The sequence below is a fragment of the Acinetobacter sp. Tol 5 genome, from assembly GCF_019702905.1.
GTDB classification, from domain to species: Bacteria; Pseudomonadota; Gammaproteobacteria; order Pseudomonadales; family Moraxellaceae; genus Acinetobacter; species Acinetobacter bereziniae.
Map to the genome: position 1 here is coordinate 1,441,594 of NZ_AP024708.1, position 115,343 is coordinate 1,556,936.

102 protein-coding genes, 1 tRNA gene and 6 pseudogenes (1 of these 109 running past the window's edge) are annotated in these 115,343 nt (G+C 37.0%); 72 read left to right on the top strand and 37 right to left on the bottom strand.

Annotated elements, in window-relative coordinates:
* Nucleotides 1–1,488, top strand: the 3' portion of a protein-coding gene (dld, locus tag TOL5_RS06660) for a D-lactate dehydrogenase (RefSeq protein WP_121775493.1). 210 nt of this gene lie to the left of the window's left edge; 1,488 of the gene's 1,698 nt are visible here — the last part of the coding sequence; its start codon lies beyond the left edge, outside the window; the stop codon is at nt 1,486–1,488.
* 124 nt (nt 1,489–1,612) lie between these two features.
* Here dld and TOL5_RS06665 read toward each other — a convergent pair whose 3' ends face one another.
* On the bottom strand, nt 1,613–2,428 hold the full coding sequence (locus tag TOL5_RS06665) for a hypothetical protein (RefSeq protein ID WP_121775494.1): 816 nt from the start codon (nt 2,426–2,428) through the stop codon (nt 1,613–1,615).
* Nucleotides 2,429–2,686: 258 nt separating this feature from the next.
* Here TOL5_RS06665 and TOL5_RS06670 point away from each other — a divergent pair, with 258 nt between their 5' ends.
* The 3 genes from TOL5_RS06670 (at nt 2,687) to TOL5_RS06680 (ending at nt 6,291) form a co-directional block, all read left to right on the top strand.
* A complete protein-coding gene (locus tag TOL5_RS06670; RefSeq protein WP_121775502.1) occupies nt 2,687–4,720 on the top strand; it encodes an NADPH-dependent 2,4-dienoyl-CoA reductase in 2,034 nt (677 codons plus the stop codon).
* A gap of 98 nt (nt 4,721–4,818) precedes the next feature.
* Nucleotides 4,819–4,908: transfer RNA gene (locus TOL5_RS06675), tRNA-Ser, on the top strand.
* 168 nt (nt 4,909–5,076) lie between these two features.
* On the top strand, nt 5,077–6,291 hold the full coding sequence (locus TOL5_RS06680; RefSeq protein WP_000235462.1) for a tyrosine-type recombinase/integrase: 1,215 nt from the start codon (nt 5,077–5,079) through the stop codon (nt 6,289–6,291).
* A gap of 55 nt (nt 6,292–6,346) precedes the next feature.
* Here TOL5_RS06680 and TOL5_RS06685 read toward each other — a convergent pair whose 3' ends face one another.
* Nucleotides 6,347–6,613 (bottom strand): helix-turn-helix transcriptional regulator, encoded by a 267-nt coding sequence (locus tag TOL5_RS06685; RefSeq protein ID WP_000572501.1) that lies wholly within the window; start codon nt 6,611–6,613, stop codon nt 6,347–6,349.
* Between the two features lie 177 nt (nt 6,614–6,790).
* Here TOL5_RS06685 and TOL5_RS06690 point away from each other — a divergent pair, with 177 nt between their 5' ends.
* Entirely contained in the window at nt 6,791–7,711 is a 921-nt protein-coding gene (locus tag TOL5_RS06690; protein WP_000022452.1) for a hypothetical protein, read from the top strand.
* A gap of 31 nt (nt 7,712–7,742) precedes the next feature.
* Here TOL5_RS06690 and TOL5_RS06695 read toward each other — a convergent pair whose 3' ends face one another.
* Nucleotides 7,743–8,480: a hypothetical protein gene (locus TOL5_RS06695; RefSeq protein WP_000101621.1), complete on the bottom strand. Its 738-nt coding sequence runs from the start codon at nt 8,478–8,480 to the stop codon at nt 7,743–7,745.
* Between the two features lie 184 nt (nt 8,481–8,664).
* Here TOL5_RS06695 and TOL5_RS06700 point away from each other — a divergent pair, with 184 nt between their 5' ends.
* Both TOL5_RS06700 and TOL5_RS06705 read left to right on the top strand, forming a co-directional pair.
* Nucleotides 8,665–10,392 carry a hypothetical protein gene (locus tag TOL5_RS06700; protein ID WP_000344079.1) on the top strand — a complete coding sequence of 576 codons (1,728 nt, stop codon included), beginning with the start codon at nt 8,665–8,667 and terminating at the stop codon, nt 10,390–10,392.
* Nucleotides 10,393–10,766: 374 nt separating this feature from the next.
* Nucleotides 10,767–11,717: a YagK/YfjJ domain-containing protein gene (locus tag TOL5_RS06705; RefSeq protein WP_000284561.1), complete on the top strand. Its 951-nt coding sequence runs from the start codon at nt 10,767–10,769 to the stop codon at nt 11,715–11,717.
* Nucleotides 11,718–11,774: 57 nt separating this feature from the next.
* Here the strand turns inward: TOL5_RS06705 and TOL5_RS06710 are convergent, their stop codons facing one another.
* Genes TOL5_RS06710 through TOL5_RS06725 form a run of 4 tightly spaced genes read right to left on the bottom strand, consistent with a single transcriptional unit; the run spans nt 11,775 to nt 13,055 of the window.
* A complete protein-coding gene (locus TOL5_RS06710) occupies nt 11,775–12,428 on the bottom strand; it encodes a hypothetical protein (protein ID WP_000838342.1) in 654 nt (217 codons plus the stop codon).
* Nucleotides 12,429–12,440: 12 nt separating this feature from the next.
* On the bottom strand, nt 12,441–12,668 hold the full coding sequence (locus tag TOL5_RS06715) for a hypothetical protein (protein WP_001087629.1): 228 nt from the start codon (nt 12,666–12,668) through the stop codon (nt 12,441–12,443).
* Complete coding sequence (locus tag TOL5_RS06720; RefSeq protein WP_001259410.1) at nt 12,658–12,798, bottom strand: hypothetical protein; 141 nt, start codon at nt 12,796–12,798, stop codon at nt 12,658–12,660. Before TOL5_RS06720 ends, TOL5_RS06715 begins: the two co-directional genes overlap by 11 nt.
* Nucleotides 12,799–12,800: 2 nt before the next feature.
* Complete coding sequence (locus TOL5_RS06725) at nt 12,801–13,055, bottom strand: hypothetical protein (protein WP_000701730.1); 255 nt, start codon at nt 13,053–13,055, stop codon at nt 12,801–12,803.
* A 604-nt stretch (nt 13,056–13,659) separates the two neighbouring features.
* Between TOL5_RS06725 and TOL5_RS06730 the strand changes: the two genes are divergently transcribed.
* From TOL5_RS06730 to TOL5_RS06795, 14 genes are all read left to right on the top strand, one after another.
* Nucleotides 13,660–15,807, top strand: a complete 2,148-nt coding sequence (locus TOL5_RS06730; RefSeq protein ID WP_001009680.1) for a glycine zipper family protein — start codon at nt 13,660–13,662, stop codon at nt 15,805–15,807.
* 215 nt (nt 15,808–16,022) lie between these two features.
* On the top strand, nt 16,023–16,310 hold the full coding sequence (locus TOL5_RS06735) for a hypothetical protein (protein ID WP_000058781.1): 288 nt from the start codon (nt 16,023–16,025) through the stop codon (nt 16,308–16,310).
* Between the two features lie 58 nt (nt 16,311–16,368).
* Nucleotides 16,369–17,412: a DUF932 domain-containing protein gene (locus tag TOL5_RS06740; protein ID WP_000951122.1), complete on the top strand. Its 1,044-nt coding sequence runs from the start codon at nt 16,369–16,371 to the stop codon at nt 17,410–17,412.
* 168 nt (nt 17,413–17,580) lie between these two features.
* Complete coding sequence (locus tag TOL5_RS06745; RefSeq protein WP_001090272.1) at nt 17,581–18,624, top strand: YqaJ viral recombinase family protein; 1,044 nt, start codon at nt 17,581–17,583, stop codon at nt 18,622–18,624.
* Between the two features lie 212 nt (nt 18,625–18,836).
* Entirely contained in the window at nt 18,837–19,733 is an 897-nt protein-coding gene (locus TOL5_RS06750; protein ID WP_221260684.1) for a hydrolase or metal-binding protein, read from the top strand.
* A gap of 156 nt (nt 19,734–19,889) precedes the next feature.
* The gene (locus tag TOL5_RS06755) at nt 19,890–20,345 is read left to right on the top strand and encodes a hypothetical protein (RefSeq protein WP_002086797.1); all 456 of its coding nucleotides are present in this window, start codon (nt 19,890–19,892) and stop codon (nt 20,343–20,345) included.
* 48 nt (nt 20,346–20,393) lie between these two features.
* Entirely contained in the window at nt 20,394–21,593 is a 1,200-nt protein-coding gene (locus TOL5_RS06760) for a TolC family protein (protein ID WP_000039774.1), read from the top strand.
* 10 nt (nt 21,594–21,603) lie between these two features.
* Complete coding sequence (locus TOL5_RS06765; protein WP_001041870.1) at nt 21,604–23,079, top strand: efflux RND transporter periplasmic adaptor subunit; 1,476 nt, start codon at nt 21,604–21,606, stop codon at nt 23,077–23,079.
* 14 nt (nt 23,080–23,093) lie between these two features.
* Nucleotides 23,094–26,222, top strand: coding sequence for an efflux RND transporter permease subunit (locus tag TOL5_RS06770; protein WP_000460236.1), 3,129 nt, complete (start codon nt 23,094–23,096; stop codon nt 26,220–26,222).
* Between the two features lie 11 nt (nt 26,223–26,233).
* Nucleotides 26,234–26,605, top strand: a complete 372-nt coding sequence (locus TOL5_RS06775; RefSeq protein ID WP_000181823.1) for a hypothetical protein — start codon at nt 26,234–26,236, stop codon at nt 26,603–26,605.
* A gap of 5 nt (nt 26,606–26,610) precedes the next feature.
* The gene (locus TOL5_RS06780; protein WP_001165581.1) at nt 26,611–27,324 is read left to right on the top strand and encodes a HupE/UreJ family protein; all 714 of its coding nucleotides are present in this window, start codon (nt 26,611–26,613) and stop codon (nt 27,322–27,324) included.
* An 11-nt stretch (nt 27,325–27,335) separates the two neighbouring features.
* The gene (locus TOL5_RS06785; protein WP_000282061.1) at nt 27,336–27,974 is read left to right on the top strand and encodes a hypothetical protein; all 639 of its coding nucleotides are present in this window, start codon (nt 27,336–27,338) and stop codon (nt 27,972–27,974) included.
* 80 nt (nt 27,975–28,054) lie between these two features.
* A complete protein-coding gene (locus TOL5_RS06790) occupies nt 28,055–29,362 on the top strand; it encodes an MFS transporter (RefSeq protein ID WP_000895211.1) in 1,308 nt (435 codons plus the stop codon).
* A gap of 91 nt (nt 29,363–29,453) precedes the next feature.
* A complete protein-coding gene (locus TOL5_RS06795; protein WP_000733641.1) occupies nt 29,454–29,579 on the top strand; it encodes a YHYH domain-containing protein in 126 nt (41 codons plus the stop codon).
* 31 nt (nt 29,580–29,610) lie between these two features.
* Here TOL5_RS06795 and TOL5_RS06800 read toward each other — a convergent pair whose 3' ends face one another.
* Complete coding sequence (locus TOL5_RS06800) at nt 29,611–29,880, bottom strand: metal/formaldehyde-sensitive transcriptional repressor (protein ID WP_000018740.1); 270 nt, start codon at nt 29,878–29,880, stop codon at nt 29,611–29,613.
* Between the two features lie 55 nt (nt 29,881–29,935).
* Here TOL5_RS06800 and dmeF point away from each other — a divergent pair, with 55 nt between their 5' ends.
* Nucleotides 29,936–30,871, top strand: coding sequence for a CDF family Co(II)/Ni(II) efflux transporter DmeF (dmeF, locus tag TOL5_RS06805; protein ID WP_001175951.1), 936 nt, complete (start codon nt 29,936–29,938; stop codon nt 30,869–30,871).
* Nucleotides 30,872–30,961: 90 nt separating this feature from the next.
* A protein-coding gene (locus TOL5_RS06810) for an IS3 family transposase (RefSeq protein WP_085944219.1) occupies nt 30,962–32,106 on the top strand; the annotation gives its coding sequence in 2 pieces (ribosomal slippage) (nt 30,962–31,226 and nt 31,226–32,106; 1,146 coding nt in all).
* 115 nt (nt 32,107–32,221) lie between these two features.
* Here the strand turns inward: TOL5_RS06810 and chrA are convergent.
* From chrA to TOL5_RS06835, 5 genes and pseudogenes are all read right to left on the bottom strand, one after another.
* Entirely contained in the window at nt 32,222–33,643 is a 1,422-nt protein-coding gene (chrA, locus tag TOL5_RS06815) for a chromate efflux transporter (protein ID WP_002040866.1), read from the bottom strand.
* A gap of 46 nt (nt 33,644–33,689) precedes the next feature.
* Nucleotides 33,690–34,628, bottom strand: a complete 939-nt coding sequence (locus TOL5_RS06820) for a chromate resistance protein ChrB domain-containing protein (RefSeq protein ID WP_002065076.1) — start codon at nt 34,626–34,628, stop codon at nt 33,690–33,692.
* Nucleotides 34,629–34,961: 333 nt separating this feature from the next.
* Nucleotides 34,962–35,840, bottom strand: a complete 879-nt coding sequence (locus TOL5_RS06825) for a TIR domain-containing protein (protein WP_000027438.1) — start codon at nt 35,838–35,840, stop codon at nt 34,962–34,964.
* A 72-nt stretch (nt 35,841–35,912) separates the two neighbouring features.
* Nucleotides 35,913–36,269 (bottom strand): annotated as a pseudogene (locus TOL5_RS06830) (tyrosine-type recombinase/integrase); the annotation flags it as partial.
* A gap of 254 nt (nt 36,270–36,523) precedes the next feature.
* A complete protein-coding gene (locus TOL5_RS06835) occupies nt 36,524–37,732 on the bottom strand; it encodes a site-specific integrase (protein WP_151961086.1) in 1,209 nt (402 codons plus the stop codon).
* Between the two features lie 1,087 nt (nt 37,733–38,819).
* Here TOL5_RS06835 and mobC point away from each other — a divergent pair.
* A complete protein-coding gene (gene mobC, locus TOL5_RS06840; RefSeq protein WP_151962352.1) occupies nt 38,820–39,389 on the top strand; it encodes a plasmid mobilization relaxosome protein MobC in 570 nt (189 codons plus the stop codon).
* A gap of 41 nt (nt 39,390–39,430) precedes the next feature.
* On the top strand, nt 39,431–41,851 hold the full coding sequence (locus TOL5_RS06845) for a MobA family protein (protein WP_151962351.1): 2,421 nt from the start codon (nt 39,431–39,433) through the stop codon (nt 41,849–41,851).
* 150 nt (nt 41,852–42,001) lie between these two features.
* Here TOL5_RS06845 and TOL5_RS06850 read toward each other — a convergent pair whose 3' ends face one another.
* Nucleotides 42,002–42,337: a hypothetical protein gene (locus TOL5_RS06850; protein WP_151962350.1), complete on the bottom strand. Its 336-nt coding sequence runs from the start codon at nt 42,335–42,337 to the stop codon at nt 42,002–42,004.
* A gap of 1,035 nt (nt 42,338–43,372) precedes the next feature.
* Here TOL5_RS06850 and TOL5_RS06855 point away from each other — a divergent pair.
* The 5 genes from TOL5_RS06855 to TOL5_RS22605 all read left to right on the top strand — a co-directional run bounded on the left by TOL5_RS06855 (nt 43,373) and on the right by TOL5_RS22605 (nt 47,490).
* Nucleotides 43,373–43,981: a hypothetical protein gene (locus TOL5_RS06855; RefSeq protein ID WP_151962349.1), complete on the top strand. Its 609-nt coding sequence runs from the start codon at nt 43,373–43,375 to the stop codon at nt 43,979–43,981.
* Between the two features lie 30 nt (nt 43,982–44,011).
* Nucleotides 44,012–45,598 carry a CAP domain-containing protein gene (locus tag TOL5_RS06860; RefSeq protein WP_221260685.1) on the top strand — a complete coding sequence of 529 codons (1,587 nt, stop codon included), beginning with the start codon at nt 44,012–44,014 and terminating at the stop codon, nt 45,596–45,598.
* 23 nt (nt 45,599–45,621) lie between these two features.
* Nucleotides 45,622–46,383 (top strand): hypothetical protein, encoded by a 762-nt coding sequence (locus tag TOL5_RS06865; protein WP_151962347.1) that lies wholly within the window; start codon nt 45,622–45,624, stop codon nt 46,381–46,383.
* A 24-nt stretch (nt 46,384–46,407) separates the two neighbouring features.
* A complete protein-coding gene (locus TOL5_RS06870) occupies nt 46,408–46,791 on the top strand; it encodes a hypothetical protein (protein ID WP_151962346.1) in 384 nt (127 codons plus the stop codon).
* Between the two features lie 564 nt (nt 46,792–47,355).
* The gene (locus tag TOL5_RS22605) at nt 47,356–47,490 is read left to right on the top strand and encodes a hypothetical protein (protein WP_262541263.1); all 135 of its coding nucleotides are present in this window, start codon (nt 47,356–47,358) and stop codon (nt 47,488–47,490) included.
* A gap of 776 nt (nt 47,491–48,266) precedes the next feature.
* On the opposite strand, the gene TOL5_RS06875 is transcribed toward TOL5_RS22605, so the two are convergent.
* A complete protein-coding gene (locus TOL5_RS06875) occupies nt 48,267–48,794 on the bottom strand; it encodes a GNAT family N-acetyltransferase (RefSeq protein WP_151962374.1) in 528 nt (175 codons plus the stop codon).
* 478 nt (nt 48,795–49,272) lie between these two features.
* Between TOL5_RS06875 and TOL5_RS06880 the strand changes: the two genes are divergently transcribed.
* The 5 genes from TOL5_RS06880 to TOL5_RS06900 all read left to right on the top strand — a co-directional run bounded on the left by TOL5_RS06880 (nt 49,273) and on the right by TOL5_RS06900 (nt 53,858).
* Nucleotides 49,273–50,286, top strand: coding sequence for an acyl-CoA/acyl-ACP dehydrogenase (locus TOL5_RS06880; RefSeq protein ID WP_199936691.1), 1,014 nt, complete (start codon nt 49,273–49,275; stop codon nt 50,284–50,286).
* Nucleotides 50,274–51,050, top strand: coding sequence for a PIG-L deacetylase family protein (locus tag TOL5_RS06885; RefSeq protein ID WP_151962372.1), 777 nt, complete (start codon nt 50,274–50,276; stop codon nt 51,048–51,050). Before TOL5_RS06880 ends, TOL5_RS06885 begins: the two co-directional genes overlap by 13 nt.
* Nucleotides 51,043–51,642: a class I SAM-dependent methyltransferase gene (locus TOL5_RS06890; RefSeq protein ID WP_151962371.1), complete on the top strand. Its 600-nt coding sequence runs from the start codon at nt 51,043–51,045 to the stop codon at nt 51,640–51,642. The genes TOL5_RS06885 and TOL5_RS06890 overlap by 8 nt, the downstream gene beginning before the upstream one ends.
* Nucleotides 51,639–52,283 (top strand): glycosyltransferase, encoded by a 645-nt coding sequence (locus TOL5_RS06895; RefSeq protein ID WP_151962370.1) that lies wholly within the window; start codon nt 51,639–51,641, stop codon nt 52,281–52,283. Before TOL5_RS06890 ends, TOL5_RS06895 begins: the two co-directional genes overlap by 4 nt.
* A 384-nt stretch (nt 52,284–52,667) precedes the next feature.
* Nucleotides 52,668–53,858 (top strand): MFS transporter, encoded by a 1,191-nt coding sequence (locus TOL5_RS06900; RefSeq protein WP_199936690.1) that lies wholly within the window; start codon nt 52,668–52,670, stop codon nt 53,856–53,858.
* A 61-nt stretch (nt 53,859–53,919) separates the two neighbouring features.
* On the opposite strand, the gene TOL5_RS06905 is transcribed toward TOL5_RS06900, so the two are convergent.
* The 4 genes from TOL5_RS06905 to TOL5_RS06920 form a co-directional block, all read right to left on the bottom strand.
* Complete coding sequence (locus TOL5_RS06905; RefSeq protein WP_151962368.1) at nt 53,920–55,356, bottom strand: trehalose-6-phosphate synthase; 1,437 nt, start codon at nt 55,354–55,356, stop codon at nt 53,920–53,922.
* Nucleotides 55,344–56,195, bottom strand: a complete 852-nt coding sequence (otsB, locus tag TOL5_RS06910) for a trehalose-phosphatase (protein ID WP_221260686.1) — start codon at nt 56,193–56,195, stop codon at nt 55,344–55,346. The genes TOL5_RS06905 and otsB overlap by 13 nt, the downstream gene beginning before the upstream one ends.
* Before the next feature lie 882 nt (nt 56,196–57,077).
* Complete coding sequence (locus tag TOL5_RS06915) at nt 57,078–57,521, bottom strand: hypothetical protein (RefSeq protein ID WP_151962157.1); 444 nt, start codon at nt 57,519–57,521, stop codon at nt 57,078–57,080.
* A 956-nt stretch (nt 57,522–58,477) separates the two neighbouring features.
* Complete coding sequence (locus TOL5_RS06920; RefSeq protein WP_151962158.1) at nt 58,478–58,945, bottom strand: hypothetical protein; 468 nt, start codon at nt 58,943–58,945, stop codon at nt 58,478–58,480.
* 678 nt (nt 58,946–59,623) lie between these two features.
* On the opposite strand from TOL5_RS06920, the gene TOL5_RS06925 reads away from it, so the two are divergent.
* The 3 genes from TOL5_RS06925 (at nt 59,624) to TOL5_RS06935 (ending at nt 60,866) form a co-directional block, all read left to right on the top strand.
* Nucleotides 59,624–59,785 (top strand): hypothetical protein, encoded by a 162-nt coding sequence (locus TOL5_RS06925; protein WP_171500010.1) that lies wholly within the window; start codon nt 59,624–59,626, stop codon nt 59,783–59,785.
* Between the two features lie 147 nt (nt 59,786–59,932).
* Nucleotides 59,933–60,187, top strand: coding sequence for a hypothetical protein (locus TOL5_RS06930; protein ID WP_088458864.1), 255 nt, complete (start codon nt 59,933–59,935; stop codon nt 60,185–60,187).
* Nucleotides 60,188–60,464: 277 nt separating this feature from the next.
* A complete protein-coding gene (locus tag TOL5_RS06935) occupies nt 60,465–60,866 on the top strand; it encodes a hypothetical protein (protein ID WP_088458865.1) in 402 nt (133 codons plus the stop codon).
* 262 nt (nt 60,867–61,128) lie between these two features.
* Here the strand turns inward: TOL5_RS06935 and TOL5_RS06940 are convergent, their stop codons facing one another.
* The 4 genes from TOL5_RS06940 to TOL5_RS06955 form a co-directional block, all read right to left on the bottom strand.
* On the bottom strand, nt 61,129–61,806 hold the full coding sequence (locus tag TOL5_RS06940; protein ID WP_151962159.1) for a DUF421 domain-containing protein: 678 nt from the start codon (nt 61,804–61,806) through the stop codon (nt 61,129–61,131).
* 91 nt (nt 61,807–61,897) lie between these two features.
* Entirely contained in the window at nt 61,898–62,218 is a 321-nt protein-coding gene (locus TOL5_RS06945) for a hypothetical protein (protein WP_088458867.1), read from the bottom strand.
* Nucleotides 62,219–62,312: 94 nt separating this feature from the next.
* A complete protein-coding gene (locus tag TOL5_RS06950) occupies nt 62,313–62,489 on the bottom strand; it encodes a hypothetical protein (RefSeq protein WP_088458868.1) in 177 nt (58 codons plus the stop codon).
* Between the two features lie 231 nt (nt 62,490–62,720).
* Nucleotides 62,721–63,206 carry a CinA family protein gene (locus TOL5_RS06955; RefSeq protein ID WP_151962160.1) on the bottom strand — a complete coding sequence of 162 codons (486 nt, stop codon included), beginning with the start codon at nt 63,204–63,206 and terminating at the stop codon, nt 62,721–62,723.
* A gap of 230 nt (nt 63,207–63,436) precedes the next feature.
* Here TOL5_RS06955 and TOL5_RS06960 point away from each other — a divergent pair, with 230 nt between their 5' ends.
* Both TOL5_RS06960 and katE read left to right on the top strand, forming a co-directional pair.
* Nucleotides 63,437–64,846 carry an iron-containing redox enzyme family protein gene (locus TOL5_RS06960; RefSeq protein ID WP_151962161.1) on the top strand — a complete coding sequence of 470 codons (1,410 nt, stop codon included), beginning with the start codon at nt 63,437–63,439 and terminating at the stop codon, nt 64,844–64,846.
* A 63-nt stretch (nt 64,847–64,909) separates the two neighbouring features.
* Nucleotides 64,910–67,045 carry a catalase HPII gene (gene katE, locus TOL5_RS06965; protein ID WP_151962162.1) on the top strand — a complete coding sequence of 712 codons (2,136 nt, stop codon included), beginning with the start codon at nt 64,910–64,912 and terminating at the stop codon, nt 67,043–67,045.
* Between the two features lie 47 nt (nt 67,046–67,092).
* Here katE and TOL5_RS06970 read toward each other — a convergent pair whose 3' ends face one another.
* The 3 genes from TOL5_RS06970 to TOL5_RS06980 form a co-directional block, all read right to left on the bottom strand.
* Nucleotides 67,093–68,061, bottom strand: a complete 969-nt coding sequence (locus TOL5_RS06970) for a N5-glutamine methyltransferase family protein (protein WP_151962163.1) — start codon at nt 68,059–68,061, stop codon at nt 67,093–67,095.
* A gap of 55 nt (nt 68,062–68,116) precedes the next feature.
* Entirely contained in the window at nt 68,117–68,995 is an 879-nt protein-coding gene (locus TOL5_RS06975; protein WP_151962164.1) for an SDR family oxidoreductase, read from the bottom strand.
* Between the two features lie 147 nt (nt 68,996–69,142).
* Nucleotides 69,143–69,577, bottom strand: coding sequence for a DUF6367 family protein (locus TOL5_RS06980; protein ID WP_151962165.1), 435 nt, complete (start codon nt 69,575–69,577; stop codon nt 69,143–69,145).
* A 375-nt stretch (nt 69,578–69,952) separates the two neighbouring features.
* On the opposite strand from TOL5_RS06980, the gene TOL5_RS06985 reads away from it, so the two are divergent.
* Together TOL5_RS06985 and TOL5_RS06995 are read left to right on the top strand one after the other, a co-directional pair.
* Nucleotides 69,953–71,296: a KGG domain-containing protein gene (locus TOL5_RS06985; RefSeq protein ID WP_151962166.1), complete on the top strand. Its 1,344-nt coding sequence runs from the start codon at nt 69,953–69,955 to the stop codon at nt 71,294–71,296.
* Between the two features lie 605 nt (nt 71,297–71,901).
* The gene (locus TOL5_RS06995; RefSeq protein WP_151962167.1) at nt 71,902–72,336 is read left to right on the top strand and encodes a hypothetical protein; all 435 of its coding nucleotides are present in this window, start codon (nt 71,902–71,904) and stop codon (nt 72,334–72,336) included.
* Nucleotides 72,337–72,684: 348 nt separating this feature from the next.
* On the opposite strand, the gene TOL5_RS07000 is transcribed toward TOL5_RS06995, so the two are convergent.
* Nucleotides 72,685–73,899 (bottom strand): tyrosine-type recombinase/integrase, encoded by a 1,215-nt coding sequence (locus TOL5_RS07000; RefSeq protein WP_151962168.1) that lies wholly within the window; start codon nt 73,897–73,899, stop codon nt 72,685–72,687.
* A gap of 803 nt (nt 73,900–74,702) precedes the next feature.
* Here TOL5_RS07000 and TOL5_RS07005 point away from each other — a divergent pair.
* Nucleotides 74,703–75,386 (top strand): restriction endonuclease, encoded by a 684-nt coding sequence (locus TOL5_RS07005; protein WP_121775495.1) that lies wholly within the window; start codon nt 74,703–74,705, stop codon nt 75,384–75,386.
* A 48-nt stretch (nt 75,387–75,434) separates the two neighbouring features.
* Nucleotides 75,435–75,662 carry a hypothetical protein gene (locus TOL5_RS22410; RefSeq protein ID WP_121775496.1) on the top strand — a complete coding sequence of 76 codons (228 nt, stop codon included), beginning with the start codon at nt 75,435–75,437 and terminating at the stop codon, nt 75,660–75,662.
* A gap of 12 nt (nt 75,663–75,674) precedes the next feature.
* Here TOL5_RS22410 and TOL5_RS07010 read toward each other — a convergent pair whose 3' ends face one another.
* Nucleotides 75,675–75,851 (bottom strand): hypothetical protein, encoded by a 177-nt coding sequence (locus TOL5_RS07010; RefSeq protein ID WP_162987725.1) that lies wholly within the window; start codon nt 75,849–75,851, stop codon nt 75,675–75,677.
* A 234-nt stretch (nt 75,852–76,085) separates the two neighbouring features.
* On the opposite strand from TOL5_RS07010, the gene TOL5_RS07015 reads away from it, so the two are divergent.
* The 23 genes and pseudogenes from TOL5_RS07015 to TOL5_RS22710 all read left to right on the top strand — a co-directional run bounded on the left by TOL5_RS07015 (nt 76,086) and on the right by TOL5_RS22710 (nt 102,486).
* Nucleotides 76,086–77,822, top strand: coding sequence for a ShlB/FhaC/HecB family hemolysin secretion/activation protein (locus tag TOL5_RS07015; RefSeq protein ID WP_121775498.1), 1,737 nt, complete (start codon nt 76,086–76,088; stop codon nt 77,820–77,822).
* 48 nt (nt 77,823–77,870) lie between these two features.
* Nucleotides 77,871–78,395 (top strand): toxin-activating lysine-acyltransferase, encoded by a 525-nt coding sequence (locus TOL5_RS07020; RefSeq protein WP_121775499.1) that lies wholly within the window; start codon nt 77,871–77,873, stop codon nt 78,393–78,395.
* A gap of 55 nt (nt 78,396–78,450) precedes the next feature.
* A complete protein-coding gene (locus tag TOL5_RS07025) occupies nt 78,451–90,522 on the top strand; it encodes a hemagglutinin repeat-containing protein (RefSeq protein WP_221260687.1) in 12,072 nt (4,023 codons plus the stop codon).
* Nucleotides 90,503–90,775: a hypothetical protein gene (locus tag TOL5_RS07030; protein ID WP_005032613.1), complete on the top strand. Its 273-nt coding sequence runs from the start codon at nt 90,503–90,505 to the stop codon at nt 90,773–90,775. The genes TOL5_RS07025 and TOL5_RS07030 overlap by 20 nt, the downstream gene beginning before the upstream one ends.
* Nucleotides 90,776–90,829: 54 nt before the next feature.
* The gene (locus TOL5_RS22695) at nt 90,830–90,988 is read left to right on the top strand and encodes an HNH endonuclease (RefSeq protein ID WP_010591123.1); all 159 of its coding nucleotides are present in this window, start codon (nt 90,830–90,832) and stop codon (nt 90,986–90,988) included.
* A gap of 14 nt (nt 90,989–91,002) precedes the next feature.
* Entirely contained in the window at nt 91,003–91,473 is a 471-nt protein-coding gene (locus TOL5_RS07040) for an SMI1/KNR4 family protein (protein WP_121775501.1), read from the top strand.
* 240 nt (nt 91,474–91,713) lie between these two features.
* The gene (locus tag TOL5_RS07045; RefSeq protein ID WP_100885624.1) at nt 91,714–92,049 is read left to right on the top strand and encodes a hypothetical protein; all 336 of its coding nucleotides are present in this window, start codon (nt 91,714–91,716) and stop codon (nt 92,047–92,049) included.
* Nucleotides 92,050–92,217: 168 nt separating this feature from the next.
* Nucleotides 92,218–93,504 carry a VENN motif pre-toxin domain-containing protein gene (locus TOL5_RS22415; RefSeq protein ID WP_227561645.1) on the top strand — a complete coding sequence of 429 codons (1,287 nt, stop codon included), beginning with the start codon at nt 92,218–92,220 and terminating at the stop codon, nt 93,502–93,504.
* Nucleotides 93,501–93,884 carry a hypothetical protein gene (locus tag TOL5_RS07055; protein ID WP_151807322.1) on the top strand — a complete coding sequence of 128 codons (384 nt, stop codon included), beginning with the start codon at nt 93,501–93,503 and terminating at the stop codon, nt 93,882–93,884. The genes TOL5_RS22415 and TOL5_RS07055 overlap by 4 nt, the downstream gene beginning before the upstream one ends.
* A gap of 70 nt (nt 93,885–93,954) precedes the next feature.
* Nucleotides 93,955–94,203, top strand: a pseudogene (locus TOL5_RS22700) (hemagglutinin); the annotation flags it as partial.
* A gap of 29 nt (nt 94,204–94,232) precedes the next feature.
* Nucleotides 94,233–94,901, top strand: a complete 669-nt coding sequence (locus TOL5_RS07065) for a toxin glutamine deamidase domain-containing protein (protein ID WP_121775846.1) — start codon at nt 94,233–94,235, stop codon at nt 94,899–94,901.
* Between the two features lie 11 nt (nt 94,902–94,912).
* Nucleotides 94,913–95,155 (top strand): YrhB domain-containing protein, encoded by a 243-nt coding sequence (locus TOL5_RS07070; protein WP_009587274.1) that lies wholly within the window; start codon nt 94,913–94,915, stop codon nt 95,153–95,155.
* A 137-nt stretch (nt 95,156–95,292) separates the two neighbouring features.
* A pseudogene (locus TOL5_RS07075) lies at nt 95,293–96,696 on the top strand (hemagglutinin repeat-containing protein); the annotation flags it as partial.
* Between the two features lie 269 nt (nt 96,697–96,965).
* A complete protein-coding gene (locus tag TOL5_RS07080) occupies nt 96,966–97,340 on the top strand; it encodes a hypothetical protein (RefSeq protein ID WP_009584586.1) in 375 nt (124 codons plus the stop codon).
* 92 nt (nt 97,341–97,432) lie between these two features.
* Nucleotides 97,433–97,804: a hypothetical protein gene (locus TOL5_RS07085; protein WP_009584579.1), complete on the top strand. Its 372-nt coding sequence runs from the start codon at nt 97,433–97,435 to the stop codon at nt 97,802–97,804.
* Between the two features lie 101 nt (nt 97,805–97,905).
* Nucleotides 97,906–98,342, top strand: a pseudogene (locus TOL5_RS22705) (VENN motif pre-toxin domain-containing protein); the annotation flags it as partial.
* A 929-nt stretch (nt 98,343–99,271) separates the two neighbouring features.
* Nucleotides 99,272–99,709 carry a hypothetical protein gene (locus tag TOL5_RS07095; RefSeq protein WP_227544206.1) on the top strand — a complete coding sequence of 146 codons (438 nt, stop codon included), beginning with the start codon at nt 99,272–99,274 and terminating at the stop codon, nt 99,707–99,709.
* 3 nt (nt 99,710–99,712) lie between these two features.
* Nucleotides 99,713–100,114, top strand: coding sequence for a hypothetical protein (locus tag TOL5_RS07100; RefSeq protein ID WP_227544204.1), 402 nt, complete (start codon nt 99,713–99,715; stop codon nt 100,112–100,114).
* A 279-nt stretch (nt 100,115–100,393) separates the two neighbouring features.
* A pseudogene (locus TOL5_RS07105) lies at nt 100,394–101,158 on the top strand (IS30 family transposase); the annotation flags it as partial.
* Nucleotides 101,159–101,175: 17 nt separating this feature from the next.
* Nucleotides 101,176–101,667: an SMI1/KNR4 family protein gene (locus TOL5_RS07110; RefSeq protein WP_042086569.1), complete on the top strand. Its 492-nt coding sequence runs from the start codon at nt 101,176–101,178 to the stop codon at nt 101,665–101,667.
* A gap of 281 nt (nt 101,668–101,948) precedes the next feature.
* Nucleotides 101,949–102,119: a hypothetical protein gene (locus TOL5_RS07115; RefSeq protein ID WP_162987747.1), complete on the top strand. Its 171-nt coding sequence runs from the start codon at nt 101,949–101,951 to the stop codon at nt 102,117–102,119.
* 94 nt (nt 102,120–102,213) lie between these two features.
* Complete coding sequence (locus tag TOL5_RS07120) at nt 102,214–102,402, top strand: hypothetical protein (protein WP_162987746.1); 189 nt, start codon at nt 102,214–102,216, stop codon at nt 102,400–102,402.
* Nucleotides 102,403–102,486, top strand: coding sequence for a type IV pilin protein (locus TOL5_RS22710; RefSeq protein ID WP_121775847.1), 84 nt, complete (start codon nt 102,403–102,405; stop codon nt 102,484–102,486).
* 74 nt (nt 102,487–102,560) lie between these two features.
* Here TOL5_RS22710 and TOL5_RS07130 read toward each other — a convergent pair.
* From TOL5_RS07130 to TOL5_RS07170, 9 genes and pseudogenes are all read right to left on the bottom strand, one after another.
* Nucleotides 102,561–103,636 (bottom strand): IS3-like element ISAbe6 family transposase gene (locus TOL5_RS07130; RefSeq protein WP_121775875.1). Its coding sequence is split into 2 segments (ribosomal slippage): nt 102,561–103,384 and nt 103,384–103,636, totalling 1,077 coding nucleotides; the frame shifts between segments, so codons are not numbered across the junction.
* Between the two features lie 160 nt (nt 103,637–103,796).
* A pseudogene (locus TOL5_RS07135) lies at nt 103,797–103,951 on the bottom strand (IS30 family transposase); the annotation flags it as partial.
* Nucleotides 103,952–103,970: 19 nt separating this feature from the next.
* Nucleotides 103,971–104,669, bottom strand: a complete 699-nt coding sequence (locus tag TOL5_RS07140) for a DUF1826 domain-containing protein (RefSeq protein WP_121773897.1) — start codon at nt 104,667–104,669, stop codon at nt 103,971–103,973.
* Nucleotides 104,670–104,942: 273 nt separating this feature from the next.
* The gene (gene tatC / locus TOL5_RS07145) at nt 104,943–105,653 is read right to left on the bottom strand and encodes a twin-arginine translocase subunit TatC (RefSeq protein WP_392390144.1); all 711 of its coding nucleotides are present in this window, start codon (nt 105,651–105,653) and stop codon (nt 104,943–104,945) included.
* Nucleotides 105,654–105,721: 68 nt separating this feature from the next.
* Complete coding sequence (gene tatB / locus TOL5_RS07150; protein ID WP_042086575.1) at nt 105,722–106,204, bottom strand: Sec-independent protein translocase protein TatB; 483 nt, start codon at nt 106,202–106,204, stop codon at nt 105,722–105,724.
* Nucleotides 106,205–106,220: 16 nt separating this feature from the next.
* The gene (locus tag TOL5_RS07155) at nt 106,221–106,436 is read right to left on the bottom strand and encodes a Sec-independent protein translocase subunit TatA (RefSeq protein WP_121773895.1); all 216 of its coding nucleotides are present in this window, start codon (nt 106,434–106,436) and stop codon (nt 106,221–106,223) included.
* A 331-nt stretch (nt 106,437–106,767) separates the two neighbouring features.
* A complete protein-coding gene (locus TOL5_RS07160) occupies nt 106,768–107,529 on the bottom strand; it encodes an SDR family NAD(P)-dependent oxidoreductase (RefSeq protein WP_121773894.1) in 762 nt (253 codons plus the stop codon).
* Between the two features lie 13 nt (nt 107,530–107,542).
* Nucleotides 107,543–108,493: a C-terminal binding protein gene (locus TOL5_RS07165; RefSeq protein ID WP_121773893.1), complete on the bottom strand. Its 951-nt coding sequence runs from the start codon at nt 108,491–108,493 to the stop codon at nt 107,543–107,545.
* Nucleotides 108,490–109,638 (bottom strand): fumarylacetoacetate hydrolase family protein, encoded by a 1,149-nt coding sequence (locus TOL5_RS07170; RefSeq protein WP_042086579.1) that lies wholly within the window; start codon nt 109,636–109,638, stop codon nt 108,490–108,492. Before TOL5_RS07170 ends, TOL5_RS07165 begins: the two co-directional genes overlap by 4 nt.
* A gap of 281 nt (nt 109,639–109,919) precedes the next feature.
* On the opposite strand from TOL5_RS07170, the gene TOL5_RS07175 reads away from it, so the two are divergent.
* The 5 genes from TOL5_RS07175 to rpiA are packed head-to-tail and all read left to right on the top strand — an operon-like array spanning nt 109,920 to nt 115,220.
* Nucleotides 109,920–111,401 carry an aldehyde dehydrogenase family protein gene (locus TOL5_RS07175; protein ID WP_162987653.1) on the top strand — a complete coding sequence of 494 codons (1,482 nt, stop codon included), beginning with the start codon at nt 109,920–109,922 and terminating at the stop codon, nt 111,399–111,401.
* The gene (xylB, locus tag TOL5_RS07180; protein WP_228740312.1) at nt 111,402–112,922 is read left to right on the top strand and encodes a xylulokinase; all 1,521 of its coding nucleotides are present in this window, start codon (nt 111,402–111,404) and stop codon (nt 112,920–112,922) included.
* Nucleotides 112,923–112,936: 14 nt separating this feature from the next.
* Nucleotides 112,937–113,584: an HAD family hydrolase gene (locus TOL5_RS07185; protein ID WP_121773892.1), complete on the top strand. Its 648-nt coding sequence runs from the start codon at nt 112,937–112,939 to the stop codon at nt 113,582–113,584.
* Nucleotides 113,585–113,624: 40 nt separating this feature from the next.
* Nucleotides 113,625–114,464 carry a MurR/RpiR family transcriptional regulator gene (locus TOL5_RS07190; RefSeq protein WP_034708407.1) on the top strand — a complete coding sequence of 280 codons (840 nt, stop codon included), beginning with the start codon at nt 113,625–113,627 and terminating at the stop codon, nt 114,462–114,464.
* A 42-nt stretch (nt 114,465–114,506) separates the two neighbouring features.
* The gene (rpiA, locus tag TOL5_RS07195) at nt 114,507–115,220 is read left to right on the top strand and encodes a ribose 5-phosphate isomerase A (RefSeq protein WP_121773891.1); all 714 of its coding nucleotides are present in this window, start codon (nt 114,507–114,509) and stop codon (nt 115,218–115,220) included.
* Nucleotides 115,221–115,343 lie beyond the last annotated feature (123 nt).

The following is a 115,343-nucleotide window of genomic DNA, read 5'->3' on the forward strand; positions in this document are numbered from 1 at the left end:
ATTATGCAAGCTGCCAATACTGGATTGACTGGTGGTTCAACGCCATTTGGTGATGATTATGATCGTCCCGTGGTTTTAATGAGTACGCGCCGTTTGGCTGGCATTCAGGTCATTAATCAAGGTCAACAAGTCATTTGTTTGCCAGGGGCAACATTAGATCGTTTGGAAAAAGAATTAGCTCCATTTAATCGTGAACCACACTCTGTGATTGGTTCATCATGTATCGGAGCATCAGTTTTAGGCGGGATCTGTAATAACTCTGGCGGTGCACTTGTTCGTCGTGGACCTGCCTATACCGAGTTAGCACTCTATGCACGTGTCAATGATTCAGGTGAGTTGGAGTTGGTCAATCACTTGGGAGTTCATTTGGGTGAAACTCCAGAAGAAATTTTAACCAAGCTCGAAAGTCAAAATTATCAAATCAATGACATTGTAAATAATCCGAGTTGTTGTGCCTCAGATCATCGTTATGCGCATGATGTGAAACAGGTTGATGAAGCTACGCCTGCACGATTTAATGCGGACCCATCACGTTTGTTTGAAGCTTCGGGTTCAGCAGGTAAAGTCTGTGTATTTGCAGTACGTCTAGACACCTTTGAGAAAATACCAAGTCAGGTCTTTTATGTCGGGACAAACTCACATGATGATCTCACCGAAATTCGTCGTTTTTTACTGAAAGATTTACCTAGACTGCCAATTGCCGGTGAGTATATTCATCGTGTTGCCTATGATATTGGCGCTGAATACGGCAAAGATACGTTTATGTTTATCGAAAAATTAGGTACAGCAAAAGTACCTGCAGCATTTGCGATGAAGGATAAAGTCGATGGTTATCTGGAGAAAATTGGTTTACGTAATTTGTCCGATAAAATTTTGCAAATAGTGACCAAACTCTTACCGAATCATTTGCCTAAGCGCATGAATGAGTTTCGTGATTTATATGAACATCATTTGATGATTCGTATCGAAAATCAAGACGTCGAGCAAGTTGAAGCTTTTTTACATGACTACTTTCAACAGCATTCTTCAGGTAGCTTCTTCCGTTGTACGGAGGAAGAAGGGCGCAAAGCATTTCTACACCGTTTTGCCGTTGCAGGTGCGGCAATCCGCTATCGAGATACACACCGTTCAGACGTGGAGGATATTGTTGCTTTAGACATTGCACTGCGTCGTAATGATCGGGAGTGGGTGGAAACCTTACCCAAAGCGATGGATGATTTAATCATTCATAAGTTGTATTACGGACATTTTCTCTGTCATGTATTTCATCAAGACTATATTGTAAAAAAAGGTGTTGATCCTTTGGCAATGGAACATCAAATGTGGCATTTGTTGGATGATCGTGGAGCTGAATATCCCGCAGAACATAATGTAGGGCATCTCTATGTGGCTAAACCAAGTTTAAAAAATCATTATCAAAAACTTGATCCAACCAATAGCTTTAATGTGGGTATTGGGCAAACCAGTAAATTGAAATATTGGAAATAAAATTGGGAAAATAATTTTACAATTCGCAATAGATTAAAATTTTTTCAAAAAAAGTTGTTTAAAAACCATGAGTAATACTGATCGCATTGCTCATGGTTTTTTGTGGCTCATATGTCAACCTGTTCTACTTTGTTTCTCCAATTTTTGAAGAAATGAATCCCAATACAAAAGCACTGATGATAAAAATAAGTACGCTATACAAAATCGAAGAAGTCGAAAACCAAACACCGAGAGTTAATAAGGCAACAATTGCTGTGCAGATCCAAATCGCCAATCCTGATGCTGTTGTTGATGGTGGTTTAGTGTCTAACATCGGTGATGAGGGCTGTTCTAGGGAATCTGATGCTATACTGCTACTGAGTACATCTGCACCGTAAAAGAAATAAGCCTGATCATCGAAACGTGCAAGATCACGACGTTGCACAGTGAAAAAATCAATATTTTCGGTATCACCCATTTGCGCATTTTCTATGTGTGTTAAGGGTTGAGTTAGAAAGTTTGCGTCATTTAAGTCTAAAGGTAATCCATTGGTTCGTAACAATATAAAGTGAGGATAATATTGTAAGATATAAGATTTAAACTCTTCAAAATGAGGAATGTTTTCTTCACCAAAAATAGCTATAAATAAGGGCTTCCGTTGCTCTAAATTATTTAAAGCCTGTTGTTGCTCGATCACTAAATAGGCATAGCAGTTTTCTGCAAAATCTTGTTGATATTCTTCCAAATCACCCTGATTTCTTTGGTCGTTATGATCCGATTCATCGATATATTTAGCCCAATGCAGATTGTCCTGTTTAAACAGCATTAACCATAAAATCGGAATAAATGCATTGGCTTCAAGTTCAAAAGAAGCTGTTTGAAAAAAATCTGCCCATTGATTTTCTTGACCGATCGGCATATGGCTAAACGTGGTACTGGTTAAAAATACAGGATGACTCATTGTTAAAATGCCTTTTCTTATTTGCTTTTATTCCAAAGTAATAGTGCAAAATAACCAAAATTGCTGCTTTACAGTATTATAGAACTGTATTTTATTGATTAATTAAAATAGATCAGGATGAAGTTTTTTAATAAAAAATAAATGCAGTAAATTGACACTATCTACCAAGAAATTATCAAAATAAGCCATCCAAAAAATTTTAAAACTCGATAAAGTAGTATGCAACAAGTTGCAAAGCCAAATCAAAAAGGATTCACCATGACAACTAGCTATGCACATATTTTAAAACCGCTTCATTTGGGATTTACAACGATCAAAAATCGTGTGGTAATGGGCTCAATGCACACAGGATTGGAAGATCGTTTTTATCATTATCCCAAACTTGCCGCATATTTTGGCGAGCGAGCTAAAGGTGGCGTTGGGCTGATTATTACAGGAGGGATTTCTCCTAACCGTCAAGGTTGGTTGTTGCCAGCAGGCGGAACGATGAATACTTTGGGTGATATTGCACCACATCGTTTAGTTACCCATGCTGTACATAAGCATGGCGCAAAAATTCTTATGCAAATATTGCACTCTGGTCGTTATGGATACCAGCCTTTTGTGGTTTCAGCAAGCCCGATCAAATCTCCAATTTCAATGTTTAAACCACGTCAGATGAATGACAGACTGATCCTTGAAACGATTAAAGATTATGCAGAAACTGCAAGCTTGGCAAAAAAGGCGGGTTATGATGGTGTGGAAATTATGGGTTCAGAAGGATATTTGCTGAATCAATTTTTAAGTCGCCATGTCAATCAACGTACAGATCGTTGGGGCGGTCCGATTGAAAACCGGATGCGTTTTGCTGTAGAAATTGTCAAAGCGATTCGTGCCAAAGTGGGTGAAAAGTTTATTATTTGCTTCCGTTTGTCGATGTTGGATTTAGTCCATGATGGCAATACGATGGATGAAGTCATCACTGTCGCTCAGGCATTAGAAAAAGCAGGCATTACTTTATTGAATACAGGGATTGGCTGGCATGAAGCACGTATCCCAACTATTGTGACCTCCGTTCCTCGAGCAGCCTTTGTTGATTATACAGCGGAAGTAAAAAAACATGTTTCAGTTCCAGTTATTGCATCAAACCGAATCAATATGCCAGATACTGCTGAAGAAATTTTAGCAGCAGGTAAAGCGGACATGGTGCAAATGGCACGTCCATTATTGGCGGATGCTTTTTGGGTCAGTAAAACTGCAACTAATCGTGTTGATGAAATTAATACTTGTATTGCCTGTAACCAAGCGTGTTTAGACCATAGTTTTCAAAATAAACGTGCAAGTTGTTTGGTTAACCCACGTGCTGCGCATGAGACAGAATTGGTTTATCTCAAAGCCAAGAAACCAAAGAAAGTTGCTGTTGTTGGTGGTGGTGTTGCAGGTATGTCTGCTGCGACAATTGCTGCAAGTCGTGGGCATCAAGTGACTTTATTTGAAGCCTCTACAGAAGTTGGTGGTCAATTTAATCTTGCCAAAGTCGTACCGGGTAAAGAAGAGTTTCATGAAACCATTCGATATTTTAAAGTACAAATCGAAAAGACCGGTGTGGACTTACGTTTAAATACCAAAGTCAATCGTGAGCAATTAGAACGTGAAGGTTTTGATGATGTTGTGATTGCTACGGGTGTTATTCCTCGTGGTTTAAAGATTGATGGCAGTGATTCACCACAAGTTTTGTCCTATGCAGAAGTGTTGCGAGGTGCACCAGTGGGGTATCGGGTGGCGGTGATTGGAGCGGGTGGTATTGGTTTCGACGTCTCAGAATTTTTATTGAAACCTGAACATCAGCCACAACCTCAGCCTTTGGCAGAGTGGCAACGTGAATGGGGCATCGACCCAAATCCAAACTATATGACCGAAGGAGGCTTTGTTCCTGCTGAAGTCGAACCACCGATTCGTCAAATTTATTTGATGCAACGGAAAACAACACCTTTAGGGATTGGTCTAGGTAAAACTTCGGGTTGGGTTCATCGTGCACAATTGAAAAAACATGCGGTAAAAATGTTGCGTGGCGTGCAATATAAAGCTGTGACCAATGAAGGATTGTGGATTGAAAGCAATGGTCATGATCAATTGTTGCGGGTAGATACGATCGTAGTATGTGCTGGGCAAGAGTCTGTTAAGGATTTGATGCCAAAAGAGGGTGAATCTACTTTAGCCAATTATCATATTATTGGTGGTGCTAAATTGGCGGGTGAACTTGATGCCAAGCGCGCAATTCGTGAAGGTGCTGAAATAGCAGCTAAACTTTGATCAAAATCAGTGATTTTGATGAAACAATATGCATTTGAATGCTTTAAGCCTATTTTTTTCTTGTCATCGTTGGAAAAGCTTAGTATTCTTGCGCACATGGAAGCGTGGCAGAGCGGTTTAATGCACCGGTCTTGAAAACCGACGAGGGTGTGAGTCCTCCGTGAGTTCGAATCTCACCGCTTCCGCCAAATTCAAGTTTCTGACACTGTTTAACACTATATAAGTTTATGATTTATAAGGTTAAAGTTGGAAATATACGATATGACAAGCCGTGACGCACTACGCCAATCGGTAGTTATAAAGTAGTAAAAAATGCAGTAAGATTATTTCTTACTGCATTTTTTTATGTCTGAATTATGGCGACTCGTGGAATCAATAAGCTTAGTGCTTTACAAGTTAAAAAAGCTAAACCTGATCCTGACAAGATGTATAAGCTGTCTGATGGGGGAAACCTGTACCTGCGTATTGATCAGAGTGGTAGCAAGTACTGGATATTCAATTACACACGTCCATTTTTAGCCAAACGTAATGATTTATCTTTAGGTACTTATCCTGAAGTTTCACTGGATGATGCTCGCACTATTCGTGATGAATATAAGAAGCTCATTAAGCAGGGCATCGATCCAGCAATGGAGCGGATTGAAACCAAGTCCCAGAAACAGAAAGAAGCAGAAAATACCTTTCGTATTGTTGCTGAAGCATGGCTATATAAACGTGAGCTAGAGCAAAAACAGGATGAAGAGACGATCCGTCGTTTAAAGCACGATGTCTATCCCTATATTGGTGATTTAACCTTTCCACAGCTTACCTTGGAAATTCTTGAGATTAAGGTCTTTAAGCGCATTATTGAACGTGGTGCATTGTCAGTTGCCAAACGCCTAAAATCGGACTTGAACCAGATATTTAAGTCAGCACGTAAAAAGAAGCTGATTCAATACAATCCTATTGAGGATATTGAACTGCCCAAACCACAGGGTGGGAACTTTGCAGCCGTGACAGAGGAGCAGGAACTAGCTCCAATGCTCAATAAAATTTGGAACTACTCCAAACTTTATCCACGTTGTTCACATATCACACAAGTGGCGTTAAAAATCTCCGTGTTGACCTTTCAGCGACCTGGGGAGATACGCAAGCTGAAAAAGGAGTATTTCTATTGTGAAGAAAGATGCTTTAAATTTACAGCTAGTAAAACCAAGCAGCTTCATATTGTACCATTGTCAGATCAGGCCTTTGACTTAATTGATTCAATTATTGATCTGCACCCATACAGTGAATACATTTTCGTGGGTCGGGATGGTAAAACTTTTATTTCTGATAATACGATTAACTCAGCGTTAAAACGCTTGGGCTATGCTGGGAAGCAAACGGCACATGGATTACGTGCAACCGCACGAACCATGTTGGATGAAATATTAGAACAACGTGTAGACTTTATTGAGCATCAATTGGCACATAAAGTAAAAGATAATAATGGTACAGCCTACAATCGAACCAAATTTTTAAACAATCGTCGGGAGATGATGCAGGAGTGGGCGAATTACCTAGAATCATTGCTGGATCAGCAACAGTAAAAAGATGAAAATCCAATGATAAAAAAATAGCCTGTCAAACGACAGGCTATTTAATTTATGCTGCTTTAAGCTCTTTGAGTTCAAGCCATTCAATAATCTGGCTTTCAGCCCATGTGGGCATACTTGCTGTTAAATAGGTAGGTTCAGGAAAATCACCCCGACGAATCATTTTCCAGAAGGTGGATTCTGCAATATTCAATATCCCTTTGGTTGCAGGCTTATAAGATAGCTTTCGTCTGCGACCACCACGATCTACATAGTCCTTGGCAGGGCGTTCAGGGTAGTTGACTAAGTCTTTGACACGATAATGCTGTTCTATCATTTTCCACCTCTAGGATTTTATACACATAAATATTAACAGTATGAAAGTATTGATATTGAACATTGCATACTTTCATATGGCTCATGATAGACAGTGGTATACAGTGATAAAAGAACAGTGCATAATTATAAAAAAACATTACTATTATACATTGTTAACATATTGGAATATAAAAATATGTCTATTATAAAATTTGAAGACTTAAATGAATTGGAACAGGAGTTCATTGATTGTCTGTTTACTTATTATGAATCCAGTTTTTTACAAAATGAGGCATGTGGAAATATAAAAACAGCTGATGAGCCAGAAAAAAGAATCATCGTTGCTGAGTTAAGCGATATACAGCGAAAGGTGCTGAACGAGCGACTACACCTCAATGATTTAATTCTGAAAGAAATAAATGAATTTCATCAACTGATTTTAGGTGAGAATACTGTCATTTCACCTATGCAGATAGTAGTACTATTGGAACAGCTAAATGCATTAAAAGACGAGTTTGATACGCTTTCAAATACAATTCAAAAAAAACGTTATAGTGTCATTTTACAGGCTTATCAGGCTCTGGATGAAAATATTTGCACCCAACGCAATTTAAAGATTTTGAAACGAATGAGAGGTATTCGGGCAGTCAAAGTTCGTAATGATAAGAATGTATACCCACGGCATCAAATTCTGTATCGGGTTTTAAGGGATGAAGCTCATAAAAATGGTCGGTGGGAGAATTTATCACAGGCGGTAAAATCAATTTTGCCAATACTTAGACTTGAATATCAAAAAAATAATCTGGTCTGGATTCAGAATGAAATAGATTCTAAGCTGGCATTGATTGAAGAATTGGAAAAGGGACGACTCATTAATTCCCATAATAAACAGAATGAAAATTATCATGGAAAGGTTTATCAGAATCGTAAATATCAGAACAGGATCGACAAACTTCAGTTAGAAATAAACGAATTAATCATTGCTCAGAAGTCAACTGACCCTGCTTTGCTGCTGGGGAAAAAAATACCCTATAACACCATTTATAATGATGAAAGTATTCTTCACCACTTAAGGGATTGTACTGAACTGTTACAGGATATTCTTATTCAAAAGTGATAAGAAGTACTCATAAAAAACAATCATCAGCTTATTCATTACCAAAAGTATCAGAAGCAATTTGATCAACGGATAGGTGCCTGATTTGCTCTAGCTGAATATTTTTCTGTATTTCCTTTAAAAACTGGAGTTTTAATTTCTGAATTTCACTGGCGTCCTGAAGGGGGCTATTGGTTAATTCATTAATGGTAATTTTACTGTTGATTAATTCATTAATGAGATACTTCTGGATGACTTCATCCTGTTTGCGTACCTGAAGCTGTTTAATATAAAGCATTTTATCAAGGGCTTTGATGCGTTGGTTCAATTCCTCAATAATCATGTCTTTTTCATTTAATTTTTGCTTATAGGGTGGAGGGAGCGTTTGCTTTGCCTCATACGTATTCATCAGGAATTCTAGACACTCTGCCTCAGTTTTAAGTTTGAGCTTTTCAGTCAATGCCTCCATTTTTTTGGCTGTATGTGAGGTTAGATAAAATTGCTTTCTCACATTCGCATGATTTTTCTTGGAATATTTGAAATTTCTGAATCTATTTTTTAGATCGGAAAAATATTTTTCATTGAGTAAAAGTACCCATTGATTCGTTATTTCTGCTACGAGTAATGGGTGGATCATGGTTTCGATGGGCTGAATTTGCAATCGTCCATCAGGAAGCTGAACTATCTGCAGTAGTGCCTGCTCTTTGTTACATTCGTGCTCTAAAAACAAGGATTTTAATGTCTGATCTTTATCAAGCCATTGTTGCAATGTCAGTTGTTTTCTTGCCATTTTGATGTTCTATGATGTTTGAAATTCTAATATGATTATAGATTTTAATTAAGGTGGAATAAACATTTCTAAATACGTTTAGTAAATGTTTATTTGTTTTAAATTTATTTTATAGTAAATATTTGTGCCTATCTAAAAATAATTCTAAAATTTACTAATAGCAATGTTGAATGAATAAAAATGTATGGATGAAATGACAGAAGAGCATAAGCAGCTCATTTTTAATTTTAATGAGTTATCACCACATAGATTAAGTTCCTACGCTAGACTGGTGCTGATTAAATTTATTAGTCTCTTTGGTACACAAAAAACCAACGATTCATTGTTGGAATTGTCTGAAAAGATAGGTGTGCAACATAAAAAATTAAAACTGGTATTGGAGGAGTTATCAGGCTTTGAGATATTGGAGTTTTCATATCCAGAAACAGGTCGGCGGGCAAGAGTTAGAACAATACAGCTGAATTTAGATTATTTAAATCTGCTATTGAGTAAAGTTAATCAACATGAAACATCCCATCATAGGTATGTCCGCCTTAAGAGAGCGATTAAGCAGTTTGACCTTTTAATGCTTATTTTAATCAAATTATCTCAAGTCAGAGTGACCACTAAAAAGTTTGATTTACTACCCGAACAAAAACTGGATTTTAGGGTATTGTTGACATTATCAAACTTGACTCGCTCATGTGATGCTTATGGGGTGATACGTAATATAGGTACAACACAACTGGTTGCTAAAACAGGGTTAAATAAGCAAGCAATATTTGATTCGATCTACTTTTTGAAAAAGATAGGTCTGCTTCGGGTACATGTGCATGGGACGATCAATAACAAATTTATAAAAAATATAACGCCAACCTACGTGTTGAATTTATCTCATACCTTTTGGGGTAATCATGCTCGGTATGGTCGGTTTTATATATTGGAAGCGAGTGAAAGACATCATTTTGAAATAAAAATGATTGCTGATATTTTTACGGTAATTTCTGAGCAGGTGCAGCCGTTGGATTCTGACAACTCACGCGATCTCAATCACCTTACGACATTGGTTCTTAAGGGGCTTGATTCAGATAAAATCAACATTATTTCTGGAACAATGATTGAGCGTATCCAGTCTTCATCACAAGTTCAGGAGACGATTTCTAGTTTCATTAAAGAATGTCTAATTCATTATTTGCAATTACAACAATGCCATCAGGAACAAGGAGATTTGACAGTATTTGCAAAAGTGTTCAAACAAGCATTAATCAATAAAAAGAAGCAACATATCAAGTTGAATGATTTGGATTCAAATTTGACAATGATGCAATGCTATTTTGAATCATGGTGTTGCAGACTGCTTGATCAGCGGGGTTTACGTCAGCATATCTTACAAGGTTCACTGTTATATGGTGTAGATATTTTAAATCGGACTACAATTGAAAAAGATATTTATCCTTTTGTCTTTCAAGAAAAATACCGTTTGGAATTGATTACAAATCCTGACTTAATCAGAAACAGCGATCCAGATGCGGACATCCAAATACAGATTCAGAAGCTAGAGAAACAGGAGCAACGGTTCATCCTAGAATTCTTATTATTTTGTTTGAATTTGATTGCCAAAAATCAGATTTTACCATTTTTAAAAAGTACGCGAAGACTCAGTCATGTAGCAGGCAAGTTTTTTCAAATTATACCAAAAGTCGAGTCGCAGAAAATGTATAGTTGTATCTATGTGCCCGATTCAACACTCACTAAAGATGAGTTTTTTCTGATCGATATCCCTCATCCAATTCGTGGGAAAGAGGAGGAATATTCGAACGAAGACTATTTGCTGAAATTCATTGAACCTAGTGTTGATGACATGAAAAAATATGGATTGCTGGATCAGTTTTATACAGGAGGAACTGAATTGCTGAATAAAAAAGTAGCGTAAGTTTAGCTTCTGTAATATTCCCATAATTTGGTTATTCTCGCTGTATGGCGCAGTGGTGTAATGGTCAGTCTAGACAGGTTTGCTTAACAGGTAATATATATTATTATCTATTAATAATATAAACAATAACTTATATCGTTGATTAAATACAGTGAGTTATTTAGTTAAGTATAGCCCATACTCAAATGGGTTATAGACAATGTATCAATATCAAATCACTAAAAGCATTCTAAATTAACCCTATAGTATGTTCCAAAGTCTCTAAGCATGTTCAGCTAAGCAGGATGACCACAACATCCTGCTTTAGAATCATGATCAGTAAAATTTTACATCTCTCACTTAGATATGAACCTTATGTTTCAGTGAGAACCTAAATGTACCAGAATAATCCATTAGAAAGTGAATCATCCATTCTTATCTCAATCGAAGATTTTATGGTTAGTACATGCCATGAGCAATTTGTTGATGATCATGAAGAATTCAAGCGAGAGCTGTTGGATGCTGTGTGTGCTTTTAAGGTGATTTACAGAGAAGATTTTACTTATTCCAGAATCATTAATGTTTTCAAAAGAGTGATTAATCTCGTAGATTACATTATGGATAAATTGGACTCCCATCTTTATGAAGATATTTTACGATTTGAACTAAACCACATCTTCCATATTCAAGGCATAATTCAACATGAGATGAAAAATACAATACGAGAACAATTCGATTTTCAGCGTCAAGAACAACGTAATCGCTTTAAACTGGAATGCTACCTAAATAAACTGCTTACACACTATGCTAGATTACAGTTTGTTCGAGTAGATATCTCTATTCTTAAAGAATATCAAATCCATTGGGGTATTCAAGACTTTAAGTATGCATTGGATATTCTATGTAATCGTATGTCAAATAAAGATACCTGTTTTAAGCACTTACAAGGTTATGTATGGGCATTAGAGCAGGGTGTAGAAAAAGGCTATCACTGCCATTTATTACTCATCTATGATGGGAATAGTCGTATAGAGGATTCAGGTTTAGCAAAACTGGTGGCTGAGTATTGGAAGCACATCACCAATCAACAGGGTACTCACTACAACTGTAATACCAAAGACAACAAGGAAAAATTTGATAAAAATGGATTGCTTGGGGTTGGAATGATTCATCGTGATCAACCAATACAAGTTACAAATGCGATTCGTGCAGCGATGTACTTGGTCAATCCTGAAAAAGAAGATCAGCGCTTACGGGCTAAAACCTCTCCACAGATGCGGACTTTTGGTACAGGTCAGTTTGAAGTAAAATGGCGCAGAGATATTGAACAAAATGAGTCATTATGATATTAAAAATAGAGAACACGACTATCAGATGTATTCTCTATCTTGTACAGTTTGACATCAAAAAGACAAACTTACATTTCCTTGATCGGTGATTAATTCAGCTTCAAGCACCTGATCACCACGGCATTTCAATAAGTACGATACTGTAGAGCTATAGCTCATTTGCACAGGCATCTTGCTATGAAAGTCAGCGGTGTAATAACCACAACGACCACGATTAATTTTCATGCCTTGTAGAACAAAAGGCTGATTGCTGGTCGATTGAATTTCAAGAATATATTCAATTGCCCCTTGTACATTAAAAGCAGATTGAGATTCTCTAGCACTAATGCGAGCCTTAACATTTAGATCGCTAACTTGTGCAGATTCATTCTCAAGCGGAATGTCAGCAGCTTCCTGAGTGTTGTTTGGATTAAGGTCAGTTTCCATCATGGCTTTCAGCACATCAGGATACTTATTCCATCCACTGATATAAGACTCCGCTTCCTTGACCTCAGCAGGTAAATAGACATGACCATTGTCAATAATCATCTGCATTTCATTGAGTTTAGCTTTAACTGCTTCCTCGGTATAAGGAGCATAGATTGATTGAGTATGCTGAGCAGCATTATTGGTAGGCTCACCTGAAGTATCAGTTTTTGGTGGTTGATTGTTCTGGCTACATGCCATTAACAGGGAACACAAGGCAATGGTGGAAAATAATGATTTCATGATTGCACTCCCTTATAATTTAGGACGAATAACAACAAACCAGACGAATAGTAGAATCAAAATTCCACCAACAATTTTACCGATTACAGGAAACATCACCGCAGGCCACACTAAGCCTTGCCCTAAATTGTAGGTAAATGGCTTATAGTTATACTGCCCCCAGAAATGTTGATAGATGGCAAAAAAGAATCCAATGACCAGATAAGTGCTGATCAGTCCAGCTTTAAGATTAGAATTCATTTACTTCCCCCCCAGTTGCAAATTTTGCCAATGCAATAAAAATTCCCATCACGATCATGAAGCTAATGAAGGGTAGACCCAGTACACAAATCACAGCGATGACGCAGATAATGCCTGCAAGTGTTCTCATGGCTACTCCTTCATACACTGATAGGACACATTGACCATATCCATCTGGAAGGATTCAGTTTGTTGTAAGGTGTAGATATTTTCTTTCAGTCCACCCTCACCATATTTCTTTTCAAGTTTGTCGTAGATGCATGAACAAGTGCTGTCATTAATGCCGCCTGTTTTACAACCACTGATAAACTGGCGTTCGGTTTTGCTGGCACAGCCTGATGCTAGAAGTGCAACTGAGACAACAATGAGTGAAGTTTGAATTTTCATCATTTCCCCTAATTTTTATTGTGTTATTTGATGTGTAATATATTTTGCTGAATTGACTAAAGTGTAGATCTGAAAAAGCTTTCCAAGGCTAGATAGCGTTTAGATCAGTCAAATAAGCAAAAAATTTTGAAAGTTGCTATTGCAACAGAGGAATAGAAAATCGTTTTAGGGAAAATAATATAGATAGAAAGTGCTGAGTCATGGTGACTACTCCTTTTGTATGAAAGAGAGTCTTACCAAATTACTGTCAAATAATGGTGGCAAGACTGGGCGGGTTGACAGACTGATACAAAAGGAAATCAGCGCACGCAAGCGTGCCCCTCCCAGTCTCACCGTAAAGGCGTGACTTAAGAGAACGCACAAAACCATCACAGCGTTGTTGTGCGCCTTTTGTAAACGGTCTGTCAAAACCGACTGACGATGTAGGTCAGCAGTCGAATGATAAAATTAAGGGTGAGTTTAGTCAATCGAGGTTATGAAAATATATAAATAAATCAATAATTTTATTATTTTTAATACACTAGTACTTTTTCAATTTTAAGTAATATAATTCTGGTGTCTAAAATAGTAAATTATCTGAAAATTCAAAAAATTAGGGGGATATATGAATTTTAAATTACTTAAAGTACGACTAGATAGAATTAAAACTCAAAAACATACACTTACTCCAGAAGATATGTTGATGTTAGTTACTCAAGAAAAAGCTGATCTTAATTCGGGGTTTTTCTCTCGCTTATTTAGTGTGACTATTCCACAAAAATGGGAATTTTCTATCAATTCATCTGAGGAAATTGGCGTTGCTTTAGAATTGGTTGAATTGATTGAAACAGTATTTATCCCTCACTATCAGGGGCATGCAAAAAATTATGCTTGGTTAGAGCAATGTATTTTATTCAAACTCAAGCATCAAGCGTCGATGAATATTTCTGAATTAGTCAGTCGGTATTTATCGAAGATTGAAAAAAGTGAACATTTACAGATTAGTCGAGAGATCTTAAAAATTTTATTTGAGCGTGAGCCTAGCAATGCTGTCATTAAAGCACAGGCGATAGTGTACAAACGTAGTCAAATCTATACTAGCGCTATAGAAAAGTTTGAGTACTATTTTGAGCATTGTTCTTATCAAGAAACATTATATTTTGATTATCTTGAATGTTTAATAATGCGGAAGAATGTTATCTATAATCAGGAAAAAGGAGAGTTTGGTGATTTGCAATATGCTGTATATTTACTTTGCTCTATAGACGATGCGAAAGATAGAGCATTACAAGGGAATCTACTCAATCGTGCTATAACAGCCCTTTTACCAGAAGACGTTATTGCAACTCGTCCTGAAGATACGAATTTCTTAGCTGACATGGGACGTGGGCTAAATAGTTTTAGTAAGGGAGTTGGTACATTTTTTGGAGGGCGTGATTCGCAGATTCCATATAGTGAAGGAATTATTGCGAGTGCACCAAAACTTTTGAAAAATAAAAAAATTGTTGAGTGTCTTAACCAAAATCAAAAAGCACAAAAAGAGCTAGAAAAAATATTATCTGATCAAGGGCTAAAGGTGGGTGTGGGCTTAACGGCATCCGCATATTCTTTAGGATTAATTTGGGATTATGCACATATTGATCCATCTGTATTAGATGCATTGAGCTTTGCATCAAAAGGAAATCCTGAAAACTTAAATACTTTACAAGACATTTCAGCGAATACACTAGATAGTGCAGGAGCAGTGACTCGTTTAACTGGTTATGTTGCTGAACAACAGGTTGCACTGAATTTACAACAACAAGGACATACAGTTGAATTTCCCGATAGCGCAAACCAAGCTGGTTATGATTTGATTGTTGATGGCACACCGATGCAAGTTAAGTGCTCAATGGATGCTGATTATGTATTAAGTCATTTTGATAAGTATCCAGATATTCCAGTGATTGTGAACAGTGAACTTGCAGAGCAGCTAGGTAATCATCCGATGGTGTTAGTGGATACCACTTTAAGCTATGAAGCTGTTCAGGAAACTACTGGTGTAGGACTAGAGCAAGTTTCAGATTTTGCGGATGTAGGAGATATGCTACCAATCCCACTATTAACGATTGGTTTAGCGGCATATCGTAATTATGGTGATTTTAATTCAGGTAAAGTGGATGGCGAGCAATACTTAAAAAATGTTGGCAAAGAAACTGCTGCAATTGCTGGAGGTGCAATGACAGGGTCAATGCTACTCGGCGCATTAGCAGGTCTTGCTACAGGTGGTGTTGGAGTCATTGTTGCGAGTGGTATTGGTGCATATATGGGAGGGGTTGCTGGTTCTACAGGTGCAAATAGTATGAATCGAGAAGCCTTGTGTAATCAGAGAGATATCGTAGTGAAATTACTCATTGAATTCGCAGCGTGGTTCAATGAAAATTTATTGGTTCATCGAACAAATGTGCTATTCAAACAGCTACAAAGTTTTGAAACTCATATGTTGAATAATGCTGATCGTATTATTACTTTTAGTACTTTATTGATCTATCAACATGAAGCTTATATGCGTGCCTATCATCTGAACCAATGGATATTACATAAGTTGCAAAAAGGTAATGAAATGGAAAAGGTTCAAGCTGGTTGGGTGGCTATTGATGAGTCAAGTAATTTTATATCAGTTGATCTACAGCCAAAAATTAATGAAATTAATCGTCAATTAGAGATTTATAGGGAACTTGCCAAACCTGATTCAGCACAGCCTAATCGTACTCATCAGCTTAAACCTGCTTGAGTGTTGGAATAATATTGATAGTTGTATTTGAAATAAAAAATTGGAGAGATTATTTACTAATTGAATTAGTAAATTAAAAGTTATTCCAAATAATTTCAGACACATAATATCCTAATGAGAATCATGAAACTCTTTTGAGTTCTTCATGAAAATATGAAAACAAAGTCTGCCATCGAGCAGGCTTTTTTTATGCACAAAATTTAAGGAGTCGAGCTATGAGCTTGAGCTGTCCCTTTTGCCATTCAACGAATGTGATATTGGTTGAAGCAAGTACACAACAATCAAATACGACCTTAACCAATTTGGTCACACCGACCACATTGGGTGCATTGGGAACCACGGTCGCAAAGTCTTTCAATCTGCCACCGATTGTCGGTGGAATAGCAGGAACGGTACTCGGCAGTGTGTTGAATTCATTTACCGAACAAAGCACACCACCACAGCAGAATTTATGCTTCTGCCACAACTGCTACCAAAAGTTTCCAGCGCACCTTTTGCATTAAAGATCGTTAGTAACCACACAAATTCAAATTTCATTTTCAAATTAAAAGGAATAAAACTATGGCACATCAACTTGAACAAATGGCGTATGTCGGAGAAACCCCTTGGCACGGACTAGGGAATCAACTGACACAAAACCAACCGATTGAAGTCTGGGCACAGCAGGCAGGTATGGATTGGCGGATTGAATCTTCTAATGTCAGTTATATGGCGCAGAATGACCGTGGGCAAAGCATCATCATGCCTTATGAAGAACAACGAGTTTTATATCGCTCTGATACCCATGCTCCACTGTCAGTCGTCAGTCAACGCTTTCAGGAAGTGCAACCGAGAGAGATTTTAGAATTCTATCGTGACCTCACCGAGCAATCAGGTTTTGAACTTGAAACCGCAGGTGTACTCAAAGGTGGCAAGAAATTCTGGGCACTAGCACGTACAGGGCAAACATCCATGTTGAAGGGCAAAGATGTCAGTAATGGCTATATGCTCTTGGCAACAGCATGTGACGGAACCCTTGCCACCACCGCACAATTTACCTCGATCCGAGTAGTGTGCAACAATACTTTAGCGATTGCCTTAAAAGGACAGAACAGCAGTGCAGGTGTGGTCAAAGTTCCACACAGTACTAAATTTGATGCTGATAAGGTCAAACAGCAACTCGGTATTTCAGTACGTGCATGGGATGAACACATGTATGAAATGAAGCAACTGACACAACGTAAAGTGAGTCAGATGGAAGCATCCGCTTACTTTGATGCCGTGTTCAATAACAGCACAATGAACAACGTGGTGGATCAGGAGGACAACATCATCCAGTTCTACCGTGATGTAGCCTTACAAGCCCAAGCCAATGGCAAGGACAAAGCTGAACCAAATGCCAAATCGATGAGTCGAGCTATGGAAATGTTTAATGGTCAAGGACGAGGTGCGGAGCTAAGTTCAGCCAAAGGAACAGCCTATGGATTACTGTGTTCAATCACAGAATTTATAGACCACGAACGTCGTGCCATGAGTACCGATCACCGGCTTGATTCAGCTTGGTTTGGTGCTGGCGCATCGATCAAACAACGAGGATTGGAACAGGCACTTAACATGCTTGCATAGTGCGGAATATACATTTTTCAATCATGGAAAGTTAGACCTAACTAAGCATTTTTAAATGGAATTTCGAATTTTAAAAATTATTAAAACCATAGCTTCGGCTGTGGTTTTTTTATGCCCATTTTTTGTGATCCCCATCATTTTACATAGCAAAATAATCAGGACTTCAATATGAATACCGCAATTTTAAATCCATCTATGCAACAGGCAAGTACCCCATTTATTGCCCCAAAATTATTCACAGCCAAACGCTTGGTCAATACAAAGAATATGACTCAAGCAGAATGGCTTGAAGTCAGACGCCAAGGTATTGGCAGTAGTGACTGTGCCGCAGCCTGTGGACTTAATCCCTATATGTCGATGCTAGAACTGTGGATGATCAAGACAGGTCGAGTTAAACAATCCATTGAAGATGAAAGCACAGGTCATGCCCCTTTATATTGGGGTAAACAACTTGAACCTTTGGTCGCTGAATACTACAGCATGCATACCAACAACAAAGTTCGTCGTATCAATGCCGTACTACAACATCCTGATGAGGATAAGCATTTTATGCTGGCTAACTTAGATTACTCGGTGGTAGGTAGTGAGGAAGTACAGATTTTAGAATGCAAAACCGCAGGGGAATATGGAGCAAAGTTATGGCGAGATGGTGTGCCTTTATACGTATTGTGTCAGGTGCAACATCAACTCGCTGTAACAGGCAAAAAGGCAGCGCATATTTGTGTGCTGATCTGTGGTCATGAAACTCGTATCTATAAAGTGGCACGCAGTGAATCAGTCATTCAACATATTGTGAATGCAGAGCGATACTTTTGGGAGTGTGTGGAAAATGACACGCCACCTTCAGTCGATGCCAGTGAATCGGCAGCTAAAGCCATTCAGCAACTCTATCCTCAACATATTCCACTCAGTGTCGAAGATCTCAGTCAAAATGAACAAGCCAATCAGTTGTTTGCTCAACTGATTCAAGAAAAGCATCATATTGAAAAACACCAAAACAGCTTTGATGAAACTAAGCATCAAATTCAGATGTTAATGAAAGATGCTGAACGAGCAACTTTTGCCAATGGTTCAGTGACGTGGAAACGATCTAAAGACTCCATTGCTTTAGATAATAAGGCTGTATTGAAAATGCATCCTGAACTAATCAATGAGTTTCCACAAAACAAGGTGGGGACACGACGTTTTCAAATCTATAGCAATGATGACTGACCCGATCAAAACCATGCATCTATATCGCTAACTATATATGCATGAAATATCCATTCTTCCCAAAAGCGCAAAAAAACCACCCCCGATCTACCGACTCCCGAAGGAGCGGTAGACCAACAATGGCGGTTTTTGCGAAGTCGTAGCTTTTCATATTTCTGTTTACTTACATAGCAAGGGGTAATCAGTAAAATTTTACTTATAGGACAAACAACATGATCAAAGGTTTAGCGATTACACCGCCAATACTCGGCAGAATTAGTATCGGTAAAGTGGTCGAAAAGAATGGTAAACGTCTGCCTGAAAAAGATGATCAATTTACGATTACTAGCCAAATTCAGAATAAGGATGGCTGGGTGAAACACCCACTGGATGAGCAGCTAAGAGCCAAGGCACAAAACCAGAAACTCAGAACCATTCCTGTCCGGATGATTTTTAATGATCCTGAACTCAACTTGCGAGCTGAGTACACTCTATTCGACCGACAAACTGGTCGGCCCATCTGTACTGGTAATGGTGAAACCTGTCAGCGACTTGGACAAAACGGGGTTGAACAGCATCCATGTCCATCACCTGATTTATGCCCCTTGGCCCAAGGTGGACACTGCAAGCCTTATGGGCGGCTTTACGTCAATCTAGATGAGTCGGATGAGTTGGGTACATTCATTTTTAGGACTACAGGTTTCAATAGCATTCGTACCTTAGCTGCACGGCTTCGTTATTACCATGCGGCTTCAGGTGATTTACTTTCATGTTTGCCATTGCAACTGACCTTACGAGGAAAAAGCACAACGCAAAGTTACCGTACCCCAATTTATTACGTGGACTTAACCTTACGTGATGGAATCAATCTACAACAAGCCATTACTTCAGCCAAACAGATCGATGGACAAAGCAAGACAGCAGGGTTTTATCAGGAGGCTTTAGATCATGTGGCAAGGCTAGGTTATGGTAATGCCAGATTTGAGGTAGGAGGTGAGGAGGGACTGGATATTGTTGAGGAGTTTTATATCAATGAACCAAAACCAGAGCAGGGTCAGCAGCTTAGTGATTTAACTCATGTTCAAGACATTCAGAAAGGGTTGCAGCATTCTGTGCAGGCTCTCAATTGAAATGGACCTAGTTAGAAAAGAGTACTTGTACTCTTTTTTTTGCAGATTTTGGACTGTAGATAAGAAAATACTCACTCCTAGAATTTTTGAGAGATGGATTTACTTTAATAACGCTTTTTAGTATTTTGGTAGCAAATCAGAAGTATGTTCATGACTATGCGTTCAAGTAGGTTTTCTAAGCTTATACTCGCATTTGTCCTGTTTTTGTTTACCATAACAATTACGGGAGTTCATGCGTGGGCGCCTGTTCTACTTGAAAATATTGAACATCAGCATGAGTTGAGTATCATTGTAGAGGATGATGCTTCTAGTCATTGGTCTTTACAGCACTCAGATGATTCTCTAAAAAGTTCTGCTGATCATGATGCAGAAGCACATACGTGGAAGAATTTTGATGAGCCGATCTATCATCATTCAGTAAAGCCAATTTCTTCTGATAGTGATTTCAGCATAGATCCAATCTTTATTCTTAGTTTCGCACTTCCACTAGTTTTATTCTTTTTCCAGCTTTTTGAAAAGCCCGTTTATCGAGTCTTTTTAAAGCGGCGATCCCCTCTAGTATTTAGTAATTCTTATACTTTCTCTAAAGATTTAATCGTCCTACGTAATTGATCTTTCTATACAAAAAATAGTTTTTAATTTTTTTGTATAGGTAAAGTCATGTCTAAAAAATATCAGATATTTCTTACCTGTGGATTTGTAGCAACAGCAGCAAATGTATTCGCAGAAACGAATTATGCAGAACTACAAAAGCAGGTAATCGCAAATGATGCTGTACTCAATAGCTTACAGCAGTCCGAGCAAGCTTATGAAATCAATCAAAAGTTTGCTGGCAGATTAATTAATCCGACTTTCAATATGGAGTTGGATAATCTCGGTAATTCAAAATTGAAAGATTTGGATGGCCCAACAACCTTGCTGGGGCTATCACAAGAGATCCCCCTCAGTAATAAACTTTCCTTGAGAAAACAGATTGCGAGTTTTCAAGGTGATCGTAATCAGTTCGAAATAGCAAAGCGTCAGGCTGAACTCAAAGCAGATTTAAGAATCTGTATGGCGAACTGGTATGTAGCTACTCAGCGTGCTGAAATTTATTCTTCTGAGAGTAAATTGAATGCCAGACAAGCTAACGTTCTTTCCGAACGTCTTAAGTACGGGCGAGTAATTCCTTCCGATGCTCAACTAAGCATAGCACTTTCATCTGAGTCGAAATTGCGCCATCAAAATGAAGTGAAGAAGATTCAGTTCCAGAAAAATCTATGTTCTAAGTTCACTTCCAACCTGCCCAGTAGTGCATTGGAGGTTCCGCTAAGCTTTAATTTCACAGACAAAATAAGTTTGTCTGAGCAAGAAGCAACTTTAAGTTCAAAGCTGAAAAAAGCTCAGTTTGAGTTGGCTCGTAAAGAAGCAATACCAGATATTACTTTGGGAGTAGGGGTTAGAAACTACCAAGAAACCAATGACAAAGTCTTTCAGGTTTCGACATCAATACCCCTCAATATTTTTAGTCGAAATAAAGGCAATATTGCGATCGCTCAAGCAGAGCATACGAAAGCAGAAACACAGTCGGTGCTTGTGAATCGTAATTCTAAAATTGAATTGGAAAACAAGGCTATTGAGGTTTCCAACTTGATTGATGCGATTAAGCAATATGATCAAACGGTTTTGCCCGCAACAAATGAGAGTCTCCGAATTGCTGAAATGGGATACCAAGCAGGGAAAAACTCTTTACTTGAATTCAATAATATTAAGCAAATTTGGTTAGACAAACATCTTGCTCGATTCGATATGTGGTTGGCTTTGCAAACTGAAATTGCAGATGTCGAACGTAACTACATTACTCATTTAGATCAAGAATAAGGGCAAGAATATGAATAAACAAACCAATACATTGATTGCAACTGGTGTCGTTGCCTTACTTATCGTCTTATGTGCAATTGCTTGGTATAAATCGGGCAATAAAACACAAGCGAGCGCACATGGTGAGGTCGCCGAAGAAAAAGTAGCTGTGGCTGGAGATGAGAAAGGGCCTCACGGTGGTCGTTTATATCGAGATGGAGATTTCTCTGCTGAGGTCAAGATATTTGAGGAAGGAGTGGAACCACACCTCCGTGTTTATGGGTATTTGAAAGATAAACTACTTAAACCTGAAGACTTAACAGCAAATATCTACATCAAACGTTTGGATGCCGAGCAAAATATTCAATTTCAACCTGAGAGTGATTACTTAATTGGGAATGAAATTGTTTACGAGCCACATTCCTTTTTAATGATGATAAACGTTGATTATCAAGGGAAAAAGCATACTTGGAAATGGGATACGAAGGAAGGCCGTGTCACCATGTTGGACAGTAGTATTAAGAGCAGTGGATTAGAGCTTTTAAAAGTTGAATCAAAGATGTTTGAAAATGCTTTGGAGTTAAAAGGCGAACTGAAGTTTCCTGATAATTTTGAAAGCTTTATTACGCCTAAAGCCAGTGGGACATTGATCAAAACTTACCGTAATCTAGGTGATAAGGTGAGTCAGGGAGACTTACTTGCTGTAGTTCAAAGCCAAGATGTAATTCGTTTGAATGCCGATCGTAAAGTTGCTTTGGACAGCCTACAGTTTGCTCGTCAAAAAATGGAACAGGAACGAGCGCTATGGCAAAAGCGTGTATCACCTGAAATTGATTATATTTCAGCAAAACGAGACTTTGACGCAGCACAAACTCGTGCAAATGAGTTGAATAACTTAATCAACTCTTATGGTGGTTCTAGTAATGGTACTGTTGAAGTTCGTGCTGCAATGTCTGGAACAATATTAGAAGTCCTTGGTGCTGTTGGATCAAATGTAAGTTCTTCAACACCTATTTTTAAAATCGCAAATACTTCTCAACTTTTAGCAGTTGTTAATGTTCCCGCTGACAGGCTAAATGCTATAAATCCTAACAATAAGGTTAAAGTTAAACCTCAAAGCCCTGTGGATACAGAAGAAGCTTTAGGACGAATTAAATATATCAGTGATGTCATTGATCCAAAGACACGTACAGCACAGGTCTTTATTGAAGTACCAAACCAGTTTAAGTGGCGCTCAGGACAGTTAATCACGGCCCAAATTTTTGAAAATCAAAGTTTGAAGCCGATGGTTGTGCGTGAAGATGCTCTACAGAGCTTCCGTGATTGGGATGTTGTATTCATTCGTGTTGGCAATGATTTTGAAGCTAGGCCTCTGGAGCTTGGTGAAAAGTACAATGGGTATGTGGAAGTTAAATCTGGATTACGCGTAGGACAGGTTTATGCCGCTGGAAATTCATATCTTTTAAAAGCAGAGCTAGGGAAATCTGGCGCTACTCATGACCACTAAGGGGAGTAGCGACTATGTTTGACCAGATTGTTAAGCTCTCGATTAAGAATCGTTGGCTTGTACTTATCGTATTTTTATTTGTTGGTGCATTAGGGGTTTATAACTATTTCAAGTTACCGATTGATGCAGTCCCTGATATTACGAATGTACAAGTCCAGATTAATAGTGAAGCTCAAGGACTCTCTCCAATGGAGATGGAGTCTCAAGTGACCTATCCCATTGAAACTGCTTTGGCAGGTATTCCAAATTTAGACTATACACGCTCCGTATCTCGATATGGTCTATCTCAAGTAACGGCAATTTTCAAAGAAGGGACGGATATTTATTTTGCCCGACAATTAGTCAATGAGAAGCTACAAGGAGTGACACCAAATCTTCCCGTTGGAATTGCAACTTCTATGGGGCCTGTTTCTACAGGACTTGGCGAAATCTTCATGTATACCGTTGAAAATGCCAAGAACAATCCTAATCCACTTTCACCAACGGAATTACGCACCTTACAAGACTGGGTGATTAAACCTCAGCTTCGAAATGTAGAGGGTGTTAATGAAATCAATACCATTGGTGGTTATCTCAAACAATTTGTAGTTCAACCTGATTATGCTTATTTACGTAGCATAGGGCTGGATCAGAAGACAATTTTAGAGGCTATCTCTAAGAACAGCATGAATAAAGGCTCGGGGTATATTGAGAAAAATGGTGAACAGTATTTAATTCGTTCTGATTCTCAAATTAACTCGATTGAGCAAGTCCAGAATATCCCGATTACGACGAGCAATGGTTATATCCTCAGATTGAAAGATGTTGCCAAAATATCTATTGGTCACGAATTACGTACAGGTGCTGCAACTAAAGATGGGCAAGAAATTGTACTGGGTACAGCATTCATGCTTATTGGTGAGAACTCACGAAATGTTGCTCACGCTGTTGATCAAAAGCTACAACAGGTTCAAAAATCATTACCAGAAGGTGTGGAAGCAAAAGCTGTCTATAACCGTACAACTTTGGTTGATGCAACGATACAGACGGTGAAAAAGAATCTTTTAGAAGGTGCGATTCTGGTAATCGTTGTTCTGTTTGTATTTCTTGGTCACTTCCGTGCTGCGCTGATTACCGCTTTGGTCATTCCTTTATCCATGCTGATGACAATCACAGGTATGGTGAACCAGAAAATTAGTGCAAACCTTATGAGTCTTGGGGCACTAGATTTCGGGATTATTGTAGATGGTGCTGTTGTAATTGTTGAGGCCTCCTTAGCAAAGTTGGCAATTAAACAAAAAGAGCTTGGGCGAGTTTTAACAAGGCAAGAACGCTTTACGACTGTGTTTGAGGCGACTAAAGAATCCCGCAAAGCGATTCTCTATGGTCAATTGATCATTATCTTGGTGTATCTACCTGTAATGACTCTGACTGGTGTTGAAGGAAAGATGTTTACACCAATGGCTGCAACAGTGGTTATGGCTTTAGTGGCAGCAATGATTCTTTCAATTACGTTTGTCCCTGCAATGGTGGCATTGGTCACTACTGGTGAAATTAAAGAAGAAGAGTCAAAAATCGTCCATGGCATCAAAAGATTTTATAACCCAATTCTAGATTGGTCTTTAAATCACAGATATTTGCTAATCGCTTTTGTCTCTATTTTCTTTGTTTTTAGTGCAAGTCTTTCGACTCGTTTAGGCTCAGAGTTTATACCTTCCTTGGATGAGGGAGATGTAGCACTACATGCCTTGCGTATCCCTGGTACGTCGTTGACTCAAGCAATTGAAATGCAATACACGTTAGAAAAAGAGATTAAGAAAATTCCAGAAGTTCAGACTATTTTTGCCAAAGTGGGGACTGCTGAAATTGCGACTGATCCTGTTCCACCTAACGTAGCAGATAACTTTGTCATGCTGAAACCTCGTAGTCAGTGGCCTAATCCTGATAAGGAAAAGTCTGCGGTTGTTGCTGAAATTGAACGCGTATCTAAAGGCGTATATGGAAACAATTATGAGTTTACACAGCCGATTCAAATGCGTTTTAACGAACTTATTTCAGGTGTCCGAACAGATGTTGCCGTAAAAATTTATGGTGATGATTTAGAGCAGTTGCTTGAATCAGCAAACGCTGCCGCTAAGATTTTAGAGGGAGTCAAAGGTACTGCTGATCTTAAAGTCGAACAGATGTCTGGTTTACCCATGGTTTCTGTTGAGCTGAAAAAAGACATGATTGCCAACTATGGGCTTGATGCAGAGGATGTACAAAAACAGGTTTCTAGCCTAATCACAGGTGAGACAGTAGGTAAGGTGTTTGAAGGAGATCGAAAGTTCGACATTGTGGTACGTATGGATCAAAACTCGGTAACAGATCTAGAAAAGCTGTATCAGATTCCTGTGAGCTTAGCTGATGGTTCGAGTGTTCTTTTATCAGAATTGATCGAGTTAAAAAACGTTCAAGGACCAAACCAGATTTCTCGCGAAAATGGTAAACGGCGTATCGTCATTACAGCAAATGTTCGTGGAACTGATATTGGTAGTTACATTTCAGAAGCACAATCTAAGCTGAATGCTGATTTTAAATTACCAGATGGTTATTGGCTGACTTGGGGCGGTACGTTTGAGCAAATGGAATCTGCTTCAAATCGTCTTATGGTTGTAGTACCGATTGCTTTAATTCTGATCTTTGCCATGATCTATATGGCTTTAGGTAATGTTAGAAACAGTATCTTGGTATTCACAGGTGTGCCATTTGCACTAACAGGTGGTGTGATTGCTTTAGCACTACGTGATATTCCATTCTCAATTTCTGCGGCTGTGGGTTTCATTGCCTTATCGGGTGTTGCTGTGCTGAATGGTTTGGTTCTTGTTTCAGCCATTCAGCGACTTAGAGTTCAAGGTGAAAGTGTCATTGATGCAGTGAAACATGGTGCAATGGAAAGACTCCGTCCCGTGTTGATTACAGCTTTAGTCGCTTCATTAGGTTTTATTCCGATGGCCTTAAACGTAGGCATTGGCTCTGAAGTTCAGCGCCCAATTGCAACTGTTGTTATTGGTGGGATTATTTCATCAACCTTACTGACTTTGATTATTTTGCCAACCTTATATGTGTGGTTTAACCAAGGTAGGTCAAGAAAATCAAACGAAGCTGCTAAACAGGTTGTTTAGGGGCATCTTTAATGACAAATATATTGCGAGATAAACAAAACAAATTTGTGATGATGTTGCTAGTCTGCATGATCAGTCTCGCTTTATGTTTGCACTTTAAAGAGCATGTAACTGAAAATGAATTTCAGAGACACGTTTCAATTGATGCAATTAACTCTCACCATCATGAGATAAGCCAACAACATTCACATAGTCACCAAGATAATTACTATGAACATTTTGTTGGCTATGACGTACTTAAATCGGCCGCTTTAGCTCATCTCTTAAAAGGGATTTCGATTTTAGATTGGTCAAAAGAATATGTTTATCTGATGGTGAGTCGTATTTTTAAACCGCCCAAAAAGTTAATGGATTTTCAATTCATTTTAAATTTTGGAGTTTGATATACATGCAAATTATTGCTTCACACATTGTGAAATTAAGTGCTTACATAAAGCTATTACTTGCTTTATTCATTACATTGGTAAGCCCTACACTTTTTGCTCATGGAGTAGCGGAAGGTGATAAGGGCTATATTCAAGAAATTTATGGCATTCATGTGATTCCATTCATCTATTTGGGTGCGAAGCATATGGTCACTGGATATGACCATTTACTATTTCTTGTTGGCATTATCTTCTTCTTATACCGAATGAAAGATATCGGCTTGTACGTCAGCCTATTTGCACTTGGGCATTCGATTACGATGCTGGTGGGTGTTTATTACAATATCTCGATAAACGCCTACATCATTGATGCAATCATTGGTTTTTCGATTGTTTATAAGGCTCTAGATAACTTGGGGGCTTATCAGCGTTGGTTTGGTTTTCAACCAAACACGAAAATCGCGACTTTAATTTTTGGTCTGATTCATGGTTTTGGACTCGCAGTAAAAATTCAGGAATATGAAGTTCCGAGTGATGGACTGTTGGCAAATTTAATCTCATTCAATATTGGGGTTGAATTAGGCCAGTTTATGGCTCTGTGCATCATCTTGTTATTAATGACGTTTTGGAGAAAGACACCTTATTTCTTTAAAACAGCTTATCAAAGCAATGTCTTCCTCATGTTCCTCGGTTTTTTACTTGTTGGCTATCAACTTACTGGCTTCATTACTCAATAAGGATCTAAATTATGTATAACGCTGAAATTCCAAAAGATATCGAATTACCTTCATCAAAAAAGTTAATTAAATCAACAGCAATTGCTGCCGTAAGTGCCGTTATTGTGCTAGTTACCTGTGTCATGCCTGCGGAGTATGCAATTGATCCGACAGGTATGGGTAAAGTGCTTGGTTTAACGAAAATGGGAGAAATCAAACAATCACTAACTGAAGAGTCAGAAAATGGTATCAATGCTGCACAGGCAGTGAATAGTGTTGAACAAATATCAGTAGAAACTTCGACTCAAACGGCAACTGATAATGCTCAAATGATTATGCCTGCTATTAATAAAGAGAGCATTAGTATTGAGCTTAAACCGGGCCAAGCAACCGAAGTGAAACTGACGATGCCACAAAGTGCAAGTGTCAACTTTGACTGGAAAGCTGTTGGAGGTGGTCTTAATTATGATACCCATGGTGATCCAGTGAACGCTCCTAAAGGGTTCTATCATGGCTATGGAAAAGGAAAGAATGAAACAACTCAGCAGGGTGTCTTAAAGGCAGCTTTTGATGGCAAGCATGGTTGGTTCTGGCGTAACCGTACGGAAAATCCAGTGACTGTAACTCTACTTGTAGAAGGGCAGTTTAGTGAAATGAAGAAAGTCTTTTAAGTTTTGATCAATCTCCTTGGAATAATATTCCAAGGAGATTCAATTGCTAAAGAAGTCAGGTTCTAAAAGGAATCCATAAGATGCTAGAAGTACTAAAAAACACAACATATCGGCATTTGTTTTTGGCCCAAGTAATAGCGCTAATCGGAACGGGGTTAATCACAATCGCCCTAGCTTTACAGGCGTACGATATTGCAAAGGGGGAAGCAGCCCAAGTTCTTGGTATTGCATTGGCAATTAAGATGATTGCTTATATCGGTGTAGCGCCTATAGCATCTGCATTTGCTGAGCGATTACCAAGAAAAAAAGTATTGGTTGGGCTAGATGTTATTCGAGCATTAACAGCATTGTGTCTACCGTTTGTGACACAAATTTGGCAAATTTATATTCTCATTTTTATTTTGCAATCTGCTTCTGCTGCATTTACACCAACATTTCAGGCAATGATTCCAGATGTTTTACCTGAAGAAAAAGACTATACCAATGCGCTATCATTATCACGATTGGCCTATGATTTAGAAAATATTATTAGTCCGATGCTCGCGGCATTTTTATTAACTTTGATGAGTTATCACAACTTATTTTTGGGAACGGTATTAGGTTTTATCGGTTCTGCTTTGTTTGTGGTAAGTGCGAAATTACCAGTTGCCAAAGTACCTGCGTTTAGAGGTGTTTATAGCCGTATTAAGCAGGGAGCTAAAATTTATTTTAATACGCCTAGACTTAAAGCATTGCTTGCTCTCAATTTAGCAATTGCGTCAGCAAGCGCTGTAGTGATTGTAAATACCGTGGTATTGGTTCAATCGACATTTAAGCTAACTGAAAATGCGACTACTTGGGCTTTTGGTTTATTTGGATTTGGTTCAATGCTTTCGGCTTTCATTTTGCCTAAGATATTGGATAAGTTCCCAGATCGATCAGTGATGTTGACGGGAACAACAATTCTTGTAATTGGGCTGTTAAGTGGTTATTTCATTACATCTTATAATGGTTTGCTTGTACTTTGGTTTGTGCTTGGTATTGGATATTCTGTTTCACAAACACCTACAGGCCGTTTGATTCGAAAATCTGCATCGAGTGAGAGTAGGACCTCTCTATTCGCAGCGCAATTTGCGTTTTCACATGCTTGCTGGTTAGTGACTTATCCCTTGGTTGGATGGCTCACTACTAACATAGGAACATTACAAACTTTTATACCGATGGCAGTGATTGCAACGATTTCTTTATTACTTGCAATGCGTTTGTGGCCATCACAGGATGAGGCTCTTTTACCCCACAGTCATGATGATTTACCTCCAGATCATGAGCATTTGCAGCAGCATCGAATCAATGGAGTACACGTCCATGAATATATTATTGATGACTATCATGAAAAGTGGCCTAAATAACTCTTTTTCGACTAATGACTTAGAAAGATTCCGTTTGTTTGTTGTACAATTATAAGCTTATTTTATTGTTCAATAAAAAAAGGGGAACAACATGAAAAAACTAATCTTGGTATGTTTAATGGGGCTTGCGGTAACAAATGCTTTTGCTCATTCAGGTGGTACTGATTCTTCAGGCTGCCACACGAATAGCAAGACAGGGGATCGTCACTGCCATTAATAATAAAAATGAGTAGAACATTTTGTTCTACTCATTTTGAATAACGATCTAATAATAATAAGTACTGTTTCATTTCTTCTTCATCAAAATTTTGATCCCCTTTCAATACATGTTCTCTTAAATGTTGTTCAAGAAGTTGCTGCATTAACCCATTAACAGCACCTTTAATTGCTGCAACTTGTTGTAATACTTCAAGACAAGAGCTTTCAGGTGTTAATAATGACTTTTCAACAGAAGTAACCTGTCCTTGAATCCGCTTGATGCGATTAAGTATTTTTTTATCTTGATGCAAATGAGACATGATTTTTCCTAAAAAAAATATATACTGGGGGGAGTATCTTGGAAAGATAAAATTTATGCAACTTCATAGTAACTTAGATCGTCGTCATTCTCATCAATTCGATGAAGGAAATCCTTTAGCACAAAAGAAAATACTGATTGCGACAATTCTTACAGCAATCATGATGGTACTAGAGATATTGGGGGGATGGATTTTTAATTCGATGGCCTTACTCGCAGATGGCTGGCATATGAGTTCACATATGGTTGCTCTCGGCTTAGCTTATTTCGCATATCGAATGGCCCGACATTATGCTCATGATCAGCGATTTAGTTTTGGTACTTGGAAAATTGAGATTCTAGCAGGGTACAGTAGTGCTATTTTACTTATGGTTGTAGCACTTTTAATGGGTATTCAATCTATCGATCGATTAATGAATCCCGTGAATATTCATTACAATGAGGCAATACCAATTGCAATTGTTGGTTTATTGGTAAACTTGGTTTGTGCATGGTTATTACATGACGGAGGCCACCACCATCACCACGAGCATGATCATCACCATGAACACGACCACCACCACGATCATCATGACTTAAATCAAAAGGCGGCGTTTCTGCATGTAGTAGCTGATGCGGTTACTTCTGTATTGGCAATTGTTGCATTGTTTGCGGGGAAATATTTTGGTTGGAGTTTCTTAGATGCACTATTAGGTGTAGTTGGAGCTATTCTTGTCGCTAAATGGTCATGGGGATTATTAAATGAGACAGGAAAGACACTACTCGATGCAGAAATGTCTCACCCTGTGGTTGATGAAATCAAAGAGGTTATAGAGGAATTTCCTCAAGTTAATATTACTGATTTACATGTTTGGAAAGTTGGTAGAGGCAAGTTTTCTTGCATCTTGGCTTTAGAGAGTACAGGTGTAGATTTAACACCAGATGTAGTGAAACAGGCACTCTCTATCCATGAAGAAATTGTGCATGCAAGTGTTGAAATACATTTTATTTGAATTATTGAATGGTTAGAGGTGGATCAGGAAATTTGAACAACACTTATAAGTGATATTTTGCTCCCCAAATGATGTTATAAACATCAATATATGGAGTATTTTATGGCACGTAGACCAAGAAGAAATCATTCAAATGATTTTAAAGCTAAGGTAGCACTTGCTGCGATTAAAGCAGAAAAAACACTTGCTGAATTGAGTGCTGAATTTGATGTTCATCAAAACCAAATTATCGACTGGAAAAATCAACTGATTTCAGCTTCCTCGCAAGCTTTCGATCAATCAAAAGCTCCAACAGAACCACCCATCGATCTAAAAAAACTACATGCAAAAATCGGTGAGCAGGCATTAGAAATTGATTTTTTAGAAGGTGTGTTGAAGAAACTGGGCCGCTTCAACCACAAAAGTTAATCGATGACTCACTTCAGATTTCAGTATCTAAGCAAGCTCAGCTGCTGAAAGTCTCCCGTGGTTGTTATTACTATCGCCCAAAACCTGTGAGTGCATCAGATCTGAAGCTGATGCGGTGTATGGATGAGTTACATATGCAATACCCTTTTGCAGGTAGCCGTATGATGCGTGATTTGTTGAATCGTCAAGGACATCATATAGGACGACGTCATACACGTACTTTAATGAAGAAAATGGGCATTAATGCGTTATATTGCAAACCAAATTTAAGCCAGGCTAATCAAGCTCACCGCAAATATCCATATCTGCTCAAAGGATTGGCTATTCAGCGCAGTAATCAAGTGTGGTCTACGGATATAACGTATATCCCTATGGCAAAAGGCTTTGTTTATTTATGTGCTGTGATTGATTGGCATAGCCGCAAGGTACTTGCGCATAGAGTATCGATTAGTATGGAGGTTACATTTTGCATAGAAACATTAAATGAAGCTATTGAAAAATATGGTCGACCTGAAATATTTAATACAGACCAAGGCAGTCAGTTTACCAGTGATGCATTTATTGATGTATTGAAATCAAATGACATCCAAATCAGCATGGATGGTAAAGGTCGATGGGTTGATAATGTGATGGTTGAACGATTATGGCGGAGCGTTAAATATGAAGAGGTGTATCTCAAAGCCTACAGCAATGTTTTGGATGCGAAGAAGCAATTAAACGCATATTTTGAATTTTATAATTTGAAACGACCTCATTCGAGTCTGGACAAAATGACTCCAGATGAGTTTTACTATGACCAGCTACCACAACAAAATAAGGTAGCTTAACTAGAGCAGAGTATCACTTATAAATAAGCTTTTAGTTGTTCAAACATGTGGGACCACCTCTGTTTTAGTTGGACAAATAAGTCCAACTAAAACATTTTTATATAGTTATAAGTGATTAGCCGCTTATCCCGAAAAAGTGAAGAATAATTCCTATAGCGCAGCAACCAGCTAAAGTAGTCATCATTCCAAGTTTGAAACGGAATAAAGCAAGCATAGCTATGATTGATAACATTAGTGACCATGGGTTAATGCTGGATAAAACTGGAACTTGTAAAACCATTCCATATTTATGAATTACATTAACTTCAGCAAATAATGTATGTAATGCAAACCACACTGATAGATTAAGGATCACTCCAACAACAGCTGCTGTAATTGTCGAAAGTATGGCATTTAAAGCCTTATTATTTCTTAATGCTTCAATATATGGAGCACCAATAAAAATGAATAGAAAAGAGGGTACAAATGTTACCCATTTCGCTAATATACCTCCAAGAGTACCAGCCAAGGCAGGATTCAATGATCCTGGGTCTCGATACGCTGCCATAAAGCCTACAAACTGAACTACACTAATCAGGGGGCCAGGGGTGGTTTCAGCCATACCAAGTCCGATCAGCATTTCACTAGGTTTAAGCCAATGGAAGTTTTCGACGGCTTGCTGTGCAACATAAGATAAAATTGCATAAGCACCACCAAACGTAAGTACGGACATTTTGCTGAAGAATAGAGCGATATGCGTATAAACATTATCTTTGCCCATTAAAGTAATAAAAGCTATAAGTGGGCCGAGCCATAAGACCAAACCAATGAGAGTAATTTTTAGAGCTCTTGTATGGGAAGGTTGTACATGCTCTGGGATCTGCTTAGCAAAAGCAGCATCAATAGCTGCTAATGAAGCATTAGAGCTATTAGCGTCAGAATGAGATGAGGAGGCGTTAAATGCTTTACTTCCACTTTTATTTCCGATGTAACCGATAAGCGCAGCAACTAAAATAATAAATGGAAAAGGCAAAGCAAAGATAAAGATGCCGATAAATGACAAGATAGCGACAATGACCATCACCTTGTTTTTTAAGGCTCGACGACCTACACGCATGACAGCTTCAAGAACTACTGCAAGTACGGCTGCTTTTAATCCAAAGAATAATGCTTGAACAATACTAATCTGACCATAACTTGCATAAATCCAGCTTAGTATTCCTAATGCAAGTAGACCCGGTAAAATAAAGAGAGTACCCGCAACGAGTCCGCCACGTGTTCGGTGTAATAACCAACCTATGTATACAGCCAACTTATGTGCTTCAGGACCAGGAACAAGTGTACAGTAATTTAAGGCATGTAAAAAACGCGTTTCACTAATCCATTGTTTCTCTTCAACTAAAATTTTATGCATTACTGCGATTTGCCCCGCAGGTCCACCAAAGCTAAGCGCAGCTACTTTAAGCCATACCCAAAAAGCTTCACGAAATGAAACACCATGAAGTTCATGTGGGGGAATGCTTTCAGCTAAAGCAGTGGAATCTTCATTTGTATTCATTGCTATTTCACCTAAATTTTTGAAATTTAGAAAGTATTTGATGCGTTTAATCATTCAGTACAGAGCTATTTTTATTAAAGCTAGACAATAGGCCATTAAAGATTGCATTTGATGCGACTAATAATTGGTCATCATCTGTAATGTTTTCATGTATTCCTGCAAAGACGGTTTCTATGCCTGAAGCTTCGGGTGGCTCAATCCCGCCAATATCAAGATAGTGGACAATCTCTGCAATTTTTTTCAAAGCAGGTGTTTCTAAATTAAAACTATGTAAAAGAACTTCGAAGGTAACCCAGTGATTGATATGACTGAAAGCTGCACCATCAAAATCGAATCCTAAAGCTTCTTCTGGACATTCACTTGGTGTTTCTAACCAAATAAATGTAGGAGTTGAATCAATAAAAGTCTTGATTAGCCATGCAGAGGCTAGACGATCAATCCAAGGTCTCTTACGAGTTGCCCATATTTTGTTTTGATAACTATTTTTATCTAGAAGTTGAATATGTGCTTGTATTGCTTGAGGCTCATTCACTTCACCAAGTCGAGCTATTGAAAGCTCTAAAGCAGAAAGTTCATTTAGTACCTGTGCTTGAGTCTCATCGGGGTAATAGTCAATTTCTACGAGTGCATCGATACTTTTTCTTAATTTACGGATTTGCTTGAGCAGCTCTTTCTTTTCATCTTTAGATTGACGATCTCTTAACTCAGAGAGTTGTTTATAGAGGACATCGTATTCTTCTTTTCGACTGAAGAAAGGAGCTAATTCAAGGTTTAAAGGCTGCTCCGCATGGAATACATACGCAGAGCCTTGCTCTGAAATAACGTCACTTGCAATAGGATCAAATTTCTCGCTATGAGAAATGGGAAGTAAATACACACCATCTCTAAGGATTGCGGCTCCACTTGCTTTAAGAGAACGCCATACTCTCATACGTGTAGATGTGTTCTGTGTAGGCAAAGAGGATATGAGTAAAGATATTTTCATGTTGTATACTCAACTTATTTGTTAAATATATAACATTAATTTGGCTTGGATACAAATATGAAGAATCGATTTCTTATATCAAAAGAAATATTAAAGGGCGGAAATGGCTAAAGAAGAATTTTTTAAGTTTTTGATTTTATATAAATTATTTGGTTTTATTGTTTCAATATACATCAATATTTGTGAATTCAGTATTACTCATCACAAAAAAAATTGTTTTAGTTATAATTAAATTATTGATTGTAAAGTGTCTAAATTGTAGGGTGTTCAAAAGTTGACTGAGAATTAGGTTATTTGTAAATCTCAGTCAAAATTTTAATTTTTAGAAGGCGCTTATCGATTTAAGATAACATCAGCTAATTGATGGGCAATTTCCTCAATACTATTTACAGAAGTATTTAAGGCGACTTTATCGGCTAAATTCGGACTATAATCTAAAACGTCATTTTTAGTAATTTTGTGCCAAATCGGTAAAATCATTTTATGGCCATTCATTTCTCGAGCTACTAAGCCATCAAGTTCATAGTTGGTCCAGTCTTTCTTAATAAAGTCAGTTGAAAGAACAACGGTACCGTATTTAGAGTTTCGGAGACCACTATCAATTTTTTGACGTAAACTGTCCCCAACTTTTAACGTGAATTCATCGTACCAAACGTTTACTCCAAGTTGCTGTAATGTCTCTGCAAGCGGTCTGACAAAATCTTCTTTATCTTCTGAAGCGTGTGAAATAAACAAATCATATTCTGGTTCCGTCTCAGGTATTGTATTGTTGTAAGATGATATTGAAACATCAGTAATATATTGGGTAGAAGCTTTAATAGCATCAATTTCACGTTTCAGCTTCTTTTGATGTTCAATTTCGTCTTTCTGCTGTTTTTTAGTCAGGACCTCTAATTTTTTTCTTTCCAGTATTTCTTCTTTTATAAGGTTCTGCTTTTCTTTCAGCAGCTTATTATCAATATCAATCTTTTTCTTTTGTAAGTCTGAAAGTTTTGATTGTATACGAGCGTTTTCTTGTTCTTTCCTACTAATTTCTGATAACTTTGTTTTTAATGTAGAGGGGCTAGTTGTCTTCCCGATAGAATTTTGAATTTGTAAAATTTTAGAAATTATATCAGCTCCCTTTTTCTGCTCTAAGCTCATTCGATGAGTAATATCTGCTAACTCCTTATTTAACCTTGTTATGGTACTGCTTATAGTTTGTATTGACATGTTGGCTCTATGATAAATATAAAGGGTAAGATTATTATTTGGTTAGGCGAAATACAAGGTTTATGTGTTACATCACTCTGTAAGCGTAGAGCAGTGCTCTGCCCAATCTGCCATTAATTCTTTACGTTTATCTAGATAATCTCCACGCAAGTAAGAAGCTTCAACTTTATCTGGTAGTTTGTGCGCTAATACATGTTCACAGACTTCACGCGCATAATTAGTTTTTTCCGCAGACCAGTCACGAAAAGTAGACCGAAAGCCATGTGTGGTAATTATACGATTCTGTTTTGGATCAATATAGCCTAAGCCATTTTTTAGTTCTTGTTCATGCATACGCTTGATTAGTGTAGTCAATGGCATGTCGGAAAGCATTTCACCACTACGTGGGGCGGGGAATATAAAATCTTCTAATTGAATATATTCTCGAATGAACTCTTAATTGAGGTAAAATTACATGAACTGTCTTAGAATGGGTAGTTTAAGATGATTTGTAATTTACAATCATTAGCTTACTAAGCAAGAATAGTGTCAGGTGAATGAAATATAAACAAATGATTGGTTGAAATTTTATTGTAGTAAAAATAACAGTAAAAAACTAAAATTAAATTATTTTTTATATGTTTATCAGTGGTTTGGTTGTTTAATTTGACTAACACCGCTTCCGCCAAATATCTTAAAGGGAATCAAATGCATAGTTTGATTCCCTTTTTCTTTGGCACAATTTTGGCACTATTCGAAATTTTAGCGATCTCTTCTTTGTTCTTATCTGAATTAATCCACTTCGCATAACGCTTCATGAGCATCACCAGACTATGACCCAACTGTGAAGCCACATAGACTGGATTGAGTCCATTCATTAAGCATACAGTCGCATAAGTATGACGAGTGTTATAGGCAGGGCGATAGCGTATGCCGTTTGCTCTCAATGCAGCCACAAACTTTTCACTTAATGATTTTTGCGTAGTAAATTCCTCACCAGTTTCATCACAAATAAATACATGCTCGTATTTGAGATAAGTTAGTAATCTGAGTTGTTGGAATGCTTCAAATGCAAAATCATTCAAATCTACAAATCGAGCTTTATTGGTTTTAGTGGTTCCCTGCTGAACGCCGTTCACACGACCTTTATTTATGTGAATCTGCTTATTCAAAAAATCTACATCCTGCCAAGTGAGCGCGATAATTTCTGATGGACGGCAACCTGTCCAAAATGCCACCACAAAATACCAATACACAGTTGGGTAGTCTGCAAGATATTTCTCTCTTAACCAGTTCAGTATTCTTTCCCTTTCAATTTCATTAAATGGATCAGGTTCAGCTTCTTGAGTTTTCTGATTCTTCAATCGGTCACATGGATTCTTGTCAATAATTTCATCATCGTGCGCTAATTCGAATGCGCCACGTAATGGAATCAAAGCATCATTTCGAGTCTTCGCTGATGACCATTCACGCCCATTGACGGCGCTACGCAACATTTGGCTAGTGATCGTATTAATTGGCATGTCAGCAAATAACGGCATCCATAGCCTTTCTAGAATAGACAGATACTTTTGCTTTGTGCCTTGTCTATGATCTGAAAGGTTATAAAGGTATTCTTGGGCATACTGAGCAAATGTCGGGCCATGTGACGCTGGCAATGTTTCTTGCGCAGCATCAGCTTTTTTAATGGGCTTGACCGAGACCGCTTCGATATCCTCGATTTTTAATATCCCGTATTTAGCCTTGTTTACAAAATCTTCTCTAATCTTAGCCGCCTTACTGAAGTTAGCTGGTGTGTCGGTGAGGTCGAGAGTGAACCACTCGCGCTTGTCGTTCCATTTAAAGTTAATCTGTATTTTTCCCGATCTAGCTCGTGTGCCTGTTGGTAGACCAGAGCTGCTTGTTCGACCCATCTGTTATAACCTTTTAAGCTATATAAAATTTTTCGATCAGACACTTTTACCCAAACTTTTCCTTCCTCCCAATGAGGTCTAAGGTTTTTTAGGTTAGAGATCTGTTCGCCCGTCAATTCACAAAACTTTTCAGCGGTGACCCAATCCACTAGTTCAAAATGTTTATTCATTGTTGAACCTCCGCAGTCTTATCCGAAAGTCTTGCTACATTTTTTGTATATCTAATAATGAATTTTATTAGATAAAGATCTTCAATCATTTTGACCTCTTCAATTTTTAATTCAGTTGAAGAAAGCCTTGTTGTCTTAAAACCCTTATTTTGGTAATTAGGATCTGAAGAGTAAAACAAGTTTCTATAATTTGAAAGCTAGCATATTTTTTTATATAAAAATGATTTTGGTGTAAAAGATCAAAAAAAAGGTTTATTTCCTAAACTGGTTATATGTTTATTATAATAGTAATTAATCTTTTGTATGATCGAGGTTGCTTTTAAAATTTGAAGTTTTGTTTTTAAACTTTAGGGTGATTGGTTTTTAATATTTAAAGATCGTTTTTTATTTTTTAGATAAATATTTCATTGGATTAAGATTAATTTATATTGAATTTTAATGCATAGTTTGTCTCTGTGGGATTATTTTTTACTAATTTTATAGATTTTTTATTGTTGAGGTAATTTATTCAGTATTTTTTAACTAAGTTTATGTTTTTGAATTATATTTTATAATTATTTTCTTTGGATATTTATCCTTTGGTAAGGTTTTTTTAGTTATTTTTTGATGATTATAATACTCTTGATCTTTATAAAATTTAATATAACACTTAATAGTCTAAAGTACATTAAATATGATTTTAACCGGTCGAGCCAGATTACCCATGTCCGTACAAAATCACAACAAAAGTTGTGATTTTGTACGAATGGGATCTGGTTGGCTTGCAGCCAAACCGCTACTTTTAATGGGGTGTTTTAAATTTTTAGAGTAACTATTTATTCTAAATAAAAAATATTCTTATTTTTATCAAAAAACACTTTTTTTATTTTAAAAAGTATTATAGCTTAAAAATAGATTGATGGTTTTTTGGATATTTTATGGTGAGTGCAAATTTTGTTAATAAATCAAAAAGATTAAGTCGGCTTGAATTACGTTTAAATGATTTGGAGCTAGATTTAATTAAAAAATCAGCAAAGATATTAAATAAAACCACAAGCGATTTTATTCGGTTTTCCGTGAATCACTATATTCAAAACAATTTGAATGTTGATCAATCTGCAATTCGTGAGTCGCATGTCGTTGCCAAGCAATCATTTCGTCAGAGAGGGGAAGAAGATAGGGAGAGCATTGCATTTCAACTTGCAAAAATTGGCAATAATCTTAACCAAGTTACTCGCGCAATTCACATTGCAAACAAACTTGGCAAGCCGGTCGACTTACTTCGAACTTACTTACTTGTCGAAGACTATTTGAAAAAAATTTATCAACTTTATCCACTTCCTTCTCCGCCATCCTTGCATCGTTCTGATGAAGTTGTTCAGCGTAGGCATAAATATATTGAACAAAAATATCTCGGTGATTTATTGCGACAAATGCAAGTCGTGGGAGGAACTGAACTTGAATCAGTTTCAGACGCTGACTTTTCTAATGACCATCTAAAAAATTGACTTTTTAATTCCATTTATATTTTTAAACGGGAGGGTAGTTCATGTTGATTAAGATGTTGAGGCATGGGACGGGCAGTGCAGCTCGTGCAGCGAGCTATGTTCTCGATGAAAAAGATCACATGAATATTGTCCGTCCGCATGTCGAAGTGCTCTGTGGTGATCCATATCTCTTTGCAAAAATTGCAGATAGCTCTCCTTTTAAACATAAATATACGTCTGCCGTCATTGCCTTTGCAGAAGAAGATCGACCGACCGATGTTGAAATAAAAGATGTCTTAAAACAGTTCGAAGCATTGGCTTTTAGTGGTCTTGAACCTGACCAATATCATATGACGGCTGTTCTGCATCAGGAACTAAACGGTTCAAAACATGTTCATATTCTTGTCCCTCGGCTTGAACTCAGGTCAGGAAAGGCAATGAATATCGCACCTCCCGGCAATTTCCAAAAGCATTTTCATACCTTGCAAGACAAGTTGAATTTTGAATACGGTTGGGCAGATCCGAATGATCCAGAGCGTGCAAGATTTACAAAAAAAGGTCATGAGACATATTTGCAATCTGGGCTAAAAAAGGTTGGAAAAGATCGAGAGAATTATAAACAGTACATCGAAAACCTGTATTTAAAGCTTTTATCAATATCGTTGAAACAACTAGAAAAAAAGCATGCTCAAGTAATTCCGTCCGAACTTTTAGTCAGAAACCGTGATGACTTTATGCAGTTTGTGTTAAGCAACAAGCTGGCAAGTGAAGTAGTCAAAATTCGAGAAAAACAGTTCAGCCTAGTTCCACCTTTCGGTAAAAAACCTATTTATTTTCAAGGAGAAATCTATGAAAGACAATTCACCATCGAAAAATGTTCAAGAACAATTCGAGAGCGTATCAAATCTCTTGAACAAGTTCGAACAGCAGATCGAGAACGTGGAAACGATGAGCAGCGAACAGTTAATCAGATTTCAAAATACACTCGAACGCCTTTTGCACAACTTCGAGATCGAGCAGAACAAGCTTTGCAAGGAGCTCGACAAGCAAGAGCAGATTACAACAGACAACGTTATGCATCTGTTACAACATCAGAAGAACGAGACCCAGATTTTAATCGGGGGATTGAAATCATATCGAGGAGAGCTGAAGCAGAATATCAGCAATATTCAAATGACGCTGTTATCGCATCTCAACGAAATCAATACGATAACGCAAAAGCATATTCAGCAGAGCAAAGTTCAATTACAACAAACGATCGAAGACAATCAGAACCAGATCAAAACCCAGATTCAGAACAACACCCAAAATATCACACTGTTATTAGTAGATCAGAAGAATCAGTTGCAGCAGCAAGTAGATCAGGCATTAACTCAGTCGATCACTCACAACCCCAAATTGATTCTGAAAACATTTATTCTGATGGCGCTTGGAATGGGGCTGCTGAATATTTTAGTAATATTACCCGGCAACTATTATCTGACACAGCCGATCTTAACCAAAAACCAGACCGAAATCTTGACGGACGGCAAGGGCAATCGTTTCCGAGCAATTACCTCTCCGAAATGGATCGATTGCAATACTCTGAATTTGAACAAAAAAATGATTCATCCAACAGAGCCGAACATTCATCTGACCTTTCCATGCATCGTGGAGAAATAAGTCATGAAAGAACAGCAACATACGACTATTCAGCATCACAACGGCAGCGACACACAGCAGATGATTTTGGATTTACTCGAACAAATGAGTTTAGCTTTGATGCCATCGTCGCTGAGTACTATGCAAGACTTGCAAGAAAACGTCGAGAAGATGAAAAAAAGGCTCAGCGTGATCGAGCATTACGAGCAGAACAACAGAGACGATATGAACAAGATCTTGAAAATCTTAGGTTTCAGCAGTCCGTCAGACTTGAGCCAAGCCGAGATCAATCTATTTCAGAATATTGGATTGATGATCAAAGAGTTACAATCGAGACAGGAAAAATTAGAACAGTTAGAGCAACAACAGCACTTACAGCATCAGAAAGAGCAGCGACTTCAAGAACAGAGCATGTTATGCGCAACACAGATCAACAAACTACAGCTCTTAACAACCAGCTTGATCAAGCGCTTCGACGTACTAGAGAAGCAGGAGACGAATTTACAATCGCAATACCAGCAACAAATCAAGAATTTAAACGAGATGATGCTGAACTGCACTCAGAATATGAACAGTTTAAACAACATATGCGTCGACTTAGAGAACAAGCAGACGCAGATCAAGAACATGCAGCAACAGTGCAACAGCAATACCAACTCGATCGAGAGCATTCAGCAGAACTTACAGCAACAATACTGCAACTTGCAAAGCTCGTTGAAGAAATTGTCAGGTTGATGATGAACTTAATTGCTGCCATGCTGGGGCAGCAATATAACATTCAATGTCAACCACAAGTTGAAGCTAAGCAACAGAAATCAAATGATTTTGGTCCTGAATTTTAAGCAACCACTCTTAAAAATAAGAATTTTATTATCTTTAGCGTTGCTGCTGTCACTGATTGCATATAACGTTATTTCTGTGTAATCGATAATAATGCAGTCGATTTATACAGTGCACAGTAGCAAGCTAAAATACATCAATAATTATGTGAGTTAAATAGAACGGATTCCTAAAACACGTTGTGCACATTCAATCATCTTCTCACGTTGGTGCGTTCGGAATGCCCATAACGAAGATAAATTATTATTTTGATTGAGTTTGGCAACTTCGAGAATTTGCTCATCAGTCATTTCATACATACACTGACGAATGATTTGATGTGCTTGTTCAAGCTCGTTGAGCAACGAATTTGCAGTATCAACCGCAATATAAAGATTTGCCAATGTTTGGCGTTGAGGATTTGAAATTGTTTTGCCAAGTTCAACGATAAGTTGACCAGCTTGTTGTTTAGGTGTGCACGTATTTGCACCATGAAGATTTGCGTTCATAGTCGTTTCCTTGTAGATAAGTTTTAATACTTACCTCCATCACTTCTCACGGTAATGGTGGCAGCAAGACAGGGGTGAGAATACCGTTCTACAAGGTACGGCCAGCCAAAGGCTGCCCTGCAAAGCTGCCATAACGACTGCTAAACAGTAGGCAAAAAAATAGCCGCATAAGCGACATTGATTTGCGCTTGTAGAATATAACAGGTTCTCACGCCTGAACACAGATTTTGCTGTGTAAAACTAGGTTAGCTGGGTATACCTTAACCTGTCAACAATATAATATGAACTTTTTACATATCTTAACATTAAATAATTAATTGATTATCCTGAAGAAATATTTAATTTCTGATGGCTGGAAAACTTTTTATGAAAAGTATCTAGGGACGGCTATGTCAGCCCAATATTTATTCTTTTAAACATTTTAGACTTATCCATAAAATCAAAATAAACACTTTGATGGGATGAATTTTACATAAGCAAAAATCAATCATTTAACTTAAATTTTCCGTCCGAGCTGATTGTCTAGATTTTAGTATTGGTAAAATTGACTAAAGCGCTGGATAAAATTAATATGGGCTCGCTGGCCTACATTGCCAGTCGGTTTTAGCAGACCGTATTCATCTAGCACATGACATTTATATTTTTGGATATAAATTGAGTGTGGGAATCCTCTCGTCCCCCTTTTTTTCTATGGTAGGACGGAAGGGGGACACCTTCGGGTGTGCTGATTCCTAGATGATCAGTCTGCTAACCCCTTTTCGTTCTGCCACCATTATTTAGCAGTAATTGGTAGAACTTCTATAAACATCTAGGAGTGTCTCATGCTGTATCTATCTTTTCTCATTTGTGTCTCGCCACCTGTTCAACCTTGTTGTGCTTTGCAACGGGGACTAGACGGCTAACTATTATTCGTCTGTATTAAAAAACTTTTAACAAGAACAATCCTACGGTGGATGGCTAAATCACGCCTATAAAAACAGACCTTTTTATATCTGCTGCTGATTGTGAATTGCATTGAACATGCGGGGAACAACCATGACTGAATTAACCAAACCTAAAATCATTCCAATCGAAAACCGTCCACAGAAATCCAAGCTATTTTTAAAGTGTGTGGTGGCGCCTATAGTGATCTTTCTGATTATCGCCAAACTCTTTTCCTTTGGATGGTTTGGCTACTTTTTCTTTGGCTTTGACCTATTCTGGTTTGTGATCATTTACTACCTCTATGAATACGGAAATACTTACTTTGACGGGATGACCGAACAACTGAAACGTCAGGGTGAAACCTTTGATTATCAAAACCGTGGGGTCTGGATTAACAGCCAGGACAAAACCATCATTTTGTTTGATCAGCCCGATCAACGTCTAGTCAAATATCCTTTTGACTATATTACTTCTGTTGGACATTACAATCTGGTTGAAGATCATTTTAGAACCACGACCACGGTGATCAGTAACCCAATGATGGGAACCCATGTTAACCAACAAGTCCATCGGACACCGATGAAACGTGAGTTTCAGGTCAATATTGGAACACGGGATCAATTTAAACCGAATTATAGTCTTAAGGTGTTATTCCCTTGGCGTAGTCCAAAAATGGCCAGTGAAATCCGTCAATTATTATCGGCTGATCATTATCAATAACAACAATATATAAATATAAGGCAGTCAATCATGATGATTTCAAAAACCTTTATGCCATCTGTGCTGATGTTGTCAATCAGCACAGCAATGGTTGGATGTGGAGGTGGTGGTTCGGGAGGCGATTCTGGTTCATCCAATGGCGGTGGAACGGGTAATCCAGATAATGGCAATACAATCCCTAAGCCCGTGACCTGTGCTGAAAGCCAATATCTGGAAGAGGGCACCTGTAAAAACAAGGCAGTGCAGAATATTCAGTCACTACCATTCAGTACGCTGATTCAAGGTCAACGCTATCCATTATCGCTGCAAACAGATCAAGGCCTAGCAGTAACGTTTAGCAGTAACACACCCAACATCTGTAGTGTAAGTGGTAGTGAACTCAAAGCGCTTAAAGTTGATCAGTGTAGACTGGCACTGACACAGGCAGGGACGGAAAAAGTTCTACCCCTCAATAGCAGCATGACCGTCAATGTGACTTGTGCTACCGATCAATATCTAGAAAATAATGTTTGCATGAATAAACTCAAGCAAACCATTACCCCGCTTAAAATTAAATACATTCTGACGGATAATGTGTATTCACTGGATACTGAATCCAGTGCCAAACTGCCTGTCACGATTAGCAGTCTTTCTACTGCAACCTGTACTTATAGTCAGGGTGAACTCAAGGGCATTAGTGCGGGTGCATGTACCCTTAAACTCACCCAGGAGGGTGATGCCAAAACACTGGCAGCAGAGAGTAAGACCATCAGCTTTGATGTGTTTAAGGCTTCATCTATGAGTGATGTCCCTGATATCAATAACTGTTATGCAGGCAAGCTCAGTGCAAAGTTTAGAAATGAATTCTTAAATGAAATCAATACGGTTCGTGCCTTGCATTGGCTGCCAAGTATTACATACGATTATGCTCGTGAAGATGAGATGATGCAGACGGCACTGATTCTTGCAGTAAACAACATCTTGACCCATTACCCTGAAGCTAACACAAACTGCTATTCAGATATTGGTGCGGTAGGTGCAAGGACCAGTAGCCTTGAGATGGGGGTAAGACAGAATAAAAATGACTATTCACCTGCCGAAAGCATTACCAATATGGTGCATGATAAATTAAACCTGTTTGCTGGAGATGTGGGACATCGACTCTGGATGCTTAATCCTTTCTTGCAAAAATCGGCGTATGGTTCAGTCAATGCACCATCATTTAAGGATACTCGATTCCCTTATGTGGTCGGTACGTCCTATAAAGTGGTTTACCCCTTTAACAATACAACTACTGCGCCACTCGGTGTGATTGCCTATCCCTATCACAACTATCCAGCCAAATATTATATGGCAGGCTCAATCCTCTCGATTTCTGTTTTAACTGATCAAAAGAATTTCTTTGCCAATCGCAATGTGGACTACGCCAAAGCCACTGTTGTCGTCACAGAACGAAGTAGTGGAGTTAAACAAAAGATCAGCAATATTCGTTATGAAAATATCGGAGTTCCCAACCATATCCAGTTTAACTTTGAAGATTTAAAATTTAACGTGATCTACGATGTCAAGCTCAGTAATGTCTTGGTGAATGGTCAGCCTAAAGAATATTCCTACTGGTTTAATGTGAATGGTCGGTAATCGAAAATAAGGACAACAACAAAATGACATGTATGATTCAAAAACTTCTCGCCATGAGTATCTCACTGCTCATGATAAATACCGCGGCGGCTCAACCTATTGCTGCTTCATCTTTAACATTGGAGCAAAGCTTATCCTGTCTGGATTGGGCTGAAAAAGAACAATCTTTTAATAACCAACTAGTGCTGGGTGACAGGGCAGATATACCAACACCAGCGATCATTAAACTTCAGAAACAATTTCAACAGCAATATAGCAAGCAAAAGACCACCATTATCAATGATCCAGATGATGAAAATTTCTGTGAAGACTGCCCTGAAACAGCCGTCTATTTGCCTACAAACAAAAGCAATCCGATTCAACGGATTGAGACTTCAATGCATGTCAGTGTTGCAGGAGCAAGTACTTCGATCTATCGTCGAGATGACATCGCCACAACTAAACAAAGAATTGAGAGCGGATTACATATTAAATTTAGTCACTATACAGGTCAGCAATTTAAAAACTTTAAACAGCAGTGGGATAAAGCTTCTATGCATGACGATCAGAACAGAAGCAAAACCAAAAAAGTCTTTCAGCAATATCCACATTTAAAGGTCTTTAATGGCGAAGTCTTCCAAAATCAAAAGATCTATACACCCAAAAAGATTTATATCTATAGCCAGCCCTATAAACGTGACACTTCTTATCTGAATGACATGATTGCTTTTATCACCCTTTATGACAATCCAGTCAATTCCTCACAGCACATCTTACAGTGTGGCTTTATTGACAATGTGTTTTAACCTTCAAATAAAGAGTTATATCAAATGAAAAAATTAATATTCGCAGGATTATGTTTAATTCTTTCAACATTGGCTTTTGCCGGTGCGAAAGAAAGCCTAGTAGGAAAGCGTCTGGTCTTAGATTTGCCAGATACTGAATGCGCAGGATTGTCTTTTGCTAAGAATGGTAAAGATGCAGCGATGTATGCAGAATTAGGGCAATGCCAAGATCCTTTACTACTTCGAGTAAAATGGTTAGATGACAAGACCTTTATTTTAATTGAGAAAGTACGAACGAATAATATTTCTCCACCACGTAGCTATTTATACAGGGTCCAAAGTATCAATCAGCGTTATGTAAAACTGACTCAGATATGGACAGGCTGGGGAGATTATAAAGATACGAGCGTCAGTTATTACTATAAATAATGACAAGTATTGACAGCTTAGTGAATCCGTTAAAACAATGAACTACTACGCAGAGGATCCCTTCTAGGTAACTGAACCTAGGAGGCAATATGATAAAGCTAAAATTTCAGTACAAACAAGCTGTAAATAATCATACTAAGGACGGTATACGAAAAAATACCCTCACCTGAGAATGTGTATCAAAAAACTTCAGTACACAGTAAAAGCATAGTTTTTATTTTCTTCATATTTTTGAATATAAAAGCTATCCTTTAAAACTTCGTATTGCACAATTCACAGGTTTAATGATGAATGAAATGATTTCGTCAATGATATATATAAAACTGCAAAAGATGGAGACATAATTGGATAAAACGGGTATTAGTACTGTAAATACCGAGGTAATTAATGTAAAAAATAACAATACAGATTTTAAGCGAATTCGATTTATATATTAAATGTGAAAATTTATTATTATTTTCACATTAATTTACATAAGATACAAAATTTATCTAAAGGATTTAATAACGATACAAATCCAAATGTTATTTTTATTGTTCTAATAATTAAATGCTAGAGGTAATTATGAAAATATTAGCCTTGATAAGTGTTGGGATGGTTGGTGGTATTTACTATAAGATGAGTAAAACAAAAAATTTAAATTCAAAAAAATTGGATTTTGATGAAATTGTTACTCAAATGATTTTAAAAAGTTTTTAATTTAAACAGAAAATTAATTAAATAAGGATGATGGAATGATATCTAAAGCTCTAAAAATTATTTTTTTTTCGTTATTTTTGTAGTGTTAACTCTAATAGTTCATAAGCTTGGGAGTACCACTACAGAAATATGGATTTATAAATAATTTAATATTAATATAATCGTAGTTAAATATATGTATCTAGAGAGGGTGTAATTATGATTCAATATTTTAAATGCTTGATAGGTCTGCACAAAGTAATTGAAATTCATCGTTGTAAAGATGGTGAATTAACGGTTTGTCATCATTGTTTAAAAGTTTTTCAAAGTAATTAATTAAGAGTTGGAAGAATATAACTTTTATGTTTATTTTTGATACGGTTGTGCTTTTTTTATAAAAAAAATTAGTTAATAATTTATTTATTAATATGCCTTTAATGTATAAATTAGGTTTGAGGTATGCCTAATTCATTAAATTTATTTAATATAGCTGCTCGTAGTTGAAGTAAATTTATTTGTCTTCTTAAATTTTATTAAACACAGTATTGATTTAAATGAATATTTCCATTCATCTAAAAAAATCTAGAATTTGATTTAGATTTCACCATAATGCCAAAAAATATTAGAAGTGTAGAATTTTTAATATGGGTAGCTAACTTTATTAAGAAAATAACTTATGAGAAATAAAAATAAATATTATTAATTTTTATAAATAAATCGTTTAAATTATTTTAATATAGTTTTTTTAAAAATAAAGATTTAATATTCATAAGTTTTTAGATGGTTGATGAAAGAAGTTAAATATGTTTTTTAATTGAATAAAGTATATGTCTTGATAAAGGATCTTTCTTATCTAATAATGGATGAACAAATTCTTTAATTTTAGTCATTTTTAAGTGCTTCATCACTTCTTCTGATCTTATATTGCTGGATGCTGTAAAAGCAACAACTTCATTTAAGTTTAAATTTTCAAATGCATATTTTAGAACTATTGCTGCACCTTCTGAAGCATAACCATTTCCCCATGAATCTTCATCTATGCGCCAAGCAATTGCTATACAGGGTGAAAAATCAAATAAAGTTTTTTCTTCTTTTAAACCAATAAATCCTAAAAAACTACCTGAGGATTTTAATTCTACAGCCCAATATCCCCAACCATTTTCACGTAGAAGTCTTGATTCGTTTGTTATAAATTCAATTGTTTCAGAAGTTGTAAGAATACTTGGGTAATATTTCATTACCCGAGAGTTTTTATTTATTTTAATAAATTTTTCAATATCTTCATCTTTCCATTGTCTTAATATTAGCCTCTTTGTAATAATCATAAGCACCTCCATATATTATTTCTTCAGTGTATTATATTTTATTTTTATTATTTTTTTTAAAAGTGACAATTTATGTATTTGTAGGGAATATATTTAAAATTGTAATTTTATATTATTTATATCAATTTGAACTAATTTATTATTGATGAGTCTGAATACATCAAATTTCACACTTTCTTACAGTATAGCTTTTCATTCCAGAAAGTTAGTTTGTCCCTAATCTAATTTTCTACCTAATTAACTTAAATTAATTATATAAAGAATTTTGATACTTAAATTTAAGTGTTTGATTTATAATTCATGTTTTTAAGTAATTCTTAAAGAAGAATTTAATAAATTTATATAAGTAGATATTAAATTTAAATTGTTAAAATTTTTACTTATTTATTGATGGTTATTACTTTATTACAATTCGTCTATTTAATTAAATGGAATATTATTTTATTTTAAAGGATTAACTCAAATCAATATTTTAATAATGAATAGTCAATTATCTAAAAAAAGTTTAACTTTCGATATATTAAATCGCTTTGAACAGTACACAGCTGAAGAAAAGTTAAATCAACGTCCAATTGTGTTGAAACAGTTAATTCATTCTATTGGACGGTTGCCTGAACCTGCCTCCGGACAAACATATCAACGATGGCAAATTTTTGCTCAGATCGCTGGCTTTGATCTCAGTTTAGCCAAACTTTTTGAGTCACATTGCGACGCTTTAAGCATCTTGTATGAACTCGGTTATGAAAATGAAATCGATGAGAAGACATGGGCTATTTGGGCTGCCAATGGTGGACCAGCGCAGATACAGGTTGAAAATGGGCTTTGTCATGGAGTAAAAACGTGGTGTTCAGGTGCTGAATTTATTCAAAAAGTATTAATCAGTTTTAAAGATCAACAAGGGCAATCTCAGCTCTGTATTATTGATTTAAGCCAACCATCGGTCTCGATTGATTTATCGCATTGGCAAGCCGTAGGTATGCAAGGAACACGGACAGCCAGAGTTAAATTTCAGGATACAGCAGTTAAAATTATTGGTAATCCTAATGATTACATTGATCGGGCTGGTTTCTGGCATGGTGCAGCGGGTGTCGGGGCTTGCTGGTATGGTGCAGCTGTACGACTAATGGATGAACTGCAAAAAAGTTGCTTTACAGCCCCTAATTCTTTTAAAAAAATGTATTTAGGTCAATTGGCAAGCCAACTTGCGGTAACTCGACAATATTTCCACTATGTCGCTCAACTGATAGATAGTCAACCGAAGCTTAGTTATGAACGGGAAGTACGGATATTGCGTGCGCATGCAGAACAAAGCTGTTTGGCTGTTATTGAAGGGGTTGGAAAAGCGCTTGGAGCACGGCCTTTTTGTGAACAAGCAACTTTTGCCAGTCTAATGGCTGATTTACCTGTATTTATTCGGCAAAGTCATGCGGCATTCGATGATGAGCAAATTGCTGAACGATGTTTACAGGAGCAAATATCATGGCAGCTCTAAAACATTCTTTAGTCGAAGATCGTATTATAGAAGGGCAAGGTACACCCAGAGAACAATGGTTACATGCATTTTCGCAGCAGCCGCTATTGCCACTCGATCTTAAAAAATTTCAATCGAAACGAATTGTGATTGTGGCGCCGCATCCAGATGATGAAATACTCGGCTGTGGCGGCTTGATGCAACAGTTGATTAGCTTTAATTGTCGCCTAGTGATTGTCGCCGTCAGCAATGGTACCCAAAGCCATCCACATTCAAGTAAATATAGTCCAGAGCATTTAGATCGAATCCGCCCACAAGAAAGTCTGGCGGCGTTACATTGTTTACAGGTCTCAGATTTTGCTCAACGTATTGCCTTAAATTTACCAGATGGACAGATTCATTTGCATACAGAACAACTGTGGCAAACATTAGACATGCTGGTTCAAGCGGAAGACATTCTGATTTGTAGCTATGCACAGGATGGACATCCAGATCATGAAGCAGTAGGAAAAACGGTACAGGCCCTTGCTTTAGCGCATGCCCTACCATATTTACATGTGCTGATCTGGGCATGGCATTGGGCGCGACCACTAGATCCACGTATCAACTGGCAAAAGGCTAGAGCTTACAACTTAACTCAGGCCCAATTAATCAAAAAACGTCAGGCCATCATGCAGTTTAAGAGTCAGATTGAAGCTGATGAAAGTACAGGCAATGCTGCGGTTTTATCTCCAACAATCATCGAACGTTTGTTAATGCCTTGGGAGGTTTATCTTTGTGAATGATTCTAGTCAATATTTCGAAGCCTTATATCATCACAATAATGACCCTTGGGGCTATGATCTTCATTGGTATGAAGCTCGTAAAAGGCAGATTTGTTTGGCATTGCTTACTCAACAGCGTTATTCATCAGTGTTGGAAATCGGCTGTTCCAATGGCCATTTAAGTGTACATCTAGCCAAACGCGCTGATCAGCTTTTATGTCTAGATTTTTCTGAACACGCTGTTCATTGGGCCTCTCAACGTTTACAGAATTTGAAGCATGTAAGTGTTAAACAGCAAAAAATACCTGAAAATTTTCCTGAACAGAAATTTGATCTGATTGTTATTAGTGAAGTGGCTTATTACTTAACACATAATGAGCTACATGAACTTATAGATAAGCTTAAAGACAGCTTAAGGCCACAAGGTGAAATCTTGTGTTGTCACTGGCGTCATGCCATACATGATTTTGAACTAGATGCTTCTCAAGTACATGATCATTTAAAACAGTTTATGTTGTTCACTCATTATTTAAGTCTGAATGATCCAGATTTCCTTATTGATATTTGGACGGTAAATCCTTCATCTTTGGCAAAACAACAGGGCTTAATATGAAAATAGGTATTGTAATCCCAGCTCATAATGAAGAACAGTATTTATCGGCTTGTTTGCAGTCAATTGAACAGGCTATTCAGAATATAGGTCACGATCAGGTCGAGATTTTAGTAGTTTTAGACAGTTGTACTGACCAGTCTCTCATGATTGTAAAGTCACATCAGATGAACTGGCTTGAATGTAATTTTGCTTGTGTAGGCAAGGCCAGAGATATTGGCATTAGGCAGTTAATCGATCAAGGAGTGACCTGGCTCGCTTGCACTGATGCTGATACAATTGTAGATCCAGATTGGTTACTATGCCAAATGCGCCATCAGCCCACAGATGCCATTTGTGGAATCGTTATACTGGATGATCTTAGTTACTTATCAGTACCGCAACAACAAAAATATTTGGCTCACTATCAGGACAGCATGAACCATCAACATATTCATGGCGCGAATTTAAGTTTTAGTGCGCAAGCTTATATTCAAGCAGGAGGTTTTGAGCCCATTCCTTGTCATGAGGATGTCTCATTAATTGAAAAATTTATTAAGCAATACTGCAAAATCACTTGGAGTAATCTGGTTCGGGTCACCACTAGTAGTCGATTAAATGGACGTGCACCTGAAGGTTTATCGTACTTTTTAAAACATTTATAAAATTGTCCTGATCTGATGAAGAGAGCTAATCCACAGCTATAGTGGGGGGAAATATATTATTCAACTTAGTAAATGAGCGGTTTAATTCAGTCATCCCTCAAAAATTTAAGTAAATTCATATCTTTATCTAATTTAATTGAAAAGCAAAGAAGAAAAAGTGTTATAAATAAACGTTTTAATTTTATTTGTATAAATAATAATAAGTTGTTGATATATAATAATATTATTTTTGTAAAAAATAGTGTTTTTAGATTGATTTTGTGTATAATTTCGCCATAAAAGCCTCTGTGGATTTATAGAACTTCTCTATAGATTAGCAGGGGTTTTTCTATGGCGATTTATCCGAGATGGACGCTCTGAGTTAATTTGTGTGGATGGTATTAAATGATCCTTTTTTCCAGAACTGCTCTTATTGATCCTGAAATTCAATTAAGTGCTCAACGTCTTTCAACTCGTTTTAGCTTTTTCGGTCTTGGTTTCGCCACGGCTGCATGGGCACCACTGATTCCTTTTGCCCAACAACGTTTGCATTTTAATCATGCCGATTTTGGTTTGTTACTATTATGCGGTGGCTTAGGTGCAATGCTAGCTATGCCTGCAACAGGTAAAATTGTTCAGCGTATTGGTTGTCGTGTGCCGATCGGGTTCGCATTACTCTTGCTTGCCGTTTTATTGCCAAGCCTAAGCTTATGGAGCATGCCGTTAATGATGGCGATCACCTTATTCTTATTTGGTACAGCAGCAGGAAGTCTGGGCGTTGCACTCAATATTCAGGCCGTAGTGGTTGAGAAAAATAGCTTAAAATCATTGATGTCTGGTTTTCATGGTATGGCGAGTCTGGGCGGATTAGCTGGGGCACTGACGATTACCGCATTGCTTGCTTTAAATATTTCGTCTGTTATAAGCGCATTTGCTGTGAGTTTACTGTTGGTAATTATTGTTTTTCTTTCAGTGCCATACAGCATAAAAGCTGTAGAAAACACCAGTCTTGAAGCATCATCGACAGTGAAAAAGTCGATACGCCAGCGTCTGCCACAACCTTTGGTTTTATTAATTGGTATTGCCTGCTTCATCATTTTCATGACGGAAGGTGCGGCGATGGACTGGAGTGGTATTTATTTAACGCATCAATATGGAGTTAATGCCGCTTTTGCAGGATTGGCGTATACCTTCTTCGCGATTGCCATGAGTACAGGACGTTTTACGGGGCATTATCTGATCCGTTATTTTGGTGAAAAAAAGCTTTTAACCTATAGCGCGATTTGTGCAACTTTAGGCTTGGCTTTGGTCAGTATCGCGCCTCGTTGGTGGCTGGTTTTAGTAGGTTATACATTGGTTGGCGCAGGTTGTTCTAACATCGTCCCTATCATGTTTTCCCGTGCTGGACGTCAGAAGATGATGGCAAGCGCAGTTGCCTTGTCGTGTGTTTCGACTATGGCTTATACGGGTATTCTGGTTGGACCTGCTTTCATTGGAATGGTGAGTGAGCTGTTTGGTCTAAGTACAGTATTTATGGCACTATCTGGTCTATTATTATTGATTGTGGCTTTAAATCGGTATACTTATGTGAAATAAGCATCATAGTGAATTGAACTGGCAATATCTGGATACTGCCAGTTCCTTACAAATTGAAGTACTATAAATTTTGATAAATAGGGTTAACGTTACGCATTCCCAGAAATCTGAAATCCTGCACAGCGGTTTTGTTCTGTAAGTCTTTAAGAAATGCATTGCGCCAGTCATTAATATCAAAATCTTTTAAACCTTTCATCAGTTGTTTGTAGCGTGAAATACGCTCTTGTCGTGGCATTTCCAGTGCTGTTTTTAAAGCATCGACCATTGCCGTTTTGTCGGTAGGATCAACCAGTAGTGCTTCTGACATATGCTCTGCAGCACCTGCATATTTGGATAGAATCAGTACACCAGGATTTGATGGATTTTGCGCGGCAATATATTCTTTCGCGACTAGATTCATCCCATCTCGTATTGAACTGATCCAGCATACATCTGCTTGACGATAGATTTGCATCAAATGATGATGTTTCATTGCATCATAAATACATTCCACGGGTTGCCAGTCTTGCTGAGCAAATTCCTGATTAATCATCTCGATCTTAATCTTGAAACGCTCAAATAAACGTTGATAAGCTGGAACTTCCAAACGGCATGGGCAAGCAATTTGTAAATGTTGAATATGCTGCTGATACTCAGGATATTTGTCTAAGAACTCTGCATAGGACAAAAAACGTTCCAGTAAACCTTTTGAATAATCAATCCGATCTACGCCGATAATGGTTTTTGCAGCATTCAGCTCTGCTGGGCGGGTAAGGAAGTCTTGTACATCAATAAACTGTTGGGCCGCTTTTTGAATCGCTATTGGATTTACCCCAATTGGGTAGCATTTAATTATGGTCAAACGTTGATGGTAGCTTAACAACGTTTGTTGAATTTTCTGTGCTTTCAATAAAGATGTGCATACATGCATACACACTTTTTGATCTTTATCTGTTTGTAGACCCACCACATCGTATTGGCATAGATCCTCAATCAATTGTTGAGCACATGGAATTTTTTGCCAGATAAATGAAGGTGCAAAAGGAATATGCAGGAAAAATCCAATTTTATTCTGCATACCGAATTCACGGCAATATTTCGCTACACTTAAAAAATGATAATCATGGACCCAAATGGTATCGTCTGGATCTGCAATTTCAGCAAGTTTTTGTGCAAATAAATAATTTACTTTTTGATATCCTTCGTATTCTGATGATTTAAACTCAATCAGGTCTGAACGATAATGCATGGCAGGCCAAAGTGAGTTGTTGGCAAACCCTGCATAATAATCTGAATATTGAGAATTTGTTAAAGGGCAGGTGACATATTCAACTTTATTCTTCCGAAGAATATTAAAATGTACTTCATCTTGCTTATGAACTCGTTCGCCATTCCATCCGAGCCATACACCACCAATTTCATCTAATGCATCTTGTATAGCGACTGCAAGCCCACCTGCGGTAGTTTTTTGCCCATCGGGAATACTGACTCGATTCGATAAAATAATTAATTTAGACATGTTTTCTCTCCATCTAAGTTGTTGTTACCCTTAACATTGTTGTCATAATTCTTAATATGTTCTAAAAATAATTCTAAAAAATCATGTACTTGTTTTGTGTCTTGAAGCTGGTATTTGGCATGGGTAAGCCCTTGACCGACTTTGATTGAGATGCCATCTTCCAACTGATTCACAAAATAAAAACCATCTTCGTCCGTGACGTCATCGCCAATGAAAATTGGTGTGTAAACCTCATACTGGTTTAAATGAGATAAAACTTCCTTGATTGCCAAGCCTTTGTTGGCTTGTGCAGGTAATAATTCATAAACGAATTTCCCTTGAATTAACTTTAGGTTGGGGAACATCTTTTGACTTTCTAATATTATTTTTTTCGCTATATCTTCTAGCTCTGGAGCTTTTCTGTAGTGTAAGGCAATTGAAGATTTCTTGTTTTCAATCAGTAAACTTGGATATGAGATACATGCTTGAGCTAAAATTTTATAAATATTTGAAATTTCTAAAAAATTCTTTGGTGTATGTATTTTTTTTTCATTCCCAAGATATATTTCTAATCCATGTAATGCAGCAATTGGAAGATGAATTGATCCAAATAATTTACGTGCAGAATCAATATCTCGTCCTGTTACAGCTACAACAGGAATCTCCTTTGAAATAATTTTTCCTAAAATATTTAAAGTCTTTGTCGGAATATAACTTTCAGTAGGATTTAATTGAAAATCAGATAAAGTTCCATCTATATCTAAGAACAGACATGGCTTATTATAAATTGAGCTAAGCTTATCTCTCAGATTCTGTAAAAAAATTAAATTTGAACTTAATTCCACTATTTTCTTTTTCAATTCTAATATCTCTTATCACTGTTTTATTTTTATTGTAGAGCGAAAATTTATATATAATAGATGATTTGTCAATAATTAAACACAAGCAGAACATAATTTACATTTGAAATGTTTTTAATACATCGTAAATTTTTTTTACATTTTTAATATAAAATTATTTGGTAAGTAATATTTATATCGTGCACAGTCCTGTTTCAAAAAATCTTTTAAAATATTTTTCAGTATTCTGTATGAATTGATGAGAGTGGAGATAAATAAAATTATTCTAATTTCTAATGATTTAGTCTTGTAAGTTGTGCCAATGAATACCATTAAAAACTTGAAATTAGGATTAAAATAAAAAATACATTCACTAGGAAGCACTGATAAGTATTTATCTATGGAGGTGTAGGGAAGTTATTAAATTAGGAAATTTAATTTGGTAATAAATATTTGATAATAATAGTATAAATTTTTTTTTGGTAAAAACTCGGATTTAATATGTTGAACATCTAGAAGTATATATGGATTAAAATTTAATTTAATCGTAAATACTCAAACTAATAAGTAAAATTCTGGAAAATTAGAGGGTTGGTTTTTGTGGTAATAAATTGTTTAATTTATATTTAAAGATATTTATTAAATGTTGATTAGAGATGAGGTTATTTATAAGATTAAATAAATTTTTTATAAAATTTAATTGCGTAAATTATTTTTATGATTTTAAAGTATTTTGGCTTGATAATAAGAAAATTACTAAAGTTGTTAAAAGTGTAAATTTTATATTCATTGTTTCTTGTAAAATAAATTTACATTTTTTAAATTGTTTATATTTTGATTCTAATATATATAATAATGGAAATCTAATGAAAGGGTGGGTACATCATGTTATATAAATTACAATCATTTTAAAATTTTTATCACTTGTTTATAAATTGATTCAAGATAATTATTTAATGGCACTAGATTCTGACCAGACTTACTACGGATATATTTAAAATAAGGAGTCAAAGGATATTCTCCACTTTCACATACAATGACTCTTGGAAAACATTCCTTATGAAACTGATCCGCGGTGATATCAAGAATGATCCCATTCACGCTTAAATAGCAGTGTGCAATTTCTGGCATTCGTGCAGAAATTTGAACTTTCCCGACACGATAATCAGATTTTATGTTGTGAACATTGAGCAAATAGTATTGTAATAGATCGCAAGCATCGGCTCCACATTCTTTTGGAAATTTACTAAACGTTCCTGTAATAAAACCCTGAGTGATATGATCTAAAGCTTCACGGAAAGCTTGTGCAATACGAGAAAGTGTTTGAACATCATTTTCATAAGCCATTTGATCTAATTTTTAAAGTAATATAAGTTCTATATAGTAAAAACTATTAAATGTAAGATTTTACTAAATTTGTTGGTTGAATTGTTAAGACTATTACTAGTTGTAATACGAATAAAAATTTTATCTGGCTAGCGATTGGTCAACCGATAAATTATTTCAAACAATTTAAAAATATTGCACGATTTTTATACTACTTACATATTTGGAATGAATAATTTTCATTTCATAATAAACTAAAGTACTTAACTTTAAGAGAACTTTTCCATATCTCGATGTCTAAAAATTGCTGAAAATATTTATATGAAATTTAAGGAAAATGATTAGTTTATTAATGATAAACAAGATAATTTTAATTTAATAATTAAGCAAATTCAATCAGAGGTGAACTTGTTTCACATCTTGTAGAAACTAGAAGGGGAGCTTTAGGTGGTACACTTGTAGGTGCTTGAAGTACTGGAGTCGATGAATTGGTTAGACATGCTGTTGGTGAAATAATTGATATTACTGTAGAGGATAGTTATTGGTACAAAATTATGTAAATTAGTCTTATTAAAATTTTGCAAAGACTAAATATTCAGATCTAAATTATGATCGATACAACAGAAATACTTATCGAATAAGCTATGAAATACGTTATGAATATGATTCCGATGTCGCATTCGGAGATGTGGAGCCAGAACTAAGAATTAATTGGGAGCAGGCAAAAGTAAATAACGTTTAACTTGGGATCAAGCAAGACATGCTTCGCATGATGCTTGGAAAATGTATATGTATAAAAGACAAAATAAATAGTAAGGATTTATAGCCATAACAAAATCACCGTATTCATCAGTTATTTTTGTTATGGCTATACATTTTATTTGTTTTATATAAAAGAAAGCTGCCTTTAAAGAGCGGTTACTGAAAGATTCAGAAAATTACAGAAGTGTGAAGTGCAGGAACGCTTTTTTTCTGAATTAATAGGGTCTATTGAAGATTTCCATAAACTCATGTGATTTAAAGTAAGAATTAATCATTTCTCCACTTTTTGAATACTCAGGTATCTTTGCCTGATACTTCTTTTTTTCTTTAGACGAAGTATATTTGAACTCTGGTGGTATATCTTTACGAATAGGAGGTAGTTTTCTTTTACCATCAGTTGTAATTCGTTGAATAAATCCTGCTAACCATAAAATGAATTCACCTTCATTTTTTATATTCGGGATTAAGCTGATATCCAATTTTATTTTACATTCAGATTCGTGTTTATTTAAACATTCCTCGAAATCTATAAAATTATAAAGCAGTTTTAATTTAGTACTCTTTATTTCTTTACGTATTTCAATAATTAAGATGTTAAGATTTTCAAGAGAATCAGTGCTGAACTCTTTACTTTCCTTTAATTTATTATATATTTTTTCTGCAATAATTAAATACTGTGGCATGTTATGCTTTCCCTAAACATCACTTAATACTTAATAATTATGAAATACTTTATGTTTTAAATTGTATATTTTGTGCGATTTATTGTTATTAGTAGGAGGTTTGTGAAACATTGAGCTAAATGATACTTAGATTTAATTCGCTAGCCAATTAATAAATAATTGTTTTTACTAATTTTTTATTTTTTAAATCGAAACCTATTCTTATTTAATTTTGAATAAACCGTGCACAAAATATAATCGTAAATAATAAGTATATTGAAATTCTTTGCCTTATTTATAGTTTTAAAACCATGACTTATTGTTATTTATTATTTTGAGTGGAAAAGCAATTCTGTATTTAATTATTAATTTATTATATTTTATAAGCTTTTAATCTGGTTATCTTAAAATTTTATTATTTGATGCTGTTTAAATATTAGAAGGCATTTTTCTTATTTTGTGTATTATTTTTTATCTTCTAAAATTGTTACTAAATGTTTGCTTTAGAGTTTTATTTGAGCATGGGTTTTTTTATAATTTTAATGATATTGGTGGTTTATATAGATTTTTAAATAATAAAATTACTTTTTATGGTTACATAAAGTTTCTTATTTTTTAAAAATAATAATAAAGTAGTGGTAAAGTTTACATAAAAAGCAGTCATTATAAAGTTGTTTTAAATTAATTAAGAGGCTCATTATGTTAAAAATGATCATTACCTTAGGAACTGGTGTTGCTTTAGGTTGCTATTATAAATCTCATAAAGATAAAGCTAAATTATCAGATGAGAAAAAAAATGCCGATATTAATCACAGTGAGGAAGCGAAGGGAAAGAAAGTTTTCAGTAGGTTTTTAAAATAAATATAAAAAGGAGCTTGATCTAAAGCTTCTTTTTATTTTAATCACATACATTATGAATGTATTGAAGTTATAGATTCTGAAATTTGATTTGATTTAGATATGAATAATATATCTAAATTTACGACCACAAGATGAGAGGTAAACAATATGAATAATCTATTAGTGAAAAGTCTAGTACTGAGTTGTGTTTTCACGCTTGTAGCATGTGAAAAAAATAAAACGACTGATAATTCAGCTCTACGGCAGGAAACGACTACGCCTCATTCGATGCAACCTGAATCACCCACTCATAGCAATCAATTGCATGATGATATGCAACATGATGCGTCTATACCTGTAACAAATGAAAATAGTACATCTGAAGTGCATACTGAAAGTGCAACTACGCAAAAAACTCCTTAGCTGTAAAAACTAAATATAATTATTTTATAGATAAAGGTTGAAGTTTGAATAAAAATTTCAACTTTTCAGGAGCGTTGAGAGAATCAAGGGTAAGGCTAATTTTTGAATTATGTGATGTTGCTTACGTTATTAATTATTAATGATATATTTAGCAATTATCGTGTGGTTTTTATGTATCAAATTTTTTATTTTAGTAGCATAAGTCCAATCAATATTAACAATTAATAACCTAACTTATAGCAAACTCTTTTAATACAAAAACTAAAGGAATAATCTCATGCCTCAATATTTAAAATTAGCTGAAAATATATATGCCAATGTTAAAAATTCAAAGGGGTTTATAGATGAACCTTTAGTGGATTTGAATAATTTAATGCTTGAACTTCGTAATGAGATTAAAAAAACTGATTTTAAGATACTTTATAATTATATAAATTTTGAGGATTTATTGATGAATTCTAGTGACTTACCTTTAAATTTGGATATCAGTATTTTACCAAAAAGTAAAAACAAAACAGAATATATTTTATGGCTTGCAAGTTTTATTCAAAAAATAACTTTTCCTATTAAAAAAGACCTTTTAAATGCGAAAAGTAAGGTAATTGTTCCTCATTACTATTATGATGATCATGGAAATATTGTTAACAAATTTGAAAATAATGGTGAAGAATATCTTTAAGATGGCTAAGTTATATATTAAAAGAAGTTGATGTTAGTAGTGAGGGATGAGATAAAATTATTGTCGAACAGATTTAATAGCAAGGAATTAGCCCTGTTATAGATCAGTACAATCAATCATGATCACAATGGTCTAAAGTAGTGATTATGGATAAGGTCATTCAGTTGAGTGACTATTTGATATGGTAATCCTCCCTCCAATTGATATGGATTTTAGAATCAAAGATTTTTAATTTTAAAGAGTAATATCCCTTACAATTAGTTCAGTTGATATGTGGTGTCTGCAAAGATTTAGCCCAATCTTTACCTTTGCATCGAACGCATTCTTGTTCTAGACTAAATAAACGTTGTGTCATTCCACAATACATACACGAATAAAAAAGTTCAGTTTCCAGACAATTAGCCTTTTTATAATCTTGAGGAAATAAGGGGAGACCCCACTTAGTTTCTTCTTTTGTATAAAATAATAGACTTAAACAACCATCTGTTTCCAGTAAGGCAACTCTGACTTGACCTAAGTGTTCTACACTTTGTTGACGCATTTCAGCAAAAAATTCATCATGTGAATATTTCTCTTTTTGGATATCTTTAATCACCATTAAGCCATTTTCTACGATGCATAAAGGTTTTCCTTCTAAGAGTATTTCAAACTTCTTACTTTTCATCATGATCCAAGTGATCAGACGATATAAAATAATAATGGTACACATCACCACAAAAGCTTGGGCAATAGGTGCATCATCTATAAACATCGGATCACCTGCAGCACTTCCTAGGCTCAGAATGATGGCGACTTCAAAGATTGATAATTGCCGAATGCCACGTTTACCAGAGAGCTTTAAGAAAATCAGAATCAGAAGAAACATGACAAAACACCGAATAATGATCTCAAGCACAAGATCCCAACTGGTGTCATAAAGAAAAATATCGATAATATTCATGGTTTTTCTCATTTTTATAATAAGTAATTAAACTCTGAAAAAAATGAGCTTATGTTTTAAATAAGCTCATTTTTTTATCCAATGATCGATTCTATATTCGATCCCAAGCATCTTTGATAGCTTGCTTGGCATGTTCCCATTTTAATCTGGATTCAGCTTTTAGCTCTTCCCAAGATTCTTTAAGACTGCCTTCAACATCTTCAAATTGCGTACTACGGTCATGTTCAGAACGTGCACGACTACCTAACTCATAGGCTTTTGAAAAATCTCGATCATAATCAAGGTCTGGTGTGTCGAGTTGAGCTTCTTGATAATAAGGACGTGTCAAATAACTAGAACGCCAATGATCATTTGGATCAATCTTCACATTTGAACCTTGATTCTGTTGATTGGATAAATTTTGATTTGTCATGATAATTCTCCAGTAAACTTTCCTGCTTAGATAAAACTTAGGAGAATATTTATTTTATTCTCCTAAATCTATATAGATCTAAAACAATTAAGAATTACTTCTGTTGATTATTTTGATTTGATCCTTGGCGGTTAGAATCTTTTTGATGAGATCCTTGTTGCTGACGGTTGCCATTTTCCTGTTGTTGCTGTTGTTGACGATTGTCATTTTTTTGATTTTGCTTCTGTGGATTATTACGCTCTTCATTACGTTGATTATTTGTATTACTCATGATCGTACACCTCATCTAGTTTTAGATATTATCTGAGTAAATCAGATGATTAAATTAAAACATAAAAGTTTATATAAAATGGAGTAAGCCTGTTTCAGTATATTTAAATGTAATGCAGTTTTTTTATAGAAAGAATGTTTTTTAACAAGTTAAGTATTTGTATTTGTTTTTGAAGCGAACAGTCTTAATATAAGTTTATACTAAATTAACAAACTGAAACAAAGAATAATATCATTTGTTTTGGATATCTTTTTTATTGATAATCTTAACAATATTACAGCATATATCCTTGAGTAGTTTTTTTAGCTTTTTGGTGGGGTATCCATGATATATCTTTTTGAAAATATAAGTTTTATTTTTATAATCTATGCAGTAAAAGAATGTTCCGACAGGTTTCTGTTTGCTTTCAGAGCCTCCATTCTTGAGTAATCCAGTGCAGGAAATATAAATATCTGATTTAAAGATTTTCTTTCCCTTTTTAATCATCTCTTCTGTGACCTGAATGGATTCAGCACTATATTTCTTAATTAGATTTGGAGAAATTTTTAGCACCTTTTCTTTTACCTTTAAGTCATAACAAACCAAACTTCCTATAAGAATATCTCCAGAAAAGGGACTTAAAGAAAATTGATAAGATAAATAACCTGCAGAAGCGCTTTCAATAAAGAATACAGAAATTTTCTTTTGAGCCAGTAATTCGCATGATTTTTTAAACATCTCTTTCTCTCATCAAATTTATTACTTAAATTATTAATTATTTTTCAACTTATTTTCTGTTTAAATAATTCAAAATATTGAAATGTAAAAAAGTAGTTTTCCTATTTTGTTGATATAAAAGGTATTTGATTTTTATTTGTTTCAATCTTAACTTGTTTTAACAAAATATTAGTAGGAATAAAGCATGAGCAACGTAAAGTAAATTTATATTTTCGATTCGGAGAATGGAAATGCCTGTTGTCGTAAAAAAAAGATTACTTGATTTGTTGCACGACGATCATAAAAATTATTACGAGTTAGTTTCTTTCTTCTTTGATGGGGATATATCTAACTTTGAAAAAGAGAAAAAAGCAGTTAATTTCTTAGCACAAGAATTTGATACGATGAAGTCGAATAAGATTTCTTTACCTAATGAGATTGAGGAAATCCGTAATTGGTATAACAATGAAAATCGTAAAGTATGTCTCAGCTATCAAGACTATTTATGCCAGCGCAAAGCAGGGAGCCAGCGAGAATATTTTAAAAACATCGGGCAGGCATTTGAATTTTTATTAAAAGTTGCCCCTGTAAAAAAAGTAGACGGTTCTTGGCTATATAGCCTCGTAAATTATTGGAATGATCCTGTTTTTCATGACCTTATTTTAATTTATCTAGAAGAGCTCGGTCTGGGACAGGCAACGTCCAACCATGTCTGTATCTATGATGATTTATTGCGTGTATTGGGACTGGATGATTTTGAGCTTTTCCTAGACGACGAGTATTATCATCACTCAGCAGTTCAACTGGCTTTAGCTTATGCACCACCAGAGTTTATTCCTGAAATCATTGGTTTTAATCTTGGCTATGAGCAGCTTCCTTTACATCTCTTAATTACCAACTATGAGCTCACAGAGCTGGGAATTGAAGCCAAATATTTCAATTTGCATATTACCATCGATAATTTGGACAATGGTCATGCGCACAAGTCTTTAAAAGCTTTTGAAAATGTTTATAAAAAATATAAAAATAAAGAAGCTTTTATGGCGAAGGTAAAACGAGGTTATGCCTTAAATCAGCAAGGTATGTCCTCACTACAAATTATTAAAGATCTGAATCTTGAAAATTCTGTTCATAAAATTTTAAAACGCAAAGCCTTAATTGGGCAACTTGTTCATAATGAAAAACAAATTGTTGGATGCAAATCAATTAATCATTGGCTAGCCAATCCACAACAGATTGGGAGTTTTATCGATCAATTGGTCGAAAAGCGCTGGATAAGATTCAATTGTGATCCTGAAGAAAGTCCGTTCTGGCGCATGATTAGCCATGAAGATGGGAAGATGTATGGTGTATTTACACCTGCAGAAAGACAGATTATTCATGACTGGATTGCTGGCGATCAATACTCAACCCATATCTTGCCTTATAAGAATAGCCTAAGTAAAGAACAGCCATTACTTGATTATCTATACAGTTACAACTCGGAGGGCGAACTGGAACATTTACAAACCAGAGTTAGCCAGACAGACAATTTTGCACTCAAGATATGTAAATTGACGCCTTTTCTTGGTCCCGAATCTCATCACAAAAGTATAGGCCTATGGAGTACACAGAAGTATGCCGAATTGTTATTTCCTTATTTAACTGCTTCATCGCGTTAAGTCAGGAAAACCACAACACCATTTAATCATTTTATTTAGCCAACAATAAAACAGGGTAGCCCAATGAATGACGATCTTAAAGATAACAATACTAAAAGTACTTTAGCTGGGAATACACCAGACAAAAGTAATCAGACTGAAAAAACTAGACAGCTTGATCAGGTAAGAAGTGATGCCACCGACGAAGCATTAACGACCAATCAAGGGGTAAAAATTGCAGATAACCAGAACAGCCTAAAAGCAGGTGTACGAGGCTCAACTTTACTTGAAGATTTTATTTTGCGTGAGAAAATTACGCACTTTGACCATGAGCGTATTCCAGAAAGGATTGTGCATGCGCGCGGTGTCGGTGCACATGGTTATTTTCAAGCCTATGAAGGCAATGAACGGTTTACCAAAGCGGGTTTCCTAACTGACCCAAGCATACAAACACCTATTTTTGTGCGTTTTTCGACAGTTCAGGGACCACGGGGTTCGGCGGATACAGTACGTGATATTCGTGGTTTTGCCATTAAGTTCTATACCCAAGAAGGCAATTTTGATCTGGTCGGCAATAATGCCCCGGTATTCTTTGTTCAGGATGGGATTAAATTTCCAGATTTCGTTCATGCAGTAAAACCTGAACCACATAGGGAAATTCCGACTGGGGCGACTGCGCATGATACTTTCTGGGATTTTGTTTCACTGGTGCCTGAGTCCGCGCATGCGGTGATGTGGGCGATGTCTGACCGTGCGATTCCACGTAATTTACGTTCTATCCAAGGTTTTGGTGTGCATACTTTCCGTTTTGTAGATACCCATGAAAAAGCTCGTTTTGTGAAATTTCACTGGACACCGAAACAGGGTTTAAGTGCGCTGGTTTGGGATGAAGCACAAAAACTGGCAGGTAAAGATCCTGATTTTCATCGTCGAGATCTGTATGAAGCGATTGAGCAAGGCCTGTATCCTGAGTGGGAACTGGGTGTGCAGATTGTTGAAGAAGAAGATGAGATGACCTTCGATTTTGATCTCCTTGATCCCACCAAAATTATTCCTGAAGAATTGGTTCCGATTACACCAATTGGCAAGTTTGTGTTGAATCGTAATGTGGATAACTTCTTTGCAGAAACCGAGCAAATTGCATTCTGCCCAGGGCATATCGTACCAGGGCTTGATTTCACAAATGACCCGCTATTGCAGGCTCGCTTATTTTCCTATACCGATACCCAGTTAAGTCGTTTGGGTGGTCCGAATTTCCATCAGATTCCAATCAATAAGCCTGTATGTCCATTCCACAATAATCAGCGTGACGGCATTCATCAGCATCAAATCCATAAAGGTCAGGCTTCATACCAGCCGAATTCAATTGATAACAACTGGCCGATTGAGATTCCTGCTGCTGCGCAGAATGGCGGCTTTGAAAGTTATCAGGAACGAATTGATGGACACAAAATTCGTCAGCGTAGTGAATCTTTCTCGGATCATTTTTCCCAAGCGCGTTTGTATTATCAAAGCTTAGCGCCGCATGAGCAAAAACATGTGGTCGATGCCTATACTTTTGAGTTAAGTAAGGTACAGCGACCACATATCCGTGAGCGTGAAGTTCAGCAAGTGTTAGCCAATATTGATACCGATCTCGCGAAGCAAGTCGGGGAAAATCTCGGAATCGATGTGCCAGACTTAAAAGAAAACTTTAAGCAGGCCAGCATTGAAAAATCTGAAAAACTTTCTATGCAGGCATTTATTCCTGAGGATATTCAGGGGCGTAAAATCGCGGTGTTGATTCATGACAAAGTCAATGCGGAGACATTACGTACCATCATTAACTGGTCGATTCAGGAAAATGCCATTGTGCATTTATTAACGCCAATGCTGGCACCAGTAAAAGGATCACGAGATGAAGTAATTACCTCGGATGGCATGCAGAAAGCAGAACCTTCTATTATCTATGATGCTGTGGTGATTGCAGATGGCGATAATTTAGATGCTGTCTTAGCGGATGGTGTAACCAAGCATTATTTACTGGAAGCCTATAAGCATTTAAAACCAATTGTATTCTTGGGTGATAAAGCTGAATTACTGGATCAACTTGATTTAATGTCAGATGAAGGCACGCTATTGCAAGATGATTTCCGTCACGTGGCCGAAAAGCTGAAACAGTTACTTCGTTATCATCGGGTTTGGGCGAGGGAAGCCGTGGCAGAAGCCATACCAGCCTAATGCTAAAAAAGCTCCGTCATGGAGCTTTTTAATATCTTTAAAAACAATCAGGTAGCAGAGAGCTGGATCAAAACCAGAGCGATTCTTTCAATATGTTGATAGGCTGGTCGTTCAAGTTCTTCTCCAAACACATCAGGGTCAATTTCTTCATAACTGTATTTAAAGTCAGGATAATCTTGTATCCAGCTATGGACTGCTTCTAAAAACTTATTGCCGTCCTGACTGATCGCTATACCAGTATATAAAAATAACGTACCTTGAGGCGTCAGTCTTTTGATTGCTTCAGTGAGAATATTAAAGGATAAATCAGTGCCATCCAGCGCATTGCCGCCGTGCCGATATTGGCGTTCATGCAAATCCATTAGATAAGGAGGATTGGCAAAGATTAAGTCAAAATGACCCTCCAGATTAGAAAAAAGATTACTCTGTGTGGGGAAAATATTACTCAACCCCGTAAAATCTTTATTCACCTGACTATAAAACAGTGCTTTAGGATTAATGTCCGTAGTAAAAATTTCCGTAGTCTCAGGAAATAACTTGGCAATCGCAATGGCAACAGGCGAAGCACCACAACAGAGTTCCACACTACGCTGTATAACATGTGTTTGGTGGAGTAAGTAGTGTTTAAGATGATAATAAAAACGATAAGTATCTGGCCCAAAGAATACGGCATCGGTTTCAAGCGTTGGAAAAGCCGAATGAATAAATAACTTTTCATCTAGAGATGCCACTCGAACTGAACTCAACCATTGCTGATCTTCAAGACGGATCAGGTCGGCATTTTTTAAGATTATAAAAAGTTGTTGATCCAGAGCTTCAGGATAAAAGGGCAGATTCCAACCAAAAATATCCTTTAAGCTCCTCACTGTATTCGATAAGTGTTTCTTACGATTAAAAATCCGTTCATGACTAAGCGGTGTTATAACAGCAAAACGATAATGCTGTTCTTCTAAAAAATGGAGTAAATAGTGCAAAGCCCTTTGCTGTATACATTCCATAGTAAAATGCTGATTCATTTTTTAGCCTCTTTATTGTTATTAAAAAACCTCCGAAAGGAGGTTTTATACTGGCTTAGCCATTGATAATTTCACCACCGTTCACGTGGATAACCTGTCCTGTAATATAACTGGCATCATCGGAAGCCAAGAATAAGTATGCAGGCGCAACTTCACTTGGTTGGCCCATTCGTCCCATAGGCGTATCCTGACCAAATTTCTCTACCGTTTCTGCATCAAAACTACTTGGAATTAGCGGGGTCCAGATCGGGCCAGGGGCAACACCATTCACACGGATGCCTTTTTTCTGCTTCATTAGATTAGTCGATAAACTGCGAGTAAATGTTGTAATCGCGCCTTTCGTACTGGCATAGTCTATTAATTCATCGTGTCCATGATAACTGGTAATACTGGTGGTATTAATAATACTGTCTCCTTCTATTAAATGAGGCAGCACAGCTTTGGTTAAATGAAATATCGAGAAAATATTGGTTTTAAAAGTTTTCTCTAGCTGTTCATTACTAATATTAATTAAATCTTTTTGCTGAAACTGAACGCCAGCATTATTAACTAAGATATTAATTTTTCCAAAAGCCTTTATTGTCCCCTCAACACACCTTTCCGAGACTTTAGGATCAGTTATATCTTCTTTAAACAATATACATTGTTGACCTTCTTGTTCAACCAGTTGTTTAGTTTTTTCAGCATCTTCTTGTTCTTCAAGATAAATAATTGCAATATCAGCACCTTCACGAGCAAATAATACGGCAATAGAGCGACCTATTCCGCTATCACCACCACTAATCAGTACAACTTTATTTTTGAGTTTGCTACTGCCCTGATGAGTCGATTTAATAATTTCTGGTTCTGGATGCATCACTTGCTGCTTTCCAGGTTGGTGTGATTGTTTCTGAGCAGGTGCAGAGGTTGGATATTGATTTGGATTGTTGCTCATATCAAGAGTCCTTTAATTCAATTATTTTTTATCATCTTTCAAAAAAATGTTATTTTGGGTAAGGACAATGTTTTTATTAGTTTGAATTGTATTTTTTCCGTAGAAGGTAGTAAGAAAATATAAATCTTATCTTTTATCAAATGTCCTTTAGGTGAGAGATAATATCTTAAGATGAAGACTGGCAATAATATCTTCAATATTTGTTCTGTTTTCAGTATCTTCTGTCAAATTTTCAATGGGTGTGGATTGCTCTAGATTGAGTATTGCTCTTATTATTTTCTCGGTTAGCTGCGATTGTTCTATACTGATCGAGGGTGGATGCTGATGAGAATGTAGAGCCTGAAAGGATACTTGATAATTATTATAAATTTCAATATTTTTCAGTTTGTTAGTAATATGTAGGATGCGCTGAAATGGTGATGCAATATCTTTTTTCTCTATTTTGTAAAACCAGTCTGAACCATATGTTAGCCAGTCGTTATTATTAATGTCTAGATGAGCCAGTAAAATTTCAGGACTGAGTAAAGTAATAAAAGTTGGTTTTAGTTCCAAATCAGAATATATTTCATTTTTGTAATTCATTTTAAAACTCCTAAAAAATTATTCGATCATTTTTATATATCTTAAATTTAATTGTTTCTTTAAACATATACTTTGTATTCTTTTATATCAAATTTAATCATTTTGATTGGGATTGTAAAATAATGTTTATTTGTTGTCTTTATTAATTCTTTATTCTCTTTGTTATTTCAAACGTAACTATTAAATATTAATTTTAAAAATTAATATTTAAAAACTATTTATATAACATAACTATATAAGGTTTATAAAAAATAAGTTGGAAACATTTAAAATTATTGAAACATAGCAAGGTTTGGGCAAAAGTATTTTTTCTCTTATGGTGATTATAGCCGCTATATAACGGCACATTTATAATTAGTAGAGGAAGAGATAATCATGGCTAATCAAAATTCTAGACAAGACGATCAAGATAATAACTCTGGTACATCAACTCGTGGATTCGCAAGTATGGATCCAGATAGAGTAAAGGAAATAGCAAGTATGGGGGGACGTGCCGCTCATGCGAGTGGCAATGCCCATGAATTCACTTCAGAAGAAGCTAGAGACGCTGGCCGTATTGCACATTCACAAGGTAATGCTCATGAATTTACATCTGATGAGGCGCGTGAAGCGGGATCATTAAGTCATAAAAATGATCGTCGTTCTAGTGGCCGCGATGACGATGATGATGATCGTGTTAGCAACCGTTACGGTGGCCGCGGTCGTAGCCGCAATGATGACGATGATGATGATCGTAGTGGCAACCGTTCCGGTGGCCGCGGTCGTAGCCGCAATGATGACGATGATGATGATCGTGGTGGCAACCGTTCTGGTGGCAGAGGCCGCAGTCGCCGTGATGATGACGATGATTATGATGATCACGGTAGCAATCGTTCCGGTGGCCGCGGTCGTAGCCGCAATGATGACGATGATGATGATCGTGGTGGCAACCGTTCTGGTGGCAGAGGCCGCAGTCGCCGTGATGATGACGATGATGATGATCGTGGTGGCAACCGTTCAGGTGGACGCGGTCGTAGCCGCAATGATGACGATGATGATGATCGTGGTGGCAACCGTTCAGGTGGACGCGGTCGCAGCCGCAATGATGACGACGATGATGATCGTGGTAGAAACCGTTCTGGTGGACGTGGTCGTAGCCGCAATGATGATGACGACGATGATGATCGTGGTAGCAACCGTTCAGGTGGACGTGGTCGTAGCCGCAATGATGACGATGATGATGATCGTGGTGGCAACCGTTCTGGTGGCAGAGGCCGCAGTCGCCGTGATGATGACGATGATGATGATCGTGGTGGCAACCGTTCAGGTGGACGTGGTCGTAGCCGTCGCAATGATGACGATGATGATGATCGTGGTAGCAACCGTTCCGGTGGACGCGGTCGTAGCCGTCGCGATGATGACGATGATGATCGTAGTATCAACCGTTCCGGTGGACGTGGTGGTAGCCGTCGCGATGATGACGATGATGATCGTGATAGCAACCGTTCAGGTGGACGCGGTCGTAGCCGTCGCGATGATGACGATGATGATCGTGGTATCAACCGTTCCGGTGGACGTGGTGGTAGCCGTCGCGATGATGACGATGATGATCGTGATAGCAACCGTTCAGGTGGACGCGGTCGTAGCCGCAATGAGGATGATGACTATGATAATCGAGGGAATAGTGGACGTGGTAATTCGAATCAAAAACGTGATGAGTATGGTCGCTTTACCAATTAAAGAAACATCAATTTTTTCAACTTAATAATCATATTGAAATGGTTATCTAATTAAAGAAGTTGAGTGGATTATATTTACTCAACTTCTTTTTCCGTTTCATCTCAATATTTGGGGTTATTTGATTATTAATCACTTTGATGTTTTTAGGAGTATGAAATGAATACGATTAATTTTTCAGAGTATGCAAATGCCTGCATTTTCTGTTCATTAACCTGTTCTACTTGCGCAGATCTTTGCTTAAAAGAAAATGATGTTGAGATGATGCGTGAATGTATTCAACATTGTCTAGAATGTACTGAAATTTGTAGCTTATGCGCAAAATCAAATAAAATCATTTTTCTTGGTTGATATATGTAAACTTTGTGCCAGAGTTTGTGATTACTGTAATGAGGAGTGTAGGAAGCATAATAATGAGTACTGTCAGCAATGTGCTGAAGTATGTCGTCTATGTGCAATTGAATGTCGCAAAATGGTAGCTTAATTAATTTATTAGGAAATCAAGAAAGACATATGTTGCTGGAGGCTATGATACTCACAATGAAATACTGAATGATGTAATGTTTTATTATTATCAATTCTAATCGTGAATGAGGGGGGAGATCTATATGTGGATTCTTATACTCACTGTAATTATTGTACTTCTCACCATTTTGTTTACTAGAAAATTTCAAAATACCGAGACTTTATCGACTTCTACATCTGAGAATGCGTCATTTTTAGATAATGTTTTATATACGTTTGAAATAGCACAGGAAGAATCTTTTCAAGAAAATTTAAAGTCGATTGTAAATTCTGAAACTCATGAAAAGTTAGTTGAAGTCACTGCTAGGCTTATTTCTGAGCCATCAAATAAATTAGATAAACATGCAATTAGGGTAGAAGTGAAAGGGTTAGTTGTTGGATATCTACATCAAGATGATGCAAACCAATTTACAGAAACTTTGATAGATCAGAAGGTGGCTGCTGCGATCAGTGAAGAGAGCCAATTTTATGTTATAAATCTTTCGCTTACAGGCATACAAGATCTGAAAGAAATGTGAGTTGAGTATTTTATCAAGTGAATTTGTCATTAAGTGACGAGTTGACTTGCAAATTGTGCTTATCTCAGCCAAGCATATTGATGGAAAAAGCAAGACTTCGGGTTTTATTAAGAAGCTTTAGATCATATGGCATGACAGGATAATGTTAATACGAAATATAAGGTCAAGGAGTTATATGCGATACTGAAAATATTTTTACACTTTCATAAGTTTAATGGGGGCTGTATTGCCCATTGTTTTGTTTAGGATCATTCTAATAATTAAATTATATATAAAAAGTAATCCCATCCATCACTGGATTACTTTAACTCACTAATAGATGAAAACCTTTAGAGGTAAAATATAGAGTTAGTCCTTATTCCAACTATCTACATGATCAGCCCACCATTGCATCATTGTTTTACGGTCATTTAGCCATTGAGCATGATTGTATGATGCGCGTGTTTTATTATCAGAAACGTGTGCAAGTTGTATTTCAACCCAATCCTTATTAAAACCATGCTCATTAGCCACTGTAGATGCTGTAGCTCTTAGATCATGCATGGTAAATTCTAACTTCATGTTACGAAGGGCCGTATTCAATGTAGTTTTCCCCATCATTTCTCCATCTTCGCCAGCAAAAATATACTCGCTATTGGGATAAAGAGAAAATTGCTCTTTCATAATTTCTATGGCTTGGTCTGACAAAGGGACAACATGCGTCCTGTTCTTTTTCATATTACGCTTTCCATCCAAAATATCAGCTTGTGATACTGCAGGGATAGTCCAAGTCTTATCTTCAAAATCAATATATTCCTTTTTGCCTCGACGTAGCTCAATGCTTCTAAGCCATGTATATGTTGCCGCTTTAATAGCATTTCGTGTACTAATAGAGCCACCGTATGTATTTAGCTTAGACTTAAGCTTTCTTTTTTCAGATTCAGTCAATGGTCTGGCATGTGTTACTTCTGGCTGCTTGATGTAACCTCTAAGGACGTAGGTAGGGTCAATAGAAATACGTTTTGTGATAATTGCATATTCCATGATTTCACCTATTATTTGCCTAACAAAAATTCCCTTAACTTCCCCTGTGCCTCTTCCTGATTTTTTGATTCTTGCCATAGTACTATCAAGTACATTTTTAATATCAATCGAATCGATCTCATGGATAGGTTTGTTACCTATAAGAGGATAAACATCTTTCTCAAAATAACTGGTGCGGCGTTGTTCCCATTCCTTAGATTGTTGAGCTTTCCTAGAATTCATAAATTCGCTAGCGACTAAACGGAATGTACCATTATTTGCTTTGATTGCTTCAAGGCGTTCATTTTTCTGGTGGGTTATTGGATCTACTCCTTTGGCGAGTTGCTCTCGATACTCCATTGTTTTTGAGCGAGCGTATGCTAAAGTAATTTCAGGATATTGACCGATTGTTAGCATTTTTGCTTTTGTAAGAAAACGGTAGCGATAACGCCAGAATTTGCTACCGGATGGGCGGACTTCTATACACAGTCCTGAATGATCAGCCACGCGGTATAATTCTTCATGTGGTTTTAAGCTTTTGATTTTAAGATCGTTTAGCATGTGATGTGAGTAACGCTATTTTAGAAAGTGCTTACTCACAATCTTACTCACAAAAAATGGTAATTGCATGTATCACATTGTTATGGAAAGTTAGAATAAAAATATTTTTAAATCAATTGGATAGATGTAAATGTAATTTGTATTTAGAGAAGGTTAGATTGTTAATTGGCATGATGTATTCCATCCATTTGGTCATGTGTTTGTACTTAATTCCGCTTTGTACTCCATTTTCTGCCCTTTGACTTCAATGTTTTCATAAAAAATCTCCTTGAACAGGATTATTCGATTTTCTACTTTTGAGTTCAATTATTTTGAGGGGGGATTACCCAGTCAAGAAATGTACAAAAGAGTAATGGGTCAAAATGGGATAAATTGCAACCCTTATAATAATTAAAGTTAAATAAAACAGTATGTTATCTATCTGACTCTACTGCTATCATCACCAACAAATTTTTGTTATAAAAAGCATTACTTAAAAAAGCAGTTGGCACAAAATTTGGCACAAGTTATAAAATCTATAAGATTCTATTAGATTTTAATTATTTGATAAATAATGAATTAAACCTAGATAGAATCTATTAAAAAGTTATTTACAGAGTTCGAATCTCACCGCTTCCGCCAAATATTAATGACACAGCCCCGATTATCGGGGCTTTGTTGTTTCTGGGGGGGGGCGTAAGCATAAAATAATTTCAATGGGTTTATTTAGTAATCCCATTTTCTAATATATTATTGAGCATGTATTTATTAATTTATCTTTGATATTAAACTTTCATCATTAGAATTATTGGAGAATAATCTAGATGGCAGAAGCATTTCACTATCCACCCGAGATACTCAGCCTACTAGTCGATACCATTCCATTGCTATGTCGTAGTAAGAAAGATGTTGTTTTGTTTTTTCGTGGTGCTGGAGTAGCTCAGGATGATCTTGGTGAAGTTGAGCGGTTAGTTGCCGTTAATAAATTCTCAATAACAAAGTATGAGATCGCTAGAAATATTCTTACAAAAGTCAATGCTCGTGGTGATAGTGCGCTTGGCACACGCCGTGAAATTATTAAGAGAGTTGTTGAGTTTGAAAGTTTTGAGACGTGTTGGGAAAGTGATCAATATAAAGCTAAAGGCTTAGTTACAACTATTCGGGAAGCTGTGGGTAAAAAAGATACATTCACTCGTATAAAACAAGAACGAGATGTTGAACGAGAAGAGCGTATGGCAAAGTCACGTGCAGAACGTGCCATAGCTACAAAAAAATCAGAGGATATTGATGCTATTAACCGCCGTCTTTCGGCATTATTCGGCTTGGATGAGAAGCCACATGAAAGAGGTAAGCTTTTAGAAAGCATATTAAACGATTTATTTAAAGTTTATGGGATACTAGTTAGAGAAGATTTTCGCCGTAGAGATCCAGATACATCTATAGTAGTTGAGCAAATAGATGGAGTGATTGAATTAAATGGTCAGATTTATCTTGTCGAAATGAAGTAGCTTAATGCACCAGTTGGCATAGGCGAATTTTCACCACATCTAAGTCGCTTGTTTCTTCGTCAAAATGCTAATGGAATTTTTATTTCAGCAAATGGTTATGCCTCATCGGTAGAGTCTGTATGTAGAGATGCTCTTAGTCAAAAAACAATTTTTTTATGTTCATTACGTGAAATTGTTATGTTGTTACAACGCCAAGGCGATCTTGTGGATTTCCTCAGTAAGAAGTCAAATGCTGCAATTATTGATAAAAATCCATTTTTGGAGATTCTTTCATAAATTAGATTTAGTCTAATCATATCTAGTTTTCTCAACTAACTGTTGTTGAGGCATAGCAATCGCTTCCAACTCATCATAAGAAAGAATGGGTGGGAAAGCATCTACAGACAGTGCTGTAAATGTTTTATTCTTTCTGACTTCCTCAATACAATCCAATCGTTTAAGAAATTCTTTAGAAACCTTAGCCATATCAAGAGTTACCACATTCAAGATCTTGCCTAGATGTCTAAGGGTATTATTAAACATATTTTAAATCATTAGAGGTCTAATCGACTCATTGTTGTTGTCAAAAGTATGTAATTGTTAATCATAATATACGTTATAAGTCAAAGTGATTTGAGAAAAAATAATGAATTTGAGTATTTACAAAATGTCATAATTTAGAAATAATTAAATGTGAAATACATCACAATTACTATTGACATGAAAAATTTAAAATTAAACCAAATTTCTTTGGGTGTTTGTTTAATACTTTTGGGAACACTAACTAACGCTGCAGAGTTAAATAATTTTGACGCGGACCAACAAATTAGACAACAGCAACGAGATCAGGCGCTCGAAAAGCAATTACAACCTGAACCTGTGGTACAGACGGGATTAGAAAAACAATTAATTACACAGCCACAACTACAATATTTACAGTCATATAGTGAAAAACTATGTTTTGATATTAAAAAGTTTGTATTGATTGGGGATGATGCCCGCCAATTTACTTTCGCGATGCGTCCCGTGATTCAAGGTGAGCATAATTTGATTGGTCGCTGTATCGGGGTGCAAGGTTTAAATCAAGCATTGGATTTGATTCAAAACCGTATTATTAGTCATGGCTATGTGACAACGCGTATGCTGTTGCCCCAACAAAATATCGCATCAGGTGAAATTAAGCTTCAAGTCATCGCTGGTAAAGTCGATCAAATTCAATTTGTTCAAGGAACATCTAAGCGCGCACACAAATTTAATGCGTTGCCTGTGCGAACTGGCGATATTTTAAATATTCGAGATATTGAACAGGGGTTGGAAAACTTTAAACGTGTACCAACTGTTGAAGCTGATTTTAAGATTAAACCTTCAGAACAGCGTAAAGAACCAGGCTATAGTGACTTGGAACTGGCATGGCAACAATCAAAACCTTACCGCATTCATTTAGGGATTGATGATGCAGGTTCAGATTCAACAGGTAAATATCAAGGGACTGCGACTTTATCTTTAGACCATCTGTTTACCGCAAATGATTTATTTTATGGCAGTTATAACCATGATTTGGGTGGTGGTGATTCAGGAAAGCGTGGGACGGATGGCTATTATTTAAGTTATAGCATTCCGCTGAAATACTGGATGTTGAGTACCAGTTATAGTCAATCTGACTATAACCAGACGGTTGCAGGCGCCAGTGAAAGTTATAGCTATAGTGGGAAAAGCAAGCTCATTGGCGCTGATTTATCGCGTGTACTTTATCGAGATGCAAAACGCAAAACCACGGCCAGTGTTGGTGGTTGGTATAGAGAGTCACAAAACTTCATCAATGATGTAGAAATTGAAGTTCAGCGCAGAAAAACGGCTGGCTGGAAAGCCAGCTTAGATCATACGGAATATTTAGCCAATGCAACCTTAAACGGAAATTTAACCTATAAACGTGGAACAGGTGCATTTAATGCAATGCGTGCACCTGAAGAGGAATTTGGCGAGGCTTATACCCATGTTGGCATATTACAAGCCAATGCCAGCCTGCAAGTTCCTTTCAAGGTGGGCAATCAATCGTTGCAATATCTTGCTGAATGGAGAACCCAACATAGTCAAAAACCATTGACACCTCAAGACCGTTTTTCGATTGGGAACCGTTATACCGTGCGCGGCTTTGATGGTGAACAAACCTTATTGGCAGACAATGGCTTCTTAGTCCGCAATGAAATCAGTGGCTCGATGTTTAGACTTCCAATGCAATGGTACAGTGGCATTGACTATGGTGAAGTGGGTGGGAAAACTGCACATGAACCTAATCCATTGTTGGGTACAAGTTTGATGGGAGCTGCCTTTGGATTGCGTGGTCAAATTTTAAAATCCGTCAGTTATAACGTTTTTGTTGGCACGCCATTGAAGAAACCAGCGCACTACAGAACAGACAATGTGACAACAGGGTTTAGTTTGAACTGGATGTATTAGGTTTAATGATTAAGTCAAATAAATATTTAAAAAGAATAGGCTACAACAATGAAATTTGAAGAGATAGATGTCATTTCCCCCGCACTCTTTTCAACTGAACAGTGGAATGAAGCAGAGGTTCTTGGTGCAATGACATGGTTATGGTTTGTATCTGAGAATTGCAAAAAATTAACTATTTCAGATCTTGCATTATGTGTGCTGCCGACGATCAAAAGTCGTCAATTTGCATTGTTCAGCCATAATTCTCAGCCCTTGGGCTATATTTCATGGGCAAATTTAGATGAACAGTCCGAAGCTCAATATGTAAATTCAGAGCCTTGGATCTATACGCAGCCAAATTGGAATTGTGGTGATCGTATATGGTTGATTAATTGGTTTGCACCTTTAGGTCACAGCGCTTTGATGAAAAGATTAATTGAAAAGTACCTGTTCCCTGAGCAATGTTTTAGGGCGCTTTACCATAAAGGCAATATACGTGGACTTAAAGTCATGACATTTCATGGCAAGTCAGTTTCTAAATTAGCGTTAAGAGAATGGATCAAACAACATCCGATTCTTGCCACTAATCATTGATGGATTTCAAAAAATTCAATATCGAAAAAATATTAAAATATTAAGGTAAAACATTATGAATAAAAATCGTTATAGAGTTATTTATAGCCAAGCACGTGGAATGTTTATTGCAGTTGCTGAGATTGTAAAAAGCCGAACGAAAACAGCAGGACAATCACATGCAGAGGGTGAAATCGAAATAGAAGATATCACTGGTGCATTTTCAATCACTTATAAAAAGCTAAATCCAGTCAATTTTGCAGTGGTCAGTCTCTTAGGGGCAGCAATTTACACCTTGCCTATGGCGACGATCGCTGAAAGTCATATTGTGGCTGATAAGTCTGCGCCAAACTCACAACAAGCGACCATACTTAATACCAGCAATGGATTGACTCAAGTCAATATTCAAACCCCAAGCGCTGGCGGTGTATCACGCAATACCTATACTCAATTTGATGTGGGGCAAGAAGGCGCTATCCTGAATAATGCGCGAAACAATACCCAAACCCAATTGGGCGGTTGGGTACAAGGTAATCCATGGCTCGCCAAAGGTGAAGCCAAGGTTATTCTGAATGAGGTGAACAGCAGTAATCCAAGTCAGCTCAAAGGTTATTTGGAAGTTGCAGGTAAACAAGCTCAAGTTGTCATTGCCAATCCATCAGGTTTGGTCTGTGATGGCTGTGGCGTGATTAATGCAGACCGCTTTACTTTAACCACCGGTCAAGCGGTGATGCATCAAGGCTATCTTGATTCATTCCGAGTACGTGAAGGGCAAGTCACGATTGAAGGAAAAGGTTTAAATGGAAGCTTAACCCCGTATACTGATATTTATGCACGCGCTTTAAATGTCAATGCAGGCTTATATGCCAATGAATTAAAAACGGTATTGGGTCAAAACGATATTAATGTTCAAGACCCATCTGCACCTCAAATTGCCAAAGCAACCAGTGGCGTTAATACAACATCTCAGCCTAACTTTGCCCTTGATGTTGGTCAATTGGGTGGGATGTATGCTGGAAAAATCTATTTGGTGGGGACTGAAAATGGTTTAGGTGTGCGTAATGCAGGCTCAATCAATGCGACTACAAGTCAACTGAGTTTGAATGCCAATGGTGATTTGATCAATACGGGTAATATGATTGCCAACAAAGATCAAATTATTGTTGAAGCACAACAGGTTAAGAATAGTGGCAATATCAGCAGTACCCAGCATCAGATCCAAATTCAAGCTGAAAATATTCAGAACAGTGGTTTGATCGCGACTAATGATGAAATTAAACTCAAAGCGCAAGCCAAGATTGACAATAATGAGGGGGTCATCAATGCTGGGCGTATTGATTTTACTGCACAAAACTTAAGCAATAATGCAGGTAAAATTGAGCAAACAGGTCGGCAACAACTGAATATTCATGCAAAAACTTTAGACAATACTCAAGGTTTGGTTGGACAGGCGACGAAAGAGAGTAGCGGAACAGGTGGAACATCAGGCGGAACAACAACACCGAGTGTGACGGATCCAGAGCAACAGTCTTCTGCACAAGATTCGAGTAAAGTTGAAGTTGCGCCAACAGATTTAACACCAAAAACTTTCGAAGCAGGCAATATTCAGATTGCGCAAGACATGAGTAATATTGACGGTGCAATTGTTAACAATGCCGACATTAGCTTAAATGTACGAGACAGTATTAAAAATAATGGCGGTGAAATTCAACTGCCTGAATTGCAATTTAATGGACAAAATTTCGAAAACCAACAAGGTAAATTGACGGCTAAAGTGGTAAATATCACGGCACAGCGGGTGGATAACCAAAAAGGCTTGATTGATGCCAATCAAAGCTTTGATCTCAATGCGGTTCAGCTGAATAATACACAGGGACGTGTGCAAAGTGCTAAAGCTTTCAATTTAAATTCAACAGAAATTAATAACAACCAAGGGCAAATCCTTGCAGCAGATAGATTAAGTTTAAACTCTAAGACCACCAATAATACACAAGGTGTTATTGGTTCAGTCAACGCGGATGCTGAACTTTCTATTCAAACTTTAGATAATCGTCAGGGAGAGATTTCTGCGCAAAATGTTCAGCTCAATGGACAAAGCCTAAATAATCAGCAAGGCACGATTCAAGCGAAAAAGGCAGATCTAACAATCACTGTTGATCAAATTGATAATGGTACGACGCAAGATTCAGCAGGTCATTTGATTGCTGGGCAAAATCTTAAATTGAATGCCTTACAGTTACAAAGTACGGGACAAATTTATGCTGGCAATAGTGCTGATTTAACAGTGAATCAGTTGCAACAATATGGTCAGCTTGCGGCACTGAATAAAATCAATGTTCAAGCAAATACGATCACCAGTGATAAAAATGCGGTATGGGCTGCTGGATTGGATTCAGAAGGGAAACTGAGCAATGCTGATGCTACATTGACTCTTGATGCACAAAATGTACAGATTGCAGGCAAGATTTTATCAGGCAAACAAATTCAAATTAAAGCAGCTCAAAGCACAGACTTAAGCCTAAGTGAAAGCCAAGCGCAGAATATCAATATTGCAACCACTGAATTGAAAACCAACAATGCCAAAATCATTGCAAATCAACAATTGGATTTAATTGCAACACACAATATTGACAATGAAAAAGGGCAATATAGTGCAGAACAGATCAATCTCAATACAGCACAACTCGATAATGACCAAGGTTTAATTCAACATACAGGTAAAAATGCTTTTATTCTGGATGTGGCAAATCGGATTGATAACAATGCAGGTCAGATCATTAGTAATGCCGACAGTACTGAAATTAAAACCAACACTTTAAATTCCAAAGCGGGTGAAATTTTACATGCGGGTGATCAACAGTTAAAAATCACTGCAAAAAACCTACAAGGACAACAGGGTAAGATCCAAAGTAATAGCCATCTAAAACTTGATCTAGGCATTACCAATTTAGATCAAGCACTTACTGCCGCACAAAATATTGATTTAAAAGCAACTGAGCTGAGTCATCAACAAGGGCAACTAATTCAAAGTGATTCCAATAGGCAATTGAATGTGAATGTTGCGCAAACATTGAACAATACTTCTGGCGTGATCAGTGCTGCTGGTGATGCTCAGCTCAATATATCGAAGCTGAATAATCAGCAAGGTGTGATTCAAACACTTGCTGACAAAGACCTAAAACTGGTGACACAACAACTCGATAACCAGTCAGGTAAAATAATTGCAGGACGTGATGCAGTTATAGCAACAGCTCAATTGAATAATGTCACAGGTACTGTCTACGCAGCAGGAAAATTAGGACTGCATGCAACACAAGATGTGTCTAACCAACAGGGTTTAATTGCTGCAAAACAGCACCTTATACTAGATGCAAAAAATCTAAATAATCACAAAGGTCAGATTCAGACTGAATCTGGTGATGCGAATCTCACCATTGCTGAAACTTTAAACAACCAATCTGGAAGTATTCAAAGTGCAAATGCACTTAATATCATGGCTGCCCAAGTTGAAAACCAAGCTGGGCAACTGCTTTCAGGTACCGATACACAACTCGAAGTCACAGATTTGAATAATCAATCTGGGACAATTTACGCTAAGAAACAACTGGATCTCAATGTCTCAGGTACAACTGATAACAGTGCAGGTACCCTTGCAGCAGAACAAAATCTAAACCTAAATACACAGCACTTGTTGAATCATGTAGGACAAATCCGTTCAGAAAATGCCGATTCCAATTTAAGTATTGTTCAAGATATTCAGAACAATCGTGGTTTAATCTCAGCAGCAAAAAATCTGAATCTAAAAGCGCAGAACGTTACATCACAAAAAGGTAAAATTCAGTCGGGTGCAAGTGCCGATATTCAACTGAACAACTTAGACAATACTGAGGGTGTGGTTTACGCTGGTGAACAATTACTACTTTCGGCAACAGCTGAGCTAAACAATACTCAAGGTGTTTTTGTTGCTGAACAATTGACTGATCTCAAAGCTGGTTCTGTTATCAATGATGCAGGACAAATTCGTTCACAACAAGATCAACTTAAACTGAATGTGCAAAAGGATATCAGTAACCAAGCGGGAGAAATTTCGGCAGGTAAATCCATTGATCTGAATGCACAAAATCTCAGCAACCAAAAAGGTAAAGTGATTGCAGGACAGTCGCTTAATGCAACGGTAAAACAAGTTGATAATACTGATGGTACTGTTTACGCCAAAGATCAATTACATCTCAATGTAGCAGATCAACTCAACAACCAATCTGGTACTATTGCAGCCAATCAACACATGCAAATACAAGCCAATAGTATTCTCAATACGGTAGGTAAAATCCGCTCAGAACAAAATAAACTCACTTTACAGGTTCAACAGGATTTAGATAATCAAAAGGGAGAAATCTTTGCGGGCACAAATGCTGATATTCAGGCGAGTAAAATCAATAACCAAACAGGCACGATTTATAGCAAAAATCAGCTGGGTTTAAACGCCAAGCAATTGAACAATCAGCAAGGGCAGATCTACTCAGAAAATCAAGCGCAAATTGATGTTCAAGGGGATATTCAAAATAATAATGGTGTATTGTTTGCTGGAAAAAATTTAGATATTCAAAGCCGCCTTTTAGATAATACTGAAGGTACGATCAGATCAGAAAAATCAGATGTTTACATTGCAGCACAAGGACAGTTGCTTAATCAAAAAGGGGATATTTATGCAGCACAAAATGCAAGTTTACATAGTGTTGGTTTAGATAATACAGCTGGGCAGATTGCGGCACAGAATCAGCTCAGTATTGATACCCAAAAACAGCAGCTCAGTAATCAAAACGGTAAAATCATTGCCAAAACTGTAGATTTAAAAACAGGCAAATTGGATAACCAAACAGGTTTAATTCAAGCTGAACAGTCAGTTAAGATTGATACACAACAAAATGCCTTGCTGAATAATAATTCAGGCAACAATGCTGGAATACTCAGCCAAGGTAGTCTTAATCTGCTCAATATTACTCAGCTTGAAAATACTCGTGGTTATATTGCGGCAATTGGTTCAGCCAACATTGCTGCGCAGAATATCAATAACAATAGCGGTCAAATCAATAGCCAAGCAGACTTAAACATTCATCAGCAAACATCGGGTGGGCGTATTGATAACCTTGCTGGGCAAATTCAGGCACAGCAAAATGTCAGTTTAAATTCGGATACGATCAATAACAGTGGTGTAGGCAGTCATATTGTTGCAGGTGCAAAATTGACCGCAACCGCTAATCAATTCATCAATGCACAGACCAATGATAGCACTGTACTAGGTGGGCTTGATGCTAAAAATATTGAAATCAATGCACTAACACTCGATAACCAAGCTGGTGTGATTCGCGCCAGCGACAATGCAATATTGAATATCAACAACCAATTGAGCAACCAATTGGGTTCAATCAGTAGTTTGAATACACTTAGCATTGGTACAGCGAATAAAACGCTGAATTTAAATAATACAAATGGTGAGTTACTCGCAAAAAATCAACTCAATCTGAAAGCCAATGAATTGATCAATAAAGGTAAGATCGTCAGTGAAGGTAATGTTGATATCGACTTAAAGCAAAGCTATACCCATACCCAAGCAGATCAAATTTCTGCGAATGGCACACTGAAACTCAGTACAGAACAGGATTTAATCAATCAGTCTGAATTGACAGCAGGGCAAAAAGTTGAACTCAATGCAAAAAATATTCAAAATCAAACAGGTGCGAGTATTTCATCGAATGAGACGCATCTGATTGCACAAGATACCCTACACAACCAAGGCTTAATCAATGGTGAGCTCACCCATATTCAAGCCAATCGTGTTTGGAATGATGGTGCACGAATTTATGGTACACATGTTGCGATTCAAGCCAATACTCTGGATAACAAGTCCAACTCTTCTGGTACAGGTGCTGTAATTGCATCACGCGGTGATATGGATTTAGGGATTCAAATCTTAAACAACAAATCGGGCAGTCTAGTCAAAGATAATGGGCGTGACAATGCGTGGATTTTTAGTGCAGGTGATTTAAATATTGGGGGAAGTTTAGATGCAGATCTAAAAGCCCAAGGCAATGCTGATAAAATCTATAATGGCAGTGCGGTGATTGAGTCATTCGGTAATATGTATCTGGGTGCTAAAAATATTCAGAATGTGAATGAAAACTTAGTGATCAATGAACTGGTCGAAAAAAGTCGCAAAGACATTGTTGAATATGGTGATGATAACAACCGTTGGGATCAAAGCGAGGTTCGCTTTACCAAAAGTAAAAGAGGTGCTGAAGATGCGGTGCTTTGGGTTTCAAATAAAGCTGGGGAGCCAGGGCGTGAAGAATATGGCGAAGATTGGTACAAGTATGAATATACCAAACTTCAACTTGAAGATGAGGTGGAGAGCACCAGTCCAGCACAAATTATAGCGGGAGGGAATTTAGCATTTGCTTCAAGTGCTGATTTTAAAAATATAGACAGTCAAGTCTTGGTGGGTAAAGCAATTGTCAATGGTATTGATGCAATCACCAACAAGGGAACAGATTTAAGAAGTGTGACACGCGTAGATGCGGAAACGAATAAAAAAAGCTTCCACTGGGTAGTAACTTGTGGAAAGGATCATTGTAATCGCTGGAGGAGTGAAACTCCGCATACACCAGCGGATGTGATCACCAACCAGCCAATCAAGCTGGGTATAGTCAAAGAATATACAGCAAGTCAATCCAATAATCCTGTTGAAAGCTTAACCACACAGCAAGTCCAACAAAAAATAGAGGATGCGCAATCTGTTAAGCAGGGACAACTGAATATCCAGCAAGCCCAAAATCAACAACTGAATGTGCATGCCAGTGTAGGGGTTGACCAAGATGCATCCGACTTAAAAACACCATTGAACCCAGATCAACTGGACGTCAATGCAAAACAGTCTACGGATGTGAATACCCAACAACATCATGTCGATCAGGTTAAAGATCATCAAATCGATGGTGTAACAACTGATTCAACTGCGATTAGTCAAACCAATGACATCAGCGTCCGTACTGTTTCGCAAGATTATTTGAACTTACCGAGTAATGCATTATTTATTACCACCAAAGATAGCCAAGCAAAATATTTAGTTGAAACAGATCCAGCTTTTTCTAATTATAAAAAATGGCTGTCCTCAGACTATATGTTAGATGCACTGGATATTGATCCAGCGTTGAAACAAAAACGTTTAGGAGATGGATACTATGAGCAACGCCTCGTTCAAGACCAAGTAGCAAAACTCACAGGTTACCGCTTCCTTGAAGGTTATGGTTCTGATGAAGAGCAATACAAGGCATTGATGAATAATGGTTTAAGCTTTGCCAAACTTTATAACTTAAGACCTGGAATTGCTTTAACCGATGCTCAAATTGCGCAACTCACCAGTGATATTGTGTGGTTGGAAGAAAAAACCATCAAACTTGCCGATGGAACCACCACCAAGGCCCTGGTTCCACAGGTTTATGTTCAGGCGCGAGTTGGTGACTTAAAAGGTGATGGAACACTGATCTCAGCTGACTCGATTAAATTAGATGTGAAAGGTGATGTATTTAATTCGGGGACGATTGCAGGACGACAGGCAGTTGTTTTAAGCGCAGAAAATGTAGATGTGCTGAATGGTCGAATTCAAGCCAATCAAGTGGGATTAAAAACCCAAAAAGATCTCAATCTTATCGGTGGCACAATTCAAGCCAAAGAAAATGTGGTTTTAGATGTTGGTCAGAATTTTAAACTTGCTAGTTCTACACAAAGTAGTGCCAATGATTTGGGCAAGAGTCAGGCGACGTATACAGGTATTGACCGTATAGCAGGTATTTATACATCAGTTCCATTAAGTTCTAAAATTTCAGCTCAAGATCCAGAAAACTTAAAAACAACGGTTTCGATTCGAGTAGGAGGAGACAGCACACTTCAAGGGGCACAGATTGCTAACAACACAGGGCATACCCGTATTGAAACTCAAGGGAACTTAAGTGTTGGGGGGATAGAAACCTCAAGCAATAATCGAGCAGTAACCGATGCGAATACTTATAGCGATATCAAAAAACAACAAGATATCGGCTCAACCCTACAAGGCAAAGGCGATGTGATATTTACAGGGAATAATATCACTGTAAAAGGTTCACAAATTTCAAGTGAACTGGGTTCAACAGTCCTGTCAGCACAACAAGACATTCATATTATTGAAGGACGTCAAAGCAGCGATAGTGAACAAGCACAGCAAATTCAAAGTACAGGCTTTTTAAGTAAAAAAACAGAACAAAAGAAAAGCCATCAAATCAGCAATGAAGCGATCGGTAGTAGTATTGATGGTAAAAATGTGATCCTTGATGCCAACAATATCAATATTCGTGGTAGTCAGGTGGTTTCAGATGAACTCACACAAATTCAGGCGAAAGAGAATGTCAGTATTACGGGTGCTGAAAATAAATATTTAGATTACTCCGAGTACAGTACAAAAAAATCAGGCTTGATGTCGAGTGGTGGGATTGGTTTTAGTGTAGGTTCAAAGAAAGAGCTGACAGAACAACAAAATACCCAATTGACCAATACAGGTTCAATGGTCGGCAGTTTAAATGGCAATACCAATATTATTGCAGGCAACACTTACCAACAGACCGGAAGTACGGTTTCATCACAAAAGGGTGATGTAAATATATTGGCACAACAAGTCAATATTGAAGCTGCAAAAGAACAAAGTACCCGTGATTATAAATATGAAATGGAACAAAAGGGCTTAACACTTGCTGTGAATGTTCCAGTGGTCAGTGCAGTGCAATCCGTAGTGGATTCAAGCAAACAAGTGGGTCAGAGTAAAAATGATCGTGTTAATGCCATGGCAGCAGCCAATGCAGGATTTGATGCATACAAAGCTGGGCAGGCTTTAGGCAAATTACAAGGTGCATTGTCGGATGCAAGTAAGCTGAATGGTAATGTGGAAGTCAGTGTTAGTCTGACTTACGGTGAACAGAAAAATACCCAATTTAGTCAAACACAAAGTAGTACAGCCAGCCAAAGTCAAGTTTATGCAGGTGGTAAAACCAATATTGTTGCCACTGGGGCAGGTGAAAAATCCAATATCAATATCATTGGTTCGGATGTTGTGGGTATGCAAGGGACTCATTTGGCAGCCGATCATGATGTCAACATAAAAGCGGCTGAACAAAAAACCATTGAAGCGTCTGGCAACAAGAGTGCAGGTTGGAATGCAGGGGTTTCAGTCAGTAATCAAACAGGGTTTGGGGTCACTGCTGGAGGAAATCTTGGAAAAGGCAAAGGCAATGGGACAGACACCAGTTATGTGAACAGTCATGTTGGTTCTAAAGACAGTTCAACCACGATCAGTAGTGGAAATGCAACCAATATTATTGGTGGTCAGGTACAAGGTAAAGGTGTACAGATTGATGCCAATGAACTAAATATCGAAAGCTTACAAGACAAAGCAACCTATCAAAGCAAGCAACAAAATATCTCAGGGCAAGTTAGTGTCGGAACCAATGGTGCTAATGCATCAGGCAGTTTTAGTAAGTCGAATGTAAATGCCAATTATGCATCGGTAAACGAACAGTCAGGAGTTTTCGCTGGAGATGATGGTTATCAGATCAAGGTGAAGAATAATACTGATTTGAAAGGAGCGATCATTACCTCGACACAAACTGCTGAAAACTTAAAGAAAAATAGTTTGGATACAGGCACATTGACGCATTCAGATATTCGTAATGTCAGTGAGTATGATGCCAAAGGTATTAGCTTAAGTGCAGGGTTTAATGCAGGCAAAAGCGATGAAAAAGGTGGTAAAACCCCTGATACTGTACTTTCTACACCAAACAAAATTGATCAGCATGCATCCACGACTACAGGTGTAAGTAAGTCGATCGGTTTTGGTTTAGACAGTGATAAAGACAGTAGTGTGACCAAGAGCGGTATCAATACGACAAATATCACCATTCGAGATGAACAAGGTCAGCAAGCATTAACAGGTAAAACCGCTGAGCAGATCAAGTCAGACATCTTGACCAGTGTGACAACAGATACAGCCCGAGAAAACAGTGGTGCGTTGAAAAATAACTTTGATAAAGACAAGGTTCAAAGTGAAATCAATTTGCAGATGGAAGTGACGAAGAAGTTTGGAGAGAATGCGCCTAAGGCTGTAGCTGACTATGCACAACAACAAGCATTAAAACAAAGATTACTTGGAAATGAGGCAGAAGCAAAAAAATGGGATGAAGGAGGAGTTTATCGAGTTGCAATGCATACAGCTATTGGTGCTTTAAGTACAGGTTCAATAGAAGGTGCTTTAACAACAAGTGGTATTGCAGCAGCTGCACCTACACTAAATAAAATTCAAGAAAATATGGTCAAAACATTGACTGAAAAAGGAATGAAAACTGATAGCGCAGAGGCAGTTGTTAACGGTGTAAGCAGTTTGGCACTATTTGGTGCAGGAACTGTGGTTGGATTAAATACGTCAAGTGTAGGCACAGCAGTAAATGTCGATTCAAATAATCGTCAGTTGCATCGAGAAGAAGTTAATCTCATTCAAAAGCTAGCGAAAGAATATGCAAAAGAAAAAGGAATTAGTGAAGATGATGCGAAAACAATCTTAACCCGAGGCGCTTTATACAATATCGATGAAGGGTGGAAAAATAGTATTGATCGGAGTCTATCTGAATCAGAAATATCAAAATATCAAGAAGGCTATCAATATTTACGTGCTAAAACTGCCAACACTTCTGTAAGTGATTTGAATAGTGATGGGTTACCTAACTTAGAAATCACTGCACCAAATGGTGGTGCATTTCCAACGATTCGAGTCGAGGCAACAAGGGATACATATGCAGGTCATTTAACTGATTCTGAAATAGAAAAGGCTAAAACTTATATAGATACTGAGGGTAAAGGTTTTACTGCATCGCCAGATGATTTTAAAAATAAAGATGTATTTCTAACAAATACTCTTGGAGGAAGTGCGGATACAAAATCAGCAAATTACAACGATAAAAAAGAGTTTATTCAGGATCATGGGGCAATTAAAAGTAGTGAACTTGGTCTTGGTGATCAATTACTTCAACCATTAAAACGTGATGCGGGTACAGCTGTAGGAACTGTTGAAGGATTAAAAACAGGTATCGAAGGTGCTGTAGAAACAGGATGGAATATATTAAATGGGATTGTTGATTTTGTTGAAAAACCTGCTGAAAGTACTCAAAAGGCGATAGATACAACAGCTACGGTTATTAAAAACGCCCCAGAAATTGCGCAAAAAGTTATAGATGCTGAAGCGATTAATAGAGAAAAATACACGACCACATTAGATCTATACCAGATGCAACAAGATGACTATGAGAAAGCGAGACTTGAAGCACAAATATATGGTGAGTTGATAGGTGGAGCTGGTATTGGTGCAGTTGGGAAGAAAGCGACTACTGAAACGGGTAAAGCCCTGCAAGAAGTCGTTAAAAACGTCGATGATCATTTAACACCAAAACCTGCAACGGTAGCTGGGACACCTGATGTCAATGGTGGAGCAACTACCATGACTGGAAAGCCCGATGCAAATGGAGATGTAGGAAAATCTGAAGTTATTGGGGCGACTATGGCTGTGGGAAGTGATTCAAATAAAAATAGTGGTCTTAGTGATTTAGAATCAAAGAGTAATTCTTCAAGTAGTACTACTATTCCTAAACCAAAAATTGATATTACTGATGAATTTATTTTCAAAAATCAGAATGGAATTATAACCATGAGGTATGGGAATCCTGAAGGTGTAGCAGGGCTAATTGTTAATGTTGATAAAAATGGTATTTTAGGTTTTGATATAAGATCAGCACCTGATCATCCTTATATGAATGCATCTGGTGTTGATATGTTTAGTAGTGCAATTCAACGTTTGAATCAGGAGGGTATACAAGTAAATAAAATACGTGGGGCATGGATTTCAGGAACCGATAGTGTTAATACAGCACAATATTCTGCTAATTTAGCAAAAGGTATGTCACCTAATGATGCTGCACTAAATACTTGGACAGGAAAAATTGCTCAAAGACATGGTTATACAAAAGTTGAAGAAATTGAAAGCAGTGGAGGAGTAACATATGTCATATTCGGAAAATAGTGAATCTTTTAATGAAATATTAAGTGGTAAAAGGCCAAGTGAAGTATTCAATTCATTTCTTTTAGAGAATAATATTTTAGATAAATATGACTTAGCAGATATGTTTTTAGCTCATTTTACAATGCTAGACAGCAAAGTTTTACCATTAATATGGAATTGGAGAAGTATAAAATCAATAAGAGGAATAAGTGATGAACAGTTTGATGAGCTAATTATTGAAAATATGAAGAATTCTGGTTATGAACTCCCTTAAAATACTATTTTTTTAATGGATTGCTAAAATTCTGAATTTTCATATAGTCAATTAGTGCAATTGCGTTTAGGAGAATCTCAAATTGATGGTTATACATGGGACCACAATGCTCAATCATCACCAAAAAATATGCAATTAGTTCCAGCTGAATTTCATTCGAATAAAGCTGTACCTCATACAGGACAAAATTCTTTATCAAGTGGTAATAATTAAGGTAGGAAAATAAGATGCGTATTTATGATGATAATGGACAAGTATCCTTAGATATAATACATGAAGTTGAGAGTATTTTAGGATATAACTTTCCTACAAGTTATATTAATTTAATAAAAGATCATGATGCTTTATCTCCAGTTGAAAATATTTTTGATTTTAAAAATATTTATAAAAAAGAAGATGAACGGGATTTAAATTTTTTAAGTTTTAAAACTAATCATTTGGATGGTGATATTTTAAGCAATCAGAGTAATGTAAATGATCTTGAAAATTATGGTATAAAAAATCTAGTTGTTTTTGGAATATGCGCAAATGGTGACTATATTTGTTTTGATTATAGAGATAATATTGAAGGTACAGAACCCAAAATAGTATTGGTTTATCATGATGACTTTGTTGATTATGAAGATGGAGCAAGTTCTATGGTTGTTAATAATGTAGCTAATAATTTTGATGATTTTTTAAATTTGTTACATGAATAGTAGATATTAATAAAAAGGGCTGTTATTTGCTTAACAGCTCTCATATTTTAATCTGTAGAAAATAAAATATAAAATTAATATAAATATATTTGAAAAATAAAAAATAAAAAATAAAAAATAAAAATTATGTTTATGAGAAGTGATTCTAGCTCATTAAGACCTAAGAGCTTAAGATTAACATTTAAAGTTGATGGGGGAGTTTGAGCAAGTCTTTAAAAATGAAGCAGGTGGTGGTAAATAATGCAATTGCAATTTGAGATATTGAATAAAATTGTACAAGAAGTACATAAATATCGACCTTTTGATTATGATTCATGGAGATTCGAATACAAATTTAATCCTGATGAGGGGTGGTCTGAATATGGGGTATTTTTCTTTCGCAATCATACAGAGTATTTACCTCCAGATTTTAATTACGATTTGATTATAAAATTTAGCCAGGAACTTCATGATGAAATGCAGTCACATACAGGTGGTGATTGGAGGAAGTTTATATTAAATCTAGATGAACAAGGAAAAGCAAAAACGCAGTTTATTTATGAAATACAGTCATGTATGGATGAATTTAATGATTAATGCAAAAAACCTCTAAAATTTTAGAGGTTTTTTTAAGAGTAAATTTTTGGAAATTAAGTGGATAAAATATTCCAATTATAAGAGCCAGTAAATTATTTTTGTAAGTTTTAATAGTGAATATTAGGACTTCCACTGAGACCAAATCTAAGCTATCAAAAACTAGGTGTATTGGTTGATACGATATCAACAGGATTGTCAGCGCCTACGAGTTCAGGACTTGGTATTGCGACAGCAACATTAAGTCCTGTTGCAAGTTATGAGATAGGTCAATACTTTAAATCTAAGGATGCAGAAGGAAGTACAGCGCATATTTTAGCGCATACCGTCCTAGGTGCAGCAGTTGCAGCAGCGGGAGGAAATGATGCATTGACTGCTGGACTATCAGCAGGCGGAGCTGAGGCAGCCGCACCAAAACTTGCAAAATACTTATATGGTAAGGATGCAAAAGATTTAACGGCAGATGAAAAGAGTACGATTAGTGCAATCACTGGATTAGTCGCCTCTGGCGTTGGAGCGACTACAGGTGATGTATCAAGTACGGTTCAAAGTGGTCAAGTTGTACAGAATGCGGTAGAGAATAATTCTTTGGCAGGGGATGATTTACGCAAAAATGTTAATGATTTTTTCAATGGGCTTTCATCTAAAGTAAAACATCCAATAGATCAAGGTGCTATCAAAGGTTTAGGGAGCGTTGCCGATGGTTTATTAATGATATCTGATGCATTTGGTGATACAGCAGTATCAGCAATACATTGTCCATTAGGAAGCTCTGCATGTGCAGATGCAATGGAAAATAATCGTATGAAAGGGCAGGCAGTTATTGATTTTTTAAAAATTAATAACTTAAAGAAACAAGCAGCGGCAATTGAACAATCTTATATTGACTTAAATAGTGGAGATCCTGAAAAAGTAGCGAATGCACAAAGAACACAGATGGAAGTGTTTACCAGTTTAGGTGTGGGAGCCATTTTTTCAAAAACATCAACAATTAATAATAAACCAGTAGCTGGTGCAACAAGCTTCATGACAAAAGATGATGCATTTTATAAATTTGCATCAAAAAGATCAGATATAGACCCGAATGGAATGTATGATGTTATTGCTCATGGTGCACCAAATAAAATTGAGATAACTGTTAATGGAAAAGCTATATTGATTGATCAACGTACTGCTTCACAGTTAATACAAAAATCGGAAGGTTATCAAAAGGGTCAGCCAATACGATTATTATCTTGTTCTACTGGATCTTGTGATGTAGGTTTTGCTCAAAATCTTGCAAATAAAATGGGTGTACCTGTTCAAGCTCCAACAGATTTAGTTTGGTCATATCCTAATGGTAAAATGGTGATCGCACCAAGACTATCAAATAATCCATCAAAGCCAGGATATAATCAGCCAAATTTATCAAAGATAGGTGAATTTAAAATATTTACACCAGGAGGGAATAAAAAATGAATGAAATAGTAAGTGAAACTTGTGAATTATGTGGTGGTAAATTAAAAAGTTTGATTTTAGGCAATTTAAGTGGCTTATTTTGTGATAATTGCCAAAAATGGGCTGTTGTTACCACATATATACCCCAAATTAATTTAGATGAAAATTTATATAAAATTTATTTGGTAAATAAAGCAAAAGCAGATAGATCAAATATTAAATTAATTGCCAACATTTCTAACATAAATTTTTTAGAAGCAAAAAAGTTGTTAGAGAATTCAAATTCCATTATTTATGAAGGAAAAGCTATTGAAATTGTAAATATTATTAAGGAATTAAGAAAAGCAAAATTAGAATTTAAATGTATTCCAGAATTTCCTTGGATAGAAAATGCTGGATAACTAATATCTAGTCTTTTGGAGGTTGCTACAGTGACAAAGTTGTAAAGTAAATTGTAGAGGGTGAATTGCTGTAAGCCCTGTTGCGAGTTATGAGATAGGTCAATACTTTAAATCTAAGGATGCAGAAGGAAGTACAGCGCATATTTTAGCGCATACCATCCTAGGTGCAGCAGTTGCAGCAGCGGGAGGAAATGATGCATTGACTGCTGGACTATCAGCAGGCGGAGCTGAGGCAGCCGCACCAAAACTTGCGCAATACTTATATGGTAAGGATGCCAAAGATTTAACGGCAGATGAAAAGAGTACGATCAGTGCAATCACTATTTAGTTGTCAATCAAAATGGTAGTTTGAAAGCAAAATTATTACCAGTAGATTATCAAGCCCTATATTCAGTCTATGAGTTAAATAGTTCTAGGGCACTTGTTCAAGGTGGCGCATTGGCTTCAATAGTTGCGAATACACTGAAAAGTGGTCACGATGTTTTTGCTGATAGATCACTATTTACAAATCAAGAAATGACAGCATTGTCTAGAACATTTGCTGGAGTTGAGGTGGTTGGTAATGTATTGATGATAGGTGGGGCTGTTGCACCTAAAAATGTTAAACTGACGACTAACGCAGAAGCAGATGCGGGGGGAATTAAAAATATTAACCCGACTAATAGCAATCAAAATTGTGTTAATTGTGTATTAGCTGTGAATAATGAACTCAAAACTGGCGCACCAACTTCAGCTCTGCCAAGTACAAGTCCACTTCCATTTAATCAACTTGAAAAGGTACTAGGTACAAAACTCAGTGGGTGGATAAGCAAGAACAAAATGGAACAAGAATTATTGAAATCTGGAGATGGAACAAGGGCTGTTGTATATGGTATGACGAGTGATGGACGTTCAGGTCATGTATGGAATGCAGTAGTTCAAAATGGAAAAGTGAATTATATTGATAGACAAACTGGTAGTTCCGGTTTGAATAACTTTAAACAGTTTGAACATATTAGATTTGGTAAGCTTAAGTAGAGATTATTTAAATGAAGACTGAAAAAGAAATCATTGAGTTAGCAAAAAAATTTTTAAGTACAAATTTAGGTGAACTTGATAATGATGAAATAGTAATTGATCCTAAATTAGACAAAGTTGATAATGGTTGGTTTATTTTTTATCAATCAAAAAGATTTATGGAAACAAAAGATATAAATTATTCTTTAGTTGGTAACACTCCAATTTTTATTGATAATAATGGGGAAATAATAGAGTTTAGAAGAAATTGGTAGTGTAGAATGACTTTGTTGCACAAACCTGTTCTTAAAGGCTTCTTTAGTAATATAATTTTCGACTGAAGGAGCCTAGCCCGAAAACCTATCGAATGACTAATTGGTCTTGTTATAACAAGGCTTTGATAGGTCTCATTTCTAAAGACAGTTCAACCACGATCAGTAGTGGAAATGCAACCAATATTATTGGTGGTCAGGTACAAGGTAAAGGTGTACAGATTGATGCCAATGAACTAAATATTGAAAGCTTACAAGACAAAGCAACCTATCAAAGCAAGCAACAAAATATCTCAGGGCAAGTCAGTGTCGGAACCAATGGTGCTAATGCATCAGGCAGTTTTAGTAAGTCAAATGTAAATGCCAATTATGCATCGGTAAACGAACAGTCAGGAGTTTTCGCTGGAGATGATGGTTATCAGATCAAGGTGAAGAATAATACTGATTTGAAAGGAGCGATCATTACTTCGACACAGACTGCTGAAAACTTAAAGAAAAATAGTTTGGATACAGGCACATTGACGCATTCAGATATTCGTAATGTCAGTGAGTATGATGCCAAAGGTATTAGCTTAAGTGCAGGGTTTAATGCAGGCAAAAGTGATCCAAAAGGTGGTAAAACGCCTGATACTGTACTTTCTACACCAAACAAAATTGATCAACATGCATCCACGACTACAGGTGTAAGTAAGTCGGTCGGTTTTGGTTTAGACAGTGATAAAAACAGCAGTGTGACAAAGAGCGGTATCAATACGTCAAATATCACGATTCGAGATGAACAAGGTCAGCAAGCATTAACAGGTAAAACCGCTGAGCAGATCAAGTCAGACATCTTGACCAGTGTGACAACAGATACAGCCCGAGAAAACAGTGGTGCGTTGAAAAATAACTTTGATAAAGACAAGGTTCAAAGTGTAATCAATTTGCAGATGGAAGTGACGAAGAACTTCGATGCAAACCGTCAAGAAGCAAAAGCAGAGATTAATAAGAAGATTGATGACGCGAAGAAAGAAAACCAAGCGATTATAGACAAACAAAAACAGGGTTTAAGTTTAAGTGATCAAGAGCAGACTCAATTGAATGCTTACAATGACAAAGTCGCCAACTATCAAAAACTAGGTGTATTGGTTGATACGATATCAACAGGATTGTCAGCGCCAACAAGTTCAGGACTTGGTATTGCGACAGCAACCTTAAGCCCTGTAGCAAGTTATGAGATAGGTCAATACTTTAAATCTAAGGATGCAGAAGGAAGCACAGCACATATTCTTGCTCATACCGTCCTAGGTGCAGCAGTTGCAGCAGCGGGAGGAAATGATGCATTGACTGCTGGACTATCAGCAGGCGGAGCTGAGGCAGCCGCACCAGTTTTATCTAATTTCTTATATGGTAAGGATGCAAAAGATTTAACGGCAGATGAAAAGAGTACAATCAGTGCAATCACTGGTTTAGTCGCCTCTGGTGTTGGAGCGACTACAGGTGATGTATCAAATACAGTTCAGAGTGGGAACGTTGCGCAAAATGTGGTAGAAGAGGATAATTTATTCGGAGTTTTAATGGCAGATAAGAAAATAGATAAGCAAAAAAATAACTATTATTTCCAAGCACTACAAGCGTGTACTCCTGTAATTGTTAGAATTGATGACAAGAGTCGAGATTTTTTACATTTTGTGGTTGTAGATGGGGTTACTGTAAGAAACGGACAAAAGGTTCTAGCAATCAGAGATCCTCATGGGAAGTCATATTTGAGTCCATTAGATAGTTTCAAAAAATCATTCACAGGGGATGCTGTTATTCCTAGGAGTTATAAGTAATGTTAGAGTTAACTGCTAGTTTTTCTGATAATTTGTATACAGAAATGATATTAGAAGCAGATAGGATGCCTTGTTTGTGTAAAATCTCTAGGATATTTGAAATTGAGTTTTTGGTTGCAAATCCTCAAGTCATAGGGGTGGTTGAGGATTGGAATCATAGAGACATTGATATGAGGGTCCCTGCTGGTGCGGGGGGAAAATATACACATTATAGTTATGGGCTAATTTCAATTTCTAAAAAAGAAACTGATCGATATATAATTGAAAATTTATCAATCTTTGTATTGGGAATGGGATGGATTGAGGTAATAGAAAGTAGAGAATATACAAATATTGTAGAGGTTGAAGAGCCAGATTGGCTTAAAAATAATTAAAAAATAGTTAATGATTTTGTCTCAACTGGAGATTTTGATCCTATAAAAAATCTTTTAATGGTGAAGCAATTGTTCCTAGGAATTATAAGTAAATGTTAATTTTAAATTTAGAGCTTCCTGATAATATTTATTCTGAAATGATGTTGGAATGTTCTGATATTCCGTGTTTAGTCAAAATAGATAGTAATTTTATAATTGATTTTTTTGAGACAGTACCCCTTGTCTCAGGGTATGTTTTAGAATGGTCTTGGTATGATTTAAATGAAAGGATTCCTGCTGGGGCTGGAGGAGATTACTTATACTATAAAAGAAGCTTAATTACTTTAGACCAAATTGATAATAAAAGGTTCAATATTATTGGATTAAGTATGTTTGTAAATGGTGTAGGATGGTGCAAAGTTATTGAAAATGGTCAATATGCTAATCCAAATCCTGAGTTATGGGATATAGATCCAGATGAATAGAAGAGTGGCAATAGTAATAAATTGTATTATTTTCAACTGATAGTTAAGATGTCTGTGAAAATTAAACATGTAATAAATTGCCTCGTTCCCAATATAGTCTCTTAGGTGGGCAAACTGACTTACAGATTGCAGCCAATACTCTTGCACCATATGTATAAATGTCATTGGGCAACAATTGGGGCATGGCGAAGACAAGAATAAAGTAGCTCAATTGGCTGCCCATGCGATATTGGGAGCAACGCTTGCCTTTGTAAATGGCGGTAACCCAGCAGCAGGAGGCAGTGCGGCGGTTGCGAGTGAAGCAGCGGCGGATTATTTAGCTGGACGTTACAATGATGGCAAAACTGCGATAAATCCTAAAACAGCTGATTTTGATCCTAATCTTTTACCAGAAGATGTTAAATCAAGTATACGTGATATGACTGCAGCAATAGGTGCTGTGGTTGGTGGAACTGTTGGAGATTCAGCATTTAATGCGCAGATCGCAGGAGTTGTTGGTAAGAATGTTATTGAAAACAATACATTGCATATGGTGGAGAAAGATGGTACAAAAAGTTATGATTTACCTCCAGAGACTCAAACTTTCAATCGATATGAAATCTTGGTTGGTTTAGGTATCATTTCAATAGATCAAGTCCCTGAATCAGTATATGAAGATGTTGCTAAATTAGGATTAAAAGGTGAAAAAGATGTAACACCAGAAAAGTTTAAGACCTTATTAGCAGAAGAAACAAATCCTCAAAAAGGAAAATATCCGGTTGACGTACAAGATTTATTAAGCAGTATTCCTGAAAGTGTTGGAGCCAAATGGTTATATGCTGATGATACGATTACTCAGGATCATATAGCGTACAAATTTGCAAAATATGGTCTGGATGGACTTTCAAATAAAGAAATAGAATCTTTATCAACGTTAATGATGCAATATGCAAATTATAGACCGTCATTAGGAGATAAAATTTCTGTCGAAAATGTTAAGAACCAAGGACTAATTTTTGCATTACTTCAAGCAGGGATTAGCGAAGGGAAAGTAAACAATAGCAAAAGCACGGATTCAAATAGACAATCTTCTTTATCAGGTTTGTATGATAGTTATAATCGTTTGTTTTTGAAAGATTCTGAAATCCAATATCAACGAGATGGTGCACAACGAATTATTGATTCTTCTATCAGTGTAGCTGCACCAATTGTTTCGATCGGTTGTGATGCCGCAGGAGGTAGTTATCATAACTGTACAGGAGCTGGTAATGTAGCAGCAACATTTACTGGAGCGTTAGGTTCAGCGTTTGTTGGTAAAGTAATTACACCGATTGCTACAAGTAAAAATGAGGTAATAGTATCTAAAGCAGAGGTTACAAATACTAAGCCAGATATTAATGTTTATCCATTACAAACTCCTGTTAAAGTTGAAAATATTTTAGTAAATCCAACGACAGGATTAAAAGAAGTTAGACCACAGGAACCGTACTGGATACTCATGCAAAATTAAATCAATATGATCAAGGGAAATTAAAACCTGCTGAAGCAGCTACAGGTGCTCAATTGGAAAGTGTGCTGGGATCAATGAAAAAATATGAAGGGGCTACTACAACTAAAAATCCTGATTGGGAAATAATATCAGGTCCCAATAAAGGAAAAACAGTCGATGCTATGTATACAACTGAAAAATTGAGTCAGAAAGAAATTGATGGTTTGAATAAATATTATGAAAAAAATATGACTATTTCAAAATCCGAGGGTGAACGTCCCCCAGAGATTAATAATATTCAAAAACACTTAGGGAAAGCTGATTTTGTACCAGTTGATTTTAGGGTGTTAAATGAAGCGAACCAAAAAATATTTCTGAATTATGTAAAAACTCTTCCAAGATATCAACAGGAAAAATTTATCATTATCAAGGAGTAAATTATGAGTGGGATGATATTTATAGGTTTTGATAATGAAAGACCAAAAGGAGATAAAAGTCTTTCAGAGTTGATTAATGGTACTTATTGGGATGCGTTTGGTGATTTATTAGATGAATTTTTTTTAGCCAATTACCCGCAGCTACATGAAAGTATAAAATCTGAAGAAGGAGAATATCTAAAATTTTATACTTTTGAAGATTTAAGTGAAGATGATTTTAACCTGTCCGTTAAATTGATTAGGCAGCATCTTCAACATATGAGACCAGAAGATTGGAAGAAAAGAGACTATATAAATGATATGGATAAATGGCAGGGCATGGCACGTCAGGTATGGGAGGAAGTTGCTGAACCCTTTGTGGTGTTAGATAGTCGGTATGATGTTAATCTTGGGAATATTGATTAGTTGTAAGTTGCACATGGACGTGTGTGGATAAACTGAAGTTAAAACGTTTACAGAGAACCAAGGACTAATTTTTGCATTACTTCAAGCAGGGATTAGCGAAGGGAAAGTAAACAATAGCAAAAGTGCTGATTCAAATAGACAATCTTCATTATTAGGTTTGTATGATAGTTATAAACGTTTGTTTTTGAAAGATTCTGAAATCCAATATCAATGAGATGGTGCACAACGAATTATTGATTCTTCTATCAGTGCAGCTGCACCAATTGTTTTGATGGTTGTGTTGAAGCTCTCCGCTGTTTATGTCCTGCTGTACAAATCTCTAAACGTTTAAAACAATTATCTGAGTCAAATGGTCATATGAGCATCAGTCATACAACGATTTATTCAACCATTTGAGCTTTACCTAAAGGTGAATTGAAGAAAGACTTGATCTCTTGTTTGAGGCATGCAAATAAAAAACGTAAGGCGAATGGCGAACCTAAAAAAGATTCAATATTACAAGAAATTAAAACGATACATGAACGTCCACAGGAAATGGAAGAAAGAAAGATACCCAGACATTGGGGAGCTGATTTAATTAAAGGCAAGGACAATAAGAGTGCGATTGCTACTCTGATTGAGCGCAATACTCGGCTTTGCATATTGGCAGTATTACCTGATGCAAAAGCAGAATCTGTACGCTTGGCATTAACGGAGGCTTTGAAATATCTTCCAGATGAATTACGTAAAACACTGACATATGACCGAGGTCGAGAAATGGCAGAGCATAAGATTTTAGAACAGGATTTAGGGATGGATGTATATTTTTGTAATCCGCATTCACCCTGGCAGAAAGGGACTTGTGAAAATATGAATGGTTTAATTCGTCAATATTTACCTAAAGGTATTGACCTGAATCAAGCAGATCAGCATTATTTGAATCAAGTCACTATGTTCCTCAATACAAGACCAAGAAAGGCTTTAGATTGGTATACTCAGTTAGAGAAATTTACTCAATTAGTTGATTATCATCAGGTCTTTAAATCTGTCGCACCTCATGTTTGAATTCGTCAGGTAATAGAATGAATAATAGTTTTGAAATTATTGTAGATTTATTAAAAAATAGTTGGACGAAACCTAAAGTAATAAATAATATTTCTATAGATATGTTATTTAGATGTCGGTTCTTACATGGAATAAATGAATTTGATAATATCCTATTTCCTGAAGATTTTATTGAATTTTATAAAATTTCTAATGGCGCATATTTGTTTGAAGATGTTACATATGGACAGTGGGGATTAATATTACTTGACTTATATTTTATAAGATTAAAAACAGAAGAATTTATGTTTGATAATGTGGGTGGTATATTCGGTGATTATATTGTTGGTGAGTTTATAGGGGATAATGATTTATTGCTATTAAGGTTGGATAAATCTAAAGAAGATTATGGTTCCATAATCATAGCAAACCGAATGGATACAAGGGATGATTGGAGGAAAATAGAGAAAAATTTTCGTAATTTTATAGTGAATTTCACAATTAATGAGGGGCAAAAATATTGGGAATGAATATTTTTGAGTTTAATCAAGCAATGGTATGCTTCAATGGAATTTAAAACTTAAGTAAAAATACAGGTTTCACCCTACTAAAGCTTATGATTATTCTTGTCATCATTGGCTTAATTTGAAAAGGGTCAAGGATTTTCTCAAAACTTAAGAGGAGCAGAAGGGGGGAAGATAGTTTAAGGAGCAATAGAGGGTACGTTAAGATGGTATAAAGGAGATAAGTATATAGATATTGCACCTGATAATACTATTGTTTCATTTGGAAAAAGAGGATATGGAAACTAATGACTAAGAAAATCAGAAAAATTAACTTTGAAGTTAAAAAATATGATGGTTTGTGTGGAGGGCTTTGTATGCAAATTATTCCCTCAAGTATTGAAAATAATTTGAATTATTTGAATTCAATTGTTATTGGTGAAACTGCATTTTCTTTAATCGAGAGATTTTTTTTTTAAGGGTGAAGATGAATGGGCACATTGGAGAGATATTTATCTTGATTCAAAAAAAGTTGAAGTGATAATTGGTAGATTGGAAGTTTATAGAGCGTATTTGGATTCTAAAACAGTAATAAATGAAAATGATGATATTCGTTTAATTTTTAATGAGAGTAAGTTAGATTTTATTGAAAACTTTCAATCATATAAAAATGATGCTATTGAAATGATGAATCAAATTATTAATTTTTTAAAAAATAATTTAGAAAATAAATTAGATGGAATAACTGTAATAGGTGTGTAAATTTTTACTACGAATAAAAATAAAGGCTTTACCCTACTAGAGCTCATGATTGTTCTTGCCATCATTGGCTTACATGCAGAGTAACTGATAATGAAGTAGAAATTAGGGTAATACTCCCATTTTTAATTGATTTTATAAGTAGAAAGGCAAAGTCCTTATCATTGTTTAAATTTAGGTGGTTTACCATCAACTGACATATGTGGGCGTTCATGATTATAAAAGTGTTGCCATATCGTTGTATAGTCTTCAACTTCTTCAAGCTCTCGAAATAAATATTGATTCAAACATTCATATCTAACCGTCCTGTTGAAGCGTTCAACATAAGCATTCTGTTGTGGATGACCTGGTTGAGTAAACACATGCTCAATTCCATGTTGAGTACACCACGCTTGCATTAAATCACTAACATACTCGGGTCCATTATCACTACGGATACGCTTTGGCTTACCTCGCCATGCAATTAATTGGTCTAATCCCCTCAGCACTCGTTGAGCTGGCAAAGAAAAATCAATCAATATATCCAGTGACTCACGGTTATAATCATCAATAACATTGTGAATTCGGTAACTGCGACCATCACTCAGTTGGTCATGCATAAAGTCCATTGACCACGATTCATTTGGTGCTGATGGAACTGTAAGCGGTTCAGGTTTTATTCGCTGAATGCGTTTGTTGGGTTTAATTCGTAGGTTAAGCTCAAGCTCCTTATAAATTCGATAAACACGTTTGTGGTTCCATGAGTAGCCTTTGACATTACGTAGGTATAAGAAGCAAAGCTGAAAGCCCCAAGTCTTATTCTCATTGGTAAGCTTCAGTAGCCAGTCTGCAATCATCTTATTTTGCTCATCTAATTGAGCTTTATAACGATAACAGGTTTGACTAAGTTGAAAGATGAAGCAAGCTTTACTCACTGAAATCTTAAATTGTTCAACGGCTCGCTGAGCAAGAGATTTACGTTGTACAGGCTTTATAACTTCTTTGACAGTGCATCCTGAAGAATATCTGCTTTAAGGCGTTCGTCAGCATACATACGTTTCAGACGAGCATTTTCAGCCTCTAATTCTTTAAGTCGTGTCATCATTGAAATATCCATACCTCCATATTTCGCTTTCCATTTATAAAATGTAGCGGAACTCATACCATGTTCACGGCATAAGTTAGGCACAGGTGTTCCTGATTCAGCTTGTTTTAAAATACTCATGATTAAGCTATCTGAATATTTAGATGTTTTCATAAAAAATCTCCTTGAACAGGATTATTCGATTTTCTACTTTTGAGTTCAATTATTTTGAGGGGGGATTACCTTAGAGGTTTTGTGAAAGGTCATGTTTATAATAACGTTATTGAATAAGGTTGTTGATTTCTTGTTGTCTTTTAAAGATAGATTGGCGAATTCAAACATGAGGTGCGACAGATTTAAAAGCCTGATGATAATCAACTAATTGAGTAAATTTCTCTAACGGAGTATACCAATCTAAAGCCTTTCTTGGTCTTGTATTGAGGGACTAGCGACTTGATTCAAATAATACTGATCTGCTTGATTCAGGTCATTGATCCTACACACCCCCCTAACAAATCAACAACAAGCGATACTCTCCATCACTTTCGACTGGGGCTCGATGAACACAAGGCAAAACTTGCTGTGTTGGATGATCAACGGCTAAACGCCAAAGATGACCTAAGTCTAAGTTAATCGGTACGGCGTTGGGTTTAGGCTGATAATGTAAATCAAAAAAATAGTCTTTTAAAAAGTTTTCAAAATCTGCTGCTGACCCTTCATGGAGTGCTTTAAGTTTTTCTCGAATTTCTGGAATAAGTATTTTTTGCTCAGCCTCAGCGTTTGGTAGAATATCACTAGACGCGCCATGATAAGTGCATAAGAAAGTATCTGTTTCAATCGGAGAGCGGTCAACATGAAACGAATAAACATCAGTTGAAATGAATTCTAATTCCTCATCACGTTCATAATATTGAATGAGGTTTAGTGTAGGCGAAGCACCAAGCGCGGTTAGTTGCTTTATGTCTTTTAAAATGATTTCTCTTGCCAATTCACCTTGTTCAGTGAGTTTTAAAGCAAAAAGATCTTCCTCAGAAACTTCAGTAATATTTTCTTTTAACTCGAGTTTAGACACAATCTCTTTAAAATCGCCCGTTAAATTTCTGTGCCAACACATTGCATTGGTATCACCTTGAAATGCTGTTTTGATCAGTTCGTCAAAACTAGAAACAAGGCGAATTTGAGGATGGTCTGAAAAAGTATGGGGCATAGAAATTGAACATAACAGGGGAACTAGATTGAAAGCTATTTAACCAGTTAAATAGCATTTAAAGTAAAGTCCGAAAGATGTAAAAGCGATAAAAATATTCAATTATCGATGATAACTATTTTAGAGCAAGCTTTTGAAAATACAACTAAAAGCAAATACTTCATCGTATTCTCGCTTAAATATCACTTGGTTGGAACAAACACTGAATATTGTTACATATCTATTTTACTCTAATTCAACGTGATCATATAGTAAGGGATATTCAAGATTGAATTATTCTTCTTTACGCTTTTCAATAAATCGTCCAGCCAGTAAGCCAATTTCAAATAATAACCACATCGGAATCGCCAACATAATCATTGAAATTGCATCAGGTGGAGTGACAAACATCGCAATAAAAAAGCAACCTACAATGATAAAGCGACGCTTCTCGATTAAACTTTGGGTGCTGACGACACCGATGAGGATCAGCAATAACGTGATGATTGGGATCTCAAACGTTAAACCAAATACTAAAAATAGCTTTAAGCAGAATGCAAGATAGCTATTGATATCCGTCATGGGGGCTACTGTTTCAGGAGAAACACTGATAAAGAAATGTAGAATTGACGGTAAAACCAAAAAGTATGCAAAGGCGATTCCTAAATAAAATAAAACGATGCTACCCACCAATAACGGAAAGGTGAGCAATTTTTCTTTTTCATAAAGTCCAGGTTTGATAAAGCTCCAAATTTGATAAATGATAAAAGGCATTGCAAGCATGATGGCAATATAAAAATTTAATTTAAAAGGTGCCATAAATGTTGCTGTCACATCCGTTGCAATCATAGATGAGTTTGTAGGAAGCTGCGCTCTTAATGGCTCTGATAAAATTTGATAAGTATGATTCGCGAAAGGCAATAAGCAAAAAAAGAGAATGAGCAGTAAAGCCACGGTTTTAAATAAGTGCCGACGAAGAATCACCAAGTGCTCTGTAAAGGACATCTTTTCCAGCTCTTCGACGGGTATTTCTGTGATACTCACTGGTGGAGATGATTGAGTATTTGTTGTATTCATGCGATCACCTTCAATTTAACAGGAGGTGGAGATGGTATTTTTATTGAAGCGTTATTGACCTGATCATTCTGGATTTTAAAAAAGGTGTGAAGTTGGTATGGAATAAATACCGATACATCAGCATCCTGGGTGGTTAAATATTGATATTGCAATAATTTTGCTGATTGGGGGATGGATGAGGTTTTTAAGTCAGTCTGGTGAATTTCATCGGCTAAGCTTTGATGTTTTAATTCGGAAATTTGAGATTGCATTTTTTGCTCAAGCTCAGCCATGCGCTGCATTTCTTGTTGAATCTGTTCTCGCAATTCAGATAGCCGTAACTCACGGTCAATATCATTTTGGGTATTTTTCACAAAATACAGAATTTTGGCATACCACTTTCCAGCAAACCGAGCCGCTTCTGGGAGCTTTTCAGGTCCAAGTACCAGTAACGCGATGATGCCAAATACAAAAAGTTCAGACAGTCCGACATTGAGCATTTACAGTATCCTCAATTTAGCTTTTAAAACTGGTCTCAGATGGTTTTTTGACTTCATCATGATCAATAGTTTTGGGTTCAATGAGCGCATTGTCTTCATCACGCATTGATTTTTTAAAGTCTTTTACAGCACCACCTACATCTTTACCGATGTTTTTAAGTTTGGATGTACCAAATAAGAGAATGACAACGATTGCAAAAATGATCACATGCCAAATAGATAAACCTGCCATAGTATTCGTCCTTTTCTTTTGCTATGAAAATGGATAAATCATCTTATCCATTCAATCCTTTGTTCAGTTTTTAAGAGTTGATGTGTTTTCCTTGAAAATATTCACCTGCTCATATTCAATATCGTCTCCGATTTACAGACCTCCTTTATATTATGTAGTTTTAATTGATAATACCTGATATTCAAATCGTTCGTTGGCTTTTAAACTTTTGCATAAAATCGATTTCATTTTTTAAAGTGCATTCGATTTAATTTCTGTTTATCTTATAAAAATGCTCAATAAACATTTCATTTATATATCCACCTTAAATTAGATTCTTTGCAGATCATCATTAAATACAGGTATAGCCAGCATCAGCGGTAATAATAGAGCCTGTGATTAAACTTGCTGCGTCGGAAGCGAGAAATTGTACAATTGAAGCAATTTCATGTGGTTGCCCCATACGTTTTGCTGGTGTCATTTCCAACCATTGCTGAAATAAATCCTCCTGATGTTCAAGATGTTGTAGCAGGGGTGTCTCGATATACGTTGGAGCCACCGCATTGACACGGACGCCACGGGTCGCCCATTCAACAGCAAGTGATTTGGTTAAATGGTGAACGCCTGCTTTTGCTGCGTTGTAATGGCATTGTGGTTGAGGAACATTGACAATCTGTCCAGACATGGAGCCAATGTTAATAATGGAGCCTTTTTTCAGTTCAAGCATACGACGGCCAAAGCTGCGACAGGTACGAAAAACGCCCGTTAAATTTATATTTATGGTGTTATTCCATTCCTCGTCAGTCATATGTTCTGCTGGCGTATTAGTGACAACACCTGCATTACACACCAAGATATCCAATGCAGGGAGTGATAGTGCTAAAGCTTCAATAGCCTGACTGTCAGTCACATCAAGCAATTCAGCACTCGCTTTGAATCCTTGAGCGTTTAAAGCGAGAGCAGTCGATTTTGCCCGATCAAGTTTAAGGTCTGTGCAAATCACTTCTGCACCTGCACAGGCAAGTGCTTCAGCAATCGCGGCACCGATGCCTTGCCCAGCACCTGTAACCAATGCAAGTTTATGGGTGAGATCCTGTTTTTTTTGATAATTCATGATGTCTCCCCATTTAGGTTAATGCACATCTTAGCGCTTCACCACGCATACTCCGTAAAGCTTCTTCTGAAGCTAAACGTTGTAGCGTATCGACAGATGTGTTGGAGAAAAATGCCGCATGCGGTGACATGATTAAATTGGGTGCAGTGCGAAGAGCTGAATGTTCCGCTAAAGGCTCTTGTTCAAAAACATCCAATCCTGCACCTGCGAGTTGTCCCTGTATTAAAGCCTGAGCCAATGCCTCTTCATCAATTAAACCACCTCTTGAGCAGTTGATCAGAATTGCCCCTTGTGGCATTTGTGTCAGTGCTTGAGCATCAATTAAATGGCGTGTTTCCGAGCTAAGAGGAACATGCAATGACAAAATTTGAGATGAGGCAATGACTTGTTCTAAAGATGACAATTTAATCTGGGCAATGTGTGCTTGTTCGGAAGTCACATAAGGATCATAAGCGATGAGCTTACAACCAAATGCCGCCATTCGCGAGGCATAGGCTTTAGCGATTCGTCCTAAACCAATCAGCCCAACTGTACTATTTCGCAAGGAGCAAATACCGTTCACCATTCGATCAATTTTCCATTCTCCTGCGCGTATCCCTTGATCATATTGGTTGAGTTTTCGAGCGAGTGTTAATGTCATTGCAGCAGCATGATCAGCGACTTCTTCAATACCATAGTCAGGCACGTTGCAGACACGTATTCCCAATTGTTTTGCTGCAACCAGGTCTACATTATCAACACCTACTCCATAGCGAATGATGGTGGCTTGATCTGCCATGGCTTGCATAACGGGATAGGTCATTGGTGCAAAGTTATTTAAAATAATCTGAGCACCTGTTACGGCTTCAATGGTTTCCTGCTCGGTACGGCACTGAAATTCAAAAAATTGAGCGCCACCTGCCTGAGCGGCTGCTTGTTCATGTCGAGTGTTGCCAAAGGCTTGATCGGTAACGACGAGTTTCATGAAATCAATCCTCTTTTGGCTAAATTACGCATCAAAGCTCGGGTACCATAAGTCCACGGCACAGCTTGATCAGCATATACAACAGTGTTGCGTAGTGTGCCTAAAAGTGGAGTTGATATTTCAACCACATCACCAGACTTATGGGTAAAGCCTGAGCCTTGACCTTCGCGGTCTTGAGTCGGCGCAAACATTGTGCCTAAAAACAACATAAAGCCGTCTGGATATTGGTGTGAATCATTATAGGTTTGGGAAACCAGTTGAGCGGGCTTTCGGCTGATCTCAATCATATTGGAGTGCCCTGACAAACTAAATCCATCTTCAGCACCAGTGACTGACATGCTGAGAGAGGCATGTTCAATATCTTTAAGCGTAAAATGTTCATCAAATAAACGAATAAAAGGACCAATCGAACACGATGCATTATTGTCTTTCGCTTTTCCAAGCAACAGTGCAGAGCGTCCTTCTACATCACGTAAATTGACATCATTTCCAAGTGTTGCCCCCCGAATATTACCTTGACTGTCAACCGCCAACACAATTTCTGGTTCAGGATTATTCCATTGTGAGATTCGATTTATACCAACTTGGGCACCATAACCTACCGCAGACATGGGTTGTGATTTGGTGAAAACTTCTGCGTCTGGTCCGATACCCACTTCTAAGTATTGTGACCAGAGTCCTTCTGCAATCAATGTTGCTTTGACCTGTTTGGCTTTTTCCGATCCTGCTTGAATATTGGATAAACTACCACCAATCAATGCACCGATACGTTGCCTTAAGTCCTCAGCACGCGCAGGATCACCTGATGTCCGTTCATCAATGACACGTTCAACCATACTTTTTGCAAAGGTCACACCACAGGCTTTCAAGGCTTGAAAATCACAAGGTGCAAGTAAGCAAGGTCGATCAGCGTGATAACCCATTTGTGTTGGGTCAAGAATTAAATCTTCAATTTTCCCAATAGATTTTCCTGTAAGGGTATCAAAGCGTTCAGCAGGGTGATCATCAAGAAAATCCGCCATAGAAATCACGGACTCAGTAATGTCAATCAACTGCTGATCTCGTAATAGAACAATAGAGGGTCCTTGCTTGGGAATCCAAACTCTTCCAACCAATTTGGCGTGTTGTAGTGACGTAGGCAGCATGAGGAATCCTTCCTGTGTTTGTATTTATTAATGTAGTAATACTACTTTTAATTTTTGCTTTTGGTCAAGTCGTGTACAAAAATAATGATAAATTAAATTTTATAATCTAACTATGTTTTGTTAATTTGTTGTTTTATATACTTAAATTTATTTTGCTATTGCATGGCTAAATAATTATTTTTATAGGGTAATATAAATTGTGCTTGCATAAAAATAGTATTACTATGTATTTTAAAAGTCGAACAACAATGTGCTTGCTTAGGAAGAGGGTGGATAAAGTGATGGAAAAAAGTACGCTCACCGAATTAATCAAAAAATTAGATAGTTTTTTATATATAGATCATCAGTTTCGTAAAGGTCTGGGGGTACGTTTACCTGTTAAAAATCCTGCGACTGGCGAAGTGATTGGTCATATTGCAGCAGCAACACCTGAAGAAGTGAATGCAGCGGTTTCTGCCGCACATGTTGCATTCCAAACATGGTCGAAAGTGCTACCCAAGGTCAGAGCGAATGCTCTCCATCGTTTAGGAGATTTGATCACAGCAGATGCAAGCAACATGGCAATACTCATGACTGCTGAGCAAGGCAAACCGATCAATGAGGCAAAAGGAGAGATTTTAAAACTCGCCGAAGCTTGCCATTTTTATGCTGAAGAAGCGACACGTGTACATGGAGAAATCATTCCAAATGATCAGAGTGGTTTCCAAAGTTTAGTGGTTCGTGAACCCATTGGTGTTGTGGCTGCGATTACCCCTTGGAATTACCCCGCAGAACTTGTGGGGTGGAAATTATGCGCAAGCCTTGCATCAGGTTGTACGATCGTGATCAAACCCGCTGAACTCACGCCTTTCACGGCATTGGCAATTGCACAAAAATGTCAGGAAGCAGGAATTCCCGCAGGCGTGGTCAATGTTGTTACGGGTAAAGGTTCACAAGTGGGGCAGGCATTGGTTGAGCATCCACAAGTGGATAAAGTTGCATTTACAGGTTCGAGTGCTGTTGGGTTGCAGATACAGCAGAGCTGTCCACAAGTCAAACGCCTATCTCTGGAGTTAGGGGGAAATTGTCCTTTGATTGTAACCGCACATGCCGATATTGATGCGGCGGTTCAGGGTGCAACACGGCGTAGCTTTAGAAATTGTGGACAAATCTGTATTGCGATTAATCGTATTTATGTGCATCGCTCGGTATATCAAGAATTTATTAGTAAATTTTCTCAAAGTGCAGATGCACTCACAGTCGCCAATGGATTGGATAACCCAAATGCAGATTTAGGTGCGATGGCATCCGCCGAAGCTTTGACGAAAACACAACAGCATCTTGAAGATGCAATGAGCAAAGGCGCACGCTTAGTTGCAGGTGGCTCAGTACCTGAAGGTGATCAGTACAAGCAAGGATATTTCTTCCGCCCAACGATCGTGGTGGATTGTGATCACAGCATGAACGTAATGATTGAGGAAACTTTCGGTCCATTGGTGGGTATCGCTGCTTATGATGATCTCGATGAGGCAATCGGCTACGCCAATGATACACCTTATGGGCTTGCAGCTTATTGTTATTCAAAAGATTTGGCGGAAATACATAGCGTTTCATCCAAACTTGAATATGGAAATGTGGCAATAAATAACGTCGATGCAGGAATCATGAATGCCCCTTATGGTGGGCGTAAACAGAGTGGCATTGGTTATGAACATGGTCGTGAGGGATTACTTGAATATTTTAATTTTAAGCATGTTCGTCTATACCATGGCGTGAGGGAGTAAATGATGCAGGTACTTCTAGGGATAGATATTGGAACTTCAGGCTGTAAGGCTTTATTAATCGATACTGAGGGTAAGGTGGTAGCTGCGGATACAGCGACTTATCCTTTGTCGAAACCCAGACCGGGTTGGACTGAACAAGATCCAGAATTATGGGTGGAAGGAGCAAGCCAAGCCATTGCAGGCGTGTTGGCAAAAGTTTCGAATATTGAAATTCTATGTGTTGGTTTGTCGGGTCAAATGCATGGATTAGTGCCATTAGATAAAGCTCATCAAGTGCTACGTCCAGCAATTTTGTGGAATGATCAACGTAATAAAGATGAATGTGCAGAGATTGTAGAGGTTGCAGGAGGTTTAGAGGGCTTAATTGCTGAAACCAATAATCGAATGTTGGTGGGTTATACAGGCGGGAAAATCTTATGGATGCAACGCCACGAACCAGAACTTTTTTCACAAATCAACACGGTATTAAATCCTAAAGATTATTTACGCTTACGCTTGACTGGGGAAATTGCCACGGAGGTCTCTGATGCGTCTGGAACAGGGCTTTTTAATGTGCGATCACGGCAATGGGCAACGGGTTTAATTGAAAAAATTGGCATTGACCCTCGTATACTTCCGCCAGTTTTTGAGTCTCAGGTCATATCGGGGCGTATTTCAGTTGAAGGGGCAAAACGATTTGGTATTCCTGTCGGAATACCTGTTGCTGGTGGTGGTGGTGATTCAGTCATTCAAACCTTTGGATCAGGTGTTATTGCACCGGGAGAATTACAAACAACTTTGGGTACAGCAGGCATCTTGGCTGCTGCTTTGGATCATCCACAAGATAACCCTGATGGGCGTTTGCAGATATTTTGTAATATTGCTGAGAATAAGTGGCACTGTATGGGTGTTTCACTCAATGCAGGTGGAGCGATGTCTTGGTTTAGGGATACTTTTTATTCTGGCATCAATATGTCACCCATAACATTTGAGCAGATTGTGCAGCAGGCTGAAACAAGTATTGCTGGTGCACGAGGGTTATTGTTTTTACCTTATCTTTATGGTGAACGCTGTCCACATCCCGATCCAATGGCTCGTGCGGCATTGGTTGGCATGACTGCAAGACATCATTCTGGAGATATTGCGCGTGCTGTGATGGAAGGCATCGTGTATGCGCTTGCTGATATGTACGGGCTAATGAAGCCGCTGAATATTGAAGGGCATTTAATTAAGGCATCAGGGGGTGGAGCAAAGTCACAACTTTGGAGACAAATTCAAGCAGATGTATTTGGTTGTCCTGTTGTGACAACTGACGGTGCTGCTGAAGGAGCAGCCTTTGGTGCGGCATTGGTTGCAGGATTGGCGATAGGTGTATGGTCTGATGCGGAAAATGCGATTAAAAACTTTTCTCATATCACCTGCGAGAATCCTCTCTCATCAACAATAGAAATTTATCGTCAATTACATTGTTTATATCGTGATCTTTATCCTGTATTGGGGCAAACTTTTACTGCCTTGGGGAATGCTCAATTTGATCAATAATCCGAGGAGTGGTTATGGCAGTTTTCTCTGCATATATATTTGATTTAGACGGAACGCTGATTGACAGTGCGCCTGATATTACTGAAGCATTAAATGTTGGCTTTGCTCAAAACCAATGGCCAAAACTCAAATCGAGTGATGTCGAAAAATTTTTAGGCAATGGACCACGTCGATTGATCACTGATATTTTGGATGAACTAGAGATTGAATATGATGATTCATCCATTCAGCGCATGTTGAGCTGTTATCAGCAAGCCTATATGGCTAACCCTGCGGGACATACTCGAATTTTTCCTTATGTTCGTGAGGATCTTGAGGCGTTAAAATCTGCTGGTATAAAATTGGGAATTTGTACCAATAAAACCCATGCAATTACAGCAAAAGTGTTGCAAGAATTGGGATTGTCAGATTTATTTGATATCGCACTGGGTGCAGACGTTGTATCAGCCTGTAAGCCTGATCCGAAACATTTGCTGGCGGTTGCCGAAGCAATGAATCTAACTTCAGGCGACTGGGCATATATCGGGGACACTGTAATTGATCAGCAAACAGCCATTGGTGCAGATGTTCCGTTCTTTGTTGTACCTTGGGGCGGTGGTCCTGATGTGGATGTACCACCCAAACAACGCTTGAATCGTTTGGCAGATTTATTAAAAGTTTAATTAAGTAGGCTGTCGAATGATGGCTGGGAGTTTAAAAAGTATGACCGTCAGTTTGCTACAACGAATTCTTCAAGAAAGTGAAAATATGCATCGCGCAGAACGCCGTGTTGCTGATTTTGTAGTGACTTCACCTTCTGAAGTGATTCAAATGAGTATGGCGAGCCTGTCGGAAGTATGTTCGGTAAGTGATCCTACCATCATGCGCTTTTGTCGTCGATTTGGTTTTGAAGGTTATCAAGATTTAAAGCTCCAACTTGCACAAAGCTTGGTACCTTCTGCACCTTTTGCCTATGAGCAAATCATTCCCAATGACAGTATCGACAATATTGTACGTAAAACCTGCCGAAACTCTTTAAATGCGATTCAGCGGTTGGCTGAGGATTTAGTTCCAGAACAAATTAGTGAAGCGGCAAATGTGTTACATGAAGCAAGTTGGGTAGGGATTTATGCAACAGGAATTTCTGAAGTCAATGCACTCGATGCAGAACATAAATTTCAAAGACTTGGGATACGTTGCCAAGCTTTACTGGGTGAAAAGCACCAGAAAACCCATGTTGAAAGTGCGAGGTCTGGTGAAGTTGCCCTCATTTATTCTCAATCGGGACATACCAGACAAATGGTTGAAATCGCTTCGATTGCGCGTAAAGGTGGGGCAAAAGTAATTTCAATTACTGCTGCAGACAGTCCTTTGGCACAGGCATCCGATGTTCTGATTGCGGTACAGCCTTATGAGCACACTGAGCTGATGACACCATTGGCTTCACGTTTAAATCATCATCTGATTACCAATATGCTGGTGACCGCAATTGCAATCACCAGTGGCAGTGAATTTCCAGATCAATTGCCTGCGCTTGATTTATGGCGTACGGAGAAGATCTGAATCCAATCAACAATGCAGTAAAACTGCGTACAGGAGTGATGTATGGATCATATACAGAACGAAGCGAAGAAAGTGGCTGGACGCCGCGTGATTGAAGATTTTATTCATGATGGCATGAAATTAGGTTTGGGTTCAGGCACCACCTCACATTTTTTTGTCCGTGAGTTGGGTGCCTATATTCAAAAGAATGGATTGAATTTGCTGTGTACCACCACATCACGTTCGACGATTGAAGTCGCCAATGAAGTCGGGATTGAAATTATTGATCCGAACGAAATTGGACTGATTGACTTAACCATTGATGGTCCAGATGAAGTGGATCATCAATTCAATATGATTAAGGGTGGTGGAGCATGTCTGCTTTGGGAAAAAATTATTGCACATGCATCCAAACAAATGCTGTGTATTTGTGATGAAAGCAAAATTGTGGATTGCTTAGGTGCTTTCCCATTGCCTGTTGAAGTTGTTCAATTTGCATGGAAGCAGACGGCTGTGATGGTGGAGCGTGTACTGGCAGATCACGGTATTGAAAATATATTGATAGAGCGTCGAATACGCGATGGTCAAGCGGTGATTACGGACAGTGGTCATTTTATTTTGGACTGTCATTGCGGTCCTATTATTCAAAACCCTGCGCCATTGGAAATTGAGTTAAATCGTATCCCTGGTGTGGTGGAAAATGGTTTGTTTACACGAGAAGCGATCGGAATGGTGGTGGGATGTTTTGATGGTCATTCTTATGTAAAAATTAAATAAATAGCAAAACTATATTTTTTAAAAATAATATAAATGACGTTGTTGATACGTTTAGATAACTAAAAATTGGTTTAAGTTTTTGTTTGTTAGTTATTTATTGATTGAGTAATGATGCTTTATAAA

Bases quoted from the DNA above. Each gene is read 5' to 3' on its own strand.
- TOL5_RS06665 (WP_121775494.1), bottom strand. From the start codon at position 2,428: ATGAGTCATCCTGTATTTTTAACCAGTACCACGTTTAGCCATATGCCG.
- TOL5_RS06670 (WP_121775502.1), top strand. From the start codon at position 2,687: ATGACAACTAGCTATGCACATATTTTAAAACCGCTTCATTTGGGATTT.
- TOL5_RS06680 (WP_000235462.1), top strand. From the start codon at position 5,077: ATGGCGACTCGTGGAATCAATAAGCTTAGTGCTTTACAAGTTAAAAAA.
- TOL5_RS06685 (WP_000572501.1), bottom strand. From the start codon at position 6,613: ATGATAGAACAGCATTATCGTGTCAAAGACTTAGTCAACTACCCTGAA.
- TOL5_RS06690 (WP_000022452.1), top strand. From the start codon at position 6,791: ATGTCTATTATAAAATTTGAAGACTTAAATGAATTGGAACAGGAGTTC.
- TOL5_RS06695 (WP_000101621.1), bottom strand. From the start codon at position 8,480: ATGGCAAGAAAACAACTGACATTGCAACAATGGCTTGATAAAGATCAG.
- TOL5_RS06700 (WP_000344079.1), top strand. From the start codon at position 8,665: ATGGATGAAATGACAGAAGAGCATAAGCAGCTCATTTTTAATTTTAAT.
- TOL5_RS06705 (WP_000284561.1), top strand. From the start codon at position 10,767: ATGTACCAGAATAATCCATTAGAAAGTGAATCATCCATTCTTATCTCA.
- TOL5_RS06710 (WP_000838342.1), bottom strand. From the start codon at position 12,428: ATGAAATCATTATTTTCCACCATTGCCTTGTGTTCCCTGTTAATGGCA.
- TOL5_RS06715 (WP_001087629.1), bottom strand. From the start codon at position 12,668: ATGAATTCTAATCTTAAAGCTGGACTGATCAGCACTTATCTGGTCATT.
- TOL5_RS06720 (WP_001259410.1), bottom strand. From the start codon at position 12,798: ATGAGAACACTTGCAGGCATTATCTGCGTCATCGCTGTGATTTGTGTA.
- TOL5_RS06725 (WP_000701730.1), bottom strand. From the start codon at position 13,055: ATGAAAATTCAAACTTCACTCATTGTTGTCTCAGTTGCACTTCTAGCA.
- TOL5_RS06730 (WP_001009680.1), top strand. From the start codon at position 13,660: ATGAATTTTAAATTACTTAAAGTACGACTAGATAGAATTAAAACTCAA.
- TOL5_RS06735 (WP_000058781.1), top strand. From the start codon at position 16,023: ATGAGCTTGAGCTGTCCCTTTTGCCATTCAACGAATGTGATATTGGTT.
- TOL5_RS06740 (WP_000951122.1), top strand. From the start codon at position 16,369: ATGGCACATCAACTTGAACAAATGGCGTATGTCGGAGAAACCCCTTGG.
- TOL5_RS06745 (WP_001090272.1), top strand. From the start codon at position 17,581: ATGAATACCGCAATTTTAAATCCATCTATGCAACAGGCAAGTACCCCA.
- TOL5_RS06750 (WP_221260684.1), top strand. From the start codon at position 18,837: ATGATCAAAGGTTTAGCGATTACACCGCCAATACTCGGCAGAATTAGT.
- TOL5_RS06755 (WP_002086797.1), top strand. From the start codon at position 19,890: ATGCGTTCAAGTAGGTTTTCTAAGCTTATACTCGCATTTGTCCTGTTT.
- TOL5_RS06760 (WP_000039774.1), top strand. From the start codon at position 20,394: ATGTCTAAAAAATATCAGATATTTCTTACCTGTGGATTTGTAGCAACA.
- TOL5_RS06765 (WP_001041870.1), top strand. From the start codon at position 21,604: ATGAATAAACAAACCAATACATTGATTGCAACTGGTGTCGTTGCCTTA.
- TOL5_RS06770 (WP_000460236.1), top strand. From the start codon at position 23,094: ATGTTTGACCAGATTGTTAAGCTCTCGATTAAGAATCGTTGGCTTGTA.
- TOL5_RS06775 (WP_000181823.1), top strand. From the start codon at position 26,234: ATGACAAATATATTGCGAGATAAACAAAACAAATTTGTGATGATGTTG.
- TOL5_RS06780 (WP_001165581.1), top strand. From the start codon at position 26,611: ATGCAAATTATTGCTTCACACATTGTGAAATTAAGTGCTTACATAAAG.
- TOL5_RS06785 (WP_000282061.1), top strand. From the start codon at position 27,336: ATGTATAACGCTGAAATTCCAAAAGATATCGAATTACCTTCATCAAAA.
- TOL5_RS06790 (WP_000895211.1), top strand. From the start codon at position 28,055: ATGCTAGAAGTACTAAAAAACACAACATATCGGCATTTGTTTTTGGCC.
- TOL5_RS06795 (WP_000733641.1), top strand. From the start codon at position 29,454: ATGAAAAAACTAATCTTGGTATGTTTAATGGGGCTTGCGGTAACAAAT.
- TOL5_RS06800 (WP_000018740.1), bottom strand. From the start codon at position 29,880: ATGTCTCATTTGCATCAAGATAAAAAAATACTTAATCGCATCAAGCGG.
- dmeF (WP_001175951.1), top strand. From the start codon at position 29,936: ATGCAACTTCATAGTAACTTAGATCGTCGTCATTCTCATCAATTCGAT.
- chrA (WP_002040866.1), bottom strand. From the start codon at position 33,643: ATGAATACAAATGAAGATTCCACTGCTTTAGCTGAAAGCATTCCCCCA.
- TOL5_RS06820 (WP_002065076.1), bottom strand. From the start codon at position 34,628: ATGAAAATATCTTTACTCATATCCTCTTTGCCTACACAGAACACATCT.
- TOL5_RS06825 (WP_000027438.1), bottom strand. From the start codon at position 35,840: ATGTCAATACAAACTATAAGCAGTACCATAACAAGGTTAAATAAGGAG.
- TOL5_RS06835 (WP_151961086.1), bottom strand. From the start codon at position 37,732: ATGGGTCGAACAAGCAGCTCTGGTCTACCAACAGGCACACGAGCTAGA.
- mobC (WP_151962352.1), top strand. From the start codon at position 38,820: ATGGTGAGTGCAAATTTTGTTAATAAATCAAAAAGATTAAGTCGGCTT.
- TOL5_RS06845 (WP_151962351.1), top strand. From the start codon at position 39,431: ATGTTGATTAAGATGTTGAGGCATGGGACGGGCAGTGCAGCTCGTGCA.
- TOL5_RS06850 (WP_151962350.1), bottom strand. From the start codon at position 42,337: ATGAACGCAAATCTTCATGGTGCAAATACGTGCACACCTAAACAACAA.
- TOL5_RS06855 (WP_151962349.1), top strand. From the start codon at position 43,373: ATGACTGAATTAACCAAACCTAAAATCATTCCAATCGAAAACCGTCCA.
- TOL5_RS06860 (WP_221260685.1), top strand. From the start codon at position 44,012: ATGATGATTTCAAAAACCTTTATGCCATCTGTGCTGATGTTGTCAATC.
- TOL5_RS06865 (WP_151962347.1), top strand. From the start codon at position 45,622: ATGACATGTATGATTCAAAAACTTCTCGCCATGAGTATCTCACTGCTC.
- TOL5_RS06870 (WP_151962346.1), top strand. From the start codon at position 46,408: ATGAAAAAATTAATATTCGCAGGATTATGTTTAATTCTTTCAACATTG.
- TOL5_RS22605 (WP_262541263.1), top strand. From the start codon at position 47,356: ATGAAAATATTAGCCTTGATAAGTGTTGGGATGGTTGGTGGTATTTAC.
- TOL5_RS06875 (WP_151962374.1), bottom strand. From the start codon at position 48,794: ATGATTATTACAAAGAGGCTAATATTAAGACAATGGAAAGATGAAGAT.
- TOL5_RS06880 (WP_199936691.1), top strand. From the start codon at position 49,273: ATGAATAGTCAATTATCTAAAAAAAGTTTAACTTTCGATATATTAAAT.
- TOL5_RS06885 (WP_151962372.1), top strand. From the start codon at position 50,274: ATGGCAGCTCTAAAACATTCTTTAGTCGAAGATCGTATTATAGAAGGG.
- TOL5_RS06895 (WP_151962370.1), top strand. From the start codon at position 51,639: ATGAAAATAGGTATTGTAATCCCAGCTCATAATGAAGAACAGTATTTA.
- TOL5_RS06900 (WP_199936690.1), top strand. From the start codon at position 52,668: ATGATCCTTTTTTCCAGAACTGCTCTTATTGATCCTGAAATTCAATTA.
- TOL5_RS06905 (WP_151962368.1), bottom strand. From the start codon at position 55,356: ATGTCTAAATTAATTATTTTATCGAATCGAGTCAGTATTCCCGATGGG.
- TOL5_RS06915 (WP_151962157.1), bottom strand. From the start codon at position 57,521: ATGGCTTATGAAAATGATGTTCAAACACTTTCTCGTATTGCACAAGCT.
- TOL5_RS06920 (WP_151962158.1), bottom strand. From the start codon at position 58,945: ATGCCACAGTATTTAATTATTGCAGAAAAAATATATAATAAATTAAAG.
- TOL5_RS06925 (WP_171500010.1), top strand. From the start codon at position 59,624: ATGTTAAAAATGATCATTACCTTAGGAACTGGTGTTGCTTTAGGTTGC.
- TOL5_RS06930 (WP_088458864.1), top strand. From the start codon at position 59,933: ATGAATAATCTATTAGTGAAAAGTCTAGTACTGAGTTGTGTTTTCACG.
- TOL5_RS06935 (WP_088458865.1), top strand. From the start codon at position 60,465: ATGCCTCAATATTTAAAATTAGCTGAAAATATATATGCCAATGTTAAA.
- TOL5_RS06940 (WP_151962159.1), bottom strand. From the start codon at position 61,806: ATGAATATTATCGATATTTTTCTTTATGACACCAGTTGGGATCTTGTG.
- TOL5_RS06945 (WP_088458867.1), bottom strand. From the start codon at position 62,218: ATGACAAATCAAAATTTATCCAATCAACAGAATCAAGGTTCAAATGTG.
- TOL5_RS06950 (WP_088458868.1), bottom strand. From the start codon at position 62,489: ATGAGTAATACAAATAATCAACGTAATGAAGAGCGTAATAATCCACAG.
- TOL5_RS06955 (WP_151962160.1), bottom strand. From the start codon at position 63,206: ATGTTTAAAAAATCATGCGAATTACTGGCTCAAAAGAAAATTTCTGTA.
- TOL5_RS06960 (WP_151962161.1), top strand. From the start codon at position 63,437: ATGCCTGTTGTCGTAAAAAAAAGATTACTTGATTTGTTGCACGACGAT.
- katE (WP_151962162.1), top strand. From the start codon at position 64,910: ATGAATGACGATCTTAAAGATAACAATACTAAAAGTACTTTAGCTGGG.
- TOL5_RS06970 (WP_151962163.1), bottom strand. From the start codon at position 68,061: ATGAATCAGCATTTTACTATGGAATGTATACAGCAAAGGGCTTTGCAC.
- TOL5_RS06975 (WP_151962164.1), bottom strand. From the start codon at position 68,995: ATGAGCAACAATCCAAATCAATATCCAACCTCTGCACCTGCTCAGAAA.
- TOL5_RS06980 (WP_151962165.1), bottom strand. From the start codon at position 69,577: ATGAATTACAAAAATGAAATATATTCTGATTTGGAACTAAAACCAACT.
- TOL5_RS06985 (WP_151962166.1), top strand. From the start codon at position 69,953: ATGGCTAATCAAAATTCTAGACAAGACGATCAAGATAATAACTCTGGT.
- TOL5_RS06995 (WP_151962167.1), top strand. From the start codon at position 71,902: ATGTGGATTCTTATACTCACTGTAATTATTGTACTTCTCACCATTTTG.
- TOL5_RS07000 (WP_151962168.1), bottom strand. From the start codon at position 73,899: ATGCTAAACGATCTTAAAATCAAAAGCTTAAAACCACATGAAGAATTA.
- TOL5_RS07005 (WP_121775495.1), top strand. From the start codon at position 74,703: ATGGCAGAAGCATTTCACTATCCACCCGAGATACTCAGCCTACTAGTC.
- TOL5_RS07010 (WP_162987725.1), bottom strand. From the start codon at position 75,851: ATGGCTAAGGTTTCTAAAGAATTTCTTAAACGATTGGATTGTATTGAG.
- TOL5_RS07015 (WP_121775498.1), top strand. From the start codon at position 76,086: ATGAAAAATTTAAAATTAAACCAAATTTCTTTGGGTGTTTGTTTAATA.
- TOL5_RS07020 (WP_121775499.1), top strand. From the start codon at position 77,871: ATGAAATTTGAAGAGATAGATGTCATTTCCCCCGCACTCTTTTCAACT.
- TOL5_RS07025 (WP_221260687.1), top strand. From the start codon at position 78,451: ATGAATAAAAATCGTTATAGAGTTATTTATAGCCAAGCACGTGGAATG.
- TOL5_RS07030 (WP_005032613.1), top strand. From the start codon at position 90,503: ATGTCATATTCGGAAAATAGTGAATCTTTTAATGAAATATTAAGTGGT.
- TOL5_RS07040 (WP_121775501.1), top strand. From the start codon at position 91,003: ATGCGTATTTATGATGATAATGGACAAGTATCCTTAGATATAATACAT.
- TOL5_RS07045 (WP_100885624.1), top strand. From the start codon at position 91,714: ATGCAATTGCAATTTGAGATATTGAATAAAATTGTACAAGAAGTACAT.
- TOL5_RS07055 (WP_151807322.1), top strand. From the start codon at position 93,501: ATGAATGAAATAGTAAGTGAAACTTGTGAATTATGTGGTGGTAAATTA.
- TOL5_RS07070 (WP_009587274.1), top strand. From the start codon at position 94,913: ATGAAGACTGAAAAAGAAATCATTGAGTTAGCAAAAAAATTTTTAAGT.
- TOL5_RS07080 (WP_009584586.1), top strand. From the start codon at position 96,966: ATGTTAGAGTTAACTGCTAGTTTTTCTGATAATTTGTATACAGAAATG.
- TOL5_RS07085 (WP_009584579.1), top strand. From the start codon at position 97,433: ATGTTAATTTTAAATTTAGAGCTTCCTGATAATATTTATTCTGAAATG.
- TOL5_RS07100 (WP_227544204.1), top strand. From the start codon at position 99,713: ATGAGTGGGATGATATTTATAGGTTTTGATAATGAAAGACCAAAAGGA.
- TOL5_RS07110 (WP_042086569.1), top strand. From the start codon at position 101,176: ATGAATAATAGTTTTGAAATTATTGTAGATTTATTAAAAAATAGTTGG.
- TOL5_RS07115 (WP_162987747.1), top strand. From the start codon at position 101,949: ATGACTAAGAAAATCAGAAAAATTAACTTTGAAGTTAAAAAATATGAT.
- TOL5_RS07140 (WP_121773897.1), bottom strand. From the start codon at position 104,669: ATGCCCCATACTTTTTCAGACCATCCTCAAATTCGCCTTGTTTCTAGT.
- tatC (WP_392390144.1), bottom strand. From the start codon at position 105,653: ATGTCCTTTACAGAGCACTTGGTGATTCTTCGTCGGCACTTATTTAAA.
- tatB (WP_042086575.1), bottom strand. From the start codon at position 106,204: ATGCTCAATGTCGGACTGTCTGAACTTTTTGTATTTGGCATCATCGCG.
- TOL5_RS07155 (WP_121773895.1), bottom strand. From the start codon at position 106,436: ATGGCAGGTTTATCTATTTGGCATGTGATCATTTTTGCAATCGTTGTC.
- TOL5_RS07160 (WP_121773894.1), bottom strand. From the start codon at position 107,529: ATGAATTATCAAAAAAAACAGGATCTCACCCATAAACTTGCATTGGTT.
- TOL5_RS07165 (WP_121773893.1), bottom strand. From the start codon at position 108,493: ATGAAACTCGTCGTTACCGATCAAGCCTTTGGCAACACTCGACATGAA.
- TOL5_RS07170 (WP_042086579.1), bottom strand. From the start codon at position 109,638: ATGCTGCCTACGTCACTACAACACGCCAAATTGGTTGGAAGAGTTTGG.
- TOL5_RS07175 (WP_162987653.1), top strand. From the start codon at position 109,920: ATGGAAAAAAGTACGCTCACCGAATTAATCAAAAAATTAGATAGTTTT.
- xylB (WP_228740312.1), top strand. From the start codon at position 111,402: ATGATGCAGGTACTTCTAGGGATAGATATTGGAACTTCAGGCTGTAAG.
- TOL5_RS07185 (WP_121773892.1), top strand. From the start codon at position 112,937: ATGGCAGTTTTCTCTGCATATATATTTGATTTAGACGGAACGCTGATT.
- TOL5_RS07190 (WP_034708407.1), top strand. From the start codon at position 113,625: ATGACCGTCAGTTTGCTACAACGAATTCTTCAAGAAAGTGAAAATATG.
- rpiA (WP_121773891.1), top strand. From the start codon at position 114,507: ATGGATCATATACAGAACGAAGCGAAGAAAGTGGCTGGACGCCGCGTG.